We start from the raw sequence: 115,343 nt of genomic DNA on the forward strand, positions 1-115,343 counted from the left end.
CCTCAACGGCTCTCACGACACGACGAAGAGTGGGAACTTACTTCTGGCCACCGCTGGGGACCGCTATCTGGCCACCAGTGGGGACTTTTCCATGGCCACGGACAAGAGCACGACGCGGCGCAGGCACTGTTGTTCCGCGCCCTTGTCGCTGGCGCTTCGCACTTCACAGACTGGGCAGCCGACCTCATCTTGGAGGGCAGCACTCGGCTGGAGTGTGGCTACCTCTCCGACACGCACTGGCTGTCGCGAGAGCTCGTCCAAGCCATCGCGCCACTCGTGTCTGACGATGTACACGCCCGGCTCGAGGCAGCGCTGCGCGATGTGCGTAACCCTTACGAGCGCCTTCAGTCGTTTGGCTACACCGGCTTCAAGTTCCTCACCGCGCTGGACAGGAGCCGCCTGAGCCCAGTCGGCGTCCGGCGCCTCGGCGAGTATGGGCGCAAGTTCGGCGTCGAGGTGCCGCCAGAACCGCAGGGCATCATCAGCTACACCGTCGTCTCGCCGATCAAGGCCGCTGCGACCGGCAAGATGTCGAACCAGCAGTGGCTGCGTGCCATGAGTCGGCACGACAAGGACGACCGCGACATCGGCAGTTCCGTTGGCGGAGCCCGCGAGCTGGCACAGATGCTGAAGGACAGAACAGCTGAGAACCCGGCGCGCTTCGCAGAGTTGGCTCTACAGATGACCTCAGACTCAAACGAGACCTACCCAAGCGCCATTCTGTGGGGGTTTGGCGAAGCGTCGATCCCGGCCGAGGCGCAACCGGCCGTCTTCGAGGCCATCCGTCACATCATGAGTCTTGGCTTCACGGGCTCCGACCGGTGGCTTGGATGGTCCGTGCGACACGTCGCCGATGAGACGCCACTGGATCTTGTCGAACTCATTCGTGACCGAGCGCTCCACTCTCCCGATCCGGAAGACGACCGACCGGTCTTCACTCGTCGGGACGACGAACGACCCGCTCGTGAACTTCGACAGAACGGTTTCAATACGTCGCGCGGGAGCCTTGCCGAGGGACTTGGTGATCTGCTCGTCGGCGACGTTGACGGACAACGCACGGCCCTTGTAACTGCGCACCTGAACGCGTTGGCAAGTGATCCAGTGCTGAGCGTCCGCTCGTGTGTTGCCCACACCATCGCCGCGTGCCTTCGGCATGATCGGCCGGTAGCCTATGAAGCGTTCGCCCACCTCATCGATGCCGACGACATCCTGCTTGCCTCCAGCCCCGTCAATGACCTGATGCTCTACATCGGAAATGTTGACCCGGATGTGATCGATCCAGTGATCGCTCGGATGCTCGCCGCGTCCGATCCCGAGGTGCAGCGGGCGGCAGGCAGTATGGCTGCGTACGCCGCCATTCAGTGGGAGCGTCCACAACTCATGGAGCGAGCCCTAGCCGGGAATCTCGAAGTTCGCACAGGTGCGGCCGAGGTATGCAGCGCACGGGTGGATCGGGCAGCCGACTCAGTGCTCCTGCTCGCGACACTTCGCAAACTCATGAACGACGAAGAGGAGCAGGTTCGAAAGGCCGTCGGTGAGTTGGCTGGCTACCTCAGGGGCCACAAGCTCGGCGCACTAGCTGACTTCCTCGCTGGCTTGATTGCATCTGAGAGCTACATACACGCCACGCCGCAACTCCTCATCACGCTGCAAGAGGCACCCGACAAGGTTGATGATCTGGTCGACCTCGCAGCGCACCGGTTCCTAGACGTGTTCGGCAGCGATGTGGCCGACATTCGCACAGGAGCGGCCGGCGACGCGCACTACATCTCGGATCTCGTCGTCCGCGGGCTAGCTCAGACGCGCAACAAGCAGCGCATCTCGACGCTCCTCGACATCCTTGATCGATTGCTCGAACTCGGAGTCTACGGAGTCGACCGCGCCATCGAAGGGGCATTCCGACGCTAGCCCAGGTGCCGGCATAGTCGCACTGTCGAACGATTCATCGCCGGACCGCCTCGAGAAGCTGACCGCCATCGCGACCCCGTAACTCACGTCAGATCTGGAGCGCCTGGAGTCCCGCAACATGCTTTGGCAAGCCCTGGACAACCGTGCCCGACGTGCCTGCCAGCACATGCGTCCTTATGGGCGGTGTGCAGTGGCTGTTTGCCGCGGCTCATCGCCTACCTGACGGGGGCAGGCGGCGATCGGTGTCCGGTTTGTACCGCGGATCATCTGCCCTACGAGGTTGGCGTATTGCGGGAAGGGAGCGGCACGACGGCGCGTCGATCGGGATCTCGAGGCGGGACACGATTCGGTAGCGCAGGTCGCGGGCGGGGCTGTCGCCAAGGGGCTTCTCAGCGACCAGGCCGCGGGTGGTGGCGACGACGTCGTGACCCTGCTCGTGGGCATGCTGCAGCATCGCGGCGGTGGCCGGCCAGTCGCCCTGCTCGAGCAGTCGCGGGTCGAGTTCGCGAGCAAAGGTGGCCCACCGGTCGGTCGGGGTCTTGTCGGCCGCGGCCGAGAGGCGTGCGCGGACCTCGCTGCTCTTGTGGAGCTCGGCCAGTGCCGCCTTTCGGGGGTCGGCATCCCAGGTTCTGATGGCGTCGCGCAGGTCACGTCGCCCCTGCAATTGGGGGAGCTGCAGCCGGGCCCGGACCTGGTTGAGGCACGGTTCCCAGGCGCGGCTGGGGCGTGCCGAGATGACCCGCATGGCGGCCAGATGTGCCTCCTCCGGGGCGAGGTTGTCCAGCCGCTCGTTTACCAGTTGGTCACCGAGCGATCGGAAGGCGGGCTGGCCGCTGGCCACCGCGGCAGTGAGTGCGGCGGGTCCGCGCTGGGCGAGCAGGTCGGCGGGGTCGAGGCCGTCGGGGAACCGCGCGAAGCCGGGGTCGAGGCCGTGTGGGGTGAGAGTCCAGAAGTCGCGCTCCGCGGCGATCTGGCCCGCGAGGTCGGCGTCGGTGGCGACGATGGGGTCGTGGCCGACGGCGGCCAGCTGGGCGGCCTGCTCATCGGTCAGGGACGTGCCGAGCGGGGCCACGCCGAGGTAAAGACCGGCGCTCGCCAGCGTGACCGCCACGGCGTCCATCGCGCCCTCGACGATCACTGGGACGGCCCCCTCGGCGAGGAGTTCGTCGACGACACCGAATAGCTGGGCGCCCTTGTGGAACAGCGGGGTGTTGGCGGTGTTGAAGTACTTTGGTCCGGCTTTGTCGTCGTCGGTGAGTTCGGGGCGTCGCCGGCCGACGAAGCCGAGAACTGCCCCCTGGTGGATCACCGGGAACATCACTCGGTCGCGGAACCGGTCGATGAGGCGACCGGTGCTGGCGTTGGTGGCGACGCCGGTGGCGAGCATCTCGGCGTCGCTGACACCGCGGCCGCCCAGGTGGTCGACCAGGTTGGTCCATCCGGCGGGTGCCTGACCGGGACGGAACCGCTCGTCGCCGGCGAGGTCGATGCCAAGCCGTCTAGTGAGGTAGTTGCGGCCCCACGAGTTGGTGAACCGGGCCTCGAAGAAGGCCTGTGCCATGTGGTTGATCTCGAGCATGCGCTCAGGCGAGACGGGGGAGGAGTACCACTCGTCGGCCCGCTGGTACATGACCCCGAGGTCGGCGTCGGTGGGCTCCAGTCGGTCGCCACCGAGGTCGCGGATGTAGGCGGCCAGCGTCAGGTCAAGCTCGACGAGCTGGTCCTCGTCGACGTCGATCAGGTCGCTAGCGACGACGTCGACCACGTGCTCGCCGGCCGTGTGCTCGTCGTACGGGCCGGGCTCCTCGACGAGCGGCCAGTCGGCCCAGTCGGGGTTGGCGGCGTGGCCGACGAGCGTCGCCGAATCCGGCTCGACCCCGTCCCACAGGTCTGCGGGCGGTTCGTCGAAGTGGTACTCGTGCGCGTGCTCGTCGGGAGCGGTCGCCAGCGCGATCGATGTCCGCCAGACCAGCGCCTGGCACTCGTCGACGCCCGCCCAGCCGTCGCTCGGCAGCGCTCGACCGGCGCCGAGCAGGGCCTGGATCTGCCAGCCGCGCTGCACGCCGTGGTCCACGTTCGCGACGAGCGCGGGCCACCAGGTGCTGGCCTGGATGCTCGCGCCGCACTCGGGACCGTACAGATCCGCGAGCTGCGGCGCCCAGTCGGTGGTGACACTCACGCTGTGGGATCCGTCGCCGATCTGGGCGGCAACGGCCGGGGTGAGGTGCCGGGCCATGCGCCACCAAAGCGCGGCCGCGGCGTGCTCATCGGGCAGAGGGCCGGCCGGGTGATCGGGCGCGGCAGCGCTGCGAAGCAGCTCGTGGGCGGTGACGCCCGCGCGGGACATCGCGGCCAGCCGCTCGGCGAGCAACGGGGTGAACTCGTCGTTGCACACCTGCGGGGACAGGGAGTAGAGCAACTGGCGCCATTCCTTGAGCGCCGGCGTGTGGTTGCCGGTGACGGCCCGGTTGAGCCGTCGCTGCCAGGTCGCGGGGGCCTTCTGCAGCTGTGGTGCGCCGGTCGCTCGCCGGTCATCCCCGGGGACCCGCATGGCCGCGCGCCAGACCTCGACGTTGGCGACCGTGGCGGCCTCGGGACGGATACCGTTCTGTGCCCACGCCGGCAGTGCTCCCTGGTCGGTCGCCTGGATTCGGACCTGGTCGGCGAGCTGCTCGACCAGGTGAGCACGCTGGGAGAGGTAGGCGCGCCAGTGCGGGTCCTCGGCCAGACGCGCGGGTATCCCGGGTATCCACGGCAGCGGGCCGGCGCCCGCGTTGCGCAGGCCAGAGGCGTCCAGGCGCCAGTCGAGGACCGCGGCGCGATCGTGCGCGCTCTCAAGCTCCCGGCCGCCGGCGGCCGCCCGAAGCGCGTCGACGGGGTTCTCGCCGGCCGCGCCGAGTAGCAGCAGGTGGGCACGCAAGCTTGGCCAGGCGGCCTCCTCCGAAAGCCCGGGGGCGAGCGTCTCGACTGCGTTGTCCAGGGCGTCGACCACGTTGACCGGGGCGCCGTTGGCGTCCTGGCCGACGTGGTCATGGCGTAGGAGGTCCTCGGCGGCGACGTAGAGGCTGTCGAGGTAGCGCTGTGCGGCCTCGCCGAGCCGGGTAGCGGGGTCGGCCTGTTCGCGCAGCAGGCTGGTCGCGGACCGCTGCGTGTCGTCGCGGGCCAGCATCGACTCGAGGATGTCGGTGGGGGTGAGCGGGCGGACCAGGGTCGGGTGGATCACCGAGTGCGGGTCGCCGTCGCCGACGACCTCGAGGTAGACGTGGTTGGCGTGCGCGCCGCGGGTCATCATCGTGTAGAGCTGCTGACGCGACTCGGTCCCGGTGGCCAGGGCGTGCATGGTGTCGGCGGTGACGCCCTGGGCAGTGTGCACGGTGCACGCGTAGCCGAGCTCGGTGGCCTTGGCGACGTAGTCGCTCGGCAGTCGCACGGCGCGGCAGTGCTGGGTGTGCTGGACGGTCAAGTCGCCGTCGTCGTGGATCTCCAGGACCCTCCAGCGGTCCCCGTTTTTCACCCAGTCGGTGGCCGAGGTGCGCAGCCGCCGGTCGTTCTCGCGGGTGATGATCAGTTCGCCCATCGAGGCCTCGTTGCCGTCGGCGAGGCGCCGCGTCGGGCCCCTGCCGGCCAGTGGAGTGGCGTCGGCCGGGTCGGCCTCGTGTTGTTGGGCCAGGCGGTGGGCTCGGGCCTGCTGGTTCAGTTCGCTAACCAGGTCGCGGGTGGGGGCGAGCATGATCGAGTCCAGCTCGGCGGCGCGGTCGGCCTGCCAGGCGGCGAAGACCTCCTCGGTCATGGTGGCCAGGTCGCCGACGTGGACGCGGTCGCGGTCGAGGTAGAAGCCGAGCGCCTCGGACTTGCCCTCGCGCAGCGCTAGTGAGGCGGCGCCCTCGGCGGGGTCCTTGAACCGGACGAGCTCGGTCAGCTGCAGTGCTCCATGGGTGGCGCGGATGTCGCGTAGCACGCCGCCGGCGCCGATCGCTGAGAGTTGCTGGTCGTCGCCGATCAGGCGGACGCTGCCGCCCCGTTCGAGGATGTAGGAGACCGCCGCGTCCAGCGAGAGGGTGTCGGCCATGCCGGCCTCGTCGATCACGACGAGGGTCGAGGAGTCGATGCTGGATGCCCACGCGGGCATCGCGGCACCGGTTTGCCGGGCCTGCTCGAGGGAGTGGGTGAGCTTGGCCAGGGTGTCGGTCTGAGTGTCGATCTGGGAGCGCAGGGCGTCCGCGGCGGCCGCTGAGGGAGCCAGGCCGACGATGGTTCCGCCGCCGTCGTTCCAGGCGCTGGCCAAGGCGCGCATCGCGGTAGTTTTGCCCGAGCCCGCGGGGGCGATCGCCAGCTGGAGCCGGGCGCCGGAGGTGGCCATCTCCCGCACCATCGTGGCCTGACCGGCGTTGAGGCTGATGCAGTTGGCGGTCGACTCCAGCAACGCCAGCTCTACCGAGGACGCCTCGACGGCATACCCGTCGTGGCGGATGGCTGCGTCAACCAGACGCTGTTCGGCGGCCAGCACCTTGCCCGAGGTGAAGAGGGCGGCCCCGGCCTGGGTGTAGACCGAGGCCCCGTCTGTTCGCCGCAGCTCGGTTGGCTCGGTGATGCTGTCCCAGGGGCGGTTCAGGCTCACCGAGCGGGCATCGAGGACCTCGTTGACCAGCAGGTTGACCACCTGGGAGACCTGGGGGGTGGGCACGTTGGCGGTCCGGATTTGGCGCTGGGCCTCGGCGTAGACGTGCCAGTACTGCCAGGTGCTCCGGGCGCCCTCCATCGTCGCCACGATCCGGGCGGTCGTCTGGGTGAACCACGCTGTATGCACGACTGGGCCGGTGAAGGCGGGGACCGCGCCGGTCGGGTTCAGTGCGCCGTGGATCATCTGCTCGACTCGTTGTGGGGTGCCGAGAACTTCTACGGCCTCGCGGTGCCAGGCCTTGCGCTGCTCGGTCAGCGAGCGGGGCTCGTGTTTGGCATCGCGGGTCTCCAGCGTCGCCTGCTGGGACAGTTGGATGGTTTCGATGGGGGTCGGGGGCCGATCGTGGGTAGCTTGGAACGCGGCGGCGAGGACACGGCGACGGTCCTCGACGTGGACCCGTCGTTTGGAGAACCGGCGGTTCAGACCGGGGTCTACGCCGACGATCTCGCGAACCGGCCGCTTGCGGGCGTCCCCGGTCGACCGCTCCTCGAACCGCACGCCGAGGGCATCGACGAGGTGCCGCTCGAGGGCGGTGTTGTAGGTCTCCGAGGCCGAGACCACGGCCTTATGCAGGGGTCGGCCGTCGATGGCCAGCCACGTGCCATCAAGGCTCTGGACCTTGTTGGCGACGGCAACGTGCGTATGCAGGTCAGGGTCTCCGGCGCGGGAGTCGCGGTGGGTGAAGGCAGTGGCGATCAGTCCGCGGACGTCGACTTGGCGGATGCCGTTGGTGCCCCGGCGGGTGAACAGTGCCTTGGACTCGATGAAGCCCAGGGCGTCCTGGATCGCCGTTTGGTGGGCACGCTCGATCGCCGCGGCGGTCGTCGGGTCGGCGATCGCCCACAGCGCCGAGACGCTCTTGACCGGGGAGAAGGTCAGGTCGTATCCGGCCACGGCGTTGGTCTTGGGGCGGGAGTGCTTGGCGATCGTCGCGGCGAGCTCGCGGGCATCGGCCGGCTCGCGACCGTGCTCGGCGCGGAAGAACTCGGCGGCCACCTCGGTGCGGACATGGGCCCGGTCGGCGGCGGCGACCGGCCAGTCCCCGGGCAGACCGGCGGCCGCGTTGATCGCCGCGATGCGCTGGGCGACCTCGATCCGGAACGGGCTGATGTCGCCTGCGTAGACCTTGTAGGGCGTGCCGAGCCGGACCGCGGCCTTGTAGTCGGCCTCGGTTGGCCGCTCGGCTACAGCGCGGCCGATGCGCAGGTCCAGCTCCTTGGTGTGCTGAGTGGCGAGCGGGTGGTGCCCGGAGCCGAAGAGACTCTGCATGTGGTCGGCGGTGACCACGTCGCCGGCGTCGAGTCCCTCGATGCCCGCCATGCCGGCGCCGAGCCACACGCCGGGGGTCTCGCCCTTCTCGGTGTAGTAGCTCGCCAGGCCGGTGTGGCCCTTGTCGGTGGCGTCCATCGCTGCGACCTGGCGGGTCAGGTAGTCGTACCCCGACCCCGCCGTCAGCTTGTGCAGGCTCATCGTCACGCGCACCTACGTGCGCACCCGCGCGGGTAGCGGTCACGGTCCGAGGCGTTCCTGCGCTGTCCCCGCGACGCAGCGAACCGGGAATGCAAGAGGTGTGTGGCACATGGAAGTTCGCGGATAGCTGGGGGGACGCCGAGGGGTGTACATGACGGCTGGGGGTGTCGAGCCCGGATCCGGCTGGGGGCGCGTGGGGGAGCAGGCTTAGAGGAGCCTGCGGTTCTGTGATCGCTCAGGGTCCGGGGAGTGTCGTAGGTGACTGTCAACGGCCACGTCGACGTGAAGGAAGTCCGGATGACTCAGCAGACAATCAGGCAGCAGGCGCGGCGTGCGGCGCGGGAGATGGCCGGGAAGCGACGCAAGGAGCGTGAGCAGCGGGAGCGTCGGGTGATTGACCTAGTTGAGCGGGTCATGGTCGCGATCAGTGAGCGCGATGCCGCGGTGGCCGAGACCGAAAAGCGTGCCGGTGAGGCGCTGCAGGGGTTGGTTGAGCGCGAGGGCCTGTCGCTGGGTGAGGCCGTCGAGTGGTGCGGCGAGGCGGTGACGTTGCGCGAGGCGGCGCGGCTACGGCGGATGGCCAGTGAGCCCGAGCCCGACGGCGTCCGGGTGCAGGGCGGCACGGTTTCTGGTCTGGAGGTGGGCGACGCTGCGGCGGTCGGTGGTGCTGCGAGTGGAGGAGTGGGTGCCGGTTCGTGAACTGGGTGACGCCGGGCCGCGGTCGCGCTCACCGTGGGTGCGGACCCTAACGCGGCCGAACGCTGGGAAATCGACTCCGAGCGGTGATCGCTGTCGAGCCAGGTGACACCTAGGTGACTGCGGGGCTGTCGTGGTCTCGCACGACCTAGGAGGAAGCCATGTCCGCCGCTGACACCGTTGCCGGCAACCTGAGCAGGTACCCGGAGCTGCACCACACACGGGGCTTCCGCGTGCAGCACGCGCCCCAGGCCGGCTGAGCCAGGAGGTTCGCTCCGATGGATCTCGTCGTGCACTCCCCGGAGGAGCTGCTCGCAGCGGTGCCGCACGTCTTGGGCTTCAAGCCCGAGGAGTCGGTCGTCCTGGTGCCGTTTCGGTCCGGCCTGCCGGTTGCGCGCATCGACCTGCCGCGAACCGCTGCCGATCGGGAGGGTGTTTGGGACGCGCTCAGGGGCCCGTACGGGCGTCACGCCCGCCCTGGTGCTGGTCTGGCCATTGTCTGCATTACCGAGGACAGCCGCAGTGCCGAGCTGGTCAGCCAGCACCTGTCCAGCCGGCTTCAGGACGTCGGTATCACCACCCACATCAGGCTGTGGTCCGATGGTGAGCGATGGCGCGAGTTCAACACCGGCCAAACCGGGCTGCAGTCGCCCTCGACAGCTGAGCGCATCGCGGCCGTGACTGTGTACACGGGTGCCGCTCAGCCAGCCGCCAGTCGAGAGTCCTTGGGCGCTTCGATGGTCGGCGACCGCGAGCCCATCGCCCTGCTGCTCCCCGCGGCTCGAGCCGCAGCCGCGGCCAAGACGCCCGAAGCGGATATGGAGTGGGCGCTGGAGCGGCTTGAGCAGTTTCATGACGACGGTGTCCGGCTCTCCGACATCGAAGGCGCGCGAATGCTCGTGGCCCTGGAGACGATCAGCACGCGGGACGCGCTGTGGGAGGACATGAGCCGGGAAAACTCCGCCGTCCACATGGCACTCTGGACCGACCTCACTCGCCGCGGCCCGGACGAAGTCCGCGCGGCACCGGCCTCCATGCTCGGCTTCGCCAGCTGGCTGCATGGCGACGGCGCCAAGGCCTGGTGCGCGCTCGACCAGGTGCCTGCAGGCCGGCCCTACTCCATGGCCCTCATCGTCGAGTCTGTTGTGCAGAGTGGCATCCACCCCCGGGAGTGGGACCGATACCAGAGCCAGATGTGCGATCTCGCCGCCGAACTGGACGAGTCCTTCGTCCCCAGGTCACCCGGGCAGCAGCGCGATATTCCGGGCAAAGACACCGTCACGGACCGCCCGACCCCGGGGCGTTGAAGAGCCATCGAATGAAGGGCGGCGATTCCGAGGTCCAGTACAGCGCTATGGAGTGGCAGTTGCGACGTTTGGTCGAGGGGGAGCCCGCAGCCAACGCAACAGATCAGCATTTGGACGTCATCCACAAACCCGACCTCGACCTGATGTGGGGAGGGCTTGCCTGACGACCCGAACGCGAGCGCCGATGAGGTCTGGAACACCCCGTTGAGGTCGTCGGTTCGCTGTGGTTCTCTGACTGACTCCGGCACACGGTCTCCCTCATGGATTCTGTGGCGTGCCCACCCCTCGCGGACCCTGACCGGTCGCGTGTCGGACATCCGCGCATCACAGCCCGGGGTCCCGACTGATGATCAGTCGCAGTCCCAGCTCGCGCTGGCCTGGCTACTCGCTCAGGGCGACCACATCGTCCCGATTCCCGGCAGTCGGACTGTCGGGCGCGTCGAGGAGAACCTGGCTGGCCGATCTCGTGATGACACCGGCCGACCTCGAGGCCATCTCGGCCGCGATCGGCGACGGGCCCCGCGGCCTTCGCAACACCGAGGGCGTGATCTGGGACTGAGTCTGCGTCGAGAGGCGCCGGGTGTCGGTCAGGCAGTGTCCCCGAGGCGGGCGAGCACGAACTCGACCACCGGACCCACCTGTGCGGTGACCTCTGCCTCGCTCAGCACGGTGCCGGGATGGCGCAGGGTTAGCACCTGCATGAGCAGGATCCCGTAGACCGCCTGCACGACCAGCGAAACGCTGACGTCCGCTGGTAGCTCGCCGCGGTCCATGGCCCTCTCAACGATGCGGTTGGCGGCGAGGCGGTGGTTGCGGCTGATCTCGTCGTAGAACGGCGCCGTCGGCTGCTCGCCGCCGACGGCGTCGACGGCGATCCGGATCGTGACCCAGCCGGCCGGATCGAGCCAGTAGCGGAGGAGGTTGGCGGCAAGCGCCTCGAGGTCGGTCCGCAGAGTCCCCGTGTCGACGTCCTCGAGGGCCCGTGAGCGTGCGTTGACCGCCGCCGCGAGCAGGGCGTCCTTGTCCGGCCAGCGCCGGTAGATGCTGGATTTCCCTACTCCGGAGCGTCTCGCGCACCCGTTGAGCGTGAAGCCGGCACGCCCGTGTTCGGCGTACTCGAGGAGGGCGGCGTCCATGATCCGGTCGTCCGCGTCGTCCTCGCGTGGGCGGCCGGGGGGACGTCGATGCGCGGGGGTCACGCTCTGATTGAAGCAGTGCCGCCGAGGTAGTGCTCGAGGTGGTGGAGGCTGTCGTCGAGGATGTCGAGCAGCTCGGCGCCCTCGTCGTCCAGCCACACGTCGTACGCCGCGAGGGCGAGCGCGAGGCTCACCCGGCCCGCCAGCTGCGGGGTCAGCGTGTCCGGGTCCACGCCGAGCCGGTCGGCGACGTATCCGGCGATGACCTGCCGCCAGGCGGCGTACTGGTGGACCGAGTGCGCCTGGAGCTCCGGGGTGGTGAGAATCAGGCGCATCCGGGTGCGGTGGCTCGGCTGCGCGTCGGCCGGGAACCGGTTGAAGGCCAGCACCCCGCGGTGCACGGACTCGTGAATCGGCATCTCGGCGGGTGACGTTGCGAGGACCTGTCGGAACTCTTCGAGGGTGCGGGCGAACTGCCCCCACGGGATGTCGTTCTTCGAGGGGTAGTACCGCGAGATGGTGCGGGTGCCGACGCCGACGCGCCGAGCGATCGCCTGGATCGTGGTGGCGGTGAAGCCGTGCAGCTCGAACAGCTCGAAGGCTGCCTGCTCGATCGCGGCGTGTGTGGTGATGACCGGACGTCCGCGCAAGGGAGGCCTTCCTTTTCGGCATCGACTGCCATTAGTCTCCTTAAATAATCGCACTGATTCAACCCTTGGAGGCCTTGATGAACCCGACTGTGAGCGACGTGCCCGACGACCTGACGGCCGAGGACCTGATCGAGGAGGTCTCGATCGACGGCATGTGCGGCGTCTACTGATGCTCGACGAGGCCTGGACCCTGTCGTCGTCGGTGGCGCTGCGCCCGGAACGGTTCGGCGCGCTGGCCTACCACTTCGGCAACCGCAGGCTCACCTTCCTCAAGCGCAGGGAGCTGGTGGACGTGGTCCGGGCTCTCGGCGAGCACCCTGATGTGCGCTCTGCGCTGGTAGCTGCGGGCATTCCGGCCGAACAGCACCAGGCGTACGCCGGCGCCCTGCTCGGCCTGGCGGCCAGCGACATGATCCGACCCCGAGGAGCCGCAGCATGACCATCGCCCTGGAACGCCCACCGAGGGCGGACACGCTCATCGACCACTTCGAGCGGGGGCTCGACGCCCCCGTCTGTCTGACCTGGGAGCTGACCTACGCCTGCAACCTCGAGTGTGCGCACTGCCTGTCCAGCTCGGGTCGTCGCGACCCGCGCGAGTTGAGCACCGAGCAGTGCGAGGCGGTGATCGACGAGCTCCAGCGCATGCAGGTCTTCTACGTCAACATCGGCGGCGGCGAGCCGACGATCCGGCCTGACTTCTGGCACTTGCTGCAGTACGCCGTCGACCACCAGGTCGGCGTGAAGTTCTCCACCAACGGTGTCCGGATCACCCCGGAGCGGGCTGCGTTCCTGGCCTCGACCGACTACGTCGACGTGCAGATCTCCCTGGACGGCGCCACCGCCGAGGTCAACGACTATGTCCGTGGCCCAGGGTCCTACGACACGGCGCTGACCGCCCTGCGGAACCTGCAGGCGGCGGGCTTCGCGGACGCGAAGATCTCGGTGGTCTGCACCCGGCAGAACATCGGCCAGCTCGACGAGTTCAAGGCGTTGGCCGATTCCTTCGGGGCCACCCTGCGTCTGACTCGGCTGCGCCCCTCGGGGCGCGGTGCCGAGGTGTGGGACGAGCTGCACCCGCTCCCGGAGCAGCAGCGCGAGCTCTATGACTGGCTGATGGCACACGGCGAGGACGTGCTCACGGGCGACTCGTTCTTCCACCTCGCCGCGTTCGGGGAGTCCCTGCCCGGGCTCAACCTGTGCGGCGCCGGAAGAGTGGTCTGCCTGATCGATCCGATCGGCGACGTCTACGCCTGTCCGTTCGCCATTCACGACGAGTTCCTGGCCGGCAACCTGCTCGCGGATGGCGGGTTCCAGCAGGTGTGGCAGGGCTCGGAGCTGTTCGCCGAGCTGCGCTCCCCGCAGACAGGTGGCGCGTGTGCGAAGTGCGCGTTCTTCGATTCATGCCGCGGTGGCTGCATGGCCGCGAAGTTCTTCACCGGGTTGCCGCTCGAGGGGCCCGACCCGGAGTGCGTCCAGGGCTACGGCGAGAGCGCGCTCGAGGCGATGAACCAGGCGGGTGCCCGCGTCGTACCTCCCTCCAGCCAGGACCACTCCCGGTCCAGTCCGACTCGCAATCAGCCGGTGATGCTGCAGCTGCTGACCCGTCCACCGGTCTCGGCGTGCGCCGAGAGCCCTCTCGCCGGCTTCGTGCCCGGCGCCGACCACGGAAGTGCGTGCTGCTCGTGAAGTTCGAGAACCCCTGGAAGCAGAACCCCTGGTTCGAGTCCGTCGCCGTCGCCCAGGCGCGCGCCCGCAAGCGGCTGCCCGCCCCCGTCTACGGCGCGCTCGTCGCCGGTTCCGAGCGCGGTCAGAGCGTGGCCGACAACCAGGCCGCCTTCGCGGAGCTGGGAGTGGCGCCGGTGGTCGCCGGTCAGCACGCGAAGCGGTCGATGGCCACGACGCTGATGGGCCAGGACCTCTCCATGCCGGTCGCGATCAGCCCGACCGGGGTGCAGGCGGTGCACCCCGACGGTGAGGTGGCCGTCGCTCGGGCGGCGGCCGCCCGCGGCACCGTGATGGGGCTGTCGAACTTCGCGTCGAAGTCGGTGGAGGAGGTGACGGCGACCGGTGCGCCCACGTTCTTCCAGATGTACTGGACGGGCGACCGCGACGTCGTCGTGCAGCGGATGCAGCGGGCTGCCGACGCTGGCGCCGTGGGGCTCATCGCGACTCTGGACTGGTCGTTCTCGATGGGCCGTGACTGGGGGAGCCCCGAGATCCCGGAGAAGGTCGATCTCAAGACGATCGTTAGACTGGCACCCCAGGTCGCCACCAGGCCGCGCTGGCTCTACCAGTTCGCGCGGACGGGCCAGATTCCCGACCTTACCGCCCCCAACCTGGCCGCACCTGGCCCGGGCGAGACGCTCGGCGCAGCTCCGACGTTCTTCGGTGCCTACTACGAGTGGATGACCACGCCGCCGCCCAGCTGGGAGGACGTGGCGTGGATGCGCGAGCAGTGGAGCCAGATCAGCGGCAAGCCGTTCATGCTCAAGGGCGTCAGCCGCGTCGACGACGCCCGACGCGCCGTGGACGCGGGCGTCAGCGCGATCTCGGTGTCCAACCACGGGGGCAACAACCTCGATGGGACGCCTGCCGCCATCCGGATGGTCCGTCCGGTCGCCGAGGCGGTCGGGCATCAGATCGAAGTCGTCATGGACGGTGGCATCCGGCGTGGCTCCGACGTGGTCAAGGCGGTCGCCCTGGGTGCTCGCGCGGTGCTGATCGGTCGCGCCTACCTGTGGGGGCTGGCCGCCAACGGCCAGAGCGGCGTGGAGAACGTCCTCGACGTGCTGCGCAGCGGCATCGACTCCACCCTGCTCGGTCTCGGCGTCTCCTCGATCGACGAGCTCACCCCCGAGCACCTGCTGGTGCCGGAGGGCTTCGACCGCGTCCTGGGCGCCCGACCCGTGGGGAGCGCGTGAGCCGAGGCCTGGCGAGCGCCACCTGGCCCGCGCTTCCGTCTGGGCCGCTGGTGCTGGTGCCCGTCGGGTCGACCGAGCAGCACGGCCCCCACCTGCCGCTCGACACCGACACCGTGGTGGCCGAGGCGGTCGCACGCCGCGCTGCGGACCTCCTCGAGCATGAGGGGACGGGCGCGATTGACGTGCTGGTCGCTCCGCCGATCGCCTACGGCGCGAGCGGTGAGCACCAGGCCTTCGCCGGCACCTCCTCCATCGGCACCGAAGTGCTTGAGCGGGTCCTGGTCGAGCTGACCCGGTCGCTTCGCACCTGGGCGACGCGCGTCGTCTTCGTCAACGGGCACGGAGGCAACCTCGAGGCGCTCGACGGGGCGGTCGGTCAGCTCCGGGACGAGGGGCACGACGTGCGCTGGGTGCCGTGCGCCGCGGCGGGGATGGATGCTCACGCAGGCCGCGCCGAGACCTCGCTGCTGCTGCATTTGCGGCCGGAGACGGTGCGACTGGATCGGTTCGAGGCCGGCAACACCACGCCGGTGGCTCGGCTGCTGCCGTTGCTGCGGAGCGGGGGCGTGGCTGCCGCGTCCGCCAATGGAGTGCTCGGCGACCCTGCCGGTGCCAGCGCCGAGGAGGGCCTCCGCCTCCTCGAGGAGATGGCCCAACGGGTCGTCTCCCTGGTCGGTGTCCCGGTGACGGTGTGAGAGTCGCCCTGGTCACCGGTGCCGCCCGCGGCATCGGCGCGGCCACGGTGCGTCGCCTCGTCGCTGACGGCTACCACGTGACCGCAGTCGACCAGGACCCCGTCCGGCCGGCGGAGCACGTCCGGCCGGTCCTGGCCGACGTGCGGGACCGGGTGGCCCAGGAGCGCGCCGTGGCCGACACTGTCGAGCGCTGGGGGCGCCTGGACGTCGCCGTCGCCGGTGCTGCTGTGATCGCGGGCGGTCGACCCCTGTGGGAGACCCCCACCGACGACCTCGACCTGCTGCTGGACGTCGACCTGCGCGGCGTGTGGCACACCGCAGCAGCGGCGGTGCCCGCAATGCTCGCCGGCCCCGACCCGACGGGCTGCCGGTTCGTCGCGATCGCCTCGGCGGCGGGAAGTCACGGCCTGTTCCGCCTCGCGGCCTACAACGCCGCCAAGCATGGGGTCGTCGGGCTGGTCAAGGGGCTGGCAGCTGACCTCGTCGGCAGCGGCGTCACCGCCTGTGCGGTCTCGCCGGGCTCGACTCGCACGCCGATGCTGGAGCAGACCGCGGCGCTCTACGACGACGCTGACGTCGACGACCTCGTGCAACACCAGCTCCTGCGCCGGGTGCTGGAGCCCGAGGAGATGGCGGCCGCGATCGCCTTCTGCTGCAGTCGTGAGGGGGCTGTGCTCAACGGCGGCGTCGTCCATGCCGACGGCGGCTTCACCGGATGAGCCCCCCGAGGGGCTTCGAGGTGTGCCTGCGCGACGACGTCATTCGTTGCGGCGCAGGCGTCCTCATCGGTGGTTCACCGCTGCGTGCGATTCGTCTGTCGCCCCGGGCGTCCGCGATGTTGGAGGGCAACCGGCTGCGGGTCGTGGACGCTGCGTCCGGTCAGCTCGCACGGCGACTGCTCGTCGCCAACGTGGCGGACCCCGTCCTGAACGCAGCGGGCGTGGACCCGGGTGAGCTGACGGCGGTGATCCCTGTGCGTGACCGCTGCGTCCAGCTGGATCGTGCGCTGAGCACCCTCGGTCCACTCGTGCGGGTGGTGGTCGTCGACGACGGATCCCGCGACCCCGCGGCGGTCGCGGCGGTGGCGGCTCGGCACGGGGCTGACGTCGTCAGGCTCGACGCGAACCAGGGACCCGCCGGCGCCCGCAACGCCGGACTCGCCGCGGTGCGCACGCCGTACGTCGCGTTCGTCGACTCCGACGTCACCGTGACAGCCGGTGTGCTCCTCGATCTGGCCAGGCACCTGGCAGACCCGCAGGTCGCGCTCGTCGGTCCCCGGGTCGTCGGCATCGCGCGCTCGGCACGCCCGCGGTGGTTCGAGCGGTACGACGAGGTGGCCTCATCGCTGACGCTGGGAACCCGGGCCTGCTCGGTGGCACCACGAGCAGCCGTCGGGTGGCTTCCCAGCGCCTGTCTCGTCGGTCGCGTCGAGGCCCTCGGTGCCGGCTTCGATCACTCGATGCGGATGGGGGAGGACGTCGACCTGGTCTGGCGGCTGGTGGCCGACGGTCTGAGCGTGCGCTACGACCCGTCGTGCGTGGCGGCCCATGACGTGCGTGGCACCGTCCGCGGCTGGCTCGGCCGCAAGTTCCTCTACGGCACTGGCGGGGCCGACCTCGCGCTGCGGCACGGTGACCGGGTCGCACCAGCCGTCCTGCCGCCCACGATGGCGGTCGCGGCGTGGGCGCTGCTGAGTCGCCGGTGGTGGTCGCTGCCGGTGGCGGCGGCCGGTGTGGGGATGTCGGTGCGCAGGCTCGACGCGACGCTGCCCGGCGGGCACGGGCGCGCAGCGGTCGCGGTGCGGCTGGGAGTGCGCGGGCTCGGCTGGGCGCTGCGTCAGGAGTCGGACCTGGTGCTGCGCCACTGGTGGCCGGCGACCGCCGCGGCCTGCCTGGTCAGCGCCAGGGCGCGGCGGGTGCTGCTGAGCGCGCTCGCGGTGGACGCGGTGAGTCGTGGGCGCGCGGGGCTACGACCGGACCCGGTCACGGGCTGGCTGGGCCGCCGCCTCGACGACCTGGCCTACGGCGGCGGCCTGTGGGTGGGTGCGCTGAGGGGCCGATCGGTGCGGTGCCTCGTGCCTGCGCTCAGCGGCGGACGGCGGCCCGCTGCTCCTCGTGACTCGTGAGCTTGATCCGAGGGCGCCCCTCGGCCCGGCCGAGCTGCCGTTCGTGCTGGTCGAGCACCTGCCAGTCGGCAAGCCCGAACGTGCGGCCAGGCGCGTAGTCCGCAACGGGGGCGACGGGAGCGGGGAGCAATCCGGCCTCGAAGTCGGCCACCAGCTCGGCGACGGTCTCCCTCGCGCACCACTTGTTGGTGCCGATCCCGCCGCTGGGACCGCGCTTGGCCCATCCCACGACGTACCTGCCGGGACCGTCGCTAGCCGGCTGTTCGGACCGGAAGCCGACGGCCGCCAGCAGCAATCCGGCCTCCACCTGTGTCGGTTCCTCGTCCAGTCGGTGCCGGACCTGGACGCCCTCGACGCGGTCGGCGCCCAGCACCCGCTCCGGCGTGCTGTGGAAGCGGAGCTCCAGGCGGCGTTGGCCAGGGGCGGAGCCCGCGTGCGCGTGCAGCCAGGCCAGCTTGCTCCGCACGACGGCGGCCATCGACCCCGCGGGGAGGCCCGGGAGGAGGCCGGCGGCCAGGTCACGTTCGGCGACGTGGACGCTCAGGCCGGCCACTCGGTCGAGGGCGAACAGCTCACCGGCCGTGCAGGCAGCCTCGGCGGGGGAGCGGCGCCCCAGGACCTCGACCTCCTCGATACGTGACGAGGCCAGCGACTCGAGGGCGTGCGATGCGATATCGGTGCGGCGCAGGACGTCCGCGTCGGTCAGTAGCAGCCGAGCCAGGTCGAGGGCCACGTTGCCGTTGCCGACGACCACGGCGCGGTGGTGCGACAGGTCCGGGGTTAGGTCGGCATGGTCGGGGTGGCCGTTGTACCAGCCCACGAACCGGGCGGCGTCCAGGCTCCCGGGGAGCTCCTCGCCGGGGATGCCGAGCCGCCGGGACGCGGGGGCGCCGGTCGCGAGCACCACGGCATGGTGGCTCTCGAGCAACTCGTCCACGCTGACGTCGCTGCCGACCTCGACGCCGAGCTGGAGGGTCACGCCCGGGCGACGCCACAGTCGCCCCAGGGGCTCGGCGATGGACTTGGTATCGGCGTGGTCGGGCGCCACACCGTGGCGCAGCAGACCGCCCGGCGTCAGCAGCCGATCCAGGACCGTGATCTCGGGGTCGAGACCACGCACCGCGAGCAGGGCGTCGATCGTGTACGACGCCGAGGGACCGGTGCCGACCACGGCGACCCGCAGCCGCTCGGTCGACTGGGCGGCCGAGGCTGCAAGAGCGCGCGGGGGAGTGACGGGCGAGTGGGGCTCCCGCGAGGTCTCGTCGGAGGCCGCGAAGAAGTCCCGGTTGAGGGCGGCGAACGGCTCATCGACCGGCTCGAGCTCGTAGTCCGCCACGATCGCACGGACCGGACAGACGTCGACGCATGCTCCGCAGTCGATGCAGGTGTCCGGATCGATGTAGACCATCTCTGCGCTACGGAAGCCGTCCTCGCCCGGGGCGGGGTGGATGCAGTTGACCGGGCAGGCGGCGACGCAGGCGGCGTCGCTGCAGCAGCTCCGCGTGACGATGTGGGTCACGACTTCCCCCAATGAGGTAGTTGATCTAGACGTATTTGATGTGACGAGGGTAACGTCCCGATCGTTCGATTGACAGAGTCTGCCAAGAATGAGAGATGGAGACGGCCATGACCGAACTCGTCACACGCGTGCTCAACGACCACCGGATGGTCGGGGTGGGGCCCGTGGAGGAGGGCAACGACCGCTTCGACCGGCTGCGTTCGGACGGGCCGATCGCCTGGGTGGAGGAGCCTGACCGCAGCTACTGGATGGTGCTCGACCACGAGCTGACGCGTCGCTGCTTGCAGGACCCGGGGACGTTCTCCAGCTCCGTGGTCACGCCGCTCAACCCTGATCCGTCGTTCGCGATGATCCCGATCCAGCTGGACGCTCCCGAGCACACTCCGTGGCGCCAGCTCCTCGCGCGCTACTTCGCGCCGCGTCGCATGACCGAGCTGCGTCCGCGACTCGAGGAGCGGTGCCGGGATCTGGTGCTGCAGGTACGCTCCACCGGCAGCGGCGACCTGCTCAAGGACATCGGCCTGCAGTTCCCCACCGTCGTCTTCCTCGAACTGATGGGCCTCCCGGTCGACCGGCTCCCCCAGTTCCTGGAGTGGGAGTCCGCGGCGCTCGCGCCCGGCGCCGAGGGAGAGTTCGACGCCGAGAGCCAGATGATGGCGATGCTCTCGGTCGTCGGCTACTTCCAGGAGGAGATCGAGCGTCGGCGCCGGGAGGGCGACCGGCCCGAGGGTCTGCTGTCCGACATGCTGAGCTGGGAGATCGACGGTGTGCCCGCGCCGGACGACTCCCTGGTGAACTGCTGCATGCTGCTGTTCCTGGCTGGCCTCGATACGGTCGCCATGAGCCTGTCGTTCATGATGCATCACCTCGCGACCCATGCGGAGGACCGCGCGCACGTCGCCTCGATCGCGAGTGACGGTGAACCGATGGGTGACGTGGTCGAGGAGCTGCTGCGCTACTACACCGTGCCCGAGGTGGGCCGGAAGGTCACCCAGGACGTCGAGGTGGGCGGGGCCCTGCTGAAGGCGGGCGACCTCGTCCTCTTCCCGCTGATGTCGGCCAACCGAGACGAGGCCTGGCTCACCGGCGCCGACCGGGTCGACCTCGACCGGGGACAGGTGGCGCCACACCTGGCCTTCGGTGCAGGACCGCATCGCTGCCTGGGCTCCCACCTGGCCCGCATCGAGCTCGACATCGCCCTGACCGAGTGGCACCGTGCGATCCCTGACTACGGGCTCGACCCGGCGTGGGAGCCGCAGGCCTACTGGGGCAACGTGCACGGCATGTTCGCGCTGCCGCTCGTCGTGAAGGGAGGGGCGCCGTCGTGACCCAGGTCAAGGTCGATCGCAACCTCTGCTCGGGCCACGCCCGCTGCCACGCCACGGCACCAGCCGTCTACGATCTGGACGAGTTGGGATACGTCGCCGTGTTCGACCCCGAGGTCGCCCCGGGACAGGTGGAGGAGGCGCGTCGCGGTGCCGCGGCCTGCCCCGAGCGGGCCCTGCAGCTGACGGACTGATGCTGCTCGTGCGGACTTCGGCCCGTGTCGCCGCGGCCGAGGCAACGCCCTTCCGGGAGACTGCTGGGATGCGCGAACTGCCGATGCTCAGCGGATGGGACCGTCGACGCCAGCAGGTGACGCTCGACATCGAGCGGTGTGCCTTCGCGCTGGTCGCGGACCGTGGCTACGCGGACACCACCATGACAGCCGTCGCGGACGCTGCGGGGGTCTCCATCCGCACGGTGCACCGCTACTTCCCGGCGAAAGAGGATCTGCTGCTGTCCGTCGTGCGGCGCCGCCGCGAGGTGACTCTGTCGGCGATGACCGCGCTCGACGACAGCGCGGACCCGCTCGGCGACATGCTCGGGATCTTCAAGGCCCTCGCCTACGGCCACCGTGACGAGCTGTCGCACTACCGCCTCTGGATGCGCGCCATGGAGCAGGCGCCGGAGCTGCAGGGCAAGGCCTCCGGCGACCTGCTCCAGGAGACCGCAACCGAGCTCAGCCGGCATGTGGCCCGTCAGTGGGGCGTCGACCCGCGGACGGACCCGCGACCGATGGTGCTCGCCCACGCACTGCTGGCGGCGGTCGACGCGGCGACGCGCTATTGGCACCAGCGTGGCGGTGTCGACCCTTGGTCCGATCTCTTCGACATGGTGCGGTCCACGCTGCGCACGGGGTTCACCGACATCGTGGCGGACCCCGAGCGCGGCGAGGCCCGATGACGCGCCTCACGAGGACGCCGCCCGGAGGCCCAGTGGTTGTCGTGGGCGGTGGCCTCGGTGGCTGGCGCACAGTCACGGAGCTGCGTCGCCTGGGATATACCGGCTCGCTGGTCCTCCTCGCCGAGGAGGAGCACCGCCCCTACGATCGGCCACCGCTCTCCAAGCAGGTGCTGATGGGAGGCGCGGAGCTGGACTCCGCCTTCCTCGCCGATCCGGACGAGGCCGCAGCGCTCGAGATCGACCTGGTGCTGGGAGCTGCCGCTACCCAGGTGACTCGAGGCTCGGTGGAGACGGGCGACGCGTCGTACGCGTGGGGGAGTCTGGTCCTCGCGACCGGGGGCTCGCCACGTCTGCCGGCGTTCGTTCCCGCCCACGAGCGGGTCCACTCGTTGCGCACGCGCAGTGATGCCGAGCGCATCGCCGGGGCGATGGCCGGCGCCGAGTCGCTTCTCGTCGTGGGCGGCGGCTTTATCGGGATGGAGGTCGCCGCGGCCGGGCGTGCACGTGGGCACGCGGTCACCTTAATCGAGGGCCAGGAGACGCTGGCGCATGCCGGCGTGGGGAGGGAGATGGGGCTCGCCCTGCAGGAGCTCCATCGGTCGCGGGGGGTGGACGTCCTCACCGGGTCCCCCGTGGTGTCGATGACGGCTGACGACCGCGGGACCGAGGTGGTCACGGCAGCAGGGGAGAGAGCCCGGGGCGAGGCGGCCGTCGTCGGCCTCGGCATCGCTCCCAGGACCGAGCTGCTGGGCGGTGCCGGTCTCGACCTGTCTGATGGCTTCGTCTGCGACGACGAGGGCCGCGTACTCGGACTCGACGGTGTTTGGGCGGTCGGGGACGTGGCGCGATGGACCGCGTCCGATGGACGCGCGGTGCGGCGTGAGCACTGGTCGACCGCTGTTGACCAGGCGGCGATCGTGGCGCACGCGCTGCTGGAGGAGCCGGTGCCGGCCTCGCTGCGGACTCCGCCGTACGTGTGGAGCGACCAGTACGGTCTGAAGCTCCAACAGCTCGGACGCCCCGAGCTCGCCGACTCACAGGGATGGCTGGAGCGCGAGGGGCACACGGGGGTCTACGGCTATCGGCGAGGGGACTCGCTTGTGGCTGTCACGACTCTCGGCCCCCCGCGCTTGATGGCCCCGCACCGGCGCAACGTGATGGCTGCGCTGGCCGGCCACCTCGGCTGAGAGCCGGCCGAACCACCTCTGAACGAGCGAGACCCCCACCTTCCACGTATGTGGGAGGTGGGGGTCTCGTTCGCTCGTTCGCTCGTTCGCTCGTTCGCTCGAGCGCCGCAGCGTTCAGCCGGGAGCCCTCAGCGGATGGAGAAGCCCGCGTCCAGCGCCCACTGGGTGCCGGTGATGAAGCGCGCCTCGTCGGAGACGAGGAAGGCCACCGCGTTGGCGATGTCCTCGGGCTGCAGGATGTCGATCGGCAGTGCGTTCTGCATCGCCGAGATGTTGGTGTCGGGGTCGGCCATCATCCTGCCCATCGCCTCGTTGGCGACCATGCCGGTCATGACGCCGGTGGGGTGGATGGTGTTCACCCGGATCATCTCGGACGCGTACTGCGTGGCGAGCACCTGCATGTAGCCGACCAGGCCGCGCTTGGCGGAGGTGTAGGCCTGGGCGCTGGGCTCGTCGGTGGCGGTGCCCTTGAGGCCGGCACTGGAGCTGGTGATCACGATGGAACCACCGCGGCCGCCCTCGCGGAGCTTGGGCAGCGACGCCTGGACGGTGTTGAAGGTGCCGGTGAGCAAGATGTCGAGCGTGTCCTGCCACTCCGCGACCGGGTCCTGGCTGTCGCCGAGCCGCAGGATGCCGGCGTTGGCCAGCACCATGTCGACGCGATCGAACTCGGCGTACCCGTCGTCGAAGACCCGCTGGACGGCGGCCGCGTCGCGAACGTCGGCCACACCGGTGACCATCCGGCGACCCTGCTTCTCGACCAGACGGGCGGTCTCGTCGAGGTCCTCGCGCGAGGCGCAGGGGTAGTTCATCGACGGGATATCGGCGCAGATGTCGAGGCCGATGATGTCGACCCCCTCCTGGGCCAGACGGACGGCGTGTGCGCGGCCCTGACCGCGGGCGGCGCCGGTGATGAAGGCGACGCGGCCCTCGAGTGAGCTCATGGTGTTCTCCTGTGGGTGGGTGGGCGTAGGGACGTTCACGACATGCCGATGGCGATGGACTTCACCCGCAGGAACTCCTCGAAGCCCGCGCGGCCGCCCTCCTTGCCGACGCCGCTGATGCCGATGCCGCCGAAGGGTCGGTGGGCGGCGAGGTTCATGGCGCCGTTGATGAGCACCTCGCCGGTCTCGAGCTCCGCGGCGATACGCGTGGCGCGCTTGAGGTCCTTGGTCTGGATGTAGGCCGAGAGCCCGTAGCGCGTGGAGTTGGCGATCCTGATCGCCTCGTCGTCGTCGTTGAACTTCGTGATCGCCAGCACCGGTCCGAAGACCTCGTTCTGGGCCAGCTCGGAGTCGGGTTCGACATCGGTGAACACGGTCGGCTCGATGAAGAAGCCCGGACGATCGATCCGCTTGCCACCGGCCACCAGGGTCGCCCCGTCGGCCTGGGCGCGCTCGATCATCCCCATGATCCGGTCGACGGCAGCCTGGTTGACGACCGGACCGCTGATGGTCGTCGGATCCATCGGGTCTCCCGTGGCGATCATCGCGACCGTCGCCTTGACGCCCTCGACGACCTGGTCGTGGATCGACTCGTGGACCAGCATCCGTGTCGGCAGCGCGCAGCCCTGACCGGTCAGCGCGCCCACGGACATGAAGGTGCCCAGGAAGCACGCGGCCTGGATGTCGGCGTCCTCGAGGACGATGTTGGCGGACTTGCCGCCGAGCTCGAGTACGACCGGCTTCATCGTCGCAGCGCAGGCCTCGAGAATCTTCGTCGCGGTCGCAGGCCCACCGGTGAAGGTGACCTTCTTGACCAGATCGTGGGTGACCAGCTGGTGCCCGGCCTCCGCGGTGCCCGGCAGCATGTTAATGACGCCGGGCGGGAAGCCGGCCCGCTCCACGAGATCCATGAAGAGCTCCCCGCTGAACGGCGTCATCTCGCTCGGCTTCACGACGACCGTGTTCCCGGCTGCGACGGCCGGCGGGACCTTCATCGCCAGCGAGATCAGGGGGCCGTTCCACGTGATGATGATGCCGATGACGCCGTAGGGCTCGAGCAGCGTGTAGCCCAGCTCGCCGTCCTGTACCGGGTTGCCCGTCACGTCGCCTGAGATCTTGTCAGCCCAACCGGCGTAGTAGCGGGTCCACTCCGCCGCGAGCGGCGGGAAGGCGGCGCCTCCGGTGAGCCCGGTGCCGTTGTCGAGGGCGCCGAGTCGGGCGAAGTCCGCAGCGTGCTCGTCGATCAGGTCGGCCAGCTTGAGCAGGTGGGCGCGCCGCTGCGCCGGGGGAGTGCGCCGCCACCCCTCGTACGCCGCGTGGGCGGCCGCGACGGCACGGTCTACGTCCTCCTTGTCGGCGAGCGGGATGCGACCGTTGACGGTGCCGCTCGCGGGATCGACGTGGTCGTGGAAGCCGCCTGCTCCCGCGGTGAGGCGTTCGCCGTTGATGTGGAGATGGACGGCCGGGGGGGTGTGCTCGGACATGCGGTGCTCCGGTTCTCGATACAGGTTAAACAGGTAGAGGATGGGCGCCCAGTCAAGGGTGACGCGCGCCACGTGTCAATAGATCCGGACCGGTCCGTTCCGAAATGCGGGGAACGGGCGCGGTGCTGACTCAGTCTGCGCGGACGATCGCGTGGATATGGCTGAGCACGTCGTGGTCGAGCAGCATCGAGAGCGCGTTGTCGAGGTTGCGCTGGGTGACGGCCAGGTCGTGGTTGTAGCTTCCGTGGGCCAGGGTCGCCATGCTGGCGTCCAGCATGTCGAGCGCGAAGAGCGCGAAGTGGCGCAGGGCGAACTCGCGATCGATCTCGACGCCACCGGCGGCGAGGCCGGCCAGGTAGATGTCGAGCACCTCGGCCTCGTGCTCGCGTCGCTGCTCGATGGGGAGGGCGGTGAGCAGGAAGTAGGCGAGGTCGCGCAGCCCGTGGCCGCGGAAGATCACCTGCCAGTCGAAGAAGCCCGCCTCCCCGTCGCTGGTCGCGAAGGTGTTGCCGAAGTGACTGTCTCCGTGCAGCAGCGTGCGTGGCAGCGTCTCCCAGTAGTCGAAGATCGCGTCCTGGTGCTCGCGCCAGGCCTGGGTGAGCGCGAGGGCCTCGGGCGGAAGGGCGCGACCGGCCTCGGTCGCCAGGTAGCTGTCGCGGGCTCCGCCGAGGTTGCCGCAGAGCCAGGACCAGCCGAAGCGTTGCGTGCGGGGGCGCACCCAGGAGAGGTCGCTCTCGAAGCGCGGGCTCTCCCAGTACGTCGCGTGCAGGGTGGCCAGTGCGCGAGCCACAGCCTTGGCGTGTTCTGGCGTACAGGTGTCCTTGAGCCAGAAGGGCTGGCAGTCACGGTCGGCGAGATCCTCGAGGACGAGGAGGAACCTGCCCCCTGGGTGGGACTCGGCGTGGAAGGCGCGGGGCGCGAGGGCCGGCAGCTCGGGCTGGACGTCGGTGTAGAAGCGCACCTCCAACTCGTGCATGTGCAGCACCGAGAGGGTCAGCAGGTGGTGGGGCTCGACGGGAGTGGCCTTGAGGAAGACGTGCGCCGGGAGCCCGGCCGCCACGCCGACCTCGTTCCAGATGACCGAGAGCCGAAGGCGATCGGTCATCCCGGCATGCCGATCGACGTCGAGCGCGTCGAGGACCTTCGCGCCGGGGACACTCGAGCCGATCGTCTCGGTGAGCCACGCGGCGGTGACGACGTCGACGGTGTGCGGTCCGACGAGCATCAGCCCGGTCGCTGAGGCGAGAGCGGTGTCGGCCGCGGTCAGGGCATCGAGCGCGTCGCTCATCAGGGGAGCCACGACGGTGGCGGGTGGGTTCTGCAGGGCTGTCACGTGTTCCTCCAAGGGTGGGTGGTCGAGACTCAGGCGGCGGTCTCGCCGAGGTAGGCGGACTCCACGCGATCCGGCTGGGCCCACAGCTCGGCGGCGGTTCCGCGCAGGACGTCGTGGCCGTGTGCCAGAACGACCGCGGAGTCGGCCATCTGGAGCGCGAGGCTGACGTGCTGCTCGACGAGGATCACGGCGGTGCCGGTCTCGTCGGCCACGCGCCGGATCACGGGGAGCAGGGCCTGCACGATGACCGGAGCCAGACCCATGCTGAGCTCGTCGATGAGCAGCACCTTGGGGTCCTGGACGAGGGCGCGTCCGACGGCGAGCATCTGCTGCTCGCCACCGGAGAGCAGGCCGGAGAGGACATGGGTGCGATCCGCGAGGCGAGGGAAGAGGTCGAAGACGCCATCGACCTTCGTCTTGCTCCTCGCAGCGAGACGCAGGTTCTCGACCACCGTGAGGGTCTTGAACAGTGACCTGTCGTCCGGCACGAGGACGACCCCGGCCCGAGCGGCGGCCCGTGGCTTCGCCGACGCGACGTCGGCGCCGGCGACCTGCACCTGTCCGCCCATGCGCGGGTGCAGTCCGGAGAGTGCGAGCAGAGCGGTGGTCTTGCCCGCGCCGTTGGGGCCGAGAAGGGCGAGAACCTCGCCCTTGCCCACGCTGAGGTTGAGCCCTCGCAGCACCGGGGACCCGGTGTAGCCGGCGGACAGGTCGGTGCACTGGAGCAGGGAGGTCATCGCAGTACCTCGGCTTCCTGGTTCTCGTGGGCGGGGATGTCAGCGGGATCGTGGTCCGGGATGTGGGCGTGCTCGGAGTGCGTGCTGCCGAGGTAGGCCTTGATCACAGTGGGGTCGTTCTTGATCTCAGCGGGGGTGCCGTCGGCGATCTTCTCGCCCAGGTCGAGGACGACGATGCGGTCGCAGACCTCCAGCACCAGGCCCATGTCGTGCTCGATCATCACCACGGTGACGCCGGCGTCGCGCACGGCCTGGAGTCGGCGGCCCAGCCAGAGGCTCTCCTTGCTGTCCAAGCCCGCTGCGGGCTCATCGAGCAGCACGACCTTGGGGTCGCCTGCGAGGGCGCGTGCGACGGACACGAGCTGGCGTTGGCCCTGGGACATCTCGGCGACGGGGCGGTCGGAGACCTCGGCCAGGCCGAGCACCTGGAACAGCCGGTCGAGATTGACGGGGTCCGCGTCCTTGCGTCCGCGGGCGGCGGTGGTGCCCACCCGGACGTTCTCCTCGACGGTCAGGTCGTCGTAGAGCTCGATGCCTTGGAAGGTGCGACCCAGGCCGGCACGGATCCGGCGGTGCGGAGCGAGCTTGTCGAGCATCTTGTCGCCGAGCCGCACGGAGCCGGTGGCGGGTGCGAACCCGCTGAGCGCGTCGATCAGCGTGGTCTTGCCGGCCCCGTTGGGTCCGATCAGGCCGAGGATCTCGCCGTCGCGGACCTCGAAGGAGACATCGTCGAGTGCCACGACGCCTCCGTAGCGCACGCCGACGCCGGTCACGGTCAGAGCCGTCTCGCCGATCGGTCGCTGGGGTTGGGCGTCGGGCTCGGAGGCGGTGTCGACGAGGAGCTCGGCGGGGGCGTCGGGGCTCTTGCGATTGCGCAGGCGGCGGATCAGCTCGTGGGCCGGGCCGATCGCGCCCTCCGGGTTGAGGATCACCGTGAGCACGAGCAGGATCCCGCTGATCGTCGCGAAGTGCTCGTTCAGCTCGACCCAACGATCGAGGGCCACGAAGATCAAGCCGCCAGATCCGGCGAAGCCGGCCACCACGCCGCCGCTGATCGAGCTGACGCCGACGAGGTAGACGGTGGCGAACAGAGCCAGGCCGCCGAGGGCCGTGTAGGAGCTCGCTGTGGCGATCTGCTGCTGGTAGCCCAGCAGTGCACCGCCCAGGCCGGCGATGAAGGCTCCGATCGCGAAGGCCGCGATCTTGACGCGCCGTACGTCGATGCCGGCGGCCGCTGCTGAGCGCTCGTTGGCGCGGACCGCGAGCATGCTGGCGCCCAGGCGACTGCGTCGCAGGAGGGCCACCCCGATCGCGACGAGGGTGAGCACGGCCAGGCAGAGCAGACCGAACTCGAGTCGAGGGAACTCGCGACCCGCCCCGATCCCCAGGTCGATGCCGAACAGGCTGGGCGCCTCGATCGGTGCCCCTTCGACGCCGCCGTTGAGGTCGATGTTCTGGAACCAGAACGCCTCCAGACTGACGGCGAGGGCCAGGGTGACGACGGCGACCGGTAGTCCGCGCAGTCGCAGGGCCGGAAGTCCGATGATCACGCCGAGGACGGTCACCACGGCAGCGGCGAGTAGTGGAGCGACCGGGAAGGGCATCCCCAGGTCCGTGGAGAAGCGGGAGAGCAGGAACGCGCCTGCCCCCGCGAGCGTGAGCTGAGCCAGAGACACCTGGCCCGCATAGCCGGTCACCACGACCTGGGAGAGCGACAGGACGCCGAGGATCATCGAGATGACGACCGCCGTGCGCCATCCTCCATCGGTGACGAGAAGCAGCGTGACGGCAACGACCAGTCCCAGGGAGATGGCCAGCGGAAGGTTGCGTGGGAGTGGGGCTCGGCCCAGGGACTGCTGAGCGACTGCTGCTCGCTGGGGGATGCCGCCGCCGCGGATCAGCAGCATGCCGAGGATGAGGGCGAGCGGGATCAGCTTGTCGACCCCGGTGGAGGGGAACCAGTCGATCGTGGTCTGGAGGTAGACCGCGTCGGACTGCAGCATGCCGATGGCGAGACCTGCCGCGATGGCGGGGCCGAGCTTGTTGAAGCCGCCGACCATGGCTGCGGCGAGGGCCGGGACGATGAACAGCGTGTAGGACACCGGGATCAGCGGGACGATCGGCGCGATCAGGATGCCGCTGAGTCCGGCGACCATCGTGCTGAGGGCCCAGTTGGTGGCCGCGATCCGATCCGGGGAGAGGCCGCTGACGAGGGCGCCCCGCTCCGTCTCGGCGACGGCGCGCGTGGCCAGTCCGAAGCGCGTGTAGCGAATCAGGGCGCCCAGAACGAGGCCGAGGCCGATCACGATGGCGGCGAACCACAACCGGTCGGCCGCGACCCGGCCGCCGGCGAGGTCGTAGATGTCGGTAGGCAGGATCGAGTCAACCGGGACCGGGTTGGTGCCGACCCGTGAGGCGAGCAGTCCCTGGATCACGAGCATCACACCGATGCTCGCGACTGCCTTCGCGACCGGTGAGGCACCGCGTAGCGGACGGAACACCAGGCCGTAGAGCAGGAGTCCCAGCGCCGCCGCGACCACCATCGAGATGACGATGGCGGAGGCGACGGTCTGGTTGCCGCCGAGGGACACCGAGAGCGGAAGCCCCGGGATCGGGATCAGGAACTCGCCCTGACGCAGGAAGCCGAAGGTGTACGCCACGTAGAGGGAGATGGCGCCGGTGCTGAAGTTCACGACTCCAGAGCTGCGGAAGGTCACCACGAGAGCCATGGCGAGCGCGGCGTAGACCGCGCCGTTGCCCAGACCCAGCAAGAGGAAGTTCAGATGTTCAGTCACCGGCGACCACGTCCTTCAGTGCTTGTCAGTCAGTTCGGAAGGGCGGGGGAGCTCACTCGACGAGCTCGTAGGACACGACCTTGCCGCCCTCGAGCGTGCCGACCAGGCTGCCGGCGTTGCAGATGGCGGTGAGGCCGGGGAACTGCTGACCGTCGCAGGTCATCGTGGCGCCGTGGCCTACCGGGACCGGGACGTCCTTGGCCGAGGAGATGGCGTCGATCACGCTCTTGGCGGTGACATCGCCCTTGACGTCGGCTGCGGCGCGGATGAAGCCGAGCATCGACTGATAGCCGGTGACGGCGGCGCCCGCGGTGTCGAGGTCGGGGGCGTACTCGGCCATCACGGCGCGGTAGATCTGCGCCTCCTCGTCGTCCTCGCTCACGCCGTCGGCGGAGGTGAAGAGGAAGGCGTTGTCGTAGGCAGCCTCGCCGGCCGCAGTGACGGCCGCATCCTCGACGCAGAACTGGATCACGTAACGGGGGACCTCGCTGCCGAGGGTGTCGAGCGCCTTCAGGGTGGAGGAGCACATGTTCGAGTCGCCGACGATGCCGACCGCGCCCGGCTCTGACTTGAGCCCGGCCGACACCTGCGGGGTGCTGTCCGGCGTGCCGAGCGGGATCGGGACGATCTCGAGGCCGATGCCGGCGGCCTTGAAGATCGGCTCGCCCATCTGGGTCAGCGCGCCCACCACAGCGGCGTTGTCGGTGCCGAAGAGAGTGAAGTCCTTGACGCCCTCCGCGGCAGCGGTCTTGGCGAAGCTGCTGATCACGGCCGCGACGCCACCGGTCCACAGGAAGGCGTTCTTGCCGGTGAGCTCCGATCCGCTGGTGCCGTTGTAGCCGGTGTAGGCGATGCCCGCTCCGGTGATCACCGGCGCCATGGACTCGCCGTTGGCGGTGTTCGCGACGACGACGCCGACGACGTCCTCCTCGACCATCTCGTTGGCGCAGGCGCCGTTCGAGGCCGGGTCCTCCTTGGCCTTGCAGACCACGAGCTCGATGGGACGCCCACCGAGGCCGCCCAGGTGCTCGTTGGCGTACTTCACGACGGCCTCAGCGGCCTCGCGGCCTTCAGGCTGGGAGATGGCCGGGCCGTCCTCGGGGTTGATCAGGCCGACCTTGACGGGCTCGCCCTCGGCCTTGGTACCCGGGAACGTGCCCTCGGGAGCCTCGGACACCGCGGCCGCGGTGTCGTTGTCCGAGGCGCTGGAGGACTCCTCCTCGCTGCAGGCGGTGACGCCCAGCAGGAGGACGAGCGCTGCGGAGGCACCGACCAGTTTCGAGCTTCGGCGGGAGAGGGGGCGGAGGCGCATGCGGGTTTCCTTCGGTCAGGGATTCGGGCCCAACGGGTCGGTGTGATGCACACCACGAACACGTTCCCTGAATTAAGGACTATCCGCTTGATCATGTCAATGAGTGAACTGATTTAATTCAGGGCCTAAGCGTCCCGTCGCCTCCCAGACCGCTCGCGGCGGATCGGTACGTGCCGGGCACGGGGAACTACGGCCTCGTCCGAGAATCGGGTGATTCAGCGCCCGAGCAGTCGCGCAATCAGCCGCATGGTGCTGGGTTCGGGGCTGAGCACCATCGTGGTGATCAGCGAGTCCTCGAAGGCCTGCAGCTCCTCGGCGATCTTCGCCTCGGGGCCGACCAGGGAGATCTTCTCGACCATGGCGAGCGGGACGGCGGCGATAGCCTCGTCCTTGCGCCCGGCGAGGTAGAGGTCCTGGATCCGGGCGCACTCGTCCTCGAAGCCCATCCGGGCGAAGACGCGGTAGTGGAAGTTGACCTCGCGTGCTCCCATCCCGCCGACGTAGAGGGCGATGAACGGCCGCAGTCGATCCGCTGCCGCTTCCACGTCGTCGTCCACCTCCACGTTGACCATGCAGACGACCTCGAAGTCCTCTGCCGTGCGACGTGCGCCGGGCCGGGCGAAGCCCTCGGCCAGGTTGGCGCGATAGTCCGCGTCGTCGTAGGGCGAGTAGAACAGGGGCAGCCAGCCGTCGGCGATCTCTGCGGCGAGGGCGACGTTCTTCGGGCCCTCGGCGGCCAGCAGGACAGGGATGTCGGTGCGGACGGGGTGCAGCGTGGAACGCAGCGGCTTGCCCAGGGCCGTGGCGCCGTGGGCCGCGTCGCCGGTGAAGGGGATCGTGTAGTGCTCGCCCGGGAACGTCACCACCTCGCGGGCGAACGCGCGCCGCAGGATCTCGACGTACTCCCGCGTGCGGGCCAGCGGCTTTGGGTAGGGCTGGCCGTACCAGCCCTCGACGACCTGGGGGCCTGAGGCGCCGAGTCCGAGCACGAAGCGTCCCTCGCTCAGGTGGTCCATGGTCATCGCCGCCATGGCGGTGGCCGCCGGGGTGCGCGCTGACATCTGGATAATCGACGTCCCCAGCCGCAGCGACGTGGTGCGGGCGCCGAGCCAGGCCAAGGGTGCGATGGCGTCGGACCCGTAGGCCTCGGCCGTCCACACTGAGTCGAAGCCGAGCTCCTCGGCCAGCGCCACTGCTTCACGCTGCCCGGGCGGCTGCGCCGCACCCCAGTAGCCGAGTCCGAGTCCGAGCTTCATCGCGTTCCTCCTGAGTGGCCGATCCGGCCGAGCTGGTGGGGGTCGAACCTGCGGGCCGGGAATGGCCCGAACACGTCGGGGACATCATCGGGCACCCGGTCGACGAAGACCGGTGCCCGCTTCTCGAGGAACGCCGCGATGCCGTCTGCCACGTCGGCGCTCATGCCTCGCGAGTTGATCGCGAGCGTCTCGACCGTGTGCGCCACCACGGGGTGGTCGGCACCTTGCATCCGCCACATCATCTGCCGAGCCAGCGCCGCGGAGACCGGCGCCGTGTTGTCGACGATCTCCCTCGCCAGCGCGTACGCCGCGGCGAGCAGCTCGTCCGGGGGGTGCAGGCTGCGCACCAGTCCGTGCGAGAGGGCCACGTCGGCCCCGAACACGCGGCCGGTCAGCACCCACTCCATCGCGGTCTGCATCCCCACGAGCCGAGGCAGGAACCACGTCGAGCAGGACTCCGGGACGATCCCGCGTCGGTTGAACACGAAGCCGAAGCGCGCGTCGTCAGCCGCCAGCCGGATGTCGGCGGCCAACATCATCGTGGCCCCCACTCCCACGGCCGCCCCGTTGACAGCGACGATCAGCGGCTTGGTCATCTCGAACATCCGCAGTGTCACGTGGCCACCCCCGTCGCGTCGGACGGGCAGTGCCTCGCCCGCCACGTCGTACGTCGTGCCCGGCGGCGCCGACTCCCCGCGTCGCCAGACGGCGAACGCCTCGGAGGAGTCGGAGAGATCCATGCCGGCGCAGAAGGCGCGCCCGGCGCCGGTGATGATGACCACCCGGACCGCCGGATCCTCGTCGCACGCGTCGAGCGCGGCGATCAGGTCGGCCTCCAGGGCGTCGGTGAACGAGTTCATCGCCTCCGGGCGGTTCAAGGTGAGGGTCGCGACCCCGTCGGTCACGTCGAGCAGGACGGTGTGGAGCACGTGGGTCCGATCGGTCGGGGGCTGCGCCTCGGCGGGTGGTTAGCGGTGGTGGTAGACGGCCGGGCGACGCTCGAGGAACGCGGCAGTCGCCTCGGCGGCGTCCGCGGTCATGGCGGTGATGACCTGCTGGCGGTTCTCCAGCTCGATGGCGTGGTGCAGCGTCGGGGTCTCCAGTGCGAGCCACATCCCCTGTTTGGTCAGTTCGACCGACGCGGGGGCGTTGAGCAGGATCTCGCCGGCCTTCGCCAGCGCGGCGTCGATCAGCTCCTCGGGAGACACCACCTCCAACACGAGGCCGTAGCGCTCGGCGTCGGCCGCGCCGAACCTGCGACCGGTGAGCATCAGCTCGTGGGCGCGCCCGGTGCCGACCAGGCGGGGGAGCAGCCAGGAGACGCCGATGTCGCAGGCGGAGAAGCCCGCGGTGATGAACGAGACCGCGAACAGCGCCGGCTGGGCCGCGAGCCGGATGTCGCTCGCGCAGACCAGCGCCAGTCCGCCCCCGACCGCCGGGCCGTTGATCGCGGCGATCACCGGCTGTGGGAGCCGGCGCAGGAGCTCGGGAAGGGCGGCGATCTCCCGTTGTCGGGCCAGAGCGGCGAGCGCGGCGCCGTCCCGTTCGTCGCGGCCCGCATCGACGGTGTCGTAGCCAGTGAGGTCGAGGCCCGCGCTGAACGCGCGCCCCGCCCCGGTGAGCACGACGACGCGGCAGTCCCGGTCTCCAGCGATCGTCTCGAGCGCGGCGCTGAGGTCGGCGACGAGGTCCTGGTCCAGCGCGTTCAGGCGTTCCGGACGGTCGAGGGTGACCAGGCGTATCCCGGCCGCCGGGGTCTCGACACGGACCAGGGGTGCACTCACCGCCGTCCGGTGAGGTCGCGCCCGATGATCTGGCGCATGATCTGGTTGGTGCCGCCGTAGATCTTCTGCACGCGCGCGTCCAGATAGGCCCTCGCGATGGGGTACTCCATCATGTAGCCGTAGCCGCCGAAGAGCTGCAGGCAGCGGTCGACCGTGCGGTTCTGCACCTCGGTCGCCCACAGCTTGGCCTTCGCTGCGTCGACCGCGCTGAGGGTCCCGGCGTTGTGGGCCAGTACGCACTTGTCGACGTAGGCCCGGGTCACGTCGAGCTCGGTGGCGATGTCGGCCAGCGTGAACTGCGAGTTCTGGAACGTGCTCAGCGACTGTCCGAACGCCTGTCGGTCATTGGCGTACTCGATCGTCCACGCCAGGGCCGCATCGGAGGCGGCGATCGCCATCGCTGCGATCGAGAGCCGCTCGAGGGGCAGGTGGTGCATCAGCTGGCGGAAGCCGCCGCCCACGGTGCCGAGCACGTTGGCCTCGGGCACGAACACGTCCTCGAAGAACAGCTCTGCGGTGTCCTGCGCCTTGAGCCCCACCTTGTCGAGCTTGCGGCCACGGCTGAACCCGGGCATGCCGTCCTCCACCACCAGCAGCGTGAAGGCGTCGGTGCCGCCGGCCGGGTCGGTCTTGGTCACGACCACGACCAGGTCGGACTGGATCCCCGACGTGATGAAGGTCTTCGAGCCGTTGACCCGCCACCCGCCGTCCACCTTGACGCCGTTGGTGCGGATCCCCTTGAGGTCGCTACCGGTGCCGGGCTCGGTCATGGCTACCGCCATGATCAGCTCGCCCGCGCACATCCCGGGCAGCCAGCGCTGCTTCTGCTCCTGGCTGCCCAGGGCGGTGACATAGGGGATGAGGATGTCGTCCTGCAGCGAGAAGCTGGAGCCGAGAGCGGCGGCGCCGACCTTGGCCATCTCCTCGCACACGATCATCCGGTAGCGGAAGTCGTCGAGCCCGGGCCCGCCGTACTCCTCGGGGCCGGACAGCCCGACGATGCCCTGGCGTCCGGCGGCGAGCCAGACCTCGCGACCCGTGGCGCGCTGCTCGTCCCACTCCTCGAGGTGCGGTGCCACCTCGCGGGCGACGAACTCCGCTGCGACCTTGCGGTACTGCTCGTGGTCCTCGGTGTAGAGGTCCCGATCCATGACGACTCCGCTCCTAGCTGGCAGGCGAGGGGCGGGCTGCTTCTGGTGTGCCCCTCCGATGCATGCCATAATAAGGGCTAAATCAGATAACTGATAGACCCAGATGGCCGACTCGCGTGCCGGCCCAACTGCTGCCAAGGGAACTGCCATGACCTCTGCTGTGATCGTCGACATCGTCCGCACCGCCTCCGGCAAGGGCAAGCCCGGGGGCGCGCTGTCGGGGGTGCATCCCGCCGACCTGCTGGCCACCACGCTGCGTGCGCTGGTGGAGCGCAACGGACTGGACCCGGCGCTGGTCGACGACGTGATCGCCGGCTGTGTGGGCCAGGCCGGGGACCAGGCGCTGAACGTCGCTCGCACCGCGCTGCTGGTGGCCGGCTTCCCCGAGTCGGTGCCCGGCACCAGCATCGACCGGCAGTGCGGCTCGAGTCAGCAGGCCGCCCACTTCGCCGCGCAGGGCGTGATGGCCGGCGCCTACGACATCGCGATCGCCTGCGGGGTGGAGTCGATGAGCCGGGTCCCGATGGGGATGAGCGCCCAGGGCGGCGACGCCCACGGGCCGCTGGCGGCGCGCTATCCCGAGGGGCTGGCGCACCAGGGGATCGGCGCGGAGCTGATCGCCGCTCGCTGGAAGCTGTCCCGCGAGGACCTCGACGCCTACTCCGCGACCTCCCACCAGCGGGCCGCGGCGACCGCGGCGGCGGGCGGGTTCGACTCCCAGATCGTGGGCGTGACGCTGCCCGACGGCTCGATGCACACCGTCGACGAGACGGTGCGCGCCTCCACCACCGCCGAGGGGCTTGCCGGTCTGCGTCCGGCGTTCCAGGACCCGGGCTTCTCCGAGCGGTTCCCCGAGATCCAGTGGGCCATCACTCCGGGCAACTCCTCGCCGCTGACCGACGGAGCGTCCGCGGCGCTGATCATGAGCGAGGACAAGGCGGCCGCTCTGGGGCTGACCCCGCGGGCGCGGTTCCACACGTTCGCGGTGACCGGGTCGGACCCGCTGCTGATGCTGACCGGTGTCATCCCCGCCACTCACAAGGCGCTCGAGCGCTCGGGGCTGTCGATCGACGACATCGATGCCTACGAGGTGAACGAGGCGTTCGCGCCCGTGCCGCTGGCCTGGGCCCAGGAGTTCAACGCCGACCCCGCCAAGCTCAACGCCTGCGGTGGCGCGATCGCCCTGGGACACCCGCTAGGTGGGTCCGGCACCCGGCTGATGGCCACGATGCTGCACCACCTCGAGGCCACCGGCGGTCGCTTCGGCCTGCAGACGATGTGCGAGGGCGGCGGCATGGCCAACGCCACGATCATCGAGCGGCTCTGAGCGACCAACCCACTTCCGCACCTCCCGAGTCAGTACAGAGAAGGACAGCACATGAAGATCGACGGAAAAGTCGCCCTCGTCACCGGTGGAGCCTCGGGCCTGGGCCTGGCGACCGTGAGGAAGCTGCACGCCGGGGGGGCGACGGTCGTGATCGTCGACCTCCCCAACTCGGCCGGAGAGAAGGTCGTGGCTGACCTGGGGGGCCGGGCGGCCTTTGCGCCGACCGACGTCACCGACGAGACCCAGGTGCAGGCGGCGATCGACACCGCCACCGGGCTGGGTCAGCTTGCCGCGGTCGTCAACTGCGCCGGCATCGGCAACGCGATCCGGGTCGTGGCCAAGGACGGCACACCGTTCCCGCTCGGCGACTTCACCAAAGTCGTCATGGTCAACCTGGTGGGGACCTTCAACGTGATCCGCCTTGCCGCCGCCGCCATGATCAAGGGCACCGAGTCGGCCGAGGGGGAGCGCGGCGTCATCATCAACACCGCGAGCGTCGCGGCCTACGAGGGCCAGATCGGCCAGACCGCCTACTCGGCCTCCAAGGGCGGCGTGGTCGGCATGACGCTGCCGATCGCACGCGACCTCGCCCAGCACCAGATCAGGGTGTGCACGATCGCGCCGGGGCTGTTCCTCACCCCGATGTTCCAGACGCTGCCCCAGGACGCCATCGACTCCCTCGGTGCGCAGGTGCCGCACCCGTCGCGTCTGGGCCAGCCCGAGGAGTACGCGGCGCTCGCCGGTCACATCGTGGAGAACTCCATGCTGAACGGCGAGGTCATCCGTCTGGACGGCGCCATCCGGATGGCACCTCGATGAGCGCCGCGACGACAAACTCAAGCGCATCGCCGACCGAGGGACCGCTCGCCGGCCTGGTCGTGGTCGACACCTCCACCACGCTGCCCGGGGCCCAGACGAGCCAGTTTCTCGCCGACTGCGGTGCAGACGTGGTCTTCGTCGAGCCGCCCGGGGGCAGCCCGTTGCGCCAGCTCCCGGGCTGGCCCGGCCTGCTGCGCGGCAAGCGCAGCGTCACCCTGGACCTGCGCGACGAGGGGGATCTGGACTCGCTGCGCGGACTCCTGGTCGGCGCCGATGTCCTCATCACCACGATGCGCCCGAGCACCGCCGAGCGGATCGGCTTCACCCCCGAGGTGCTGGCCGAGCGCTTCCCCCGCCTGGTCACGGCCGCCATCACCGGATGGGGCTCGCAGGGTCCGTGGAGCCACTACAAGGGCTACGAGGCCCTGGTGATGGCCAAGGCCGGCGTCATGCACGCCAAGCGCCAGCTCAGCCTGCGCCCCGGCCCGTCGTACATCTCCACGCCCTACGCCTCTTTCGCCGCCTCGCAGGCCGCGATCCAAGGGCTGCTCGCCGCGCTGCTCGAGCGTGAGACGTCGGGCCGCGGACAGGTGGTGGAGTCCGACCTGGTGCGTGCCGTGGGGTCGATGGATCCCTACAACTGGTTCTACGAGCTGGTGCTCAAGCGCTTCCCGGGCGCCTACTCGCCGATGGACTCGGCCTATGACGAGCAGGGCCAGCCGCAGGCCTACTTGATCTACGCGCTGCTCATCGCCTCGACCAAGGACGGGACCTGGCTGCAGTTCGCCCAAACCGCCCCGCGGCTGATGCAGGCGTGGCTCGCCGAGCTCGACGTGGCCAAGGATCTGGCCGACCCCAAGTGGGCCGGCTTCCCCATGCTCCCGACCGTCGAGCTGCGCGTCGAGTGGTGGGACAAGATGCTCGCCAAGGTCGCCGAGCGCAGCCTCGAGGAGTGGGGGGCGACCTTCGTGCGCAACACCGACGTCAGTGCGGAGGTCTTCCGCAGCCCGGAGGAATCCTTCGAGCACCCGCAGGTCGTGCAGGAGGGGCGCGTCGCGACCGTGCAGGACCCGGACCTCGGTCCGGTGCGCCAGCCCTCGACGCTGGTGCACTCTGCAGGACGACCCCTCACCGAGCTGCGCCGGGCGCCACGAGCCGGGGAGCACGGCGACCAGCTCGCATCGCTGCTCGCGGTGGCCGCCGAGCGGGCCGCTGCCACGCCTGTTCCGGAGGGGGAGACTCCCCGCGGCCTTCCGCTCGAGGGGATCACGATCCTCGAGCTCGGCACCATGTTCGCCGGCCCCTACGGCGCGACGCTGCTCACCGACATGGGAGCACGAGTGATCAAGATCGAGTCGCTCGAGGGGGACAACATCCGGCAGCTCGTCGCCTTCCCGGAGGCCGGGGGCGCCAAGGTGCTGCAGGGCAAGGAGAGCTTCGCGGTCGACCTGCGCAACCCCGAGGGCCTCGCCCTGGTGCACGAGCTGGCGGCGAAGGTCGACGTGGTGCTGCAGTGCTTCCGCGGAGGCGTCGCGGAGCGCACCGGTGTGGGGGAGGAGACCCTCAAGGCCCTCAACCCGTCCCTGGTCTACCTGTCGGCGCCCGGCTACGGCGTCGACGGTCCCTACGCTGGCCGGCCGGCCTACGCCCCCACCATCGGCGCGGCATCGGGCATCTCGGTGGTCGACGGCGGGGGCGCCCCCGCCCCGGCCGATCTCGACGAGAAGCACCTCTCCGCGATGCGGCTGCACGCCGCAGGCGCGAGCCCCTCCGTACAGGCCGACGGTGTCGGCGCGCTCGGTGTGGGCACGGCTCTGATGCTCGGGATCTACGCCCGGGCCAAGGGCGTGGAGATCCCGCAGATGGTCACGACCATGCTCGGCACCGCCCACCAGGCGCTGATCTCGCACAACGTCAGCTATGCCGATCGTCCCGCGCTGGCCACCCCCGACGAGGACTTCCTCGGACTGGGTCCGCTCTACCGGATGTATGCCGCTTCCGACGGCTGGGTCTTCCTGGCCGCGCCGGCGAGCGATGAGTGGGACCCGCTGGTCACCGCCCTCGCGCCGTACGCCGACCTGGCGGGCGACGACCGCTTCTCCACGGCCAAGGCGCGCGCCCAGCACGCCGATGCACTGGCCGACGTGCTCGCCGGGGTCTTCGTGAAGAAGGACCGCCGCGAATGGGAGGACGAGCTGTCCGCCCAGGACGTCGGCTGTGTGGAGGTCGCGGAGGAGACTGTCGAGTGGGTGCTCCAGGACGACGAGTTCTTCGAGGCGGGCTATTCGGTCGAGGCGGTCAGCCCGATCTTCGACGAGCACCGCCGGCTGGCGCCCCTGCAGCGCTTCTCCCGCTCGGCGACGAAGGCCGACGCCGGATGCACGATCGGTCAGCACACCGCCGCCGTCCTCGCCGAGCTCGGCTATGACGAGGCGGCCGTGGCCGACCTGGCTACCCGAGGTGTCGTCGGCCTCTGACCCATCACCCACACACGGCTGACCCGGCAGTGGCGCTCACGCGAGCGCCTCTGCCGGGTCAGTGGTGCATTTCCACCAAGACTGCGCGAACCTGCAGATCACCTTAAAGAGGTAACTCAATATGTTGAAACATCTTGACGCGCTGATTGGAGGTTGAGAGGCTGGTGTGGTCCGGCTCACATCGCATGTCGAGCCGTCCCCCGAGCCCCGCCGAGAGGACCGTCATGCCGCACGCCGCAGTCGAGACCAGTGGAGGACCGCTCGCGGGCCTCGTCGTGATCGACCTGTCCAGCACGCTCCCGGGCGCCCAGGCCACGCAGTTCCTGGCCGACGCCGGAGCCGATGTCATCCTGGTCGAGCCGCCCGGCGGCAGCCCTCTGCGCCAGCAGGCCGGTTGGCCGGCCCTCTTGCGCGGCAAGCGTAGCGTCACGCTCGATCTCTACGACGAGGGCGGGCTCGAGTCGTTGCGGAGGCTGCTCGCGGGCGCCGACGTACTCGTGACCACGTTGCGTCCTTCGACGGCCGAGCGCATCGGCCTCACCGCCGAGGCGCTCGCTGAGCGCTTTCCCCGCTTGGTCGCTGCGATGATCACGGGGTGGGGCTCCGACAGCCCCTACCGGCACTACAAGGGCTGGGAGGGTCTGGTCGCCGCGAAGATGGGGCTGATGCATGCCAAGCGTCAGCTCACCGTGCGGCCCGGGCCGGCGTTCGTCTCGGTGCCATGGGCGTCGTGGGGCGCCTCCCAAGCGGCTGTCCACGGCATCCTGGCGGCGCTCGTGGAGCGGGAGTCCTCCGGGCTGGGGCAGGTCGTGGAATCCGATCTCGTGCGCGGTGTCGGGTCGATGGACACCTACAACTGGTTCTACGAGATGGTGATCCGCCGTTATCCGGGCGCCTACTCGCCGATGGACACGGCCTACGACGACGACGGGAAGCCGCAGGCCTACTTGATCTACGCGTTGCTCATCGCCGCCACCAAGGACGGGACCTGGCTGCAGTTCGCCCAGACCGCCCCGCGGCTGATGCAGGCCTGGCTGGTCGAGCTCGACCTGGTCAAGGAGCTCGGCGACCCCAAGTGGGCCGGCTTCCCCATGCTCCCCACGGCCGAGCTCCGCACCGAGTGGTGGCAGATGATGCTGGACAAGGTGGCCGAGCGCACCACCGAGGAGTGGCAGCAGACCTTCCTAGCCAACACCGATGTCAGTGCCGAGACCTTCCTGACCCCGGACCAGGCCTTCGAGCACCCGCAGATCGTCCATGAGGGACGCGTGATCACCCTCGAGGACCCCGAGGTCGGTCCGGTCACGATGCCCTCGACGATGGTCCAGTCCCAGGGGCAGGCGCTCACCGAGCTGCGCCCCGCTCCCCGGGTGGGTGAGCACGACGGTCTTCTCGACGATCTGCTCGCCGCCGGCGCGTCATGCTCGGCGGACCCGAGCTCGGGTCCCACCTCCGACCTGCCACTGGACGGTGTGACCATCGTCGAGTTCGGCACGATGTTCGCCGGTCCCTACGGCGCGACCCTGCTCACCGACCTCGGTGCCCGCGTGATCAAGATTGAGACGCTGGGTGGTGACAACATTCGCAACCTGGTCGCCTTCCCTGAGGCCGGTGGCGCGCGTGTGCTGCAGGGCAAGGAGAGCGTCGCTGTCGACCTCACCACGCCCGAGGGTCTGGAGGTCGTCCACGAGATCGTCAAGCACTGCGATGTCGTCCTCCAGTGCTTCCGGGCGGGTGCCGCCGAGCGGGCGAAGGTCGACGAGGCCACCCTCAAGACCGTCAATCCGGGCCTGATCTACCTCAGCGCGCCGGGCTACGGCGTGGAGGGACCCCATGCCGCCCGACCGGCCTACGCCCCGACCGTGGGCGCTGCCTCCGGTCTGTCGTCCATCGATGCTGGCATCGCCGCGGAAGAGCCCAGCACTCCCGAGGAGGTGCGGCGAGGAGCGCGTGCACTGCACGCTGCCGGAGCCTGCCCGGCTGTCCAGGCCGATGGCGTAGCCGCACTCGGCGTCGCCAGCTCACTGCTCCTGGGTATCTACGCCAAGCGACGCGGGATCGAGATCCCGGGCATGGTCGCCACCATGCTCGGCACCGCGCACCAGGCGCTCATCGGCTACAACTCGCAGTACGCGGGGAGGGCGGACATCCCGCGCTGCGACGACGAGTTCCTCGGCTTCGACGCGCTCTACCGCCTCTACCCGGCCGCGGACGGCTGGGTCTTCCTTGCCGCGCCCACCGAGGGGGAGTGGGCGCCGCTCGTCGCCGCGCTCGCGCCGTACGTCGACCTGTCCGGTGACGGCCGCTTCATCGACCCCGCCTCCCGCCGACAGCACGACGCAGCGCTGGCCGAGGTGCTGGGCGGTGTGTTCGCCAAGCGCGACAAGCAGGAGTGGGAGGAGGAGCTCGTGGGCCAGGACGTCGGCCTGGTCGCGGTCGCCGAGGAGAACCTCGAGGTGGTCCTCCAGGGCGACGAGTCCTTCGCCGCCGGCTACAGCGTCGAGGCGGTCAGCCCGATCTTCGACGAGCATCGCCGTCTCGCGCCGCTGCAGCGCTTCTCACGCTCGCGGACCAAGGCGGACGCCGGCTGCACGCTGGGTCAGCACACCGACGCCGTCCTGGCCGAGGTCGGCCTCGACGCTGCTCGCATCGCGGAGCTGCGCGAGCGCGAGATCATCGGCTGACAGTCGGGCAAGACCAAAGGCCTGGCGGCTGCGAGCTCGAGGGCTCGCAGCCGTCAGGCTCTGTGCTGTCCTCGAGGTGCCCGAGGACGAGGCGCCTCAGCCGAACAGGTCGACCAGCGGCTTGTTGCGCTGGTCGAACATGAAGAGGTACTTCGCTGCCCCCACCATGTGGCGGCGCCAGTGCGCCTCCGCTTCGGGGCCGTCCCCCTTCTCCACCAGGTCGGCGAGCTTGGTGTAGGAGCGGATGGTCTTGGCGAACCGGGCGGGCTGTTCGCTCTGGTCCATGCCCTGCGCCATGCTGAGCTGGAGGTGCGTCGCGACGATGTCCGCGAGGACCGCGCCCTGCACGGCCAGGGTCTTGTTGCCGCAGCGCTGCATGATCAGCTCGTGGAAGCGGTAGGTCACCCCGCTCCACCGGGAGAGGTCAGGGGTGGCCTCGATGCCCCCCTCGACCAGGCGGCGCAGGTCCTCGATGACGGCGCGGAGGTCGGCGACGTCCTGGTCGCTGCGGCGCTCGGCCAGCATCCGCGCGCACGGCGGCTCGGTGACCATCCGCGCCTCGTAGACATCCTGGACCGTCGTCCCCTGGAGCTGGAGCAGCAGGCCGACGTGGCGCGCGGCCACCATCGGGTCGGGCTCGAGCACCTGGGCACCGCCCCGGGCGCCGCGGCGGACGCCGATGAGCGACTCGGTCTCCAGGATCCGGAACGCCTCGCGCAGCGTGGGGCGCGAGACGCCGAACTGCTCCATGAGCTGCACCTCGGGCGGCAGCGTCTCGCCGGGCTTGAGGTCACCCCTGACAATCTGGCGCCGGAGGTGGTGTGCGATCAGCTCGGCGGTCTTGGGGGCACGCATGAGCGTGCCGACACGCTGCACGGCCGGGGGCGCCGCGGCGCCGAGATCTGCAGACATACAAATGAATATACCTGTTCGCGGCCGGGTGGAACAGGTTGCAGGCACGTGTCGGTCCCAGTGTGCCCGATCGGTCTCCGTGGACACCACCCACCTGATGGCCCCTTAAGAGTATGATGATTGTACTTATAACTTCGGAGGGTGCGCTCATGGACATCGATCTCGGCATGCTGCTGATCCGGCTGGCTCTCGGCCCGATGCTGGTCCTGCACGGCTGGAACAAGGTCTTCGGGCCCGGCGGGCTCGGTGGCACGACCGGCTGGTTCGAGAGTCTCGGTCTGCGACCGGCGGTGGTGCACGCGCGGATGGCGGCCGGGACCGAGATCGTCGCCGGCGTGCTGTTGACACTCGGACTGCTCACGCCGATCGCTTGTGCGGCGTTCGTCGGGCTGATGCTCGTCGCGACGCTGACCGACCATCGCGGCAAGGGCTATTTCGTCTTCAAGGGCGGCTGGGAGTACACGGTGCTCGTGGCCATGGTCGCGGTCGGCGTCGCCGCGATCGGCCCGGGAGCATGGTCGCTGGACCATCTGCTCGATCTCGAGCTCGCCGGGGGCTGGTGGGCGCTGGGTGCTGCGGTGGTCGGCGTCGCAGCCGCTCTCGCCCTGCTGGCCGCGAGTTACCGGCCGAAGGTCGCCTCCTCGTGAGCGAGGACGTCTCCCTCGTGGTCCGTGGCCCTGCCGATGCCTCGCCGCCCCGGCGTCCCGGCTCGGTGCGGCGCACGACCACCATCGACATGACGTGGGTCGACGGGATGGGCACCGACCTGGTGCTGCGCGGTCGGGGTCGCGACCTGCGGACGTCGTCCGCGCCTGACGCGGGCGGGGTCGAGGAGCTGGCGGCTCACGACATGCGCGTCGTGGTCGCACCCGACCGCTCCATCTCCGCCATCACCTCCACCCCCGCCTGGCCCCAGCTGGCGGACCTGGTGGGTGCGCGAAGCGGCAGCGGCTTTCGGGCCCGGCTCGGCGATCGGCTTCCGCCCGGTGCTGTCGACGAGGGGCCGCTGCACCTGATGCTCGATGACCTCCCCGGTGCCACCCTCATCTCCGGCTTCGCCTTCGCCCAGTGGGTCCCCGTCGAGCGACTGTTGGCCGTGCTGGGCAGCACGCCCAGCGGGCGCAGCATGGAGGGCATCTGCACCGGCTTCATGCCCGGCTCCAGCGGGCTGGCCCCCGACGGAAGCTCGCGATGGACCCATCGCACCCAGGAGGTGCGGCCACTGGAGTCCTCGCCCGACCCACTCGCGTGGCATGACATCGACGCGATCGCAGAGGTGTCGATGCGTCGAGCCCGCCGCATCGACGTCTGGGTGGAGGGCGCCACGATCCATGTCGACGCGATGTTCCAGGACAGCTCCACCCGCCCACAGGGGGGCCGGGTCGCGGTCCACGAGTACACGCTCACCGCGACCGCCGACCTGGCCACCCGCACGCTGCGGTCGGTGGAGCCGGTCCCGCGGGTGCTGCCGTACGCCGAGTGCCCGCTCGCCGTGCGCAATGCGGGATCCCTGGTCGGGACGCCTCTCGACGAGCTGCGCCACGTCGTGCTCGAGCGGCTGGCCGGAGTGGCCGGCTGCACGCACCTCAACGACGCGCTGCGCGCGCTGGCGGACGTTCCCCGACTCGCCGACCTCGTCCGAGCCAGATGATCGAGCCTCAGAGGAGGGCGCGGGTCGCGTCCGAGACCGGCGCGGTCAGCATGCCGACCCATCCGTCGACGTAGTTGTGCAGCTGGGCCTCGCTGACCTCGTGACGGCTGCGCGCCTGTTCGCCGAGCAGGTTCAGGACCGAGTTGTAGAGCTGGAAGGTGCGGCCCCGCCGGATCCGAGCCGGCAGGTCGCCCAGGGCCTCGCTCAACAGGTCCTCGACGCCGTCGGTCCCCCAGGGCTGCACGTCCTGGGGCCAGTAGTCGGTGTTGGCTCGCGGGTTCTCGCTCAGCCGGGCCAGGAACGGTACGAACATCTCCCCGGCCCGCACGCTCGTGATGAGCGGGCTCACGACAAGCCACACCACGGCGCGGGCGTCGCTCACGCCACCCTCCTCGCGCAACCGGTCGAGCAGCTCTGCTCGGCGGTCGTCGAGCACCTCGTGGCGGTAGCGGATCAATGCCTGCACAAGCCCGACCTTCGAGCCGAAGTGGTAGCTGATCACCGATGCGTTGGACTGCCCGGCCTCCGCCTGGATCTCGCGCACGGTCACCCCCTCCACCCCGCGCACCGCGAACAGACGCTCGGCGGTCTCCATCAGCATGATCCGCGTGGACTCACCGGTGGAGTGCCGACGCCGGCGCGTGGGGGAGGAGTCGATGCTCATGAGGTGTCCGCTCTCGCAGTCGGGACGGTCGCCCACCTGCGCTTCCTAATGAAAATATCTTAGGAAGCGTGTACTGTCGAGCCGAGAAAGCTAATGGAAACATCTTAGTGACGCTGGACAGTTCAATCAGTTAGTGGAATGCTCGGTTTCACCCAGACATCCCCGAGGCGCGCAGGTCGCGACCTCCCACGGTTGGAGACGCACATGAGCAACAAGATCTGGACGAACTCCGGTGACTCGCATTTCCTCGAGCCCGACGACGTGTGGTCCGCGCGCCTGCCCAAGGCGCTGGCTGACCTGACCCCGAAGTCGCAGAAGGACCCCGACGGCGAGTACGAGACCGTCTCCGTCGACGGCCAGACCTTCCGCCGCAAGCTGCCCAACTCGGCGGTCGTGCAGTTCGTGGAGGAGAGCCACAAGCCCCAGGGCGTGCGCGACGCCAAGGCCCGCCTCGGGGACCTGGACAAGGAAGGCGTGTGGGGCGAGGTCATCTTCCCCAGCCTGGGCATGTGGGCCTCCACGTTCCGCACCCCCGAGCTGCTGAAGGCCTGCATGCGCGCGTCCAACGAGTACGCCCTTGAGGAGCTCGTGCCCGTCTCGGACCGCTACGTCGTCACCGGACAGGTCTCCACGCTGCGCGTCGAAGACGCCGTCTCCGAGATCGAGTGGCTCGCCGAGAACAACTTCAAGACGGTCTTCCTGCCCACCACGCCCCACCCGAGCGCCCCGGACTGGCACCGCAAGGACTGGGAGCCCTTCTGGGACGCGTGCGTGGCGGCCGGGATCATCCCCGCCTTCCACATCGGAACCGACCCGGTCGACATGACCGCCGGGGGCGCCGGCGTGGTCTACCGCGGGCCCGGTGGAGCGGTGATGAACTACACCGAGACCACCTTCTCGGGCCAGCGTGCCGCGATGAAGCTCGTGGCCTCGGGCGTGCTCGACACCCGTCCCGAGCTGAAGATCCTCATCTCCGAGGGCGGCGCGACCTGGATCCCGTTCCTGGGCGACCGACTGCTCGAGGGCTACCGCCAGCACCACATGGCCGTGCGCCCCAAGCTGGGACGCGACCCCAAGGAGATCCTGATGAGCCAGGTCTACGCCTCCTTCCAGCACGATGAGACGGCGGTCGCCGCGCACGACGCGATGGGCTACAAGAACGTCATGTTCGGCTCGGACTACCCCCACATGGAGGGCACGTTCGGCCACACCCAGAAGACCCTCCAGGGCCTCTTCGCCGACGCCTCGCCGGAGACCACGCTGCGGATCACGCAGGGTGCCTTCTACGAGCTCTTCCCGCACGTCCCGCCGGTCCCCACCAGCACCGACGCGATCCAGGGCTGACCGCGTGGTCGCCACCGGCAGGGCCGCCGACGATGGCCTGCGTGACGTCGCCATCGTCGGGGTCGGCCGCACGCAGTACTTCAAGCGCGGCGAGTCCTGGCCGCGCACGACCACCCAGATGGCGTGCGAGGCGATCCTCAACGCGTGCGAGGACGCCGGGATCTCGGTCAAGGAGATCGACGGGTTCGCGTTCTACTCCGGCGCGAGCGCCGGCTACGTCGACAAGATGGACACCGCCGACTTCATGGAGACCCTCGGGATCCCCGAGGTGACCTTCACCGCCGCCCTCACCAGCGGGGGAGGCGGGTCGGCCGGCTCCATCGGGCTGGCGCGGGCCGCGATCGTGGCCGGGGACGCAACGTACGTCGTGTCGTTGATGTCGCTGCAACAGTCCAAGTCGCGGCTGGGCACGGTCTTCTCGCAGGTCGCTCCCGACCCGGTCAACTCGTTCCTGCAGCCCTCGGGCCTGGCCGGGCCGGGACACCTGATGTCGGTGCTGGCGCGGCGCCACATGCACCTCTACGGCACCCGCCGTGAGGCGTTCGCCGAGGTGGCCATGTCCCAGCGGGAGAACGCGCTCACCCGACCGGACGCGCTGATGAAGAAGCCGCTCACGAGCGAGGACTACTTCGGTGCGCGGATGATCGCGGAGCCGCTGTGCCTCTTCGACTTCTGCCAGGAGACCGACGGGGCCGTCGCGGTCATCACTACCTCGATCGAGCGGGCCCGCGACCTGCGGCACAAGCCGGTGCCGGTCGTCGCGGTCGCCCACGGCGGGCACAAGGACTGGGGGCGGGCGTTCGCCTGGATGGGGATGCCCGATGAGTACTTCGCCTCCGCGGGCAACAAGCCGATCGCGCGTCGCCTGTGGCAGCAGTCCGGCCTCACCGCTGCGGACATCGACGTCGCCCTGCTCTACGACCACTTCACGCCGATGGTGCTCATGCAGCTCGAGGACTACGGCTTCTGCGAGAAGGGGGAGGGCGGTGCCTTTGTGGAGTCCGGCGCGATCCGCTACTCCGCCGAGCCCAAGCCCGGGCAGATCCCGGTCAACACCCATGGCGGCAACCTCTCCGAGGCCTACATCATCGGCATGACCCACATCGTCGAGGGCGTCGAGCAGATGCGCGGCACCGCGATCAACCAGGTCGAGGGAGCCGAGCACGCGCTCGTCACCGGCGGGCCGGCCAGCATCCCGGTCTCGGGCCTGATCCTGGGAAGGGACAGCTGATGACGCTCTCCACCGCACTGCCGACCGAGGTCGTGCAGATCACGACCAACCCGGTCACCGAGCCGTTCTGGCAAGCGGCCAAGGAGCGCCGGCTGGTCGCGCCGAGGTGCACGTCCTGCTCGACGTTCCGCCTGCCTCCCACGCCGTACTGCCCCGAGTGCCAGTCCGACGGCGTCGAGTTCGTGGAGCTGTCGGGCCGCGCGGAGGTCTACAGCTTCGCGGTCGTGCACGGCTTCCCGGGGCTGCCCGACGTGACGCTGGTGCCGGTCGTCGTGGACCTCCCCGACGCGCCCGGTGCCAGACTCGTCAGCAACCTCGTCGGCGTGGACCCGGCCGACGTCGCGATCGGCATGCAGCTGGTCGTGGACTTCCACCCGATCCAGGACGGCTGGCTGCTGCCGGTCTTCCGGGTCGCCGACTGACCCGATCCCCCACCTCTCACGGAAGGAGTGGCCACATGAGTGACCACGACGACAACTCCCTGTACGAGAAGCCGCTGGAGTTCATGCAGAGCATCGCCAACACCGGCGGCAACTGCGACGGCCAGGCCATCATCCCCACCGAGGACGGCAGCCACTACGACTGCTGGTGCTCGTGCGGGGAGTGGCGCGTCGAGGCGCCGTCCACCGAGGACGGGTTGCACGCTGCGCGGATGCACACCGGGAGCGTCCCGGCTTGAGCGGGTCCTCCGGCGGCCACCCCGGATTCAGCGACGACGCCCCTCGCCCCTGGCGCAGCCACGCGCTGCCCGGGGGCGAGGGGTCGTACGGCGTGGCCTGGGCAGCGCTGAGCGACACGCTGTCGGACTTCCTCGACCGCCTGGCCGCGGCCGCGCCGGACGAGGCCACGGTCGAGTCACTCACGGCCGACCTCGCGGGGTGGGCCGACAAGCTCGCGCCACACGCGGTGGGGGAGCGGGAGCGGGTGTTCGGTCGGCGCACGGACCTGCCGGGGCGCGGCCAGACGATGTCGCCCAAGCTCGTGGTCACCGCGAGCGAGCGCGACAGCGTGGTGGCGACGGTGAGGTTCGGCGACTACTTCCTCGGCGGCAACGGAGCTGCCCACGGCGGTGCGATCCCGCTGATGTTCGACGAGGTCCTCGGCCGGCTGGCGAACTCCGGCGGCCGACCGCCGCAGCGCACCGCGTTCTTGCACACCGACTTCCGGTCGATCACGCCGATCGGGCCGGAGCTGAGGGTGAAGGGCTGGGTCGAGCGGGAGGAGGGGCGCAAGCGCTTCCTGCGAGCCACGCTGCACCACGGCGACGTGCTGTGCGCCGAGGCCGAGGGGCTCTTCGTCGCGCTGCGTCCCGAGCAGCCCTAGTCGATCGTGCCGACCTGTTCCTCCCCCTGAGAAGACCGAGAGTCCGATGACCGCCGACGCCACCCTGCTGCCGCCCGCCCACGACCCACTGCTGGGCCTGGCCCCCACGGTCGCGACCCGCGTCCCCCCGGTGCCGGGGTGGATCGAGCCGCGCGACACCGACGATGGCTACGAGGGGCTCCTCGCCGAGTTGCGGAGTCTGCTCGACCACGTCGCTGCCGCGCGGCTCGATGCGACGACCGCGCGGGAGCTGACCGACCAGATCGCCGCTGTGCGCGATCGCCTCTCGCTGCACGCGGTGGCGGAGGTCGACCAGGTGTTCTCCCGACGTCCTGACCTGCCCGGGAACGGGCAGACGATGGTGCCGACCTACGTCGTGCGCGCCGCCGGTGCCGACCATGTGAGTGGAACGATCACCTTCGGACGCTACTTCCTCGGTGCCAACGGCGCCGTGCACGGTGGGGCCATCACGTGTCTCTTCGAGAACCTCCTGGGGCAGCTGGCCGTCTCCGCTGGCCGCACGTTCGCGAGAGCGGCCTACACCCACGTCGACTTCCGCTCCGTGACACCGGTCGGCCGCGAACTCACGGTGCGCGCATGGTTCGTCTCCGAGATCGGACGCAAGCGGATCCTGCGAGGCGAGCTCCGCGATGGTGACGTCCTGTGCGCCGAAGCGGAGGGCCTCGTCATCGAGCTGCGCCCCGGCCAGCCCTGAGGGCTACTCGCGTGACGTGGAGCACGTCACGACCGGATCAAATGAATCAGTTATATGATTCGGGTCCGCCCGTTCGACGCGAGGAGTCCCATGAAGATCGGCATGCCCATGAGCTACGCAGGAGGGTTCACCCAAACCGTCGAGGAGCTGTGTGACTACGAGGCCGTTGGCCTCGACATCGTGCTGCTGCCGGAGGCCTACTCCTTCGACTCGGTGAGCCAACTCGGCTATGTCGCAGCAAAGACCACCACGTTGCAGCTCGCCACCAGCATCCTCAACATCTACTCGCGCACGCCCACCTTGCTCGCGATGACCGCGGCAGGACTCGACTACGTGTCGGGGGGCAGGTTCGTGCTAGGCATCGGCGCCTCCGGCCCCCAGGTCGTGGAGGGCTTCCATGGCCTGAAGTACGACGCCCCCCTCGGACGCACCCGGGAGGTCGTCGAGATCTGCCGCCAGGTCTGGCGCCGGGAGAAGCTCGAACACCACGGCAAGCACTACCACCTGCCGCTCACGCCCGAGCACGGCGGTGGCGGGCTGGGCAAGCCGCTGCGCCTGATCAACCAGCCGATCCGGGACCGGATCCCGATGGTGCTGGCCGCCCTCGGCCCCAAGAACGTCGAGCTCGCAGCCGAGCTCTTCGAGGGCTGGGAGCCGATCTTCTACCTTCCCGAGCGCGCGAACGACGCCTTCGGCGACGCACTCGCCGCTGGTCGGGCCAAGCGCTCCGACGACCTGCCGCCGCTGGAGATCGTCGTGGACACCAAGGTGCTCATCACCGAGGACGCCGACGAGCTCGCCGCCGGTGTCCAGGAGGTCCGCGACCACCTGGCCCTCTACATAGGAGGGATGGGTGCGCGCGACAAGAACTTCTACAACGAGCTCGCGGTGCGCTACGGCTTCGTCGAGGCGGCCGCCGAGATCCAGGAGCTGTTCCTCTCCGGGAAGAAGGTTGAGGCCGCGGCCGCCGTCCCGGACGAGCTCGTGCACGGCGTCGCGCTGCTGGGCTCGCCCGGTCATGTCGCGGAGCGGACCGCCGCCTTCGCCGCCGTCGGGGTCACTACCCTGAACGCGACGCCTCTGGCGAAGACCCACGAACACCGCGTCCAGGACGTGGCCCGACTGAAGGAGTACACAGCGTGACGCTCGACGAGAAGCTGGCCGGCAAGACGATCGCGGTGCTCGGCGGCACCGGACCCCAGGGCCGCGGCCTCGCGCGCCGCTTCGCCGCCGCCGGCGTGCCCGTCGTGATCGGCAGCCGCAGCGCCGAGCGCGCCTCCGAGACCGCGGCGACGCTGGTCGAGGCCGTCGGCGGCACGGTGACCGGCGCGGACAACGCGGGCGCCGCCGCCGCGGGCGACATCGTGATCGTCGCCGTCCCGTGGGAGGGCCACGGCGACCTGCTGAAGGAGCTGGCGTCGGCGCTGGCCGGCAAGATCGTGGTCGACTGCGTGAACCCGATGGGCTTCGACAAGCAGGGCGCCTTCGCGCTGCCCGTCGAGGAGGGCTCGGCGGCGATGCAGGCCCGCGCGCTGCTGCCCGACTCGATCGTGACCGCGGCGTTCCACCACGTGTCCGCGGTGCTGCTCGAGGACCCCGAGGTGACCTCGATGGACACCGACGTGCTGGTCCTCGGCGACGACCGCGAGGCGACCGACACCGTGCAGGCGCTGGTCGACGTGATCCCCGGGATGCGCGGCATCTTCGGCGGCCGGCTGCGCAACGCCCACCAGGTCGAGGCCCTGACCTGCAACCTGATCTCGGTCAACCGCCGCTACAAGGCGCACGCCGGCGTGCGGATCACGGACGTCTGATGCTGACCTCTGCGATGTACCCCGCCTACCCCGCCCCCTCGAACAACGCCGTGCGGCTCTTCGAGGAGATGCGCCGGTTCGTGGCCGAGGAGGTGCTTCCCGCCGAGGCGTCGTACGACGAGTATCGCCGCCGCGTCGGCCACGACGACCACACCCTGCCGCCGGTCGTGGAGGAGCTGAAGGCCAAGGCTCGCGAGCGGGGGCTGTGGAACCTCTTCCTGCCCTCGGAGTCGGGGCTGACGCAGCTGGAGTACGCCCCCATCGCGGAGCTGTCCGGCTGGTCCATCGAGATCGCGCCCGAGGCGATCAACTGCCAGGCGCCCGACACCGGCAACATGGAGCTGCTGCACCTGATCGGGACGCCTGCTCAGCAGGAGCAGTGGCTTCGTCCGTTGCTCGATGGCGAGATCCGCTCGGCGTTCGCGATGACCGAGCCGGGCGTCGCGTCCTCGGACGCGACGAACATCGAGACCCGGATCGAGCGCGACGGCGACGAGTACGTCATCAACGGACGCAAGTGGTGGACCTCGGGTGCGGCCGACCCGCGCTGCAAGGTGCTGATCGTGATGGGCAAGACCGACCCGGAGGCGGCGCGGCACCGCCAGCAGTCGATGGTGATCGTGCCCGTCGACACCCCCGGCGTCGACATCCAGCGCTCGCTGACGGTGATGGGCCACCATGACCAGCACGGGCACAGCATCGTCCAGTTCACCGACGTGCGGATCCCGATCGCCAACATCCTCGGCGAGGAGGGCGGCGGGTTCGCTGCCGCGCAGATGCGCCTCGGCCCGGGGCGGATCCACCACGTGATGCGTGCCCTCGGCGCGGGCGAGCGGGCGCTGGCGCTGATGGTCAAGCGCACCCAGGAGCGGGTCGCGTTCGGCAAGCCGCTGGCCGACCAGTCGGGGGTGCGCGAGCGGATCGCGGAGTCGCGCATCGAGCTCGAGCAGGCCCGGGCGATCTGCCACCGGGCGGCCTACGTCATCGACTCCGAGGGCAACAAGGCGGCCAGGCACCTCATCGCCGCGGCGAAGGTCGCGGTGCCTCGCGCCGTACTGTCGGTGATCGATCGCGCGATCCAGGTCCACGGCGGGGCGGGTGTCTCGGACGAGACCGTGCTGGCCGGGCTCTACGGCTGGATCCGGGCAATGCGGATCTTCGACGGCCCCGACGAGGTGCACCTGGTCACGCTGGGGCGCGCCGAACTGGGCACGGAGCCCCTCTTCCACGTCTGAACCATCGAGCAGCACACATGAAGCGCAGGTCCCGCCTCGGCGGGGCCTGCGCTTCGCCGTCGTCAGGGTCAGCTCCGTGGGGGAGGCGCGGGGTCTTGAGATGAACGCCACATCAGGTTAGGTTGCTTCAGCATAATCATCTACCTGATTGGTGTGGCCGATGGACCAGGACGATTTAAACGCGCTCAGCGCGAGCATCGCGGCTCTGCTGGGGGACCGTTGGGGGGATGCGACGTCGGCGTCGGCCGGTCCTGACCTCGCCAAGCTGTGGAGCGAGGCAGCAGCCAACGGGTGGTTCGACCTGGCGGAGTCCGAGGAGCCGGGCGCTGCGTTGGACGGCGTCCTGGCCGGGGCACGCGAGCTGGGGCGGGTCGCCTGCCCGCTGCCGCTCGTCGACGGCTACGTCGCCTCCCGGCTGGTCCCCGGTCTGTGCCGGCGCATCTCGAGTGGCGAGCTCCGTGTCGTGGTGGCACGCAAGCTGCCGGAGCTCGACGAGGTGCGCTTCGTCGAGGCAGGTGGCGACGCGACGCACGTGCTGCTGCTGCCGGGGTCCGGTGCCGGGCAGGTCACTCTGCACGCCGTCGCGGGCGCGACAGCGACCTCCGGGCTCGCCGTCCCGGCGTGGTGGACGCTGACCCTGGCCGAGGTCGAGGAGTCCCACGAGGTCGACGCCGATGCCCTCGACGAGGCACTCGTCGTGCTGCGACTGGGGCTCGCCGCCCGAGCGGCCGGGGCGGCGGAGCGGGCTCACGAGCTCGCCGTCGAGCATGCCCGCAACCGGGTCCAGTTCGGCAAGCCGATCGGCGCCTTCCAGGCCGTGCAGCAACGCGCCGCCGCGTGCCAGATCGACGTGACCGCCTCGCAGCTGCTGCTCGACCGGGCGGCAGAGGCCCACGCGGAGGGTGGTTCCGACGCACGACTGTCAGCCGAGCTCGCGGTCGAGTTCGTCGACGGGGCTGCGCGACGGGTCCAGTTCGGGGCTCATCACACGCTCGCAGCCATCGGCTACTTCGAGGAGCACCCCGCGCCGTGGCTCTTCCGCCGGGTGCATGCGGACCTGACGCGGCTGCCGCTGTTCGAGCGCGCAGGGGGCAGAGCGGTCGACGTCCTGGTCGAGGGGACCGGGTCGCTGCCCGGCTTCGCCCTCGATGAGACCGGCGAGCGCTTCCGTGCCGAGGTGCGCGAGGCCTTCGACTCGCTGCGCGGCGCTGCGGGCCCCGACGACTTCACCGAGGCCGAGGTGGTGCCCGCCTTGGCCGAGCGAGGCTGGTTCGGCTTCGGCTGGCCCGAGGAGTACGGCGGGCGCAGGGCGAGTCTGTCCGAGCAGATCGTGCTCCACGACGAGATGGCCTATCACCGGGTGCCGGCCAAGTGGCAGCTCAGCTCGGTGATGCTCCTGGGCAGCTCGATCATGCTGCACGGCACCGAGGAGCAGAAGCAGCGGTTCTTCCCGCTGATCCGGGCTGGCAGGCTCAAGTCCTGTCTGGGCTACAGCGAGCCCGCGGTCGGCTCCGACCTGGCCTCCCTGGCGACCCGCGCCGAGCGCGACGGCGACGACTGGGTGATCAACGGTCAGAAGATCTGGACGACCAACGCCCACGTCGCCGACTACGTCTGGCTGGCCACCCGGACCGACACCGAGGCCACCCCGCGCCATGCGGGGATCACGATGTTCCTGGTGCCGATGGACACCCCCGGGATCACGGTGCACCCGATGACGGCGCTGTCGGGCGAGGTCTCGAGCTCGGTGTTCTACGACGACGTCCGGGTGCCCGACTCGGCCCGGGTCGGGGACGTGAACGGAGGCTGGAAGGTGATTACCGACGCCCTTGCCGGCGAGCGCGTGGTGATGGGCGGCATCGCGGCGCAGCTCCAGCGCCAGCTCGACGACCTCCTCGTCGAGATCCGTGAGGACGTCGACGGACATCTCGGCCCGCGCGGCAGCGCCAAGCGGGCACGTCTCGGCGAGGTCATCGCCGGGCTGCAGGCCACACGCGCCCTCGTCGCGGCAGCGATCGGGGCCAACGCGCAGGGCAGTGCGCGGCTGGCCGGCCCGATGGCCGGCGTGATCGGCGGGGAGCTCGCCGAGACCTGGGGCGAGGCCATGCTCGACATCTTCGGACCCGTTGCGACCCTCGACCGCACCAACCCGGCCGCCCCCGCTCACGGCGACATCGAGCGCGCCCTGCGCGTCGCGATCATGTACGTCGTGGGCGGCGGCACCAACGACATCCAGCGCGGACTGATCGCGCGCGGCCTCGGTCTCAAGTGACCGCCCCCCAACCCCGGAGAAGCCCATGACCGAGACTCGAACCCCCGACGCAACCACACGCGACGCGATCACACCCGAGCGCCTCACCTCCCTCTTCCGACCGCGCAGCGTCGCGATGGTCGGAGCCTCGGACAAGTCGAACTTCTCGCGAGGCACCTACGCCAACCTGGTCAGGTTCGGGTACGCCGACCGCACCTTCCTGGTCAACCGTCGCGGCGTGGAGACGCACGGCCGACCGACGTACACCTCGTGCGCGGAGATCGGTCAACCGGTCGACCTGGCCTACGTGATGGTCCCGCAGGCCGGCACCCTCGAGGCCCTCACCGACGCCGCGGGCGCCGGTGTCCGCAACGCCGTGGTGCTCTCCTCCGGCTGGGGTGAGGTAGGTGAGGCTGGCAAGGCCGCCCAGGACGAGCTCGTCGCGCACGCCGACTCGCTCGGCATCACCCTGCTGGGTCCCAACCTGATCGGGTTCATCAACTTCGTCGACGGCGTCCCGGTCAAGGCCGGACCGGCCCCGCTCCAGGCGGCCGGTCCGGTGGCCATGATGTCGCAGAGCGGGCTGATCTCGGCTGCGATGCAGGACTACGCCTCGATGACGGGCGTCGGGCTGTCCTACGAGGTCACGTTGGGCAACGAGGCGATGGTCACGGCGGGGCACGTGCTCGACTTCCTGGTCGCCGACGAGACGACCCGCGCGATCGCGATGTTCCTCGAGACCATCCGCGAGCCCGAGTCCTTTCGCGCCGCTGCCCTGCGCGCCGCCGAGGCGGGGAAGGCCATCGTGATGCTCAAGGCGGGGCGCAGTGAGCTCGCCGCCCGCACCGCCGCGGCCCACACGGGGGCCCTCGTCGGCGACGACAAGGTCATCGACGCGGTGCTGCGAGACTTGGGCGTGATCCGGGTCGACACGATCGAGGACCTGATCACGACAGCCGGGGCCACAGCGGCCCTCGGACCGCTCAGCAGTCCCGGCATCGGCGTGGTCTCGCTGTCGGGTGGCGCCTGCGACATCATCGCCGACCTCGTCGAGGACGCCGAGTCGATGCTGCCCGCACTGGCGCCCGAGACCGAGGCGGAGATGGCGGTGTTCTTCTCCGAGCTCGGCACCGTCCAGAATCCGCTCGACATCACCGGCGCCGCCGTCATCAAGACCGAGCTCTTCACCCAGGCGATCACGACGATGTCCCAGGACCCCTCCATCGGTGCTGTCGCGGCCGTGCTCGGCATGCCGTGGCACGCCGATGGCCAAGGCGCCTGGCGGGGGATGGCGATGGCGAAGGCCATCGGCGAGGGCATGGCAGCAGCGCACTGCCCCACCCTGTGGGTCAACCAGGTGACCCAGCCCAACACCGACTACACCCGCGAGCTGATGGCCGAGGCAGGGGTTCCCTACGTGCTGCCCGGCATCCAGGCCGGCGTCACCGCGCTCAGCGGACTCTCCCGCTGGTCGCAGCGCCGTGGCGAGCTGGCCGAGGCGAGGGCCGTCCCCGCGCAGGACGTGGCTGTGCCCGTGCCCCTCGCCTCCGAGCGCACCGGCAAGTGGTCCGAGGCGGCGGCGCGAGGGCTGCTCGAGGCGGCCGGGATCCCGGTCGTCCCTGCTCGGCTGGTCACCTCGCCCGAGACTGCCGTGGCCGCGGCGGCCGCGCTGGGCGGACCGGTTGCGATGAAGGTGGCCTCGCCCGACATCCTGCACAAGAGTGACATCGGCGGAGTCCGGCTCGCCGTCAGCGGCGAGTCGGCCGTCCGCGAGGCGTACGACGCCGTCGTCCGCGCCGCGGAGCAGGTGCCCGACGCCAAGGTGGAGGGCGTCCTGGTCTCGCCGATGCGGGGCCCGGCTCCCGAGCTGCTGGTGGGCGTCGTGCGCGACGAGCAGTGGGGTCCGATCCTGGCCGTGGCCATCGGAGGCGTCCTCGTGGAGGTGCTCGACGACTCCGTGCTCACGACGCTGCCGGTGACCCCGAAGCGGGCCCGCACGCTGCTCGAGAGCCTGCGCGCCGCCGCGGTCCTCCACGGTGTACGCGGGGGACCGGCCGCCGACCTCGACGCCCTCGCCGCCGTGATCGCCCGGGTCGGCGATCTCGCTCTGGCGCTCGGAGACGACCTGGTCTCCCTCGAGGTCAACCCGCTGCGCGTCCACGGCACACAGGTCGAGGCTCTCGACGCCGTCGTCGAATGGCGCAACGCGTGAGCGCCCTGGACCCCCGCACGCCGGTGCTGGTCGGCGTCGGTCAGGCCTCCGAGCGGATCGGAGAGCCGGGCTACGAGGGGCTCTCCGCGGTGGGTCTCGCCGCGGCAGCCACGGCTGCCGCACTCCAGGACACCGCCACTGACGCCGCCGCGCTCGCCCGTGCGGTCGACACCGTCGCAGGGGTGCGACAGTTCGAGATCTCCGGCCCGCTGCCCTCGGCGCCGCTGGGCCGCTCGGACAACTACCCCCGCTCGGTCGCGCAGCGCGTGGGCGCCGACCCGGCGCGGGCGATCCTCGACGTCGTCGGGGGCCAAGGACCCCAACACCTCGTGACCGAGCTGTGCGGGGAGATCGCCGCCGGCCGTTCACAGGTGGCGCTGGTGTTCGGGTCCGAGGCCATCTCCACCGTGCGTCACCTGGCGCGCGCCGAGGACCGACCAGACTTCGCCGAGGAGGTCGGAGGTCAGCTCGAGGACCGCGGCCTGGGTCTGAAGGGCGTCTCCAGCAGGCACCGTGCCCTCCACGGCCTCACCGACGCGCCCAGCACCTACGCGTTGCTCGACAACGCACGCCGCGCCCGCCTGGGCCTCGGCCGCGAGGCGTACGCCGCGACCATGGGGAGGCTGTTCGCGCCCTTCACCAGGGTCGCGGCCCGCAACCCGCACGCGGCGGCACCCGCCGAGCGCTCCGCGGCCGAGCTGGCCGAGCCGTCCGAGCGCAACCGGATGGTCGCCGATCCCTATCCCCGGTTCCTGGTCTCTCGCGACCAGGTGAACCAGGGGGCCGCGTGTGTGCTGATGTCGGTCGCCGCGGCTCGGCGTCTGGGTGTGCCGGAGGAACGGTGGGTGTTCCTGCACGGTCACGCCGACACGTTCGAGCGCGAGCTGATGCTGCGCCCGGACCTGAGCCGCAGCCCCTCCGCGGTGCGCGCCGTGGAGCACGCGCTGAGGATGGCCGACGTCGGCCTGGAGGAGGTGGCGACGCTCGACCTCTACTCCTGCTTCCCGATCGCGGTCTCCAACGTCCTCGACGGTCTCGGACTGCGCGATGACGATCCGCGCGGCTTCACGCTGACCGGCGGGCTCCCGTTCTTCGGCGGCGCCGGCAACAACTACTCGATGCACGCGATCGCCGAGACCGTCGCGCGCTGTCGGGCCACACCTGGGTCGTTCGGACTGGTGGGCGCCAACGGCGGCTCGCTGAGCAAGTACTCCGTCGGCGTCTACTCGACATCCCCCGTCGACTGGACGGCGGACGACAGCGCTGCCCTCCAGGCCGAGCTCGACGCGGTCCCCGACGTGGGGGTCACCGAGCGCGCCGACGGGTGGGCCAGGGTGGAGACCTACACCGTCAAGCACGGACGAGACGGCACACGCACCGGCATCGTCATCGGCCGACTCGAGGAGACCGACGAGCGGTTCGTGGCGATGGCGCTCGAGGACGACGACGACCTCGTCGCGCTCCTGCTCGGCCCGGAGCCCTTCGGCCAGCGGGTCTTCGTCCGGTCCTTCGGCATCGGCAACCGCGTCGCGCTGACCGCGGAGCGGATGGAGCAGCTGCGCCCCACCCGTCCTCCCGGGCTGCGCCCGTCGTACGACCACCTCGAGGTCCGCCGCGACGGGCACCTGCTCGAGATCACGATCAACCGGCCAGAGGTGCGCAACAGCCTGCACCCTCCGGCCGGCGACGAGCTCGAGGAGGTCTTCGACGCCTACTTCGCCGACCCCGAGCTGTGGGTCGCCATCCTCACCGGCGCCGGGGACAAGGCCTTCTGCACCGGCAACGACCTCGGCTACACCGCCACCGGCAAGCCGCGCTACCTGCCCAAGACCGGGTTCGGCGGCCTCACCAGCCGTCGCGAGATGCCCAAGCCCGTGATCGCGGCGGTCAACGGCTTCGCCATGGGCGGGGGCATGGAGCTGGCGCTTGCCAGCCATCTCGTGGTCGCCGACGAGACCGCCCAGTTCGCGCTCAGCGAGGTGCGGGTCGGGCTGGTCGCTGGCGCCGGCGGCGCGGTCCGGCTGCCGCGGATGATCCCCGCCAAGATCGCCACCGAGCTGATCCTCACCGGCCGTCGGATGGGTGTTGAGGAGGCCGAGCGGCACGGGTTGGTGAACCGGGTGGCGCCTGCGGGACAGGCGCTGGCAGCCGCCCGCGAGCTCGCAGCAGAGATCCTCACCGCCTCGCCGACGTCGGTGCGGACCTCGCTGCGGCTGATGGCCGCGACCGCTGCGATCCCCGACGTGGTGGACGCCGTGACCGCGAAGTCCGAGGCCGTCGACGACCTGCTCATGAGCCTGGACGCCGCCGAGGGCATGACCGCCTTCGCCCAGAAGCGACCGCCGCGCTGGGTCAACCGCTGACCGACCGCGATCCACCATCCCCGACAATGTCTGGAGACACCTTGTGAAGACACCGATCTGCGACCTGCTCGGCATCGAGATCCCCCTACTCGCCTTCAGTCACTGCCGCGATGTCGTCGCGGCGGTCACCAACGCCGGCGGGTTCGGTGTGCTCGGCGCGTCCAGCCACACTGCCGACGAGCTCGAGGCCGAGCTGGCCTGGATCGACGACCACGTGGACGGGCGGCCCTACGGCGCGGACATCGTCGCGGCCGAGAAGTTCGAGGGCAAGGGCCAGGGGATCACTCCCGAGGACCTTCTCGCGCGGGTCCCCGACCAGCACAAGCGCTTCGTCGCGGAGCTGTTGCGCGAGCACGGTCTCGAGGCCGCCGAGGAGGCCGTCGCGCAGGTGGTCGGTCAGGGGATGAGCGACACGAAGGGGGAGATGCTGCTCGAGGTGGCGATGCGCCACCCGATCAAGCTCATCGCGAACGCCCTGGGCGTGCCGCCGTCGTACATGATCGAGGCAGCCAAGTCTGCCGGCATCCCGGTCGCCGCGCTGGTGGGCGCCAAGGAACATGCGGTCAAGCAGGTCCGGGCCGGTGTCGACATCATCATCGCGCAGGGCACCGAGGCCGGCGGTCACTGCGGCGAGGTGACCACGATGGTGCTGGTACCGGAAGTCGTCGAGGCGATCCGGCCGTACGGCGACGTGCCCGTTCTCGCGGCCGGCGGGATCGTCACGGGCCGACAGATGGCGGCCGCCGTGGCGCTGGGTGCCGCGGGGGCGTGGACCGGTTCGGTCTGGCTCACCACCCCGGAGGCCGAGACGGCCCCGCACACCGTGCGGAAGATGCTGGCTGCCTCCTCGCGCGACACGGTGCGCTCGAAGGGCCGCACCGGAAAGCTGTCACGCCAGCTCAAGTCCGACTGGACCGCCGCCTGGGACGGCCCAGGAAGCCCCGACACGCTGCCGATGCCGCTGCAGTCGTGGCTCAGCGAGCCCAGCCTGCGGCGCATCGACACGCTCGCCGACAAGGGGGACGCCGGCGCCCAGGCTCTCGCGACCTATTGGGTGGGCCAGGGCGTGGGCCTGATGAACAGCACGAAGTCGACTCGTGACGTCGTGCTGGAGATGGCCGAGGACTACATCGCCGCGACCGAGCGGCTCGTGGGCAGCCTCGGCGACTGAGGCCGGCAGCGAGGCCGGCCTTAACCGCGCAGCCTCAGTAGAGGCCGCCGTCGACCCGGATCAGCGCGCCGGTGGTGTACGACGAGGCGGGGCTAGCCAGGTAGAGCGCCGTGGTGACGATCTCCTCGGGATTGCCGGGCCGGCCCAGCGCGCTGCGGGTCCGGGTCCGCGCCTCCTCAGGCCAGGCGTCGGCGATGTCGGTGAGGAAGGGCCCCGCCGACAGCGTGTTGACCCGGACCTTGGGGCCGAACTCCCGGGCGAACACGTCGGTCAGCGTGTTCAGCCCGGCCTTCGACCCGGCGTACGGCCCGAAGGTGGGCTGGGGCATCAGCGCACCGGTCGAGGACACGTTGATCACCGACCCGCCGTCGCCGCGCGCCATCCGCGCTCCCACGAGCGACGTCAGCCGGAACGGTCCCTTGAAGTTGACGCCGACGACCTTGTCGAAGAGCTCCTCGGTGGTCTCCTCCGAGGAGGGGGCGACGGGGGACATGCCGGCGTTGTTGACCAGCACGTCGACCCGGCCGAAGGCGTCGTAGGCATGCTCGACGAGCGCCCCGATCTCGTCCCAGTGCCCCACGTGGCAGCCGACCGGCAGGGCCCGACGCCCGAGCGACTCCGCCTCACGGGCGACCTCCGCGCACGCGTCGAGCTTGCGGGAGGTGATGACCACGTCAGCGCCGGCCCGGGCGAAGGCCAGGACCATCTCCCGCCCCAGTCCGCGGCTGCCCCCGGTGACCAGGGCGACCTTGCCGGTGAGATCGAACGGGGTCCCGTCGTAGTCGCTCACAGCCCGTGCTCCGCCAGGACGACGGCGTGCTTCTGGCGTGCTGCTGCCAGCCGGGTCGGGATGTGCTCGGTCGGGAACCGGCCGGGCGCGGGCTCGTAGCCGCGCAGCAGCTGCTTGGCCACGGTCGTGCGGTGCACCTCGGTCGGACCGTCGGCGAGCGCCAGCTGCGGCACCTCCGCCCACCACTGGGCAAGCGGCATCTCCAGCGTCGTGCCCAGGGAGCCGTGCAGGTGCAGGGCGCGCTGGATGATGTCGTGCTTGACCTGCGCCATCGCCACCTTGCACATCGCGATATCCGTGCGGGCGGCGCCGTGGGGCTCGTTGTCGATGCGCCAGGCGGTCCGCATGACGAGCAGCCGGAACTGCTCGAGCTGGATCCAGGAGTCGGCGATCATGTGCTGCACGGACTGCTTGTCCGCGAGCCGCTCGCCCTGGGTGCGGCGCGAGAGGACGCGCTCGCACATCATGTCGAACGCGCGGCGCGCCTGGCCCACGGTGCGCATCGCGTGGTGGACGCGGCCACCGCCGAGACGGGCCTGCGCGACCTTGAAGCCCCCGCCGGGGCCACCCAGCATGTGGTCGAGGGGGACTCGCACCTGGTGGTAGCGGACGTAGCCGTGGATGCCCTCGTCGAGGTCGTCGCGCTCGCCTAGCGTCCCGACGTTGCGCAGGATCTCGATCCCCGGTGTCTCCGCGGGCACCACGATCATCGACATCCGCTCGTGGGGGCGTGCGTCAGGATCGGTCACCGCCATCACGATGAAGAAGGCGGCGTACCGGGCGTTGGAGGAGAACCACTTCTCGCCCTCGATCACCCACTCATCACCGTCGCGCCACGCCTGGCAGACGAACTCCTTGGGGTCGGAGCCGGCTTGCGGCTCGGTCATCGAGAAGCACGACACGATGGTGCCGTCGAGCAGGGGCTGCAGGAAGCGCTGCTTCTGGTCGGCGGTGCCGAACATCGCCAGGATCTCGGCGTTGCCGGTGTCGGGCGCTGCGGTGCCGAAGACCGTGGGCGCCCAGTAGGAGCGGCCGATGATCTCGTTCATCAGCGCGAGCTTGAGCTGGCCGTAGCCCTGACCGCCGAGCTCGGGTCCCAGGTGGCAGGCCCAGAGGCCCTCGGCCCGGACCTGCTGCTGCAACGGGGCCAGGACGGCCCGTGCCGCCTTGTTCTCCACGTCGTAGGGGTCACCGCCGTGGGGGAAGAGCAGATCGAGCGGCTCGCACTCCTCCCGGACGAAGGTGTCCATCCAGTCGAGCTGGGCCTGGAAGTCCGGGTCGACGGAGAAGTCCCACATGTGTGCTCCCTAGCGTTGTGTTCTGCAAGAGTAGAACCGTATTCTGACTATGACAACCCAGGATCGCAACGGACGAAGGTGGCAGATGACAACGACGCAGCAGGAGCTCATCGAGGGTCTCCGTGCACGGCTGGAGCACGGTGTGTCGCACTGGCGCGAGGGCGCGTCGGTCACGGACCTCGTGCCGCTCGCCGGCGGGTCCTCGAGCCTCACCTATCTGCTGTCGCTGGGAGGTGTCGTGGCCGAGGAGGAGCGGCTGGTCCTCAAGGTCGCCCCGCCCGGCCTGGCGCCGGTCCGCAACCGCGACGTGTTGCGCCAGGCCCGCCTGATGCACGCCCTGGCGGACACCCCGGTCCGGATCCCGCGCTCGCTCTTCGAGGACGCCGGCGACCCGCCGGCCGTTCCGCCGTACCTCGCGATGAACCTCGTCGCCGGCGAGTGCGTGGAGCCGGTCCTGCAGCCTGCTGCCGAGCGGCAGCCGGAGTCGGTCGTGCGGGCTCGGGCGTACGACGCGGCGCGGGCGCTGGCGGAGCTGCACTGCGTCGACCCTGCCTCGATCGACCTGGCCGGGAGCGGGCCCGGCGCCGACGCCGAGCTGGTGATGACCATCGAGGACGAGATCGCGCGATGGGTCCGGGCCTTCGAGACCGTGCCGGCCGACCTGCAGGGGGAGTACGTGCGCTGCGCCGCCGCGCTGCGGGCCACGGTGCCGCCGGCGATGCGTCCGGTCCTCACGCACGGCGACTACCGGCTCGGCAACACCCTGTGCGAGGGCGAGCGGGTCACCGCCATCATCGACTGGGAGATCTGGGCGCTCGGTGACCCTCGGATGGACGTCACGTGGCTGACCTTCTTCACCGACGAGGCGGCGCACCCGGCAGCCGAGCCGGGGGAGTCCGCGGGAACGCCCTCGAAGGCGGAGCTGATCGCGGCGTACGAGAAGGCGTCGGGCTCACCGCTCGCCGACATGGAGTGGTTCGACGCGCTCACGAAGTTCAAGGAGGCGGCCGCCACCGCCCTGCTGCTCAAACGTGGTCGCAAGGGCGGGGAGATGCCTCCCGCGCTGCAGCGGATGGTCGCCGGCGTGCCGCGGCTGCTCGACGAGGCGATGGCCGCGCTGGACTGAACCCGTTCGGGCGGGTTCTCAGCCCGGACGGACGGCGTTGAGGACGAACCGGGCGGCGTGGTCGATGTCCTCGTCGGTGGGGGAGGTGTCGCTCCAGACGAACCCCTCCAGGACACCGACGAGCGCGTGGGTGGCGAGGGTGGCGTCCCTCGAGGCGTCGCTCGCGCCCAGCTCCTCCAGCGTCTGTGCCAGCTGTGCGGCGAGCCTGGAGGCGAAGCTCTGCCGACCGGTCGGCGTCTGCACGCGTGCGCCCGACCTCCCCAGGATGTTGCGGCTGGCGGCGGCGAGCTCGGGTTTGCTCGCCTGGCTCATGAGGGCCGCCACTGCCGCGCGCAGACGTGCCTGCGGGGTGGAGGCTTCCGCCATCTTCGCCGCGACGTAGTCGACTGCGCGGGCCGCGCCGTCCTCCGCGACCGCGGCGACGAACTCGTCCTTGCTTCCGAAGTAGCGGTAGAACGCGTCGATCGAGACCTTGGCTGTCTTGACGATCTCGGCGACCTTGGGCTCACCGCCGGCGCCGAGGAGGTCGCGGCCGGCCTCGATCAGACGCGCGACCTCCGCCTCGGCGGCATCCTGGCGACGGCGCAGGCTGCGCCGCACGGCTTCCTCGGCGCGCGTGGTCGCGCCATCGCTGGACATCATCTGCTGATCCTAACCGGCATCAGAGCCTGTCAGAACGACGTTCTGCCGCTCGCGCTGGAGGTCAGCCCCGAAGTCGGAGCAGGCCCTCCTGCATCGTGGTCGCGCACAGACGCCCCTCACGGTCGAAGACCTCGCCGTGGGCCAGGGCGCGGGCTCCGCCGGCCCACCGGCTCTCCTGCTGATAGAGGAACCACTCGTCCAGCCGGACCGGGTGGTGGAACCACACCGTGTGGTCGACGGTCGCGAACTGCAGCTGTCCGCCCTGCAGGGTCAGCTCGTGCGGACCGAGCGCGCTCGAGAGCAGCAGCAGGTCGGAGACGAAGGCGAGCGCTGCGTCCTGCTCGCGACGGCCGCCCTCGACCGGCCGGCGCAGGCGGAGCCAGGCCCGCTGCGTGGGCGGTTGTGGGTGGCCCTGGGCGGCGGCGGCGCGAGCGGGGAGTTCGGGGAAGCGGATCTCGACCTGGCTGCCCTCGGAGAGCCAGTGGACCCACTGCAGGTTGTCGGGGTCGTCGGCGAACATCTCCTCGGGTGGCGCGACCTCGTCCGGGTCGGGCGCGTGGACAACGGGGACCTGGTGGCTCAGCCCGTCCTCGCTGCGTTGGTACGACGCGGTGCCGGTGAAGATGACTTTGTCCTTCTGGACCGCCTCCACGCGGCGCGCCGTGAACGAGCCCCCGTCGCGGACCTCGGTCACCTCGAAGTCGATCGGAACGGTGGTGTCGCCGGGGCGCAGGAAGTGCATGTGCATCGAGTGGATGTGGCGGTCCTCGGGCACCGTGCGTCCGGCGGCCGCGACCGCCTGGCCCGCGACCTCCCCGCCGTAGGTCCGGCGCGCCGGAGGTGGCTGGGTGCGTCCGCGGAACCTCAGCGGGCCCAGCGGCTGGAGCCGCAGGATCTCCGTGACTCCCGGGACGGCGGAGGTCGGCGTAGCGGCAGGCGTGGCGGCTGCGGTGAAGGGGCTGCTGGTCATGTCGGCGCCTCCGAGTGTTGAGTGCCCTGCTCGGGCTGGATACAGTAATATCATTAAACCGTTCGCCGATGTAGGAGCTCCCATGACCGAAGCAGTGATCGTCAGCGCCGTACGCACCCCGATCGGCGTGGCCTACAAGGGCACGCTGCGCGACACCCCCGCCGAGGAGCTGGCCGCGCTGGTCGTCTCCGAGGCGCTCACCCGCTCCGGCCTGTCGGGCGACAGCGTCGACGACGTGATCCTGGCCGAGGAGCTCTACGGCGGTGGCGACACCGCTCGCCACGCCGCGCACGCCGCCGGCCTGCTGCGGGTCCCCGGCCAGTCGGTCAACCGGCACTGCGCTGGCGGGCTGACCGCGATCGGCAATGCGGCGGCCAGCATCCGCGCCGGCATGGACCGGGCCGTCATCGCCGGCGGCGTCCAGTCGAGCTCGACCGCGCCGCAGACCGCATGGCGTGTTCCTGGAGCCGAGCAGCCGCACATCGGGCTGCGGCCCACGTTTACCTACGCCGACGACGCCACCGACGACGTGACGCTCTCGGTCGGCTGGAACGTCGCGCAGGAGGTGGGCATCACCCGCGAGGAGATGGACGCCTGGGCGCTGCGCTCGCATCAGCGCGCCGTCGCGGCGATCGACGCCGGCACCTTCGACGACGAGATCGTGCCGGTCAAGGTCACCCAGGCGGACGGCGCGGTGGTCGAGTTCGCCGTCGACGAGCAGCCGCGCCGCGGCTCGACCGCCGAGAAGCTGGCCAGCCTCAAGGGCCTGCACCCGGAGATCGACGGCTTCTCGATCACCGCCGGCAACGCCTCCGGCATCAACGACGCCGGGGCCGCCGTCATGGTCGTCAGCGACGAGCTCGCCGCCGAGCAGGGGCTGACGCCGCTGGCGAAGGTCCTCGCGTGGGCGGCCATCGGCGTCGAGCCGCGTCGTACGGGCATGGGAGGGGTGGAGGTCATCCCGCTGGTCCTCGAGCGTGCCGGGCTCACCGTGGCCGACGTCGACCTGTGGGAGATCAACGAGGCCTTCGCCTCGGTCCCCGTGGCGGCCTGCAAGACGCTGGGCATCGACGAGGCCAAGGTCAACGTGCACGGCAGCGGCTGCAGCCTGGGCCACCCGGTGGGCGCCTCTGGGGCGCGGATGGTGACCACGCTCGTGCACGAGCTCAAGCGCCGTGGCGGCGGGATCGCCGTCGCGTCGATGTGCGCCGCCGGCGGCCAGGGTGGAGCGGTCGTGCTCGAGGTCCTCTGACCAGGGCCCCAACAGATCACGCCCAGGGCCGCACCGGGAGACCGGGTCGGCGCTGGGCGTGATGCTTTGTGCCGGAGGCGCGATCAGCGAGGCGCGAAGCGCATGCCCGCGTCGAGGCGCAGGCACTGGCCGTTGAGCATGCCGTTCTCGGCGATCGCGACGGCGAGTTTGGCGTACTCGTCGGGGCGACCCATCCGCTTGGGGAAGGCGTTGCCGGCCACCAGCGGCGGGATCATGTCGTCCGGCAGGCCGGCGACGGCCCCGGTGGCGAAGAGGCTCGGCGCGATGGCGAGCACGCGGATGCCGAAGCTGCCCAGGTCGCGGGCCATCGTCAGCGTCATCCCGGCGATGCCGGCCTTCGCCGCGGAGTAGGCGACCTGGCCGATCTGGCCCTCGAAGGCGGCGATGGAGGCGGTGTTGATGATGACGCCGCGCTCGCCGTCCTCGTCGGGCTCGCCCTGGCTCATCGCCTCGGCCTGCAGCCGGTTGAGGTTGAAGGTGGAGACGAGGTTCAGGTTGATCACCGACTCGAAGTCCGCGAGAGGGTGGGGGCCCTGCTTGCCGAGCGTCTTGCCAACGATGCCGCCGCCGGCGGTGTTCACCGCGATGTGGAGTCCGCCAAGCTGATCGACCGCCGTACGCAGCGCGGTCTCGATGCCGGCGTGGTCGGTGATGTCGCCGGCGTGGAAGCTGCCGTCGATGGCGGAGGCGATCTCCTCGCCCGACCCGCCGGGCCTGTCCAGGATGGCGACCTTCGCGCCGCGCTCGGCGAGAGCCTCGGCCGAGGCTCGGCCCATGCCGGAGGCCCCTCCGACGACGATGGCCAGCTTGCCCTTGATGTCCATGCAGATCTCTTTCCTGTGTCTGTTCGGGCCGACTCGGGGTGAATCGGGCGTAGCTCGTGCCGACCGGACTCAGAAGCCGAGGTCGCGACCGATCAGGTCCTTCATGATCTCGGTGGTGCCGCCGAGGATCGTGGAGATGCGGACGTCCTGGTAGGACCTGGCCACCGGGTACTCCAGCATGTAGCCGTAGCCGCCGTGCAGTTGCAGGCACTGGTCCACGACCTTCTTGTGCAGCTCGGTGCACCACCACTTGGCCTTGGCGGCGTCGACGGCGGTCAGCGAGTCGTCGAGGACCCGCCGGATGCACTCGTCCACATAGATCCGGGCGATGTCGAGCTCGGTGGACATCTCGGCGATCGTGAACCGGTTGGCCTGGAAGGACCCGATCGCCTGGCCGAAGGCCTCGCGCGACTTCGCGTACTCCAGGGTCTGCTCGAGCGTGCGCTCGGCGCCCGCGATCGCCGAGATCGCGATCGAGAGTCGCTCGGAGGGGAGGTTCTCCATCAGGTGGTAGAAGCCACGGCCCTCCTTGCCGATCAGGTTCGTCACCGGGACGCGACAGTCGGAGAAGAAGAGCTCGGCCGTGTCCTGGGCGTGGTGGCCCATCTTCTTGAGCTTCTGGCCGCGCTCGAAACCGGGGGTGTCGCGCTCGACGACGATCAGCGAGAAGCCCTTGTGGCCGGCCTCGGGGTCGGTGCGACACACGACGATCACGGCGTCGGACAGGATGCCGTTGGAGATGAACGTCTTCTGGCCGTTGATCACCCACTCGTCGCCCTCCCTGACCGCGGAGGTGCGGATGCCGGCGAGGTCGCTGCCGGCGCCGGGCTCGCTCATCGCGATCGCGAAGGTCAGGTCGCCCGCGGCCAGGCCGGTAAGCCATCGCTGGCGCTGCTCCTCGCTCGTCAGGCGCAGGAGGTACGGCGCGACGATGTCGTTGTGCAGGGTCAGGGCGGGGCCGCTGAGCCCCGACGTGGCCAACTCCTCGGCGACGATCGCGTTGTAGCGGAAGTCGTCGACCCCCATCCCGCCGTACTCCTCGGGGACGGAGAAGCCGAGCACCCCGGCGGTAGCGGCGGCCTTGTAGACCGAGGGGTCGACTTGGCCGTTGCGCTCCCACTCCTCGTGATGGGGCGCGACCTCGCGGGCGAGGAACTCCCGGACCAGGGTGCGGAACTCGTCGTGCTCGGGGGTGAAGACCGTGCGTGATGCAGCCATCTGGGATCCCTTCAAAAATGTCGTTACGACAGTTTAATCAGTAAACTGATTATGTGCTAGCGTTCCCGTCATGAACGACGTGCAGCCGTCCGCCGCGGACGCCTCGATCGCCTCCGACGGAGGGTACGCAGCCTCGACTACGGGTGGCCCTCTGAGTGGGCTCCGCGTGGTCGAGATGGCGGGGATCGGCCCCGGACCGTTCGCCTGCCTCCTGCTCGCCGAGTTGGGCGCGGAGGTGGTCCGCGTGGACCGTCCCGGTGGCGGTGGGCCTGCTGTGGCGGCCTCCGACGGTCTCAACCGGAGTCGCACCACCATCGGTGTCGACCTCAAGCACCCGCAGGGCCGCGAGGTGGTGCTGCGACTGGTCGAGCGGGCCGACATCCTCATCGAGGGCTGGCGTCCTGGCGTGGCCGAGCGGCTGGGCATCGGGCCCGGGGACTGTCAGGCCCGCAACCCTCGTCTGGTCTACGGCCGGATGACAGGGTGGGGCCAGAACGGGCCGCTTGCCAAGGTCGCCGGGCACGACATCAACTACGCCGCGTTGACCGGAGCCTTGCATGTCTCTGGATCGGCGGATAAACCTCGCCAGGCAGTCAACCTGGTCGCCGACTTCGGGGGCGGGGCTCTCTATCTCCTCACGGGTGTGCTGGCTGCCCTGCACGAGCGGCAGAACAGCGGCCGTGGACAGGTCGTCGACGCCGCCATGGTCGACGGGGCCGCGTCGTTGATGACGATGATCTACGGCATGCACGCCACGGGAGCGTGGGAGGACCGCCGCGAGGCGAACCTCCTCGACGGGGGCGCGCCCTTCTACGACACCTATCGCTGTGCCGACGACCGGCACGTCGCAGTCGGCGCGATCGAGCCTCAGTTCTACGCGGCCCTGCTCCGCGGTCTCGGGGTCACTGCCGAGGGCGACCAGCTCGACCAGGAGCACTGGCCCGCCCACCGCAAGCTCTTCGCCGACACCTTCGCGAGCCGCACCCGCGACGAGTGGACGACCGTCTTCGAGGGCACCGACGCGTGCGTCTCACCGGTGCTGGGGCTCGAGGAGGCTCCGCATCACCCGCACATGGCGGCCCGCGGCGTCTTCGGCCGGTCACCGGCGGGGGACGGCCACGAGCCACGGGTCGCCCCGCGCTTCTCCCGCTCGCCGGGACTCGAGCCCAGTGCGGCGCGGCGTTCCGGTGACGACACCGAGATGGCCCTGCTGCGCGCGGGCTTCTCGGCGGACGAGATCCAGACGCTGGTGTCGGCCGGCGCCGTCCAGCAAGGCTGAGCCCGGGCACCGGGCAGCATCGACCATGACTCAACGAGCAGGACAGGGGACCGCTATGTCAGACGAGGTGCTGGTGGAGCGTCGCGAAGGCGTCCAGATCATCACGATCAACCGCCCCGAGGCCAAGAACGCGCTGAACGGCGCTGTGGCCCAGGGCATCGCCGCGGCCGTCGACGAGCTCGACGAGAGCGACGAGCTGCGTGTGGGCATCCTGACCGGAGCGGGAGGCACATTCTGCGCGGGAATGGACCTGAAGGCGTTCCTGCGCGGCGAGAGCCCCGTGGTCGATGGCCGCGGACTCGGCGGCATCACCACCCGGCCGCCGCGCAAGCCGCTGATCGGTGCCGTCGAGGGCTGGGCAGTCGCCGGTGGGTTCGAGCTGCTCCTGGCCTGCGACATGGTCGTGGCCGGCGAGTCGTCGATGTTCGGCGTGCCCGAGGTCAAGCGCGCCCTCGTTGCGGGAGCCGGGGCCGCGATGCTGCTTCCCCAGCGGATCCCGCAGGCCATCGCGCTCGAGCTGCTGCTGACCGGCGAGCCGATCACCGCCGCACGGGCTGCCTCACTGGGCCTGGTCAACCGCGTCACCGTCTCCGGCGGTGCCCTCGACGGTGCGGTGGAGCTGGCGAGGATCATCGCCGCCAACGGACCCCTGGCTGTCGCTGTCACCAAACAGATCGCGCGCTCGGCCTCAGACTGGACGCTCGAGGAGGGCTGGTCCAAGCAGAACGAGATCATGGAGCCGGTCTTCACCTCCGAGGACGCCCGTGAGGGTGCCACCGCCTTCGCCGAGAAGCGGCCCCCGGTCTGGACGGGACGCTGATGCGCACCCGCGACCGGTTCCGCCAGCTCCTCGACGAAGCGCCCGGCGATGCGGACGCGATCGAGTATGACGAGCAGTGGACCACCTGGGGGACGCTGCAGCAGATCGGTCGTGATCTCGAACGCGAGCTCACCGCCCGCGGGCTCGGTGAGAGCGCCCGGGTCGGCGTGATCCTGGAGAACACCCCGGAGCATGTCGCGGTGCTCGTCGCCCTGATCGGCTCGGGTCGGTGCGTGGTGACGCTGAGCCCGCTCCAGCCACCCCAGCGCCTCGCCGCTGACATCGCCGCCAGTGAGCTGCCTGCCGTGGTGGGCTCGACCGAGGCCCTCGCACGCCCGGGCGTGGCAGCGGCTGTGACCAGCGGAGGAGTGCTGGAGCTGTCGCGCGACGGCGTCCACTCGACCGGTCCGCTCGTGGAGCGTGCCCCCGCAGCCTCCGACAGCTCGCCCGGCGTGGTCGTCGAGATGCTCACCTCCGGCACCACGGGCCCGCCCAAGCGCGTCCTGCTCGGCGAGCGACAGTTCGACACGGCCCTGGCCACCAGCGTGCCCGCGCCGCCCGAGGGGAAGCTCTTCCGCAGCGGGGTCACGCTCGTGGTCACCCCGCTCGTCCACATCGGCGGCTTCTGGGGCGCGCTGGGTCCGGTCTACGCCGGGCGTCGCGTCTCGCTGATGGCGAAGTTCTCCCTCGAGCCCTGGCTGCGTGCCGTCGTGCGGCACCGCCCCCGGGCGACCGGTCTGGTCCCGGCGGCGCTGCGCTCGATCCTGCGTGCGGAGGTCTCGCCCGCCCAACTCGAGAGCCTGCAGGTCATCACCACGGGCACCACCTTCTGCCCGCCGGAGCTGATCGACGAGATGTTCGAGGCCTACGGCATTCGGGTGCTCCCGACGTACGGCGCCACCGAGTTCGCAGGCGCCGTCGCCATGTGGACCTACCCCCTGCACGAGAAGTACTGGGCCACCAAGGCCGGTAGCGCCGGGCGTGCCCTCCCCGGGGTGAGCCTGCGCGTCACCGACGCGGACGGAGCCGTGCTGTCCGCCGGCGAGATGGGGCACCTCGAGATCCGCTCCAAGCAGACGCCGGTGGGGGAGCACGAGTGGCTGCGCACCAGCGACCTCGCCGAGGTCGACACCGACGGATTCCTGTGGATCCGTGGGCGTGCCGATGACGCCATCATCCGCGGCGGCTTCAAGGTGCATCCCGACCACGTGCGCTCGGTCCTGGAGAAGCACCCCTCGGTCCGTGAGGCCGCTGTGGCGCCGCGTGCCGACGAGCGGCTGGGCCAGGTCCCGGTCGCGGGCGTCGAGCTGGAGCCGGGGCAGCCCGTCCCGGACGAGGCGGAGCTGGTCGCTCACTGCCGCGAGACCCTCACGCCCTACGAGGTCCCGGTGAGCATCGTGGTGCTCGACGAGCTGCCGCGCACCCCCTCCTCCAAGGTCAGCAGGGTCGACCTGCTCGAGCGGATCGAGGAGTCCCTGACGACACGGGTGCCCGTGTGAGCCCTACATCCAGCCACCCGACGCCCAGCCTTGCGCGGGCGATCCTGCGCGGTGCCGATCTGTTCGCCGACTGCGTATTCGTGGTGGCCAGTGAGAGCCGGCCCCACACCGGCACGCTCGGTGAGCTGGTGCGCGAGGCACGCTCGGTCGCGACGGGGCTCCAGGCCAGGGGAGTGCGGCCTGGCGACGTCGTCGCGGTCCAGCTCCCCAACTGGTTCGAGGGTGCCGTCGCTCAGAGTGCGGCTGCGTTGACCGGCGCCGTGCTGCTGCCGATCGTGCCGGCCTACGGCGCCCGGGAGGTCGCGTTCATCCTGCGTGAGAGCGGCGCCAAGGTCCTCGTGATGGCCCACGAGTGGCGTGGTCGCGACTGCACGGCGATGCTGTCCGCCCTTGGCCCGCTGCCCGCGCTGGAGCTCATTGTGGTCGTCACCGATGCCCCTGAGTCTCTGCCCGAGAGTGCGACTGCGTGGTCCGCGCTCGGCGTCGGCTCTGCGTCGTACGTCGTGCCGGACGTGGCGCCCGACGATGTCGCGCTGATGGTCTACACCTCCGGGACGACCGCCGCCCCCAAGGGCGTCCAGCACTCGCACCGCTCGCTGCTGGCCGAGCTCGAGTCAGCCAACATCCGCAGCGGCACCGGGCCCGGCTCCTCCCACCTCGCGGTCTTCCCTCCCGGACACGTCGCCGGCCTCATCGGCCTGATGCGTGTGCTGCTGCACGGCACCCCGACGGTCACCATGGACGTCTGGAACGGCGACGTCTCGGCCCGCCTCATCGACGAGCACGCGGTCACCGCGACGTCCGGGGCGCCGGTCCATCTCGCCGGATTCCTCGACGCGCGCGAGCGCGGCGACGTGGGCCTCACGACGCTGCGCGAGTTTCTGGTCGGCGGCGCCAGCGTGCCCCCTGCCCTGGTTGCGCGTGCAGACGCGGTCGGCATCGTCGCCTACCGTGCCTACGGCTCCAGCGAGCATCCCACCCTGAGCTGCGGCAGCATCGACGACCCCCTGGAGCTGCGCGCCAGCACCGACGGCCGCGTCACGCCGGGCAACGAGGTGCGCGTCGTCGACGAGTCAGGCGCGGTCCTCCCGCGTGGTGAGGAGGGCGAGATCCAGACGCGAGGAGCGGAGCTCTTCGTCGGCTACCGAGACGCCGACCTCAATGCCGCCTCGTTCACGCCCGACGGCTGGTTCCGCACCGGTGACGTCGGGCGGGTGGATCCCGACGGCTACCTCACGATCACTGACCGGCTCAAGGACATCATCGTCCGAGGGGGAGAGAACATCTCCTCCAAAGAGGTCGAGGACCTGCTTGCCCGCCACCCTCGAGTCGCAGAGGCGGCGGCGGTCGGGGTCCCGGACGAACGGTACGGCGAGCGCGTCGCCGTGTTCGTGCTGCTCCGCGCGGGGGACGACCTCTCGCTCGACGAGGTCGCCTCCCACTTCCGTGACCTCGGAGCTGCTCGGCACAAGACCCCCGAACTGGTGCGCGTGGCGAGCGAGCTGCCGCGCACCCCAGCGGGCAAGGTCCAGAAGTTCAAGCTCCGAGCCGAGCTCGGAGCCGTACCGCCATCACGCTAAATGGCCTATTCATCTAACCGATTCGGGTGGTAGTGTGATCCCCATCATCTCGGAGTCACTCCTTTCCCCCGTGCCACCAGTGCAGGAGCTCATCGTGAAGCTACGAGTCGGACAGGCGCTCGCCAGTGCGGTCGACGCCACCAACATCATCGTGACCCGCGTCCCCGACGCCGATGTCGCCCTGACGTGTGGCGGTGTCGAGATGCACGCGAAGGGCGCGGCGGCTCCCGAGGCCACGCCCGACCCCGAGCAGATGGGGGGCACCCTTCTGGGCAAGCGCTACGTCGATGCCGACGACACGATCGAGGTGCTCTGCACCAAGCCGGGCGAGGGCACGCTGGCCCTCGACGGCAAGCCGCTCGTGACCGCGGAGGCCAAGGCCCTCCCGTCGTCGGACTGAGGAGGACTCCGTGCGCTTGACGATGTTGCTCGACATGGCCGCCGACGGGTTCGGGGACCGCGTGGTCGTCGGACGTCGCGCCGACGGGATCACTGCCCTGCAGATGCAGGCCCGCGCCTCTGCGGGAGCCGCACTGATCCGCGCGGCCGGCGCCGACGCCGTGCTCTACCTCGCGATGAACGGACCTGCGTTCCCGGTGGCGATGTTCGCAGCCGCGCGCGCCGGCGTCCCCTTGGTCCCGGTCAACTACAGGCTCGGCTCCGAGCAGCTCTCCTCGTTGCTGGCCAAGCACCCGCACGCGCTCGGCATCGCCGACGAGGCCGGCGCGGAGTCGCTGGCGCAGGCCGGGATCGCCTCCATGGCCCCCGGCGAGTGGCTCGCCGCGACCGCCGAGGGGACGCCGTTGGTCGCCGCGGACGAGGTGGAGTCCGACGAGGACACTCCCGCCATCGTGATCTACACCAGCGGCACCACCTCCGAGCCCAAGGGCGTCCTGCTGCGCCACAGCAATCTCGTCTCCTACGTGCTCGGCACGGTCGAGTTCATGGGCGCCGCTGAGCAGGACGCGGCGCTGGTCAGCGTGCCGCCCTACCACATCGCGGCGGTGGCCAACGTGATCTCCAACCTCTATGCCGGGCGGCGCACGATGGTCCTCGAGCAGTTCACCCCCGAGCAGTGGCTCGACACCGTCCGAACCGAGGGTGTGACCAACGCTCTCGTCGTGCCGACGATGCTCTCGCGCATCGTGGAGTGCGACGCCGACAAGTCCGTCCCGAGTCTGCGCGGCCTCGCCTACGGGGGAGCCCCGATGCCGGGGACCCTGATCGAGAAGGCCTTGCGCGCCTGGCCCGAGGTCGGCTTCGTCAACGCCTACGGCCTGACCGAGACCAGCTCGACGGTCGCCGTCCTCGGTCCCGACGACCATCGTGCCGCCGCCGCTTCCGACGACCCGCGGGTGAAGGCGCGACTCTCGTCGGTCGGCAAGGTGCTGCCCGGTGTGGAGCTGGAGATCCGCAGCTTCGACGACGAGGTGCTGCCCCCGGGGGTCCCCGGGCGGATCTGCGTGCGAGGTGACCAGGTCTCGGCCGAGTATGCCGGCATCGGACGCGCCGTGGACGCGCGCGGGTTCTTCGACACTCGCGACAAGGGCTTCCTCGACGAGGAGGGCTACCTGTTCATCGGCGGGCGCGTCGACGACACGATCATCCGGGGCGGCGAGAACATCGCGCCGGCTGAGATCGAAGAGGTCGTCCTGCGCCACCCCGCGGTCCTCGACGTCGCCGTCGTGGGCGTGCCCGACGAGGAGTGGGGTCAGCGGATCGAGGCCGCGGTGGTGATCCGTACCGGGTTCGCCATCGACGAGCACGATCTGCGCGACTTCGTCAAGCAGACGCTGCGTTCGAGCAAGACCCCCAGCAGGTTCTGGTTCTGGCCCGAGCTGCCGCGCACGGAGACCGGCAAGCTGGTGCGGCGCAACGTCCTGGCCAGGGTCCTCGAGACCGACGAGCCGGTCGCCGTTCCCTGACCGGCCCCTGACCGGTCCGCTGACTGCGACCGTCGTCCGCACCCACCGGGGGTCCCGCGGACGACGGTCGCTCAGCGTCGCCGGGCGGCGGCCTTGAGTGCCGGGTTGAGTGCGCTGGCGTCGGCCGTCCGGATGGTGTGACCGGGCTCGACGATGGTGTCGATCGCGTCGAGGACCTCGGTGCTGAGCGCGAGCTCGGCGGCGCTGAGCTGGGACTCGAGATGGGCGAGCGTGCGGGGGCCGATGATGGCGCTGGTGACGCCAGGGTGGGTGAGCGTGAAGGCGAGCGCCATCTCGATGAGCGTCATTCCGTGCGCCTCGGCGAGCACGAACAGCTGCTCCGCGGCCGCTCGTTTGGCCACGTCTGCGGCGGTCGGTTCCCCCGTCCCGGCGCTGGCCAGGACCGTGGTGTCGCGGTGTGTCGTCGCGGGCTGCTGCCCGGCGCGATACTTGCCGGACAGGAAGCCGCCGGCCAACGGGCCCCAGACCAGCACCCCCATCCCATAGCGCTGGGCGACCGGCAGCACGTCGGCCTCGATCCCGCGTGTGAGCAGGGAGTAGGGAGGTTGCTCGGTCGTGAAGCGCACGAGGTTGCGGCGCTCGGAGACCCATTGGGACTCGACGATCTCCGCAGCCGAGAACGTCGAGCTGCCGACATAGAGCACCTTGCCGGCGCGCTGCAGGTCGTCGAGGGCGCCCAGCGTCTCCTCGAGGTCGGTGCCCGGCGCGGGCCGGTGCATCTGGTAAAGGTCGATGTGGTCGGTGCCGAGCCGGCGAAGGCTCTCTTCGACAGCACGTACGATCCAGCGACGCGAGCCGCCGCCGCGGTTGCGGCCGCCCATGTCGAGTCGGAACTTCGTAGCCAATACGACATCGTCCCGGTTCACGTCGGCGAGGGCCCGGCCGAGCATTTCCTCGGACTCACCGCGTGAGTAGACGTCGGCGGTGTCGATGAGGTTGATGCCGGCGTCGAGGGCGCGCCGGACCATCGAGGTCGCGTCGTCCTGGGTGGTGTTGCCGAGGGCGCCGAAGTTCATGGTGCCCAGGGCGAGGGCGCTGACCTGCACTCCGGTCCGGCCGAGGGGGCGATATTTCATGGGATCTCCGATGGGTGGCTGCGCCTGGCTGTGCGGTCTCAGTGCGTGGTGTAGCCGCCGTCGACGACCAGAGTGTGGCCGTTGACGTAGGACGAGGCCTCGCTGGCGAGGTAGATCAGGGCGCCGTCGAGCTCGCGCTCGGCGCCCAGGCGTCGCATCGGGGTGGCCTGCACCAGCCGGGCGTGTGCCTTCTCGTTGGTGAACACCTCCTCGGCTGCCTCGGAACGGAAGAAGCCCGGCGCGATCGCGTTCACGCGGACGCCGTGCTTGCCCCACTGGGCGCCGAGCTCGCGGGTGAGGTTGATGATCGCGCCCTTGGCGGCGGTGTAGGACGCGTTGGGCACGGGGTAGGACGATCCGATGCCGTAGACGGAGGCGATGTTGACGATGGAGCCGCTCCCCGCCGCGATCATGGGTCTCGCGACCAGGCGGGCCAGGTTGAAGCACGACACCAGGTCGACCTCGAGGGTGTAGCGGAAGTCGCTGAGGTCCTCCTCGACGGCCGGCGCGGGGGTGCCCAGCCCGGCGTTGTTGACCAGCAGGTCGATCCGCCCGAAGCGCGCCATGACGTCGTCGACCAGCATCGTGCAGCCGGCCTCGTCGGTCACGTCGAGACGGTGGGGGACCAGGCCCGGGCACTCGGCGGCCAAGTCGGCCAGCCGCTCGGCGCGGCGGGCGACCGCGACGACCTGTGCGCCGGCCGCGTGCAGTGCCCGGGCGAACTGGCGACCGAGTCCGCTCGAGGCTCCCGTCACGACGGCCACCCGGTCGGTGACGTCAAAGAGCGCGCGTGGGTCGTAGGGCGGTTCTGAGGTCATGCCAATCATCTTAATGATTTATCTGCAAACCGCCAGGCAGTCGGAGATCGCCCTCGATGAGGGTCGCGCGCACGTGGTCGACGCTCGGCGCACGCAGCGCCTCAGCGAGCGGGACGTGCAACAGGCAGAGGTCGGCGCGGGTGCCGGGGGTCACTCGGCGGCGAGGTCCGCCGGGGTCATCGTTGGGGGATAGGAGGCCCGCCAACGCGGTCGCAGCGCTCACCCGTTCGTCTGCACCGAGGACGCGGCCGGCGCGCGAGGTGCGCGCCACCGCGGCGCGCACGCCCGCCCACGGGTCGAGCGCGCCGAACGGCGCGTCGCTGGAGATCGCCACCCGCACTCCTGCGGCTGCCAGGGACGCGTGCGGATAGAGGCACCCGACGTCGTCGGCTGCGACGTCGCGCACGTAGTCGTCACCCCGCTCGTGCAGGAATACCGGCTGCGTCACGACGCGCAACCCCAGCTGTGCCATCCAGTGGGGCACACCCGTCGGCACCACACCAGCGTGCTCGATCCGGTCACCGGGCAGCGCGCCCACCTCGTCCAGCACGGCCAGCACCAGCACCAGCGACTCGCGGGTCACGCAGTGCACGGCCACCGGCCGACCGTCCGTGTGGGTCCTCCCGATGACTTCCGCCAGCTCGTCGTACGTCGGCAGGTCGTGGTCGCGCAGCAGCAGCTTGCGCGGTCCGAGGGTGACCCCCGGGGGGAGCGGGGTCTCGGATGGGGCGCCGAGCAGGTGCAGCGACTGGGGGAGCCGCCCGTCGAGGTGGGCGGCGCTCAGGAGCTCGACGGACGACGCATCGAGGTCCGGGGTGGCATCGGTGACCCCGGTGATGCCGTATGCCGCGAGCCGGCGGCCGACGAGTGCGAGGTCGGGTACGCGGGGCGGGAGAGCCGGTCGCAGACGGGCGTCGTAGCGCCACAGGCGACCGTTGGGTCGGCCGTCGGCGGCGCGCTCCACGTCGTCGCTGGCGTCGAGGGTGTGCCTGACCCGGTCGAGAGCGACCGAGTTCAGCACCCACAGGGCGCCGCTGCGGTGCTGGACCCGGACCGGATGGTCAGGCACGAGGGCGTCGAGGAGGTGTCGGTCGAGCGGGCCCGCGACGGACTCGTGGTAGCCGACTGCCCGCACCCAACCGTCGGCGCCCACGCCGGCGGACAGGGCGGACCCCAACCCGCGCCGGTCGCCGACGGTGACGGGGCTGCAGTCCACGGAGGCCAGAGCGCCGGCGAGGGCGAGCAGATGCAGGTGGTGGTCGTGCAGCCCCGGCAGCAGCGCGCCACCCCTGCCCTCGACCACCTCGTCCGCGTTGTCGGGCCGGGTGGTGCTGGCTGGCCTCACGGACTTGATGCGGCCCGTGATGATGCGGACGTCGCAGGGTGCTCCTTCGACCTCGACGTCGCGCAGCACGAGGGTGCGACTCATCGCCAGCACCGGCCGTTGTCGGCGCCCAGGGCCGGTGCCGGCCCGACCGGGCGCCGAGCGGTGGGCACGGTCACCGGATAGGAGTCGGACTCCGTGGACACCCACCACCCCCCGTCGCGCCGATCGACGGAGTGCGGACCGGGACCGGGGGCGAGGGCTGCCTCGCGCGCCACGTCGAGCATGGAGACGTCGACGAGGCGCGCCTCGTCGGACAGCAGGACCTCGCTGGCGAGCGCCGCGGCACGGACGCCCGTGAGCGGATCGGCCAATGCGTCGCCACAGGGCAGGGGGGCACCCTTCTCCCGGGCGACCAGTCCCGCGCACGCCGCCACGTCGTCGCCGAAGCCGACCGCGTCGGAGTCGCGACCGCGGGCGGTGATCGAGAGCCATGAGGTCCCGGCCGCCACGACCTCCTCGGCGACCAGCCCGAGCTGACGCAGGGCACGCGGCCTTGATGCCTCGAGCACGAGATCCGCCTCGGCGACGAGGCGGCGCAAACGGTCCAGGTCCGCGGGATCCGCCAAGTCGAGAGCGACGGCTGCGTGACCATGGTGCAGGACATCGAAGAAGGCGGACGGACCCGAGCGGGCACCGTCCGGTCTGCGGCTGCTCTCGACCTTGACGACCTCGGCCCCGCCGAGACCGAGCAGGTGTGCGCACAACGGACCGGCCCACAACGAGGTGAGGTCGATGACGCGCGGCCGCTCGCGAAGGTGGTTGCGGCGGTGGGTGGGGCCGCGACGGCGGTGGGCGGAGTGGTCGGGCCGCGGGGCATCCACAGTCCGTGGATCTGCCGGGATCGCTCCGCCGGGCAGGCCCAGGAGCTCGACCCGAGCGGCAGCCTCCTGGCTCGAGAGCTCGCGGGCCCAGCGTGCGACGGCCTCCCAGGCGGCCGGGGTGCCGTCCGCGACCGGTTCCTCGACCAGCGCCGGAACGAGCGAGAGATCGTCGACCCTGGGCAGGGAGAGGCCCAGCCAGCCGTCGCCTGTCGGGAGGCACCGGAACGCGTGACCGCACGACCAGGGAGCGCTGCGGCGCAACCCGGCGATGGCGGCGCGCTCACCCAGGAGTTCGGTCCCGGGGAGCCTCGGAGCGGTCCCGGTCCGCCGCCGGGTCGTGCGCGCGAGATCCGCCAGCCAGCTCCGCATCAGCCCAGCCGGGTCGCCCGGAGCGGCCAGCGGTGGGCCACCCGTTCTCCCCGTCAGAGCCATGGCCCCGGACGTGGCCCAGGCTCGCAGCGCGTCGCTGTCAGACACGCCCATCCACCAGTCCCCAGGCGAGGGCGGTCGGCACGTCGATCCGGTGGCCGGTCAGAGCGAGGTAGGACGTGCGCCAGCGGCCGATGCGGTGGGTGATGCCGACCGTGCCCCCTGCGCCCGGGACCAGCCCCATCGCCAGCTCGGGCAGCATGAACCAGGCGCCGTCGTGTGCCAGCACCCGGCCGGCGAACGACGGCACTTCGACGCCGGCGCCGATGCACGCGCCGTGGACCTCCACGCGGACTCGGTCGGCGATGCGGTGGACCGCATAGGCCGCGCTCTGCTGCAGTCGGACCAGGTGTGCCGCAGTCACCCCGGGGGCGCTGCCGAACTCGTCGAGATCCCCTCCGCTGCAGAACGACCGCCCGGCGCCGCGCAGAACCACCTCACGGACGCCGGCGTCGAGCTCGGCCACCTCCAGTCCGGCGAGCAGGGCGTCGCGGACGGCACGACCGAAGGCGTTGTGGCGCTCGGGGCCGTTGAGGGTGAGTGTGAGGACGTCGCCGTCTCGCTCCATGATCACGGGCTCGTCGGCGCCCGGCACGTCGCCTCGGGGGGTCCGGGCGCGCCACGCGGCGTACTCGGGTCCGGCGAGCAGCATGGAGTAGGCCAGGGACTCGGCGACGAGCCCTTCACGCACCGACGAGCGGTGCGTGAGCTCGACCAGCCCGGTGAGAGTGACCGCAGCCAGCGGCGCCGCCGAGACCGTGGCCTCGATGGCCTTCAGCGGGCTGCCCTCGCGCCGGTCGGAATCGACCGACACCCAGGAGCGACCCGGACCGCCAGGCGCCAGGGTGCAGCTGAGCGCCTCGAGCAGGGGAGCGGCCGCCGGAGGCAGCGGCTGGGGGGAGACACCGACGACGACTCCGCTGCGTCGAGCGCCGAGCTCGTGGGTCGCGCTCGTGGCCAGTGCGACCACGTCGGCGTCCGTCCAGTCCACGTTGAGGTCGACCACGGTCAGCGGCCGCTGGGGACGGCCGTTGTCGTCGACCCGCAGGCGGGCGATCCCCGCCCCCAGCTCCTCCAGCCCAACCTGTTTCACCACACCACCGAATCAGTTAACTTATTTGAATGAAGGTCCTGCTTGGGTCTACAGTGTGCCCCAGCGAGGAGCATGCCCGATCGCGGTAGCCGGAGGAAGACGATGACCAGCGACAACGCCCAGGAGCTCGAGGAGCTGCGCGCCGTCACCCGGCGCTTCTGCGAGGAGAAGTCACCCAGCGAGGCGGTGCGCGCCCTGGCTGCGAGCGGTGCGGGTCGTGACGACGCTGTGTGGACCCAGCTCGCCGGCCAGCTCGGGCTCACCGGTCTGGCGATCCCCGAAGAGTACGGCGGAGCAGGTCTCGGCCCGGTGGAGCTCGGCATCGTGATGGAGGAGATGGGGCGCACCCTGATGGTCTCCCCGTTCCTGGGCACGGTCGCGCTCGCGGGTCAGGCGCTGGCGGCCTGCGAGGACGGTGAGGCGCGTGCCGCCTGGCTGCCCGGTATCGCGGCCGGCTCGGTGACCGCCGCGCTGGCGGTCGCTGACTTCTCCGGCGACCTCGATCCTGACGGCGTGAGGACCGTCGCCGTCAGGGACGGCGACGGCTGGGTGCTGTCGGGCACGAAGCGCTTCGTCATCGACGGCGACACCGCGGACATCCTGGTGGTGGCAGCGCGTGTCGACGACGAGCTCGCCGTCTTCGTCGTCGCAGCCGCCGCCTCCGGCATGGAACGCGCACATCTGCCCGCACTGGACACGACGCGCAGACTCGCCACCGTGACCTTGGCGGAGACCCCCGCGGTACGCCTCGCGGGTGACGGCGCCGCACTCCTCGATCGCACGCGCGACCTAGCGCTGGCCGCCGTCGCCGCCGAGCAGCTGGGCGGCGCCTCCAAGGTGCTCGAGATGACCGTGGACTACCTCAAGGTCCGTGAGCAGTTCGGCCGTCCCATCGGTTCCTTCCAGGCCCTCAAGCACCGCTGCGCCGACCTCGCGATCGAGATCGAGAGCGGCCGCTCGGCCACCACGTTCGCGGCCTCGCTGCTGGCCGGGCACGACCCCGAGGGGCCTATCGCCGCCGCCGGTGCCAAGTCGTGGTGCTCCACCGCGTTCACCCATGCGGCCAAGGAGGCCGTGCAGATGCACGGCGGGATCGGCTACACGTGGGAGCACGACGCCCACCTCTACCTCAAACGCGCCAAGTCCTCCGAGCTGCTGCTCGGCTCTCCGGCCCGGCACCGCGCCCGGGTCGCCGAGCTGACCGGCATCTGCTGAGTCCCGGACGAGAGAAGACTTCGATGAGCATCACCGCCGCGACCACCGTCCTGCCCGGCAACGAGGAAGAGGACTCCGAGTTCCGCGCCCGGCTGCGCGAGTTCCTGGCCGCCCACCACCCCGGCAAGCGCCCTCGCGACAAGGACCAGCTGCGCGGCTACACCCAGGGCTGGCAGGCCACCCTCTTCGACAACGGCTACGCCGGGCCGAGCTGGCCGCGCGAGTACGGCGGGATGGACCTGTCCTTCGCGCGCCAGGTGATCTATCAGGAGGAGCTGGCCAAGGCGCGGGTGCCCAGCCCGCTCGGCACCGGTCTGGGCATCGTGGCGCCGACGATCATCAGGCACGGCACCGATGAGCAGAAGCAGCGGTGGCTGCCCTCCATGCTGCGCGGCGACAAGATCTGGTGCCAGGGCTACTCCGAGCCTGGCGCAGGTTCGGATCTGCCCAGCCTGCGCACCACGGCGCGCCGCGAGGGTGACGTCTACGTCGTCAACGGGCAGAAGGTGTGGACGACGCACGCCACGCATGCCGATGTCTTCTTCACCCTGGTCCGCACCGGCACCCAGGAGTCACGCCAGCACGGCATCAGCTATCTGATGATCGATGCTCGGGCCGAGGGGGTCGCCATCCGCCCGCTGCGCGACATCACCGGAGCCGCCCACTTCGCCGAGGTCTTCCTCGACGATGTCCGGGTCCCGGTGACAGACCGGATCGGCGAGGAGAACGGCGGCTGGCCGCTGGTGCGCACGAGCCTGGGCCACGAGCGCGCAGCCGGGGCGATGAACCAGGCCGCCACGTACCGCCGCGTGCTCAGTGAGCTGGTCGAACTGGCCCGGGAGCGGGGACTCACAGCGGATCCGCTGGTGCGTGACCGGCTCGCCGACTTCGAGATCCGGGTCCGGCTGATGAAGTACAACGCCACCCGCACCATCGACGACATCCTGGCCAAGGGCGAGCCGGGACCGACGTCGTCGATCTCGCGACTGCTGATCACGAGCTTCGAGCAGGACCTGCACGAGTTCGCCGTGGACATGCTGGGTCCCGACGGGCTGCTGACCCGCGAGTCCGACGAGGCCGTGCAGCGCTCCCGCTGGCTCACCGGCTTCCTGGGCACCCGCGCCTCGACGATCGGCGCGGGGACCTCGGAGATCCAGCGCAACACCGTCGCCGAACAGGTCCTCGGCCTGCCGCGTGACCCGGCGATGCCGCCACGCTGACCCCCCGGAGCATCACAGCCTCCTCGCCCGAACGGCGAGGAGGCTGTCTGCGTCGGTGCCGGGCCCGCAAGGCCGGACGAGCGGCTCAGGGGAGCTGGGCCACCACGCGCTCGTGGTGGGCTGCCGCGTCGCCGTACAGCGCTTCATCGACCTTGGCGCGACGCAGGTAGAGATGCAGGTCGTGCTCCCAAGTGAAGCCGATGCCGCCGTGGGTCTGCAGCGCCTCCCCGGCCAGGGAAGGGACCTGCTCCGAGGCATAGGCCTTCGCCACGCTCGCAGCCATGGAGGCGTCGGGCAGGCCGGCATCGAGGGACATGGCGGCGTAGTAGGTCGCGGCGCGCACCCCCTTGAGAGCCTTGGCCATGTCGGCGACCTTGTGCTTGACGGCCTGGAAGCTGCCGATTGCGACACCGAACTGCTCGCGGACCTTCACGTAGGCGATGGTCATCTCCAGCAGGCGCTCGCCGACGCCGAGCAGGTCGGCTGCGGTGAGCACGGTGGCGGCGTCGACGAGCGTCTGGACCTCCGCCCCGGTCGCGACGGCGCGGTCGAGTGGTACGCGCACCCCCTCGAGCGTCACGTCGTACCACCCCCGGGTCTCGTCGAGGGTGGCGCGACGACGTGTCGCGACCGTCGCGGTCTCGACGAGGACGGCGCGCGCGTCATCGCCCGCGATGACGACGAGCAGCCAGTCGGTCGAGCCGGCGGAGTGCACCATCCGCACCCGCCCGTCGAGAACCAGGTCGTCGCCTTGAACGGTGGCCATGACGGCGCCGGAATGGGCGACGGCGGCGCGCAGCGAGCCGTCGCAGAGTCCGTCCAGCACGCCATCGGGGAGGGCTGCGGCGTGGGCGGCCAGGGTGCGGGCGACCAGGGCTGTCTCGGCGACCGGGCCAGGCGCCACGGCACGACCGAGCTCCTCGGTGACCAGGCACAGTTCGACGAGACCCTGACCGGCGCCGTCGTGCTCCTCGGGGACCAGCAGTCCGGTCCAGCCGAGCTCGCAGCCCCGCTGCCACAGCTTGTCGTCCACGTCGTGGCCCGCCGAGGTGACCGCGCGCACCAGCTCGGCCGGGCAATTGGCGGTGAGCATGCTGCGGGAGACCTCACGCAGCATGGCCTGTTCGTCGTCGAGCTCGAAGTCCACCAGGACATCCTTCCGCGATCCTTCGGTCCGCGCGCTATCCGCGTCGGCCATCGGTATGATATTCAAGAACTAGACAGATCATCTAACTATTTAGAGCCGGTGACAAGCCCACGCCATCCGGCGTCGGCACGGACCCGGGCACCGGAGGAGAGCCATGCGGATCGAGACGCTGGAGCACTTGGAGCAGTTCCGGGCCGAGGTGCGCGCCTTCATCGCCGAGCACAGTCCCGCTCCCAAGCATCACACCGGGGTCCGCTCGCCGGACGCGGAGCTGGTCCCGGCCATCAGGGGCTGGACCGCGAAGCTGTACGCCGCCGGCTACCTGGGCGCTGAGTGGCCCGTGGAGCACGGCGGCAGGCCCGGCGTGGCCCCGGAGGAGGCGTTCATCGTCGCCGAGGAGATGGCCCGGGCGCGCACCTGGGAGCCGATCGGTGCGGCGCCGTTGGCCGCAGCGGCGTTGATCGACTTCGGCACGAAGGAGCAGAAGGCCTACTTCCTGCCCCGCATCCGCAGCGCCGCGGACATCTGGTGCCAGCTGTTCAGCGAGCCCGGCGCCGGGAGCGACCTGGCGTCGTTGAAGACGCGCGCGCGCCTCGACGGCGACCATTACGTCGTCGACGGGCAGAAGGTCTGGACGACCAACGGCCACCACGCCGACGTCGGCTACCTGCTCGCCCGCACCGACCAGGAGGCGCCCAAGCACAAGGGGATCACCGCGTTCGCGCTGGACATGACCACACTCGGCGTCGACGTACGCCCGCTGCGCGAGATCACCGGCACCAGCGACTTCAATGAGGTCTTCCTCGACTCCGTCCGGATTCCCGTCGACCGGGTCATCGGCGCGGTGAACGATGGCTGGAGGGTCGCCAACTCCAGCCTCGCCCACGAGCGCACAGGCGTGGCTGCGATGTCGGTGGAGCTCCTGCACTCGCTCGGCGACCTGCGCACCCTGGCATCGCGACCCGGTGATGACGGGCGTCCACTGATCGAGGACGCGGGCGTGCGCCAGCGCCTGGGCCGAGTCGCGACCCACGTCCACGTCACCGACCTGATGAGCAAGGCGGTGCAGTCGCACATGCTCGCGGGGACCCTGGACGCGGCCGACGCCCCACTGGTCAAGATCAACTTCTCCGAGACCAATCTGGAGACCGCCGAGCTGGGCCTGGCCCTCCAGGGCCTCGACGGCCTCGCGGTCGAGGGCGACGACGACGCCGTGGCCGACGGCTGGTGGCAGGACGCGTTCCTCTACGCCCGCGCCTACACGATCGCCGGTGGCGCCAACGAGGTGCTCCGCAACGTCGTCGCCGAGCGGGCCCTCGGCCTGCCCCGTTGACATCGACACTCCTCCGAAAAGGACCTCCCCGCATGAGCGACCACCCGACGTACCAGACCGTGCTCGTCGACGTCAGCGACCATGTCGCCACCGTGACCCTCAACCGCCCCGAGAAGATGAACTCCTTCAACCAGACGATGGTCGACGAGTTCCGAGCGCTGTGGGCACGTGTGCGCAACGACGACGACATCCACGTCGTCGTGCTGCGGGCCGCGGGGGAGCGCGCGTTCTGCACCGGCGTCGACGTGTCCGAGGGCATCGACATGGCGGAGAACGTGTGGAGTCAGGTCGACCCCGGAGACGGGCTCAGCCCCAAGGCCAACAAGGTGTGGAAGCCGGTGATCGCGGCCGTGCACGGCATGGTCGCGGGGGGCGCGTTCTACTGGCTCAACGACTGCGACATCATCATCGGCGCCGACGACGCGACGTTCTTCGATCCGCACGTCAGCTATGGCATGACCTCGGCGCTGGAGCCGATCGGCCTAGCTCGGCGGATCCCGCTCGGTGAGGCCATGCGTTGGGCCCTGATCGGCCTTGACGAGCGGATGTCGGCCGCCCGCGCCCGGGAGATCGGGCTGCTGTCCGAGCTCGTGCCGTACGACGCTCTCTGGGCGCGCGCCGACGAGCTCGCCCGCATCATCGCGGCGAAGCCACCGGCCGCGGTGCAGGGAACGGTCAAGGCGGTGTGGGAGACTCTCGACCTGGACCGGGCGACCGCCCAGGCCGTCGGGTTCGGCTACACCACGATCGGCAACCCGATCGGCACGGCCCAGGTCTCGCGCGGCGGCTTCACCAAGCCGACCTGGACCCTGCGCTGACACGCCCTGGCTCGCCCGGATTCGTTGAGGGTGACGTCAGGCGACGAAGTCGTCCCACTGGGTGGCGAGGTAGTCCACGAACGCCGGCCCGACGGACTCCGCGGCGAGGTGCTCGCGGGTAACCGGCTGCGGGGTGCTGCGGAAGGCCGGGTCGGCCACGACGCGTCGGGCGAAGTCGTGGTGGACGATCGCGCCGGTGCCGATCGAGACGAAGTCCGCGCCACGCTCCAGGCACCAGCGGACACCGGCGGCGCTGTCGATCCTGCCGGCTACGCCGAGTCTTGTCCCACCCCGGGGCAGGTCGGTGAAGTGGTCCAGGAGGAGGCCGTCGTAGCCCTCCTCCTCGGGCGCCTTGAACGCGTCCCACAGTGACATGTCCAGGTGGTCGAGCAGACCGGAGGCCAGCACCTGCCGGGCCAGCTCGCGCGACTCCTTCAGCGTGATGCCGTTGCGCTCTGGAGTGAGACGAAGTCCCACGTGGAATCGCGGTCCGGTCGCAGCCCTGACGCCCGCCACGACCTCGTGCACCACTCGGAAGCGGTTCTCGATCGATCCGCCGTACCGATCGCCGCGCCGGTTGTTGCGGCCGTCGAGGAACTGGGCCAGCAGATAGCCGTGCGCGCCGTGCACCTGGACTCCGTCGAAGCCCGCCGCCTCGACGCGGAGCGCCGCGTCGACGAAGTCCTGGACGACGCGCTCCACCTCTCCGGTCGTGAGTGCCCGGGCACCCTTCGCCGGGTCGTCCCAGGGGGCGACGAGCCCATGACCGGACAGCGATGCCGCCCCCCGTCGTCCACCGTGCTGAAGCTGGACGACGGAGACCGTCCCGGTGGCACGCAGGGCATCGGACAGCCGGGCCAGACCGGGCAGGAAGCGGTCGTCGTACGCCGCGAGCTGGCCGGGGAAGCACTGCCCCTCGGGGGAGACGTGGGCGGCGCAGGTCATCACCATCGCGAACCCGCCCTCCCCCCGACGCACCAGCCAGGCAAGCTCGTCGTCGGACAAGGTTCCGTCGACGTTGCTCTGCAGGTTGGTCAGGGGCGCCAGGGCGAGTCGGTTGGCGAAGGCTGGGCCGTGCTCGAACGTCAACGGAGCACCGGGCAAGGGGATGGCGGGCGCGGGGCGGGCGGGAACGCTCACGCGGTCAGTGTGCCTGTCACGCGAAGCGCTCGATCTCGACGGCGAGCAGGTCGCTCAGACTCTCCGCCGGCGGCTTGGGGAGCTCGACAGCGCTGTCTCGGGTCGGGAGCAGGACGATCGCGGTGCCGGGGCTGTTGACCTCGCCACGCTGGTTGGTGCAGGCGAGCTCGAGGTGGACCTCGTGCCGGGTGCCCTGATCGTCGGTGACCTCGCGCTTGTCGACGACCTTGCCGGTGATCCACGTGGTGTCGCCCATGTAGTTGAACTTGCGGTGCTGGCACGACAGCTTCCACAACCAGGCGTCGTCACCCATCCAGTCGGTGACGGCGTGGGTCAGCCAGGTCTCGCGCATGGCGCCATAGTCGTAGTTCATCGGGATGCCCAGCTCGGTGGCCCGCTCGGCCTCCCAGTGCAGGCGCTGCACGGTGTCGGGGATGTTGCGCTGGTTGTGGGGGTAGAGGCCGGGCACTTTCTTGCGGATCTTGCGCGAGATGCCGAACGCCCCGGGGGGAGTGAGCTGCATCCCCCAGCCGACGTGCCACACCACGACGTCCGTGGTGGTGAGCGGGCCCTTGACGCGCGGCTGGATCTCGTCGCCGATCTGGACGTCCTCCCAGTAGCGCGGCTCGGCGCCACGGATCGTCTCGGCGTCGTAGGCAGCGTCGATCTCGGCGAGCTGCTCGTCGGTGTAGGGCGTGGTGAAGTCGATCGGGTCGGACTTCTTCGCGTTCTCACGAGAGGTGTGGCGCTCGGCGTTGATCCAGGTGCCCCGCTGAATCGTGACGATCTCGCCGTCGCCGTTGGCGAAGAGGAAGTCGTTGGTCACGTGCGCGGTGCGGTTGCCGAACTTGCTGGGCTTCTCCTGCACGCCGACCTGGGCACGGATGACCTGGCAACGGTCGCCGAGCGTGAGGGGACGGTAGTACTCGAACTCCATCACCGCCTGGTATGAGCCGAGACCGGCGAACGGGTCGCCCTTCAGCGCGGCCTTCTGCTCGGGGGTGAGCGGCGGGGCGGCGTTCTCGCCCATCGTGTACATGAAGTTCGGAGGGGCGATCAGCGTCCCCCAGCGCGTGTTCTTGGCGTAGTCCGGGTCGCACCACAGCGGGTTCGCGTCGCCATAGGCGTACGCGAAATGCCGCACGTTGTCGGCCGCCACCTCGTGGTTGTGCGGCGTCAGCGGGCGCTCGGGGATGCCGATGCGCCTGCGGGACCGCTCGAAGGCGTCGTCGGTGAGCACGCCGAAGGTGTTCTCGGTCGGTGCGGAACTGCTGTCGGTGGTGCTCACGCTTTCCTCCTGCTGCCGGGGGCTCATCGACACGAGCCTACAAGTAGTTATATGATTAATCTATACCGAGGAGGACTCACATGCAGTTTGGGATGCCCTGGCCGGGCGCCGAAGTAGCAGCCGTCGCCGAGGAAGCCGGGGTGTCGGTCTTCTGCACCGGCGAGTTCGTCGACCTCGAGGCCTACTCGACGCTGGCCGACATGGTCGACAAGACCACCGATGCCCTCGTGGGCACGTCCATCGCCTACGCCTTCGCGCGCACGCCGTACGCCCATGCGGCCGCGGCCCGCTCACTCAGCAAGAAGGCGCCGGGCCGGGTGTTCCTCGGCCTCGGCTCGGGTGCCTACACGATCAACCGCGACTGGTTCGGCGTGGAGGCCGACCGCCCCGTGGCGCGGATGAGCGACCTGGCCGGAGCGATCCGCGCCTGGCTGCATGCCGAGAACGGCAAGCCGGTCGTCTACCACGGCGAGTACTACCAAATCGACGCCAAGGTTCAGGCGCCCGTGCTCGGCCGGCTCGAGGTGCCGATCCTGTTCGCCGGCTTCAACAAGGGCATGGCCGCGGCCGGGGCCCGAGTCGCCGACGGAGTCATCGGGCACGGCCTCTTCACCGCACAGTGGTGGGACGACGTGGTCCGCCCAGCGATGGCCAAGGGCCTGGCTGACCGGCCTGAGGGCGATGACCGCCCCGCCCCGGCCGAGCACGGCTGGCTGATCACCGCGATCGACGACGCCGACCCGGCACGCGCGATCGCCGACGCGCGGCGGATGGTGGCCTTCTACCTGACCGTGAAGACCTATGACCCCTTCGTCGAGGCGCACGGCTGGACCGAGCCGGTGGAGCAGCTGAGGGTCGCCTTCAAGAAGGGCGACATGGACGGGCTGGCCGCCGCCGTCACCGACGACATGCTCCGCGCGATCACCGTCTGCGGCAGTTCGGCGGACGCCCGCGAGCAGTTCACCGTCCGCCAGGCGGAGGGCTCGCTGGCGCGTGACGTCACCTATCTCGCGCCGCCGTCCTTCCTGACCAGCGAGCGCCGCCGCGCGACGTACGCCCGCAACAGCCTGGCGCTGTTGGGCTCCCACGCCGACCACCAGGGAGGGATCGCCCCATGAGTGTGAGCTACGAGCTCTGCGACGGTGCGGCGCGCATCACCCTCAACGACGCGCAGCGCGGCAACCCTCTCCACACCGCATCGGTCGCCGACCTGGGAGCCGCAGTCGAGCGCGCGCACCGGGACGGCGCGCGGGTCATCGTGCTCGCGTCCACCGGGCGATTCTTCAGCGTCGGCGGGGACCTCGGCGCGTTCGCCGCGGCCGACGATGTCCGGGGCTACATCGACGACCTAGCCGACGCACTGCACCGCGTGGTCAGCGAGCTGGTCCGCTCCCGCGCGATCGTGGTCTCGGTGGTGCAGGGTCCCGCAGCCGGCGCCGGCACGCCGCTCGCGGCCGCCGCGGACGTGGTGCTCGCCGCCCGCTCGGCGAAGTTCAGCCTCGGCTACACCGCCGTCGGTCTGAGCGTGGACGGCGGCACCAGCCTGCTCACCCATTCCCTGGGGCTGCACCGCGCCCTCCGCATGGCGTTGCTCAACGACGTGCTCAGCGCCGAGGAGGCACGCGACGCGGGCCTCGTGGCGCGAGTCCACGACGACGAGGAGCTCGCCGGCGCCGCCGACGCCCTGGTGGCCAAGCTGCTGACCGGGCCGGCCGACGCCTTGGCGGCCACCAAGAGGCTGCTGCGCGACACCGCCGACCCGGCCCCCGAGCGCGCACTGCGGGCCGAGACGCTCTCGATCCGTGAGCTCGCCCCCAGCCCCGACGGACGCGAGGGCGTGCGCGCCTTCGTGGCGAAGCGCGCACCCGAATTCGCGACCGGAGGCCTCCGATGACCGACGCCGCCCAGCCGCCCAGAGACGGATCAACGGAGCCCAGCACTGACGGAGCCCTGGACGAGGCAACCCTGACGGCATACCTCGACGAGCACCGGCCCGGACTGCTGCTCGGCAGCCTGCGCTCCGAGCTGATCGCAGGTGGGCGCTCGAACCTCACCTATCGGCTCAGCGATGGCACCCGGACCTGGGTGCTGCGTCGCCCGCCACTGGGCCACGTGCTTGCCACCGCGCACGACGTCGGCCGCGAGTACCTCGTGATGTCCGCCCTCGCCGGTTCGCCCGTCCCGGTCCCCGGCATGGTGGTGCACTGCGCCGACGCCTCGGTGATCGGAGCCCCCTTCTACGTGATGGACTTCGCCGACGGCGAGATCCTGCGCAGTGCCGGACAGCTCGACGCGATCACTCCCCAGCGCGGACGGGCATTGGCCACCGCTCTCGCCGACACCCTCGCCGACCTGCACGAGCTGGACCCCGCCAGCGTCGGGCTCGGTGACCTCGGAAGACCCGTGGGCTACAACGAGCGCCAGGTGCGGCGCTGGGTCAAGCAGGTGGAGGCGTCGACGAGTCGGGACCTGCCCGGACTCGACCGTCTGGTCACCCGGCTGCTGGCCGGAGTGCCCGGTGGCCAGGCCGCGATCGTGCATGGCGACTACCGCCTGGACAATGTGGTGCTGGGACCCGACGACCGGGTCGCGGCCGTCCTCGACTGGGAGATGGCGACCCTGGGGGACCCCCTGACCGACGTCGCCACGATGGCGGTGTGGTGGGACGGGATCGCAGGGCTCGACTCCCCGGTCGCTGCAGTGCCGGGGGAGCACGCCGGATTCCCGGCCTCCACGGTCCTGCTGGAGCGCTACGCAGCGCGACGTGCGTCCCCCGTGGGCGACCTCTCGTGGTATCTGGCGTTCGCGTCCTTCAAGATCGCCGCGATCTGCGAGGGCATCCACTATCGCCACACCCAAGGGCTCACGGTCGGTGACGGCTTCGACCGCATCGGTGGCCTGGTGGTCCCGATGATCGAGAGAGCACACACGGCCCTGGACGCTTCAGGCGAGAGGATCGGCTGATGCACCTGACGAGCCTGGCGGCCGAGCTCGGTCGCAAGCGTGCCATCGTGATGGGGTCTTGCGGAGCCAGCTTGAGCTATCTCGAGCTCGAGGAGCAGTCCAACCAGGTCGCGCACGTGCTGCAGGACCTGGGGCTGCGCCCCGGGGATCACATCGCGATCCTGATGGAGAACCAGCTGGAGCTCTTCCCGGTCGTGTGGGCGGCGCAACGCTCCGGGCTGTTCTACACCCCGGTCAACTGGCACCTCACCGCCGACGAGGCGGCCTACATCGTCGACAATTGCGAGGCGACCGTGCTGGTGTCGTCGTCCTCCCTCGAGGAGGTCGCGGCACACACCGTGGCCAATGCCTCGCGGCCAGTCATGCGGCTCGTGGTCGGCGTGCCGGCGGGGGAGGAGCCGGAGGGAACGCGGCGCCTGGAGGATCTGACCGCCGAGGCTCCCACCTCGCCGCTCGACACCGAGGTCGAGGGCTACTACATGCTCTACTCCTCCGGCACCACGGGCCGGCCCAAGGGCATCCTTCCGGCCCTGAGCGGGGCGCCGTTCGGGACCGGCATCACCATCGATCACATGATGGCGAACGCCTTCGGCTTCGGTCGGGACAGTGTCTACCTGAGCCCTGGCCCGCTCTATCACGCGGCGCCGCTCGGCTGGTCGCTCGGAACGATCCGCAACGGCGGCACGGTCGTGGTGATGGAGCGCTTCGAGGCCGCCCACGCACTCGAGCTGGTCGAGCTCCACCGAGTCACGCACGCGCAGTTCGTCCCGACGATGTTCGTGCGGATGCTGAAGCTCGAGGACAAGGTGCGCGCTCTCTACGACGTGAGCTCTCTGCGGGTCGTCGTGCATGCCGGTGCGCCGTGCCCCGTGGAGGTCAAGCAGCGGATGATCGACTGGCTCGGACCCAAGCTGGTCGAGTTCTACGCGGGCTCTGAGGGCACCGGCTTCTTCATGATCGACTCCGCGACGTGGCTCGAGCATCCCGGTTCGGTGGGGCGCCCATTGATCGGCAACGTGCACATCTGTGACGACGAGGGCCGCGAGCTCGAAGTCGGGGAGATCGGCACGGTGTGGTTCAGCGAGACCCCTCGCTTCGAGTACCACGACGATGCCGCCAAGACCGCCAGTGCCTGGGATGAGCGAGGCTGGACCACGCTCGGCGACGTGGGCCGGGTCGACGCCGACGGGTTCCTCTACCTCGCCGACCGACGTACCGATCTGATCCTCTCCGGCGGGGTCAACATCTATCCCCGCGAGGTCGAGGACGCGCTGATCGCCCACCCCGCCGTGGCGGACATCGCCGTGATCGGGGTGCCGGACGACGAGTTCGGCCAGGCTGTGCACGCCGTGGTCCAGCCCGCGGATCCGGCTGCGGCCGGTGAGGCGTTGGCGGCCGAGCTGATCGCGTTCGCCCGGGAGCGGGTTGCGCACTACAAGGCGCCACGCACCGTCGACTTCCTCGACGAGTTCCCTCGCCTACCGAGCGGGAAGGTCCTCAAGCGGAACCTGTTGAGCTGACGTCGGTGCGGCGCTGAGACGGAAGGACACGGTGGTCCCGCCACCAGCGGTCTCGGTGATCTCGAGGTGCCGTCCGTGCGCCTCGAGGATCCGCTTGACGGTGGCCAAGCCGATGCCGCTGCCGTCGATGTCGTCATGGAGTCGGACGAACGGCGTGGCTACTCGATCGCGGTCCGCGGCCGCGATGCCGATGCCATGGTCGATCACTGCGACGGTCACCTCGTCCTGCTGGATCTCGGGCGTGGCAGTGACCCGGATACGCGGTCGCTGGCCAGCGGAGGTGAACTTGGCCGCATTGCTGACCAGGTTCTGAAGCGCGACTCGCAGCTGGACCGGATCGCCCTCGACGACCGGCAGGTGACCCACCGTCACCTCCGCGTCGGCGAGCGGGGCAGCGAGATCCTCGAGGACCGCGGCGACGGTCTCTCTCAGATCGACACGGCTGAGGTCCACTCGAGCTCCGCCTGACCGAGCGTAGGTAAGGACGTCCTGAACCATCGTCTGCATCCTGGCTGCCGCATGATGTGCGCGCTGAGTCAGGAACTGTGCTGTCTCGTCTCTGGGTTCGAGGGTCTCGAGGTGCTCACCGAGCATGTCGAGCGACATGGAGATGGCGGTCAGCGGATTGTTGAGATCGTGAGTGACCTGACCTGCGAAGGCAGCCAGACGTTCGTTGGAGCGCTGCAGGCGCTGCTCGGTGGCGCTTAGTTGCTTCAAGGAGGTCTGCAGCTCCTCAGTGAGGTCCTGCAGCTGGCGGGTGCGGTGCTCCAGCTCGAAGTGCTCGACGACCCGGTCCGCGAGTCCGGCAAGGGCCCGTTGCTGCTCCGACGTCAGGGTGTGCGGGCGAGTGTCGAACACGCACAGCGTGCCGATCACCGTCCCGGTGTCGGTGCGCAGCGGATGTGCGGCATAGAACCGGATGCTGGACAGGGTGCCGTCCACAGCGGGGTGCTCCGAGAAGCGGGGGTCGCGACTGGCGTCGTTGGTGATGATGGAACTGTCCTGCACGATGGCGACGTTGCACATCGCGTCGTCGCGATCGCAGACACCGGTGGGGATACCCACAGTGGCGATGCTGAGCTGCTGCGTGTCGGTCATCAGGTTGACCGCGGCCATGGGCACCCCCGCCATGAGTGCCGCAATGTCCACGACGGTCTGCAGAACCTGCTGCTGAGCGGCGTCGGGTTGGAGATAGCGCTGGAGCTCTGTCAGCCGACGAGCGTCGCGCTCCTCGTCGTCCCTCACCGGCGGATGCCGCAGCGCGGCATGGGGGCGCGTCGGTGCCAGTGGTGGGCGATAGCCCCAATCAGTTCCATGCGTGGCTCTCCTCCGCTGCAATGTCAGACTAGTCGGCAGAAGTGACCCGGCACTTGACCATGACGAGAGCCCTAATGTCTGCGGGGTGTAGCCTGCAACGGTGGGCGACGCAGGTGAGCATGCCTCGCGGGAGTCGGTGGAAGACTCTCCCGAATTCGCCGAGCTGCTGACGAATCTGAATACGGCGCGCAGGGACCTGACCAAGTTCATGGCGACGTATCAGTTCGCCATCAAGGAGATCGAGACCAAGGTCGCGATCCTGCAGGAGGAGTTCAAGCTCCTACACAGCTACAACCCGATCGAGCACATCGTCACCCGTCTGAAGACGCCTGAGAGCGTGCTGTCCAAGGCCCGCAGACAGGGGTGTGGACCCAATCTGGGCGAGTTACGCGACGGGATCCGCGACATCGCTGGGGTTCGGGTGGTGTGTAGCTTCACCAGCGATGTGTACCGCGTGCAGGAGATGCTGTGCCGCCAAGCCGATGTCCAGCTGATCGAGCTCAAGGACTACATCGCCACTCCGAAGACGAGCGGATACCGCTCACTGCACGCGATCGTCGAGGTCCCGGTGTTCCTCTCGGGTGAGACCGTCTCCGTCCCCGTCGAGATGCAGTTCCGGACCATTGCGCAGGACTTCTGGGCAAGCCTTGAACACAAGATCTTCTACAAGTACGACCACGCTGTGCCGTCTCGGCTAAGCGACGGCCTGCGGCAAGCGGCGACCACGGCCGCCGAGCTGGACCGTGAAATGGAGCGCCTTTCCATCGAGGTCCACGAGCTCGCCGACCCAGCCCTGGGGCGCGACGTCATCGCCGACCAGACCGTACGTGACTTCTTGAACTTCGTCTCGAGCGCCCGACGGCCCGCCACAGGTCACTAGGCCCTCCGCTGGGAGCAGCGATTGGCTCGGGTGCTGCAGACGCCCCCAGTGGCTCTCAACGTCTCGATGAACCCTGGGCGACCACTCGGCGTCGCCTGCCACGGAGCTCTCGATGTCGTGACCGACGATGCCCTCTCGACGATGAAGTCCGGTTCGCTCATCGTCGAAGTACCCTGTGACCAGGGGCATGGGCTGGAACTCGTCGGGCGGGACTTTGCCCTGCAAACGAGATTCGAGCCGTGTCGCGCTTATGTCGCGAAAACGTCGGCCCAAGAGATCAATCCCAGTCGCATCAGCTCGATGGGGAAGCGATGTAAACGCCCGAAGTGTGAGTGTTTTCGCAGGTCAGGGCGCAACAGGTCAAGAAGATGCAAGTGGCCATAAGTCGCAGTCACCATGCGGTGTGGGCCAAGGGGTCGCAGGTTCAAATCCTGTCAGCCCGACCGAAGAACCGCCTCTGACCTGCGGAAACGCAGGCCGGAGGCGGTTTTCAATTTGAACTACTTTCGGCGTATGTCGCGTTTATGCCCCGAAAACGTGCTGAGGAATCGGCAATGGGCCGACTTACGAGACTGACGACGCTTCCCTGACCTGCATGAACTCCGGTTTCGTCGCGTCGAGGATTTGAACCGTGCGCCCCCGTGGCTGAAGGTTCAAAACGAGCGGGTCTCTGCATGGGCTACAACTCACGGGTGCGGCGCACCAGCCGTACGACTTCAGTCAGGGGCGTTGTCAACGATCAGGCAGCCGAGATGCGCATGAGCGCTGGCCTCACCAGACGAGGGGGCGCGGCTGATCTTCGGGCTCTTGCACGCGACGAGTGGACGAGGTCCCGACGACGAGCGATCCATTCGATTCCTGAGCCCCGAGAACGACCCGGTCGCCGAGCTGAGCGTGCAGAGCGGATCACAACGTCAGGCGTGTTGGCGATGGCCGGGCTCTCACGCTCGACGTGGCACCACCGGGCCAACCCAAGCCAGCTCGTGGCTAACCGGTCTCACACAGGCATCGGGCCTATCGGTCAGGCATCGGGTCTATCGGTCGCGGATCTATGCTGCTGACGGCGGTCTCGCCGTGCGGATCAGCGTCGCGTGGGCCGAGGGGTGTTGGGTCGATCACGCGCTCGCCTCGCCTTGGACGCTTTGGTGATGCACGCGTCCAAGCGGCCGTGATGGCGGGTCGCCGCAGTCGGAGGAGCAACCCCACGGGCTGAGGGAAGCAATGTTCACGCCGATGACTGTGCGGGCCACGTGAGCACTCGCTCTGCCTATGCGTCACGCCTTCCATTCCGAGCGCATAGGTGGCTTTGTGCGACGCCGCGTCACGAGCCAAGGAGCCGTTCCATCTGTTCGATCTCGTCGTTCTGGGTGGTGATGATCTCCTCGGCCATGTCGATGGCGTCGGCGTTCTTCCCGTCGGCGACCTCGGTCTTTGCCATGCTGACGGCCCCCCGGTGGTGTTCGATCATCATCTCGAGGAACATCTGGTCGAAGGCTGATCCGTTCGTTCCCTCGAGTTTGTCCATGTCCTCTTCGGTCATCATTCCGGACATGCCCGACTCGGCGTCGCCGTGACCCATGTCGCCGTGGTCCATGCCTGTGGAAGGGACGTCGGCGTCCCACTCCTCCAGCCAGGCGGTGAGTTGCTCGATCTCGGGGGCCTGAGCTTCCTCGATCTTCGCGGCGAGGTCCTTCACTTCCGTGCTCTCGGCCTGGTCGGTGGCCTGCTGTGCCATCTCGACGGCTTGCTCGTGGTGGGGGATCATGCCCTGCGCGAAGGTGATGTCGGCGTCGTTGAAGGTGGCGGCGTCGCTGTTGTCGTTGCCGTCGTCGTCGGTGCCGCAGGCGGCGAGCAGCGTGCCGGCGAGTACGAGCCCGATGGGGGCGAGGATCCTCTTCGTGGTCTTCTTCATGGTTCTCTCCTCAGGTCTGGTGGGGGTGATGGTCGGATGTCGGGTCGGGTCGTCGCGGTAGGCAGATCGGGAAGGTCGGGGTGTTTGCCGTTGCTTCAGGGGGTGGGCGCTAGCGGGCGGGTCGCCGGTTCGGATCGCGGGGACGGTGGTTGTTGGGGCAGTCGGAGGCGCTTGAGGAGAAGGGCGTTGACGGCGACGAGGAAGCTGGATCCGGACATCGAGAGTGCGGCGATCTCGGGTCGGAGGGTGAGCCCGAAGGCGGGCTCGAAGACTCCTGCTGCGATGGGCAGGGCGATCGCGTTGTAGGAGATCGCCCACCACAGGGACTGCAGTTCCTTGCGGCGGGTTCCTTTGCCGATGGTGAGCGCAGTGGGGACGTCGAGGGGGTCGGAGCGCATCAGGACCACGTCGGCGGTCTCGATGGCGACGTCGGTGCCGGCGCCGATGGCGATGCCGAGGTCGGCGGTGGCGAGCGCCGGGGCGTCGTTGACTCCGTCCCCGACGTGCGCGACGCGTTTGCCCTGGGCCTGCAATCGGGCGATGTGGTCGGCCTTGTCCTCGGGGAGGACTTCGGCGATGACCGTGTCGATCCCCAGGACGTCGGCGATGCGTTGCGCGGTTGCGGTGTTGTCGCCGGTGAGCATCACGACCTCGACCCCCACGTCGTGCAGCGCGGCGACAGCAGCCGCGGAGGTGGGGCGGATCGCGTCGGCGATCCCAATCACGGCGACGGCTTGCCCGTCGACGGCGACCATGACGGCGGTCTTGCCGGAGGCTGCGAGCTCTCCGCGGCGCTCGGCGAGGTCGTCGAGGGCGGCTCCTTCGGCGTCCATGAGGCGGCGGTTGCCGATCGCGACGCGGTGCTTGTCGACCGTCGCGACGGCGCCGTGTCCGGCGACGTTGCGGAACTCGGTGGCTCGCAGTTCCCGAACGTCTTGGGCTTGTGCGTAGTCCACGATCGCTTGGGCCAGCGGGTGCTCGGACTCCCGCTCGACGGCGGCCGCGAGCGCAAGGAGCGTGTATTGGTCAATGGTGGTGGGGGAGGGGGCGAGCACTACGTCGGTGACTTCGGGCTCGCCTCGGGTCAGGGTGCCGGTCTTGTCGAACACCACGGTGGTGAGCTTCGCTGCGGTTTCGATGGCGGTGGCGTTCTTGAACAGGATGCCGCGTTTCGCGCCGAGCCCGGAGCCGACCATGATCGCGGTCGGGGTGGCGAGGCCGAGGGCGTCGGGGCAGGTGATCACGACGACCGTGATCGCGAACAGGAGCGCGGTAGCGACCGAGGCGCCGGCGATCGACCAGGCAGCGAAGGTGCCGATCCCGCCCACGAGGGCGACCAGGACCAGCCAGAAGGCGGCCTTGTCGGCGAGCTTCTGGCCGGGGGCCTTGGAGTTCTGCGCCTGTTGCACCAGGGCGACGATCTGCGCGAGGGCGGTGTCGGAGCCGACTTTGGAGGCGCGCACGCGCAGGGTGCCGGTGGCGTTGACCGTGGCGCCGATGACCTGGTCTCCGGGTCGCTTGGTCACCGGCATGGATTCCCCGGTCACCATTGACTCGTCGATCTCGGACTCGCCCTCTTCGACGATTCCGTCGACGGCGATCTTCGCGCCGGGGCGCACCAGCAGCAGGTCGCCGACCGAGACCTCGGAGGAGGGGACCTCGATTGTCTCGCCGTCTCGGAGGACCAGCGCCTGGGGTGGGGCGAGGTCGAGGAGGGTTCGGATGGCGTCGTTGGCGCCACCGCGGGCGCGCATCTCGAACCAGTGGCCGAGCAGCACGAACACGGTGAGCATCGCGGCGGCCTCGTAGAAGACCTCACCCTCTCCGGTGAGGGTCACGGCGAGCGAGTACAGCCAGCCGGCGCCGATCGCGACCGCGACCAGCACCATCATGTCCAGGGTGCGGGCCTTGAGCGCCCGGTAGGCGCCGTCGAAGAAGATCCAGCCGGAGTAGAAGACAACCGGTAGCGACAGCAGCAGCGCGAACACGTCGTCGCGCATCGCGAACGGAGCGGACGTGGTGAACCCGAGCATGTCGCGGCCCATCGGGGAGTACAGCGAGATCGGGATTGTGAAGAGCAGCGCTACCAGGAACCGGTTGCGCATGTCGCGGACCATGTCGGCCATCGACATCGACCCGTGACCCCCGTGGCCCATCGCGTCGTGCGGTGAGGCGGTCGGCGTGGCGGCCGCCGGGTGTGCGTGGTGTGCAGCTGGGGTCTGGGAGTCGTCGTGTGCGCTGTCGTGGCGGTGTCCGGTGGGCTCGGCCATCGGGTCGCAGGTGTGGCTGGGGACCGACTGGCCGGCGCAGTGGTAGCCGCATTCGCGGATCCAGGAGCGCAGCTGGATGAGGTCGGTGCGAGCTGGGTCGTAGGTGACGGTCGCGGTCTGTGCGATGGGGTTGGCTTCGACGGCCACGACGCCCGGGTCTCGGCCCAGCACGTTCTCGATGACGGTGCGGCTGGTCGCCCAGTGCAGTCCGCCGACCTCGAGGACGGCTGTCGTCGTGCCGTCCGGTGCCTGGTGGTGGCCGTGGGCTGCGTGCTGCGGGGGACTTGAGTCGAGTCCGGGCTGGTCGGGATGGATGTGGGTGTCGGGTCCGTGGGAGCCGTGTTGTGTGTGCTGGTGTTGCTGGTCGCGACTCATGGGGTGCCCTCCTGTCGGGGCAGCGGGGTGTCGGTGGTGGAGACGGCTTGGAAGCGGCGTAGTCGCAGGCTGTTGGAGACGACCGATACCGAGGAGGCGGCCATGGCGGCGCCGGCGATGAGGGGGTTGAGCAGCCCGAAGGCGGCCAGCGGGATTGCGGCGACGTTGTAGACGAATGCGAACGCCAGGTTGGACTTGATGACCGTCAGGGTGCGCCGGGAGAGGCGGATGGCGTCGACCGCGGCGCGCAGGTCGCCGCGTACTAGGGTCAGGTCGGATGCCTCGATCGCGACATCGGTGCCGGTGCCCATCGCGATGCCGAGATCGGCTGCGGCGAGCGCGGGGCTGTCGTTGGTGCCGTCCCCGACCATGGCCACGACGCGCCCCTCGGCCTGGAGGCGGCGCACGACGTCGACCTTCTCTTCGGGCAGCACCTCGGCGATGACTTCTTCGATCCCGACCTCGGCCGCGACCGCACGCGCGGCGCGCTCGTTGTCGCCGGTGAGCAGCACTGGGCGCAGTCCGAGCTCGCGGAGTTCTGCGATTGCCTGTCGGCTGGTGGGCTTCACGGTGTCGGCCACGACGACGACGCCTCGGGCCTCGCCGTCCCAGCCGACGACGATCGCGGTCTTTCCCTGCTCCTGCGCCGCGGTCACGGCGGTGGCGAGGGTGTCGTCGAGTGGCATCGCCCACTCGCTGTGCAGCCAGCGGGGACGGCCTGCGACGACGGCGTGACCCTCGACGACGCCGGCGACTCCGAGCCCGGGGGTGGAGGCGAAGCTCTCGACCGCGGGAAGGCGGTGGCCGGTGCGTTCGGCTGCGCCGGCGGCGATGGCCTCGGCGATGGGGTGCTCGGAGGCGTTCTCGAGGGCGCCGGCCAGCCGCAGCAGCTCCTCGGGCGAGGTGGTGGGGGAGGTGATGGCGTCGACCAGTGTCATCTTGCCGGTGGTGACGGTTCCGGTCTTGTCCAGCACGATGGTGTCGACGACGCGGGTGGACTCGAGCATCTCGGGACCTTTGATCAGGATGCCGAGCTGGGCGCCGCGGCCGGTCCCGACCAGCAGTGCGGTGGGGGTGGCAAGGCCCAGGGCGCACGGGCAGGCGATGATCAGGACCGCGACGGCGGCAGTGAACGCGGCCGTGGCGGAGTGCCCGGTGAGCAGCCATCCGGTGAGGGTGGCGAGCGAGATCGCGATGACGACGGGCACGAACACGGCTGAGACGCGGTCGGCGAGCCGCTGCACCGCGGCCTTCCCGGACTGGGCGTCCTCGACGAGGCGTGCCATCTGAGCCAGCTGGGTATCGGCGCCGACGCGGGTCGCGCGGACGTGGAGGCGGCCGCCGGCGTTCACGGTGGCTCCCACGACCGGGTCTCCGGGCCCGACCTCGACGGGGACTGGTTCGCCGGTGAGCATGGAGGCGTCTACTGCGGAGGTTCCTGAGTCGACGACGCCGTCGGTGGCGATCTTCTCCCCCGGGCGGACGACGAACACGTCCCCGACGGTGAGCTGGCCGATGGGGATCCGCTGTTCTACAGCCCCGTCGGGTCCGTCGCGGAATACCGCGACGTCTTTGGCGCCCATGTCGAGCAGCGCCCGCAGCGCGGCACCCGACTGCCGCTTGGCCCGGGCCTCGAAGTACCGGCCGGCGATGATGAAGGCGGTGACCGCGGCAGCGACCTCGAGGTAGATGTGCGGCTCGGTGGAGCCGGGGTCGGGAAGGAGCTCGAACTCCATCCGCATCCCGGTCATCCCGGCGTGGGTGAACAGCAGCGCCCATAGTGACCACAGGTAGGCGGCGGTGACCCCGACGGAGATCAGGGTGTCCATGGTGGCGGCGCCGTGGCGGGCATTCTTCACCGCAGCCTGGTGGAAGGGCCAGGCGCCCCACACCACGACGGGGGACGCCAGGGTCAAGGAGAGCCATTGCCAGTTGTCGAACTGCAGGGCGGGGATCATGCTCATTGCGAGCACCGGCGCAGCGAGCACCGCGGAGATCCACAGCCGTTGCCACCAGCCGGCTGCCTCGTGGGCGCGCGCGTCCTCCCCTTCGTGGATCTCAGCGCCTGACCCCGTGGAGCCGGGTGATGTGTCCGGTCCAGTGGTGGAGGGCGCTTGGCGCAGTGTTGCGGCGTAGCCGGTGGCCTCGACGACCGAGACGAGATCCTCGGGTACGACAGTGGAGGGGTAGGTGACGCGCGCCTTCTCGGTGGCGTAGTTCACCGAGGCGGTGACCCCGTCGAGCTTGTTCAGCTTCTTCTCGATGCGGGCAGCGCACGATGCGCAGGTCATCCCGGTGATCGACAGCTCGACCTGGCTGGTGGGCTCGCCGGGCCCGTTCGTGGCGCCAACAGACTGATGGGTGGTCGTGTGCTTGGTCATCGACTTCTCTCCTGCCCGGCTAGGAGCATCGGATGGTGGGGCCGGTAGGTGGCCTCCGGTGCTCAGACGAGGTGGTAGTCGCCGGCCTCTTCGAGCGCGGTGGCGACGAGGGCCTCGTCGAGGCTCTGGGTACCGGTGATCGTGACGGTGGAGGCGCCGCCGGCCACGAGGTCGACCCCGACGTGGGTGACGCCGGGGAGCTGCTTGAGTTCCTCGGTCACTGCCGCGACGCAATGTCCGCAGGTCATGCCGGTAACACCGAAGGCGCGGGCGGTTCCCTCCGCAGTCATGGTTTGCTCGTTGCCTCGGTCTCCTGCCGTAACCGAGGCGGTCTCATCGGCGTGGGTGGGGCTGGTCGAGCTGCAGCCGCAGCCACCGGTACCGCCACCGCAGCAGCCACCGCTGTCCTTGCTGGAACCGGCCAGTGGAAGTTCGGTGTGCGTCGGGTGGTTCATCAGATTCTCCTCGTCGGCGAGCTGCCACGGCATGGTTGGCCGTGGGGGTCTTGGGGTGGGTCACGAACGGACCAGGCGGGCGATCGCGGCGGATGCGTCGGCGAGTCTCTGCTCGGCGAGCACGTCGCCGGGTGCTCCGCCCACGCAGTGGCGCAGGTGCTGGTCCAGCAGGGTCAGTGCGACGCTCTCCAGGGCTCGGGTCGCCGCGGAGACCTGGATCAGCACATCGGGGCAGTACACCTCCTGGGTCACCATGCGCTGGAGGCCCCGGATCTGACCCTCGATGCGGTGGAGCCGGCTCAGCACCGCCCGCTGGTCGGTGATGTAGCCGGGCTCGGTGCGCGTCATCTGACACCTCCTGGATACCCCCTCGGGGTACCGTTACATGTCAGGAACACTACCCCCGGGGGGTATCGGTCACAAGAGATGCTTGGGGAACTTCACGGAACCTTCATGACCCATGTGGTGGCGGCCGCGTCGCGGCCGGGCGTCTCTGCCTCGACGCTCGCGACCTACGCGACCGGGTCGGCCTCAGTGGCCGTGCTCGTCGTCGGTGTCGCCGTCCTCGGTGTGCTCGTCGTCTTCATCGGCGACGGCGTCGGTGGGGGGCTCGGGTAGGTCGATGCTCACCTGCGACGTCTGGGCGGTGATCGGGGTGGGGGAGTAGCTGATCCCGTTCGGTGCGTCGCCGACCTTGACTCGGGCCACCACCTTGAGCGTGTTGAGGTCGAGTACCGCGACATCGTCGCCGTACAGGTTGGTGACGTAGGCGTACCGGCTCGAGGGTTCGACGACGACCCCGTGTGCTCCCTGGCCGGTCTCCACGGTCGCGGTGACGGTGAAGGTCGCGGTGTCCACGACCGAGACCGTGGTCCCTGGCTGGTCCTCGGTGCCTTGGTTGGCCACGAGAAGGTAGCGGTCGTCGGGTGTCACATAGGTCTGGATGGGGCCGTCTCCGACCGGCACTGTGCCGAGCAGCTTGCGGCTCCTGGTGTCGATCTTGGCGACGGCGTCGTCGCCGTTGAGGGAGGCGTACACGTAGCGGCCGTCGGGGGAGGACGCGACCTGGGCAGGCGCGTTGCCCACCTCGATGTCCTCGACACGGGCGTTCTTGCGGGTGTCGATGACGCTCACAGTGGTGTCGGCGACGTTCGCCACGTAGAGCCAGCGACCATCAGGGCTGGGCCGCAGCCCGTGCGGGCCCTGCCCAGTGGGGATGGTGGCGACAGCAGTCATGGTCTCGGTGTCGATGGCCGTGACAGTTGCGTCGGCTCCGTTGGTGACGTAGGCAGTGGCTCCGTCGGGGCTGAGCACGACGTGGGCCGGGGCAGCGCCGGTTGGGACGGCACCGTGCAGGGATGCGGTCTGGGAGTCGAGCATCGCGGCGAGCCCGTCGTGGCCACTGACGGCCCATACGCCCGCACCATCGGGCGCGACTTGAACATTGTGGGGACCCTCGACGCCTCGCACCGTGGTGGTGACCTTGTTCGTGGCCGCGTCGATCGCGGTCAGCGTGCCGTCTTTCTCGTTCGCCACCCACACGGTCCCGGCGACCTCGCTGGCGCCGACCAGCATGGGCCGGGTGTCTCGCCGGGTGATGTCGGTGTCGCCACTGCTGAGGGTCGAGGCGCCGAGGACGGCTCCGGCGGCGACGGCGGCTACCGCGAGTCCGGCGAGGACCCGTGGAGCGAGCCGTCGTCTACTGGACGGATCGGTTGCCGGGTGGTCAACGTGCGGGCTGTCGGGCATGGAGGAGGCTCCTAGATGGTGAGCGCTGGCAGGGGCCTCGCGCAGGGGGTGGGTGAGTCCACCGTCGATGTCGGGCACGTGGGTCTGGTCGAGGAGCGGTGAAGGTTCTATGAAGTTCGCCGAATGCGCCTCAGTGCCCCCCACCGGTGACCTCGGCGACCGGACTGAAGGTCGCCGCGCCATCGGTGGAGGTCAGAATCTCCGTCTGGGTTGCGACGACGACCGTGCCGTTCGCGGCGGCGGTGAATGCTGCCGGCGCATCGACATCACCCTTCTCGGTCCAGGTCTTCCCGGCGTCGCCACTGTGGTGGACGGTCCCCTCCGGGGAGACACCCCACAGCTGGTCGGGGGCCGGCCACGCGACGAAGAGCAGCACGGGGGCGTCCTCGAGGTGGGTGAACGTCGCGGCGCTGTCCGTGGACAACGCAGGGCCGTGCTGGGTGGTCGCCACGACGCGGCTCGAGAGCTCCGGGTCGATCGCCAGTGAGGCGGGGGCGACGTCGGGGGCTCCGGGGGTCCAGGTACGTCCGTCGTTGGTGCCGACGAGCTGGCCGTTGAACCCGTACACCTGCCCACCGGCTGCGCCAAGGGTGTGGAAGTCGGACTCCCCGGTGAGCGACAGCGGTGTCCAGGTCTCACCGGCATCGGTGCTCTCGATGAGGCCGACCGGGTTGGGCAGGTCGTCGTCGGGGCCGGGGTGACCGCTGGCATAGAAGTGGTCGGCTCCGGCGACGGTGAACCCCATCAGGTCGATGGTGCTGTCTCCGACCGTGGTGATGGTGTCGCCGTCGACAATGAGGGTCCCGCCGTGGGTGCCGAGATACAACTGCCCATCGCTGGGGTTCACCGCCATGCCATGCACGTGCCCGGCTTCCTCCGGAACCACAGGAAGCCCTGCGGCGTTGCGTTCAATCACGCTCGACTCATCGGTCCCTGGAGCCGCGCATCCGGCCAGTACGGCCACGGCAAGCGTGGCGGCGGCAAGGGACAACGGGCGGATGCGGGGCATCGACTTCTCCTGATCGGCAATGGGGCTGGTAGGTGGTCGGCTTGGGGGGGACGGGGCGGTCCTGAACAGGGCAGCCGGGCAAGCGATGGCCTCGCAGCCCTGCTCGGTGCGGTGCAGGGACAAGTCACATGCGGTGCGCCATGGGGAGAGCGAACATCCACACGTTCAGCGCCGCGAGAACACTGAGGACCATCAGGTAGGGCGCCAGCGTGGCCCTGCGCCGTTCCTGGGTGCGGTAGCGGCGGTGCGCGATGCGCTTGGCGGTGTACAGCGATCCGGCGACGCCGAGAGCGAGCACCGCGTACTGCAGGATCTGGATGGTGCCCGTCTCGACGATGGCGGTGGACGCGCCCTCCTGCGCCTCGAACCCGATCAGGCCACCGACGGTGAAGATGACCGCCTTTCCTTCGGCGAGCAGGTGGAACAGGTTGTGGGCGATGTGACCGGCGACGTCGAGGGGAATCAGTGCGTAGCCGAAGCGGGCGAAGTTCTTCCAGGTGGTCTCGAGGTTTGCGCGCGAGGCGAACCACGAGGCTGCGGCGAGGAGTCCGACTGGAAGGGACACAGCGACGACGAACGCGACGGTGAAGATGACCGCGTAGCTGGTGATGCCGGTGGCTGCTGAGATGAAATCGAGGATCCGGTTCCAGACCTCGAGCATGGTGAGGTTCTGGATGAGGACGATGCCCATGATCGCCATCGCGAGGAACGATTCTTCGATCTTGGGGTTCCGGATGAACCAGAGCTCCGAGGTGGGCTTGCGGACCCGGATCTGGATGGCGTCGTTGGGGCAGGCCTTGATGCAGTTCGCGCACAGGTTGCAGTTGGCGTTGGAGTCCATCGTGCGCGCGAACGTGAACAGCGGGCAGCCGGCGACCTTGTCGGTGCCGTTGTAGCAGGCCGCGCGAGAGGTGCAGGTGCGGCAGATGTCGGTGTCGGCGCGTAACTCGACCGCCCCGGTGCGGGCGTAGTTGCCGGAGAGTCCGCCCAGGAAGCACAGGTAGCGGCAGAAGGTGCGGCGCTGGAAGAAGGCACCGGAGACGATCACGGCGGTGGTGAGGAGCAGCAGCAGGACTCCGGAGCCCCACGGTGACTCCACGATGCCCCAGACGTGGTCGGCCCAGGTGATGGCGAGGAACTGGGCGTCGATGATCCAGATTCCGTACTTCTTCAGGAACGCCGGAACGGGGCGGTTCACCCCGACCAGGGACTGGACACGGTCGGAGAGCCACCCGAACGGGCAGACTGCGCACCAGAAGCGCCCGAGCAGCACGAACACGATCGGGATGAGTGGCCACCACAGCACCCACATCAGGGCGGTGCCGGCGTTGTCGTGCGCGGAGTCGGGGCCGACGAGCAGCTGGAAGGCCACCAGCCCGAAGACCATCGCGATCGGGATCTGCAGGATGCCGGGGTACAAGCGGCTGCGCATCACCCGGGCGAAGACCCGGTTGTCCATCAGGTTGCGCCCTACTGGCGCGGGGCTGGTGTCCTCGACCAGGTCGGGGTCCGTGGCGTCGGGACAGCTCAGGGGGGCGCCAGTTGCAGTGGGCATCGTCAGGTCCTAGTGCTGGGGCTGGGCCGGGGCGGCGGGCTGGGGAGATCGGGTTTTTGCGGTGCCGCGCAGCGCGGCGGCGCGGGCAGACTTACGCCGCTGAACCTCGCTCCGGGTCCGGCGGCGAATGAACGCAGCGGCGAGCAGGACCCCGGCGTTGACGGCGGCGAAGGAGCCAAGCACCAGCGCTCGCGGGCGTGGCTGGACCGGAACCTCCTCGTCGTGGCCACCCGTTCCGCTGCTGCCAGAGTCGTGGCCCTGGCCGCCATGCTCGGTCGAGTCCGCACCGGTGGAGGGGACGTCTGTCCCGGTATCGGCGCTGCCGCCACCGTGCGTGGCGTGCTGGGAGTCGGAGTCCGAGGTGGCTCCGGCGCCTCCCGGCGTGGTGCTGTCGTGGGCGTGTTCCTCAGCCGGGGCGCCGGTCTTGGCCCATTCAGGCCACGGCGCGACTCCACTGCCTTCGTCGCCCTCCTCGACGGTGGCGTGGTCGCCCTCCTCGACGGTGGCGTGGTCGCCCTCCTCGACGGTGGCGTGGTCGCCCTCGCCGGCCAAGGAAGCGCCACTCCCTATCCGCGTCACGATCGCCGCATCCGCTGGATGGGGGACAGCCGCCGCGGGCACCATGGGCGCTGAGGCGAGGACAACCACGCCGAGCACGGCCATCGACGCGGCGGCCGAGATGCGGGCGGAGGGCCGTCTGGGCTGGATCACGTACTCAACCGTGCCTGCTCGAACTCGTTCTCAACGCAGAGTTCGGGCTTCTGCATCGAACCTACATACGACCTTCATATCTCGCCCAGGTCGGTCCTGCCTGGTAAGGCCAGACACCGGAGACCGCGCGGCTACATGGGTGCAGACGTGCCGCCGTCTGGCTGAGAGGCGGCAGTGTGCGAAGCCTCAGCGGTGCTTGAGACATCCCGCGGGGGAGGGGCTCAGCGTCGGTCGGGCTGAGTGGGCATCTCGACGGTGAAGGTGGCCCCAGTGTTGGCACCGGCACTGTGTGCGGTGATGGTGCCGCCGTGCGCCTCGACGATTGCTTTGGTGATGGCCAGGCCGATGCCGGAGCCGCCGTGGCCGCGGTCCCGGGCGGTGTCGACGCGGTAGAAGCGGTCGAAGAGGTGGGGGAGGTGCTCGGCGGGGATGCCCTCCCCGGTGTCGGCAACGACGTAGGTGACGTGAGCTGGGGCCTTGGGGTTCCCGCGCCGGCCTGGTTCGCAGGTGAGGGTGACGGTGCCCCCGGGTGGGGTGTGGCGTAGGGCGTTGTCGAGGAGGTTGGTGAGTACCTGCCCAATTCGGTCGGGGTCGGCGCGCATGGTGCTGGCGGGCATCAGGTGGGTCCGAAGATGGACGCCTTTCGCTGTGAACCGGTCGGTCGCGGCTGCGGCGGCGGTTCGGGCAATGAGAGTGGGATCGGTGTCGTGGGGGTGGATCTCGAGGTTGCCCTCCTCCGCGTGCGAGACCGCCGACATGTCCTCTGCGAGTCGGCGCAGCCGGGTGGTGCTGGTGCGCAGGACACCCATCGTGTCGTCATCGAGCCTGCGGACGCCGTCCTCCACTGCCTCGAGGTGCGCGTCGATCGTGGCCAACGGTGTACGCATCTCGTGGGCGAGGTCGGCGAGCATGCGCCGCCGGGTTGTCTCCACGGCCTCGAGACGTGCGGCCAGGCTGTTGTAGCCCTCGGTGAGGGCGTCGAACTCGCGCCCCAGGCCTGAGGTCGGGACCCTGGTGTGGAACCTGCCTGACGCGATGTCGGCTGCCGCAGTGGTGACGTTGGCGATCGAGTGTTGTACCCGACGGCTGAGGTACCACGACACAGCCAGCGCGGCGATCACCGAGGCTAGGAGTGCGACCGCGACGGAGAAGAGAAGAGCGGAGGCGAACGCCTCCTCGATGTGCCCGACCTCGTCCGCGGTGTGTGTGTCACCAGCCTCTTCGAGGTGCTCGTGGAAGATGCCGGGTCCCACTGCGGAGGCCACCAGCCACGTGGTCAGGCCACCGGCACCGAGCACCAGCGCCTGCGCGGTCATCAGCCGGATCGCGAACCCACGGCCAGCGCGTCGCGTGGACGGATCGGTGGACGTGGGGGAGCTCATGCCCCAACGCCCATGCGGTACCCCACGCCACGAACGGTACGGATGAAGCGCGGCTGGTTCGCGTCGTCGCCGATCTTGCGACGCAGGTGGCCGATGTGCACGTCGACCAGATGCTCATCACCGACCCAGCTCGGCCCCCAGACAGCCTCGATGAGCTGGGCCCGGCTGAACGCCATCTGCGGACGCGCCGAAAGAGTGGCGAGCAGGTCGAACTCGGTACGGGTGAGCGCGACCGCCTCACCGTCGCACCACACGTCGCGACCGACCGGGTCGACGTGGAGCGACCCGAACACTCTCGTGCTGTCCGCTTGCTGGGCTGAGCCCCCCGCAGCCGGGGAGGTCCGGGGTCTACGCATCATCGCCTGGATGCGGGCGATCAGCTCCCGGGGGCTGAACGGCTTGGTGATGTAGTCATCGGCGCCTACTGACAGCCCGATAAGAGTGTCGACCTCTTCGGTGCGTGCGGTCAGCATCACGACATAGCAGTCGCTGAAGGTGCGCAGCCGGCGACACACCTCGATCCCGTCCAGCCCGGGGAGCCCCAGATCCAGCACCACGACATCGGGATCGACGTGTCGCGCCACAGAGACCGCCTCGGCGCCATCGTGGCTCACCGTCACCTCGAACCCGGCTCGCTCCAGGTAGCTCGCAACCAGGGCAGCGAGCGACGCCTCATCCTCCACGACCATGGCGCGCAGTCCCGCCCCCTGACCGGGTGGCCTGGGATCGGCCGCGCTTCCGTGGGCTGAGGAACTCGTCATGACCCCATCGTGGCAGTAGGCACGGCTGCTCAGTCCGTTCCCGGGAGCCTCGAACAGGACCTTCAGCGGATCTTCACACGATGGCGACGCGTTCCACCGGGCGCGGAGCGGAGAGTGACACCAACCAAGGAACGATCCGAGATCCGGAAAGGAGCTGACGAAGATGATGGGCTGGTACCACGACGGGATCGGCTGGGGCGGCTGGCTGATGATGATGCTCGCGATGGTGGCGTTCTGGGGGCTGGTGGTCGCTGCGATCATCACCATGTTCCACACCGACACCCCCGCCCCGCACCGGTCCCCGCAAGATCTACTCGACGAGCGACTCGCACGTGGAGAGCTCACCGCCGAGGAGTACCGGGCCCTGCGCGAAGCCCTCCAGGAGACTCCTCGCGGTTACCCCGTCGCTCACGCTTGAGGATCCACTGATGTCGACGCCACTGCCCGCGAACGCGCCCCTGCGAACGTCGAATACCGACTCGAACAGCCGACCTGGCAGTCTCGGCGCCGACTCGGACGCCTCATCGGCGAAGCGCTGGCTGCTCAGCGTGTGGAACACCGTGTCAGCAGCGCTCGGAGCTGTGATGGGTCTGCTCCCGCATGTGCTGCACCACGTGGGCATCTTCGCGGGTGCGTTCCTCGTCGCCGGGGTTGCGGGGAACCTCATCTTCGGCACAGCCGGGCTGCTGCTCACCATTCCGCTGCTGCTGCGGCTCTTCCGCAGGTTCGGCACGTGGAAGGCACCAGCCATCGCAGTCGCGGTCTTCGCGGCGATGTTCTCGCTCTCCACGTTCGTCCTCGGACCGGCGCTGACCGTCGGGACCAGTGAGCCAGGACCAGATCCGGGCACACCGGCACCGACGCAAACGAGTCCGACCGACCCCGCCCACGACACCCACCATCCGTGACTCCAATGAGCAACTCCCAGGCACCGAGCGCAATCGCTGCGATCCACAAGCTACGACTCGTGGCGGCGAGGCTCACCTCGCCGCCACTCGGCGCAGAGGCGCTGCCCTGCCAACATCACTCACCAGCACGTCACTTCGTCCCTGAAGGCAGCCCCTGATGACGATTCACGACACCACCGAGCAGCACACCGCCCATCCCACGGGCGAAAAGCCAACTCTGCACAGCGGGCACGGATGGATGATGCTCATGTGCGTCCCGATGATTGCGATCGCAGTCGCGCTGTTCCTGACAGGTGCAGTAGGCGGCGGCGCGGTCGTGGCTGCACTGCTGTGCGCCGCCATGATGGCGATGATGATGATGTCGATGCCCGGCGGACACCGTCACCAGTGACTCGCCGCTAGCAACGTCTTGGCCGGGTACAACTAGGTGGTGTTGCGTACCCCCCACTGTCCGCCCGCAAGGCCAGCAGCGCATCTATGTCGGAACGAACGGGGCCGCACATCACGTGCCCCACGACGCACCCCGTTCGAGAGGTGCATGCCACCAGGGGGCCCCGCGATGGGCGGCTCGACAGCTCGACCGTGAGAAATCTTCAGAGAATCTTGATCTCAACTCCCTTGCTTCTCCACCGCTCTCCGGGAGGCTCTAGCTCTGGGATCACTGGGCCCGACCACGAGCACGAAGGAGAGTCCGATGGCGAACACGCCGCCGCGAGCCACCGTGCGACCTGAAAAGAGGCGCGCGGCAACGGCGCGGGGATATCGAGCATGGCGACGTGGGGCGCTGCTCGAACGGAGGAATCGCCGCGGGCCAAGACCGAGATGCGGTTTCGCCAAAGGCCTGTCACTCACGGGCGCCCGTGACGAGCCGCTCGATTCCCACATGCCGGCGTGCCGCTGAATGCAGCGACCTAACCCCCGCCCTGCTGCTCCAGCGACACTCCTCCCGTTCGCGCCCAAGGCCACAATGAGCAGCAACGTCCAGGCGCGCCACCGCGCTGAGACAACTGGGCGCACGCGACGACATGGGGCTCATCGGCGCCCGCCGAGCTCCGCTCCCCGCAGTCAAGCTCTGCCAGCCTCGGGGAATGGACGCCTCCTGATCATTGGCAGTGCGATCGCCCTGGCCACACTGACCACGATCGGCGCAACGCTGGGAGCGGCGCCAATGGGCGGCGGGGTGCAGGGCACCAGCACCCCTGGTGCACCCAGTCAGCGCGAGAGCCCACCGACGCCGCCAGATCAGAGTCCGGAGCGTTCGACCCCGCCACCTCCCGAAGCGCAAGGTGACCTCCGAGCACCGAGAAGAGAAGCGAAGCGGAAACCACGCGCGATCCCCGAGTCCGCAGCAGGCACCTTCATCGTGACCCCGGCCTCGCCGACATCGAGCGCTGTCGCCGCTGCCTCAACTACCTTCCAGGTGGAGGTGGAGCAGGGGCTCCCCTTGAGTCCGTCCACGATCGCCCGAAGTGTGAAATCCACGCTCACCGACGCCCGGGGCTGGGCTGCGGACCCCGATCACAGACTGGTCCAAGTCCAGGAACACCCCGACGTACGCGTCCTCATCGCTTCGCCAACTACTACCGACCGACTTTGCGCACCCCTTGACACTCAAGGCCGCCTCTCGTGTCGAAATCAGGATCTGGTGGTTCTCAACGCTTGGCGCTGGGTCAACGGTGCAACTGGGTACGAGAACAAGCTCAAGGACTACCGCCGGTACTTGGTCAACCACGAGGTCGGACACGCCCTGGGATACCCCCATGTCGCCTGTCCGGGATCGGGACGTTCGGCACCGGTGATGATGCAACAGACCAAGGGTCTCGCCGGATGCAAGCCGAACCCCTGGCCAGCAGTAGTCGACCTCCAGTAGGGCCGCGCCGCCTGGAGCGGGCCAAAGAGTCGAGACCTGATCCCAGTCGTCGACGGGCGAACGAGATTCGAGCCGTGCCGCATTTATGTCGCGAAAACGCGGGCGGATGGGGTCCATTCGGCTCGCGCGGGATCAAAGGCGCGAGCGGTACGGTCACTCAGAGTGGAGCGTTTTCGCAGGTCAGCCCACACCCCGTCAAGAAATGGCAAGCGGCCCGGTCAGCAGTGGCCATGGCACGTGCTTCAAGGGGTCGCAGGTTCAAATCCTGTCAGCCCGACCGAAGGAACCGCTCCTGACCTGCGGAAACGCAGATCAGGAGCGGTTTCGTATTTCCCGCTCTGCGGCCAATTGCTACGAATCTGCTAAAAGGCTGCCTAGGTACGTACGCGCTGGAGCGCGGGGCGTCTTCACGACTCGGCCACGCGCGCCGTGTGTGAGCGAGAGCTGCAACCACCTCGCTGTGGGCCAGCTTGCGACCGCAGCGGCTAGCGCGCAGCAGCTCGGCTCGGCTCGGCGCCTCCATCACGCTGACCGGCGCCGGAAGGGAAGCACCTGCGCACCGTCCTGCACATGCCCGGTGGCAAGGTGGGTGCACATTGTGCGCACGGTCTCGCCGTGAATCTCGACGGTCATGACCAGCTGGCAGGCCACGAACTCGGGCCGTGACACGCGGCGGCTCTCGCAATGGCTGGCCCAGCTGGCCCAGTCGTCGGCAAGGCCGGTCATGCTGCCTCCAAAGCGTCGGCAGCAATCAACAGCGCTAG

The 115,343-nt window shown here is 69.9% G+C and carries 98 protein-coding genes; 54 read left to right on the top strand and 44 right to left on the bottom strand.

The window, feature by feature from the left end:
- Window positions 1–1,908: hypothetical protein (locus tag ACYU7L_RS12200; RefSeq protein WP_460796879.1), on the top strand; the 1,908-nt coding region annotated here is incomplete at its 5' end.
- 208 nt (window positions 1,909–2,116) lie between these two features.
- Here the strand turns inward: ACYU7L_RS12200 and mobF are convergent.
- The gene (gene mobF / locus ACYU7L_RS12205) at window positions 2,117–8,059 is read right to left on the bottom strand and encodes a MobF family relaxase (protein WP_460796881.1); all 5,943 of its coding nucleotides are present in this window, start codon (window positions 8,057–8,059) and stop codon (window positions 2,117–2,119) included.
- A 258-nt stretch (window positions 8,060–8,317) separates the two neighbouring features.
- Here mobF and ACYU7L_RS12210 point away from each other — a divergent pair, with 258 nt between their 5' ends.
- Window positions 8,318–8,758: a hypothetical protein gene (locus ACYU7L_RS12210; RefSeq protein WP_460796884.1), complete on the top strand. Its 441-nt coding sequence runs from the start codon at window positions 8,318–8,320 to the stop codon at window positions 8,756–8,758.
- Window positions 8,759–9,033: 275 nt separating this feature from the next.
- The gene (locus ACYU7L_RS12215) at window positions 9,034–10,062 is read left to right on the top strand and encodes a DUF4192 domain-containing protein (protein ID WP_460796886.1); all 1,029 of its coding nucleotides are present in this window, start codon (window positions 9,034–9,036) and stop codon (window positions 10,060–10,062) included.
- Window positions 10,063–10,649: 587 nt separating this feature from the next.
- Here the strand turns inward: ACYU7L_RS12215 and ACYU7L_RS12220 are convergent.
- Together ACYU7L_RS12220 and mftR are read right to left on the bottom strand one after the other, a co-directional pair.
- Window positions 10,650–11,261 carry a TetR/AcrR family transcriptional regulator gene (locus tag ACYU7L_RS12220; RefSeq protein ID WP_460796888.1) on the bottom strand — a complete coding sequence of 204 codons (612 nt, stop codon included), beginning with the start codon at window positions 11,259–11,261 and terminating at the stop codon, window positions 10,650–10,652.
- Window positions 11,258–11,848 (bottom strand): mycofactocin system transcriptional regulator, encoded by a 591-nt coding sequence (gene mftR, locus ACYU7L_RS12225; protein ID WP_460796890.1) that lies wholly within the window; start codon window positions 11,846–11,848, stop codon window positions 11,258–11,260. The genes ACYU7L_RS12220 and mftR overlap by 4 nt, the downstream gene beginning before the upstream one ends.
- 77 nt (window positions 11,849–11,925) lie before the next feature.
- Between mftR and mftA the strand changes: the two genes are divergently transcribed.
- From mftA to mftF, 7 genes are read left to right on the top strand one after another with little or no spacing between them, the layout of a single operon-like run.
- Window positions 11,926–12,018 carry a mycofactocin precursor MftA gene (gene mftA, locus ACYU7L_RS12230; protein ID WP_460796893.1) on the top strand — a complete coding sequence of 31 codons (93 nt, stop codon included), beginning with the start codon at window positions 11,926–11,928 and terminating at the stop codon, window positions 12,016–12,018.
- Entirely contained in the window at window positions 12,018–12,287 is a 270-nt protein-coding gene (gene mftB / locus ACYU7L_RS12235) for a mycofactocin biosynthesis chaperone MftB (protein WP_460796895.1), read from the top strand. Before mftA ends, mftB begins: the two co-directional genes overlap by 1 nt.
- The gene (gene mftC, locus ACYU7L_RS12240) at window positions 12,284–13,534 is read left to right on the top strand and encodes a mycofactocin radical SAM maturase (protein WP_460796897.1); all 1,251 of its coding nucleotides are present in this window, start codon (window positions 12,284–12,286) and stop codon (window positions 13,532–13,534) included. The genes mftB and mftC overlap by 4 nt, the downstream gene beginning before the upstream one ends.
- On the top strand, window positions 13,522–14,769 hold the full coding sequence (mftD, locus tag ACYU7L_RS12245; protein ID WP_460796899.1) for a pre-mycofactocin synthase MftD: 1,248 nt from the start codon (window positions 13,522–13,524) through the stop codon (window positions 14,767–14,769). Before mftC ends, mftD begins: the two co-directional genes overlap by 13 nt.
- Entirely contained in the window at window positions 14,766–15,464 is a 699-nt protein-coding gene (mftE, locus tag ACYU7L_RS12250) for a mycofactocin biosynthesis peptidyl-dipeptidase MftE (protein ID WP_460796901.1), read from the top strand. The genes mftD and mftE overlap by 4 nt, the downstream gene beginning before the upstream one ends.
- Window positions 15,461–16,183: a mycofactocin-coupled SDR family oxidoreductase gene (locus tag ACYU7L_RS12255; RefSeq protein ID WP_460796903.1), complete on the top strand. Its 723-nt coding sequence runs from the start codon at window positions 15,461–15,463 to the stop codon at window positions 16,181–16,183. Before mftE ends, ACYU7L_RS12255 begins: the two co-directional genes overlap by 4 nt.
- Window positions 16,180–17,589, top strand: a complete 1,410-nt coding sequence (mftF, locus tag ACYU7L_RS12260; protein ID WP_460796905.1) for a mycofactocin biosynthesis glycosyltransferase MftF — start codon at window positions 16,180–16,182, stop codon at window positions 17,587–17,589. The genes ACYU7L_RS12255 and mftF overlap by 4 nt, the downstream gene beginning before the upstream one ends.
- Here mftF and ACYU7L_RS12265 read toward each other — a convergent pair.
- On the bottom strand, window positions 17,549–19,108 hold the full coding sequence (locus ACYU7L_RS12265; RefSeq protein WP_460796908.1) for a 4Fe-4S binding protein: 1,560 nt from the start codon (window positions 19,106–19,108) through the stop codon (window positions 17,549–17,551). The two genes, mftF and ACYU7L_RS12265, sit on opposite strands and share 41 nt — an antisense overlap.
- Window positions 19,109–19,215: 107 nt before the next feature.
- Between ACYU7L_RS12265 and ACYU7L_RS12270 the strand changes: the two genes are divergently transcribed.
- From ACYU7L_RS12270 to ACYU7L_RS12285, 4 genes are all read left to right on the top strand, one after another.
- On the top strand, window positions 19,216–20,436 hold the full coding sequence (locus tag ACYU7L_RS12270) for a cytochrome P450 (protein WP_460796911.1): 1,221 nt from the start codon (window positions 19,216–19,218) through the stop codon (window positions 20,434–20,436).
- On the top strand, window positions 20,433–20,627 hold the full coding sequence (locus ACYU7L_RS12275) for a ferredoxin (protein WP_460796913.1): 195 nt from the start codon (window positions 20,433–20,435) through the stop codon (window positions 20,625–20,627). Before ACYU7L_RS12270 ends, ACYU7L_RS12275 begins: the two co-directional genes overlap by 4 nt.
- Window positions 20,628–20,695: 68 nt before the next feature.
- Window positions 20,696–21,334, top strand: coding sequence for a TetR/AcrR family transcriptional regulator (locus tag ACYU7L_RS12280; protein ID WP_460796915.1), 639 nt, complete (start codon window positions 20,696–20,698; stop codon window positions 21,332–21,334).
- Window positions 21,335–21,375: 41 nt separating this feature from the next.
- Entirely contained in the window at window positions 21,376–22,521 is a 1,146-nt protein-coding gene (locus ACYU7L_RS12285; protein ID WP_460796917.1) for an NAD(P)/FAD-dependent oxidoreductase, read from the top strand.
- A gap of 128 nt (window positions 22,522–22,649) precedes the next feature.
- Here ACYU7L_RS12285 and ACYU7L_RS12290 read toward each other — a convergent pair whose 3' ends face one another.
- From ACYU7L_RS12290 to ACYU7L_RS12335, 10 genes are all read right to left on the bottom strand, one after another.
- Complete coding sequence (locus tag ACYU7L_RS12290; RefSeq protein WP_460796919.1) at window positions 22,650–23,465, bottom strand: mycofactocin-coupled SDR family oxidoreductase; 816 nt, start codon at window positions 23,463–23,465, stop codon at window positions 22,650–22,652.
- A gap of 35 nt (window positions 23,466–23,500) precedes the next feature.
- On the bottom strand, window positions 23,501–24,949 hold the full coding sequence (locus tag ACYU7L_RS12295) for an aldehyde dehydrogenase family protein (RefSeq protein WP_460796921.1): 1,449 nt from the start codon (window positions 24,947–24,949) through the stop codon (window positions 23,501–23,503).
- A 130-nt stretch (window positions 24,950–25,079) separates the two neighbouring features.
- Window positions 25,080–26,282, bottom strand: coding sequence for a phosphotransferase (locus ACYU7L_RS12300; protein WP_460796923.1), 1,203 nt, complete (start codon window positions 26,280–26,282; stop codon window positions 25,080–25,082).
- Between the two features lie 29 nt (window positions 26,283–26,311).
- A complete protein-coding gene (locus tag ACYU7L_RS12305; protein ID WP_460796925.1) occupies window positions 26,312–27,019 on the bottom strand; it encodes an ABC transporter ATP-binding protein in 708 nt (235 codons plus the stop codon).
- Window positions 27,016–29,814 (bottom strand): ABC transporter permease subunit, encoded by a 2,799-nt coding sequence (locus ACYU7L_RS12310; protein ID WP_460796927.1) that lies wholly within the window; start codon window positions 29,812–29,814, stop codon window positions 27,016–27,018. Before ACYU7L_RS12310 ends, ACYU7L_RS12305 begins: the two co-directional genes overlap by 4 nt.
- A 52-nt stretch (window positions 29,815–29,866) precedes the next feature.
- Complete coding sequence (locus ACYU7L_RS12315) at window positions 29,867–31,126, bottom strand: ABC transporter substrate-binding protein (RefSeq protein ID WP_460796929.1); 1,260 nt, start codon at window positions 31,124–31,126, stop codon at window positions 29,867–29,869.
- Between the two features lie 215 nt (window positions 31,127–31,341).
- Window positions 31,342–32,382, bottom strand: coding sequence for an LLM class F420-dependent oxidoreductase (locus ACYU7L_RS12320; RefSeq protein WP_460796931.1), 1,041 nt, complete (start codon window positions 32,380–32,382; stop codon window positions 31,342–31,344).
- Window positions 32,379–33,311 (bottom strand): enoyl-CoA hydratase-related protein, encoded by a 933-nt coding sequence (locus tag ACYU7L_RS12325; RefSeq protein ID WP_460796933.1) that lies wholly within the window; start codon window positions 33,309–33,311, stop codon window positions 32,379–32,381. The genes ACYU7L_RS12320 and ACYU7L_RS12325 overlap by 4 nt, the downstream gene beginning before the upstream one ends.
- 39 nt (window positions 33,312–33,350) lie before the next feature.
- Window positions 33,351–34,166 carry an enoyl-CoA hydratase/isomerase family protein gene (locus tag ACYU7L_RS12330; RefSeq protein ID WP_460796935.1) on the bottom strand — a complete coding sequence of 272 codons (816 nt, stop codon included), beginning with the start codon at window positions 34,164–34,166 and terminating at the stop codon, window positions 33,351–33,353.
- Window positions 34,163–35,317 (bottom strand): acyl-CoA dehydrogenase family protein, encoded by a 1,155-nt coding sequence (locus ACYU7L_RS12335; protein ID WP_460796937.1) that lies wholly within the window; start codon window positions 35,315–35,317, stop codon window positions 34,163–34,165. The genes ACYU7L_RS12330 and ACYU7L_RS12335 overlap by 4 nt, the downstream gene beginning before the upstream one ends.
- A 148-nt stretch (window positions 35,318–35,465) precedes the next feature.
- On the opposite strand from ACYU7L_RS12335, the gene ACYU7L_RS12340 reads away from it, so the two are divergent.
- From ACYU7L_RS12340 to ACYU7L_RS12355, 4 genes are all read left to right on the top strand, one after another.
- The gene (locus ACYU7L_RS12340) at window positions 35,466–36,644 is read left to right on the top strand and encodes a thiolase family protein (RefSeq protein ID WP_460796941.1); all 1,179 of its coding nucleotides are present in this window, start codon (window positions 35,466–35,468) and stop codon (window positions 36,642–36,644) included.
- A 51-nt stretch (window positions 36,645–36,695) separates the two neighbouring features.
- Window positions 36,696–37,463, top strand: a complete 768-nt coding sequence (locus tag ACYU7L_RS12345) for a 3-hydroxyacyl-CoA dehydrogenase (protein WP_460796943.1) — start codon at window positions 36,696–36,698, stop codon at window positions 37,461–37,463.
- Window positions 37,460–39,940, top strand: a complete 2,481-nt coding sequence (locus tag ACYU7L_RS12350) for a CaiB/BaiF CoA transferase family protein (protein ID WP_460796945.1) — start codon at window positions 37,460–37,462, stop codon at window positions 39,938–39,940. The genes ACYU7L_RS12345 and ACYU7L_RS12350 overlap by 4 nt, the downstream gene beginning before the upstream one ends.
- Before the next feature lie 224 nt (window positions 39,941–40,164).
- Window positions 40,165–42,624 carry a CaiB/BaiF CoA transferase family protein gene (locus ACYU7L_RS12355; RefSeq protein ID WP_460796947.1) on the top strand — a complete coding sequence of 820 codons (2,460 nt, stop codon included), beginning with the start codon at window positions 40,165–40,167 and terminating at the stop codon, window positions 42,622–42,624.
- 96 nt (window positions 42,625–42,720) lie between these two features.
- Here ACYU7L_RS12355 and ACYU7L_RS12360 read toward each other — a convergent pair whose 3' ends face one another.
- Window positions 42,721–43,536 carry a FadR/GntR family transcriptional regulator gene (locus ACYU7L_RS12360; protein ID WP_460796949.1) on the bottom strand — a complete coding sequence of 272 codons (816 nt, stop codon included), beginning with the start codon at window positions 43,534–43,536 and terminating at the stop codon, window positions 42,721–42,723.
- Between the two features lie 149 nt (window positions 43,537–43,685).
- On the opposite strand from ACYU7L_RS12360, the gene ACYU7L_RS12365 reads away from it, so the two are divergent.
- Window positions 43,686–44,183, top strand: a complete 498-nt coding sequence (locus ACYU7L_RS12365; RefSeq protein ID WP_460796952.1) for a DoxX family protein — start codon at window positions 43,686–43,688, stop codon at window positions 44,181–44,183.
- Window positions 44,180–45,187 carry a DUF2889 domain-containing protein gene (locus ACYU7L_RS12370; protein ID WP_460796954.1) on the top strand — a complete coding sequence of 336 codons (1,008 nt, stop codon included), beginning with the start codon at window positions 44,180–44,182 and terminating at the stop codon, window positions 45,185–45,187. The genes ACYU7L_RS12365 and ACYU7L_RS12370 overlap by 4 nt, the downstream gene beginning before the upstream one ends.
- Before the next feature lie 7 nt (window positions 45,188–45,194).
- Here ACYU7L_RS12370 and ACYU7L_RS12375 read toward each other — a convergent pair whose 3' ends face one another.
- Window positions 45,195–45,851 carry a TetR/AcrR family transcriptional regulator gene (locus ACYU7L_RS12375; protein ID WP_460796957.1) on the bottom strand — a complete coding sequence of 219 codons (657 nt, stop codon included), beginning with the start codon at window positions 45,849–45,851 and terminating at the stop codon, window positions 45,195–45,197.
- 204 nt (window positions 45,852–46,055) lie between these two features.
- Between ACYU7L_RS12375 and ACYU7L_RS12380 the strand changes: the two genes are divergently transcribed.
- From ACYU7L_RS12380 to ACYU7L_RS12440, 13 genes are all read left to right on the top strand, one after another.
- Entirely contained in the window at window positions 46,056–47,195 is a 1,140-nt protein-coding gene (locus ACYU7L_RS12380; RefSeq protein ID WP_460796960.1) for an amidohydrolase family protein, read from the top strand.
- A 4-nt stretch (window positions 47,196–47,199) separates the two neighbouring features.
- Window positions 47,200–48,426, top strand: a complete 1,227-nt coding sequence (locus ACYU7L_RS12385; RefSeq protein ID WP_460796964.1) for a thiolase C-terminal domain-containing protein — start codon at window positions 47,200–47,202, stop codon at window positions 48,424–48,426.
- A complete protein-coding gene (locus tag ACYU7L_RS12390) occupies window positions 48,426–48,848 on the top strand; it encodes a Zn-ribbon domain-containing OB-fold protein (protein WP_460796967.1) in 423 nt (140 codons plus the stop codon). Before ACYU7L_RS12385 ends, ACYU7L_RS12390 begins: the two co-directional genes overlap by 1 nt.
- Window positions 48,849–48,883: 35 nt before the next feature.
- The gene (locus tag ACYU7L_RS12395; RefSeq protein ID WP_460796970.1) at window positions 48,884–49,105 is read left to right on the top strand and encodes a hypothetical protein; all 222 of its coding nucleotides are present in this window, start codon (window positions 48,884–48,886) and stop codon (window positions 49,103–49,105) included.
- The gene (locus tag ACYU7L_RS12400) at window positions 49,102–49,749 is read left to right on the top strand and encodes a PaaI family thioesterase (protein WP_460796972.1); all 648 of its coding nucleotides are present in this window, start codon (window positions 49,102–49,104) and stop codon (window positions 49,747–49,749) included. Before ACYU7L_RS12395 ends, ACYU7L_RS12400 begins: the two co-directional genes overlap by 4 nt.
- Window positions 49,750–49,795: 46 nt before the next feature.
- Complete coding sequence (locus ACYU7L_RS12405; protein ID WP_460796974.1) at window positions 49,796–50,464, top strand: PaaI family thioesterase; 669 nt, start codon at window positions 49,796–49,798, stop codon at window positions 50,462–50,464.
- Window positions 50,465–50,554: 90 nt separating this feature from the next.
- Entirely contained in the window at window positions 50,555–51,607 is a 1,053-nt protein-coding gene (locus ACYU7L_RS12410; protein ID WP_460796977.1) for an LLM class F420-dependent oxidoreductase, read from the top strand.
- Window positions 51,604–52,278, top strand: coding sequence for an NADPH-dependent F420 reductase (gene npdG / locus ACYU7L_RS12415; RefSeq protein ID WP_460796980.1), 675 nt, complete (start codon window positions 51,604–51,606; stop codon window positions 52,276–52,278). Before ACYU7L_RS12410 ends, npdG begins: the two co-directional genes overlap by 4 nt.
- Window positions 52,278–53,513, top strand: a complete 1,236-nt coding sequence (locus tag ACYU7L_RS12420; protein WP_460796982.1) for an acyl-CoA dehydrogenase family protein — start codon at window positions 52,278–52,280, stop codon at window positions 53,511–53,513. The genes npdG and ACYU7L_RS12420 overlap by 1 nt, the downstream gene beginning before the upstream one ends.
- Before the next feature lie 160 nt (window positions 53,514–53,673).
- Window positions 53,674–55,785, top strand: coding sequence for an acyl-CoA dehydrogenase family protein (locus tag ACYU7L_RS12425; protein WP_460796984.1), 2,112 nt, complete (start codon window positions 53,674–53,676; stop codon window positions 55,783–55,785).
- A 25-nt stretch (window positions 55,786–55,810) separates the two neighbouring features.
- Window positions 55,811–57,976 carry an acetate--CoA ligase family protein gene (locus tag ACYU7L_RS12430; RefSeq protein ID WP_460796987.1) on the top strand — a complete coding sequence of 722 codons (2,166 nt, stop codon included), beginning with the start codon at window positions 55,811–55,813 and terminating at the stop codon, window positions 57,974–57,976.
- On the top strand, window positions 57,973–60,339 hold the full coding sequence (locus tag ACYU7L_RS12435; protein WP_460796991.1) for an acetyl-CoA acetyltransferase: 2,367 nt from the start codon (window positions 57,973–57,975) through the stop codon (window positions 60,337–60,339). The genes ACYU7L_RS12430 and ACYU7L_RS12435 overlap by 4 nt, the downstream gene beginning before the upstream one ends.
- A 43-nt stretch (window positions 60,340–60,382) precedes the next feature.
- Window positions 60,383–61,510 carry a nitronate monooxygenase gene (locus ACYU7L_RS12440; protein WP_460796994.1) on the top strand — a complete coding sequence of 376 codons (1,128 nt, stop codon included), beginning with the start codon at window positions 60,383–60,385 and terminating at the stop codon, window positions 61,508–61,510.
- A gap of 34 nt (window positions 61,511–61,544) precedes the next feature.
- Here ACYU7L_RS12440 and ACYU7L_RS12445 read toward each other — a convergent pair whose 3' ends face one another.
- Both ACYU7L_RS12445 and ACYU7L_RS12450 read right to left on the bottom strand, forming a co-directional pair.
- Window positions 61,545–62,300, bottom strand: a complete 756-nt coding sequence (locus ACYU7L_RS12445; protein ID WP_460796998.1) for an SDR family NAD(P)-dependent oxidoreductase — start codon at window positions 62,298–62,300, stop codon at window positions 61,545–61,547.
- Window positions 62,297–63,598 carry an acyl-CoA dehydrogenase family protein gene (locus ACYU7L_RS12450; protein ID WP_460797002.1) on the bottom strand — a complete coding sequence of 434 codons (1,302 nt, stop codon included), beginning with the start codon at window positions 63,596–63,598 and terminating at the stop codon, window positions 62,297–62,299. The genes ACYU7L_RS12445 and ACYU7L_RS12450 overlap by 4 nt, the downstream gene beginning before the upstream one ends.
- An 85-nt stretch (window positions 63,599–63,683) precedes the next feature.
- Between ACYU7L_RS12450 and ACYU7L_RS12455 the strand changes: the two genes are divergently transcribed.
- Entirely contained in the window at window positions 63,684–64,724 is a 1,041-nt protein-coding gene (locus tag ACYU7L_RS12455; protein WP_460797004.1) for a phosphotransferase family protein, read from the top strand.
- Between the two features lie 18 nt (window positions 64,725–64,742).
- Here ACYU7L_RS12455 and ACYU7L_RS12460 read toward each other — a convergent pair whose 3' ends face one another.
- Together ACYU7L_RS12460 and ACYU7L_RS12465 are read right to left on the bottom strand one after the other, a co-directional pair.
- Window positions 64,743–65,366: a TetR/AcrR family transcriptional regulator gene (locus tag ACYU7L_RS12460; RefSeq protein WP_460797007.1), complete on the bottom strand. Its 624-nt coding sequence runs from the start codon at window positions 65,364–65,366 to the stop codon at window positions 64,743–64,745.
- A gap of 61 nt (window positions 65,367–65,427) precedes the next feature.
- Window positions 65,428–66,336, bottom strand: a complete 909-nt coding sequence (locus ACYU7L_RS12465) for an acyl-CoA thioesterase (protein ID WP_460797010.1) — start codon at window positions 66,334–66,336, stop codon at window positions 65,428–65,430.
- 82 nt (window positions 66,337–66,418) lie between these two features.
- Between ACYU7L_RS12465 and ACYU7L_RS12470 the strand changes: the two genes are divergently transcribed.
- Entirely contained in the window at window positions 66,419–67,588 is a 1,170-nt protein-coding gene (locus ACYU7L_RS12470) for a thiolase family protein (protein WP_460797012.1), read from the top strand.
- 83 nt (window positions 67,589–67,671) lie between these two features.
- On the opposite strand, the gene ACYU7L_RS12475 is transcribed toward ACYU7L_RS12470, so the two are convergent.
- Window positions 67,672–68,433 (bottom strand): SDR family NAD(P)-dependent oxidoreductase, encoded by a 762-nt coding sequence (locus ACYU7L_RS12475; protein ID WP_460797015.1) that lies wholly within the window; start codon window positions 68,431–68,433, stop codon window positions 67,672–67,674.
- Window positions 68,434–68,502: 69 nt separating this feature from the next.
- Window positions 68,503–69,651, bottom strand: a complete 1,149-nt coding sequence (locus ACYU7L_RS12480) for an acyl-CoA dehydrogenase family protein (protein ID WP_460797017.1) — start codon at window positions 69,649–69,651, stop codon at window positions 68,503–68,505.
- Between the two features lie 70 nt (window positions 69,652–69,721).
- Here ACYU7L_RS12480 and ACYU7L_RS12485 point away from each other — a divergent pair, with 70 nt between their 5' ends.
- The 6 genes from ACYU7L_RS12485 to ACYU7L_RS12510 all read left to right on the top strand — a co-directional run bounded on the left by ACYU7L_RS12485 (window position 69,722) and on the right by ACYU7L_RS12510 (window position 76,754).
- Complete coding sequence (locus tag ACYU7L_RS12485; RefSeq protein WP_460797020.1) at window positions 69,722–70,930, top strand: CaiB/BaiF CoA transferase family protein; 1,209 nt, start codon at window positions 69,722–69,724, stop codon at window positions 70,928–70,930.
- A 55-nt stretch (window positions 70,931–70,985) separates the two neighbouring features.
- Window positions 70,986–71,750: a crotonase/enoyl-CoA hydratase family protein gene (locus tag ACYU7L_RS12490; RefSeq protein ID WP_460797022.1), complete on the top strand. Its 765-nt coding sequence runs from the start codon at window positions 70,986–70,988 to the stop codon at window positions 71,748–71,750.
- The gene (locus ACYU7L_RS12495; RefSeq protein WP_460797024.1) at window positions 71,750–73,249 is read left to right on the top strand and encodes a class I adenylate-forming enzyme family protein; all 1,500 of its coding nucleotides are present in this window, start codon (window positions 71,750–71,752) and stop codon (window positions 73,247–73,249) included. The genes ACYU7L_RS12490 and ACYU7L_RS12495 overlap by 1 nt, the downstream gene beginning before the upstream one ends.
- Window positions 73,246–74,829, top strand: a complete 1,584-nt coding sequence (locus tag ACYU7L_RS12500; protein ID WP_460797026.1) for an AMP-binding protein — start codon at window positions 73,246–73,248, stop codon at window positions 74,827–74,829. Before ACYU7L_RS12495 ends, ACYU7L_RS12500 begins: the two co-directional genes overlap by 4 nt.
- A gap of 94 nt (window positions 74,830–74,923) precedes the next feature.
- Window positions 74,924–75,229, top strand: a complete 306-nt coding sequence (locus ACYU7L_RS12505; protein ID WP_460797028.1) for a hypothetical protein — start codon at window positions 74,924–74,926, stop codon at window positions 75,227–75,229.
- A 10-nt stretch (window positions 75,230–75,239) separates the two neighbouring features.
- Entirely contained in the window at window positions 75,240–76,754 is a 1,515-nt protein-coding gene (locus ACYU7L_RS12510; RefSeq protein ID WP_460797031.1) for a class I adenylate-forming enzyme family protein, read from the top strand.
- A gap of 71 nt (window positions 76,755–76,825) precedes the next feature.
- Here ACYU7L_RS12510 and ACYU7L_RS12515 read toward each other — a convergent pair whose 3' ends face one another.
- The 5 genes from ACYU7L_RS12515 to ACYU7L_RS12535 are packed head-to-tail and all read right to left on the bottom strand — an operon-like array spanning window position 76,826 to window position 82,399.
- Window positions 76,826–77,851, bottom strand: a complete 1,026-nt coding sequence (locus ACYU7L_RS12515; protein ID WP_460797033.1) for an aldo/keto reductase — start codon at window positions 77,849–77,851, stop codon at window positions 76,826–76,828.
- A gap of 38 nt (window positions 77,852–77,889) precedes the next feature.
- Window positions 77,890–78,669 carry an SDR family NAD(P)-dependent oxidoreductase gene (locus tag ACYU7L_RS12520; RefSeq protein WP_460797036.1) on the bottom strand — a complete coding sequence of 260 codons (780 nt, stop codon included), beginning with the start codon at window positions 78,667–78,669 and terminating at the stop codon, window positions 77,890–77,892.
- 10 nt (window positions 78,670–78,679) lie between these two features.
- Entirely contained in the window at window positions 78,680–80,098 is a 1,419-nt protein-coding gene (locus ACYU7L_RS12525) for an amidohydrolase family protein (protein ID WP_460797039.1), read from the bottom strand.
- On the bottom strand, window positions 80,095–81,354 hold the full coding sequence (locus ACYU7L_RS12530) for a CoA transferase (protein WP_460797042.1): 1,260 nt from the start codon (window positions 81,352–81,354) through the stop codon (window positions 80,095–80,097). Before ACYU7L_RS12530 ends, ACYU7L_RS12525 begins: the two co-directional genes overlap by 4 nt.
- On the bottom strand, window positions 81,347–82,399 hold the full coding sequence (locus ACYU7L_RS12535; protein ID WP_460797044.1) for an enoyl-CoA hydratase/isomerase family protein: 1,053 nt from the start codon (window positions 82,397–82,399) through the stop codon (window positions 81,347–81,349). The genes ACYU7L_RS12530 and ACYU7L_RS12535 overlap by 8 nt, the downstream gene beginning before the upstream one ends.
- 102 nt (window positions 82,400–82,501) lie before the next feature.
- On the opposite strand from ACYU7L_RS12535, the gene ACYU7L_RS12540 reads away from it, so the two are divergent.
- Window positions 82,502–83,614 (top strand): acyl-CoA dehydrogenase family protein, encoded by a 1,113-nt coding sequence (locus ACYU7L_RS12540; RefSeq protein WP_460797047.1) that lies wholly within the window; start codon window positions 82,502–82,504, stop codon window positions 83,612–83,614.
- 23 nt (window positions 83,615–83,637) lie between these two features.
- Entirely contained in the window at window positions 83,638–84,834 is a 1,197-nt protein-coding gene (locus ACYU7L_RS12545) for an acyl-CoA dehydrogenase family protein (protein WP_460797050.1), read from the top strand.
- 85 nt (window positions 84,835–84,919) lie between these two features.
- Here the strand turns inward: ACYU7L_RS12545 and ACYU7L_RS12550 are convergent, their stop codons facing one another.
- Window positions 84,920–85,981, bottom strand: coding sequence for an acyl-CoA dehydrogenase family protein (locus ACYU7L_RS12550; RefSeq protein ID WP_460797053.1), 1,062 nt, complete (start codon window positions 85,979–85,981; stop codon window positions 84,920–84,922).
- Between the two features lie 154 nt (window positions 85,982–86,135).
- Here ACYU7L_RS12550 and ACYU7L_RS12555 point away from each other — a divergent pair, with 154 nt between their 5' ends.
- Entirely contained in the window at window positions 86,136–87,314 is a 1,179-nt protein-coding gene (locus ACYU7L_RS12555) for an acyl-CoA dehydrogenase family protein (protein ID WP_460797055.1), read from the top strand.
- Between the two features lie 32 nt (window positions 87,315–87,346).
- Window positions 87,347–88,132 (top strand): enoyl-CoA hydratase/isomerase family protein, encoded by a 786-nt coding sequence (locus tag ACYU7L_RS12560; protein ID WP_460797057.1) that lies wholly within the window; start codon window positions 87,347–87,349, stop codon window positions 88,130–88,132.
- A gap of 36 nt (window positions 88,133–88,168) precedes the next feature.
- Here the strand turns inward: ACYU7L_RS12560 and ACYU7L_RS12565 are convergent, their stop codons facing one another.
- Window positions 88,169–89,272 carry an NADH:flavin oxidoreductase gene (locus ACYU7L_RS12565; RefSeq protein ID WP_460797059.1) on the bottom strand — a complete coding sequence of 368 codons (1,104 nt, stop codon included), beginning with the start codon at window positions 89,270–89,272 and terminating at the stop codon, window positions 88,169–88,171.
- A gap of 16 nt (window positions 89,273–89,288) precedes the next feature.
- Window positions 89,289–90,560: an FAS1-like dehydratase domain-containing protein gene (locus tag ACYU7L_RS12570; protein ID WP_460797061.1), complete on the bottom strand. Its 1,272-nt coding sequence runs from the start codon at window positions 90,558–90,560 to the stop codon at window positions 89,289–89,291.
- 80 nt (window positions 90,561–90,640) lie between these two features.
- Between ACYU7L_RS12570 and ACYU7L_RS12575 the strand changes: the two genes are divergently transcribed.
- Genes ACYU7L_RS12575 through ACYU7L_RS12590 form a run of 4 tightly spaced genes read left to right on the top strand, consistent with a single transcriptional unit; the run spans window position 90,641 to window position 95,044 of the window.
- The gene (locus ACYU7L_RS12575) at window positions 90,641–91,678 is read left to right on the top strand and encodes an LLM class flavin-dependent oxidoreductase (RefSeq protein WP_460797064.1); all 1,038 of its coding nucleotides are present in this window, start codon (window positions 90,641–90,643) and stop codon (window positions 91,676–91,678) included.
- Complete coding sequence (locus ACYU7L_RS12580) at window positions 91,675–92,454, top strand: enoyl-CoA hydratase-related protein (protein WP_460797066.1); 780 nt, start codon at window positions 91,675–91,677, stop codon at window positions 92,452–92,454. The genes ACYU7L_RS12575 and ACYU7L_RS12580 overlap by 4 nt, the downstream gene beginning before the upstream one ends.
- Window positions 92,451–93,524, top strand: a complete 1,074-nt coding sequence (locus tag ACYU7L_RS12585; RefSeq protein ID WP_460797068.1) for a phosphotransferase family protein — start codon at window positions 92,451–92,453, stop codon at window positions 93,522–93,524. The genes ACYU7L_RS12580 and ACYU7L_RS12585 overlap by 4 nt, the downstream gene beginning before the upstream one ends.
- Window positions 93,524–95,044 (top strand): acyl-CoA synthetase, encoded by a 1,521-nt coding sequence (locus ACYU7L_RS12590; RefSeq protein ID WP_460797070.1) that lies wholly within the window; start codon window positions 93,524–93,526, stop codon window positions 95,042–95,044. The genes ACYU7L_RS12585 and ACYU7L_RS12590 overlap by 1 nt, the downstream gene beginning before the upstream one ends.
- On the opposite strand, the gene ACYU7L_RS12595 is transcribed toward ACYU7L_RS12590, so the two are convergent.
- Entirely contained in the window at window positions 95,003–96,289 is a 1,287-nt protein-coding gene (locus ACYU7L_RS12595) for a sensor histidine kinase (protein ID WP_460797072.1), read from the bottom strand. The genes ACYU7L_RS12590 and ACYU7L_RS12595 overlap by 42 nt on opposite strands.
- A 172-nt stretch (window positions 96,290–96,461) precedes the next feature.
- Between ACYU7L_RS12595 and ACYU7L_RS12600 the strand changes: the two genes are divergently transcribed.
- On the top strand, window positions 96,462–97,241 hold the full coding sequence (locus tag ACYU7L_RS12600) for a GTP pyrophosphokinase (protein WP_460797074.1): 780 nt from the start codon (window positions 96,462–96,464) through the stop codon (window positions 97,239–97,241).
- 1,321 nt (window positions 97,242–98,562) lie between these two features.
- Here ACYU7L_RS12600 and ACYU7L_RS12605 read toward each other — a convergent pair.
- The 11 genes from ACYU7L_RS12605 to ACYU7L_RS12655 all read right to left on the bottom strand — a co-directional run bounded on the left by ACYU7L_RS12605 (window position 98,563) and on the right by ACYU7L_RS12655 (window position 112,068).
- Complete coding sequence (locus tag ACYU7L_RS12605) at window positions 98,563–99,153, bottom strand: DUF305 domain-containing protein (RefSeq protein WP_460797077.1); 591 nt, start codon at window positions 99,151–99,153, stop codon at window positions 98,563–98,565.
- Between the two features lie 95 nt (window positions 99,154–99,248).
- Window positions 99,249–101,798: a heavy metal translocating P-type ATPase gene (locus ACYU7L_RS12610; RefSeq protein WP_460797079.1), complete on the bottom strand. Its 2,550-nt coding sequence runs from the start codon at window positions 101,796–101,798 to the stop codon at window positions 99,249–99,251.
- On the bottom strand, window positions 101,795–104,179 hold the full coding sequence (locus tag ACYU7L_RS12615; RefSeq protein ID WP_460797082.1) for a heavy metal translocating P-type ATPase: 2,385 nt from the start codon (window positions 104,177–104,179) through the stop codon (window positions 101,795–101,797). The genes ACYU7L_RS12610 and ACYU7L_RS12615 overlap by 4 nt, the downstream gene beginning before the upstream one ends.
- A gap of 62 nt (window positions 104,180–104,241) precedes the next feature.
- Window positions 104,242–104,634: a heavy-metal-associated domain-containing protein gene (locus tag ACYU7L_RS12620; RefSeq protein ID WP_460797085.1), complete on the bottom strand. Its 393-nt coding sequence runs from the start codon at window positions 104,632–104,634 to the stop codon at window positions 104,242–104,244.
- Between the two features lie 60 nt (window positions 104,635–104,694).
- Window positions 104,695–104,982 carry a metal-sensitive transcriptional regulator gene (locus tag ACYU7L_RS12625; protein WP_460797087.1) on the bottom strand — a complete coding sequence of 96 codons (288 nt, stop codon included), beginning with the start codon at window positions 104,980–104,982 and terminating at the stop codon, window positions 104,695–104,697.
- Window positions 104,983–105,165: 183 nt separating this feature from the next.
- A complete protein-coding gene (locus ACYU7L_RS12630) occupies window positions 105,166–106,383 on the bottom strand; it encodes a YVTN family beta-propeller repeat protein (protein ID WP_460797090.1) in 1,218 nt (405 codons plus the stop codon).
- 130 nt (window positions 106,384–106,513) lie between these two features.
- Window positions 106,514–107,392: a F510_1955 family glycosylhydrolase gene (locus ACYU7L_RS12635; protein WP_460797409.1), complete on the bottom strand. Its 879-nt coding sequence runs from the start codon at window positions 107,390–107,392 to the stop codon at window positions 106,514–106,516.
- 124 nt (window positions 107,393–107,516) lie between these two features.
- A complete protein-coding gene (locus ACYU7L_RS12640; protein WP_460797093.1) occupies window positions 107,517–108,947 on the bottom strand; it encodes a 4Fe-4S binding protein in 1,431 nt (476 codons plus the stop codon).
- A gap of 9 nt (window positions 108,948–108,956) precedes the next feature.
- Window positions 108,957–109,658: a hypothetical protein gene (locus ACYU7L_RS12645; RefSeq protein ID WP_460797096.1), complete on the bottom strand. Its 702-nt coding sequence runs from the start codon at window positions 109,656–109,658 to the stop codon at window positions 108,957–108,959.
- A gap of 221 nt (window positions 109,659–109,879) precedes the next feature.
- Window positions 109,880–111,040, bottom strand: a complete 1,161-nt coding sequence (locus tag ACYU7L_RS12650; RefSeq protein WP_460797098.1) for a sensor histidine kinase — start codon at window positions 111,038–111,040, stop codon at window positions 109,880–109,882.
- Window positions 111,037–112,068, bottom strand: coding sequence for a response regulator (locus tag ACYU7L_RS12655; protein ID WP_460797101.1), 1,032 nt, complete (start codon window positions 112,066–112,068; stop codon window positions 111,037–111,039). Before ACYU7L_RS12655 ends, ACYU7L_RS12650 begins: the two co-directional genes overlap by 4 nt.
- On the opposite strand from ACYU7L_RS12655, the gene ACYU7L_RS12660 reads away from it, so the two are divergent.
- Window positions 111,968–112,219 carry an SHOCT domain-containing protein gene (locus tag ACYU7L_RS12660; protein ID WP_460797411.1) on the top strand — a complete coding sequence of 84 codons (252 nt, stop codon included), beginning with the start codon at window positions 111,968–111,970 and terminating at the stop codon, window positions 112,217–112,219. The genes ACYU7L_RS12655 and ACYU7L_RS12660 overlap by 101 nt on opposite strands.
- Here the strand turns inward: ACYU7L_RS12660 and ACYU7L_RS12665 are convergent.
- Entirely contained in the window at window positions 112,112–112,360 is a 249-nt protein-coding gene (locus tag ACYU7L_RS12665) for a hypothetical protein (RefSeq protein ID WP_460797422.1), read from the bottom strand. The two genes, ACYU7L_RS12660 and ACYU7L_RS12665, sit on opposite strands and share 108 nt — an antisense overlap.
- 25 nt (window positions 112,361–112,385) lie before the next feature.
- Between ACYU7L_RS12665 and ACYU7L_RS12670 the strand changes: the two genes are divergently transcribed.
- From ACYU7L_RS12670 to ACYU7L_RS12680, 3 genes are all read left to right on the top strand, one after another.
- Window positions 112,386–112,709 (top strand): hypothetical protein, encoded by a 324-nt coding sequence (locus ACYU7L_RS12670; RefSeq protein ID WP_460797103.1) that lies wholly within the window; start codon window positions 112,386–112,388, stop codon window positions 112,707–112,709.
- 157 nt (window positions 112,710–112,866) lie between these two features.
- Window positions 112,867–113,100, top strand: a complete 234-nt coding sequence (locus ACYU7L_RS12675; RefSeq protein WP_460797105.1) for a hypothetical protein — start codon at window positions 112,867–112,869, stop codon at window positions 113,098–113,100.
- 777 nt (window positions 113,101–113,877) lie between these two features.
- The gene (locus ACYU7L_RS12680) at window positions 113,878–114,579 is read left to right on the top strand and encodes a DUF3152 domain-containing protein (RefSeq protein ID WP_460797108.1); all 702 of its coding nucleotides are present in this window, start codon (window positions 113,878–113,880) and stop codon (window positions 114,577–114,579) included.
- A gap of 522 nt (window positions 114,580–115,101) precedes the next feature.
- On the opposite strand, the gene ACYU7L_RS12685 is transcribed toward ACYU7L_RS12680, so the two are convergent.
- Entirely contained in the window at window positions 115,102–115,305 is a 204-nt protein-coding gene (locus tag ACYU7L_RS12685) for a hypothetical protein (RefSeq protein WP_460797110.1), read from the bottom strand.
- Between the last annotated feature and the right edge of the window lie 38 nt (window positions 115,306–115,343).

It is taken from the genome of Nocardioides pacificus, assembly GCF_054775955.1.

Excerpts from the sequence above, each read along its gene's own strand:
- ACYU7L_RS12270 (WP_460796911.1), top strand. The coding sequence starts at position 19,216 with ATGACCGAACTCGTCACACGCGTGCTCAACGACCACCGGATGGTCGGG.
- ACYU7L_RS12355 (WP_460796947.1), top strand. The coding sequence starts at position 40,165 with ATGCCGCACGCCGCAGTCGAGACCAGTGGAGGACCGCTCGCGGGCCTC.
- ACYU7L_RS12655 (WP_460797101.1), bottom strand. The coding sequence starts at position 112,068 with ATGGTGATGATCGCAGCGACCACCAGCCCCCAGAACGCCACCATCGCG.
- ACYU7L_RS12580 (WP_460797066.1), top strand. The coding sequence starts at position 91,675 with ATGAGTGTGAGCTACGAGCTCTGCGACGGTGCGGCGCGCATCACCCTC.
- ACYU7L_RS12650 (WP_460797098.1), bottom strand. The coding sequence starts at position 111,040 with ATGAGCTCCCCCACGTCCACCGATCCGTCCACGCGACGCGCTGGCCGT.
- ACYU7L_RS12675 (WP_460797105.1), top strand. The coding sequence starts at position 112,867 with ATGACGATTCACGACACCACCGAGCAGCACACCGCCCATCCCACGGGC.
- ACYU7L_RS12575 (WP_460797064.1), top strand. The coding sequence starts at position 90,641 with ATGCAGTTTGGGATGCCCTGGCCGGGCGCCGAAGTAGCAGCCGTCGCC.
- ACYU7L_RS12345 (WP_460796943.1), top strand. The coding sequence starts at position 36,696 with ATGAAGATCGACGGAAAAGTCGCCCTCGTCACCGGTGGAGCCTCGGGC.
- ACYU7L_RS12630 (WP_460797090.1), bottom strand. The coding sequence starts at position 106,383 with ATGCCCGACAGCCCGCACGTTGACCACCCGGCAACCGATCCGTCCAGT.
- ACYU7L_RS12450 (WP_460797002.1), bottom strand. The coding sequence starts at position 63,598 with ATGTGGGACTTCTCCGTCGACCCGGACTTCCAGGCCCAGCTCGACTGG.
- ACYU7L_RS12680 (WP_460797108.1), top strand. The coding sequence starts at position 113,878 with ATGGGCGGCGGGGTGCAGGGCACCAGCACCCCTGGTGCACCCAGTCAG.
- ACYU7L_RS12460 (WP_460797007.1), bottom strand. The coding sequence starts at position 65,366 with ATGATGTCCAGCGATGGCGCGACCACGCGCGCCGAGGAAGCCGTGCGG.
- ACYU7L_RS12660 (WP_460797411.1), top strand. The coding sequence starts at position 111,968 with ATGGGCTGGTACCACGACGGGATCGGCTGGGGCGGCTGGCTGATGATG.
- ACYU7L_RS12670 (WP_460797103.1), top strand. The coding sequence starts at position 112,386 with ATGGGTCTGCTCCCGCATGTGCTGCACCACGTGGGCATCTTCGCGGGT.
- ACYU7L_RS12375 (WP_460796957.1), bottom strand. The coding sequence starts at position 45,851 with ATGAGCATCGACTCCTCCCCCACGCGCCGGCGTCGGCACTCCACCGGT.
- ACYU7L_RS12215 (WP_460796886.1), top strand. The coding sequence starts at position 9,034 with ATGGATCTCGTCGTGCACTCCCCGGAGGAGCTGCTCGCAGCGGTGCCG.
- ACYU7L_RS12555 (WP_460797055.1), top strand. The coding sequence starts at position 86,136 with ATGCGGATCGAGACGCTGGAGCACTTGGAGCAGTTCCGGGCCGAGGTG.
- ACYU7L_RS12540 (WP_460797047.1), top strand. The coding sequence starts at position 82,502 with ATGACCAGCGACAACGCCCAGGAGCTCGAGGAGCTGCGCGCCGTCACC.
- ACYU7L_RS12525 (WP_460797039.1), bottom strand. The coding sequence starts at position 80,098 with ATGAGTCGCACCCTCGTGCTGCGCGACGTCGAGGTCGAAGGAGCACCC.
- ACYU7L_RS12350 (WP_460796945.1), top strand. The coding sequence starts at position 37,460 with ATGAGCGCCGCGACGACAAACTCAAGCGCATCGCCGACCGAGGGACCG.
- ACYU7L_RS12430 (WP_460796987.1), top strand. The coding sequence starts at position 55,811 with ATGACCGAGACTCGAACCCCCGACGCAACCACACGCGACGCGATCACA.
- ACYU7L_RS12420 (WP_460796982.1), top strand. The coding sequence starts at position 52,278 with ATGCTGACCTCTGCGATGTACCCCGCCTACCCCGCCCCCTCGAACAAC.
- ACYU7L_RS12475 (WP_460797015.1), bottom strand. The coding sequence starts at position 68,433 with ATGGACATCAAGGGCAAGCTGGCCATCGTCGTCGGAGGGGCCTCCGGC.
- mftC (WP_460796897.1), top strand. The coding sequence starts at position 12,284 with ATGACCATCGCCCTGGAACGCCCACCGAGGGCGGACACGCTCATCGAC.
- mftA (WP_460796893.1), top strand. The coding sequence starts at position 11,926 with ATGAACCCGACTGTGAGCGACGTGCCCGACGACCTGACGGCCGAGGAC.
- ACYU7L_RS12560 (WP_460797057.1), top strand. The coding sequence starts at position 87,347 with ATGAGCGACCACCCGACGTACCAGACCGTGCTCGTCGACGTCAGCGAC.
- ACYU7L_RS12485 (WP_460797020.1), top strand. The coding sequence starts at position 69,722 with ATGAACGACGTGCAGCCGTCCGCCGCGGACGCCTCGATCGCCTCCGAC.
- ACYU7L_RS12380 (WP_460796960.1), top strand. The coding sequence starts at position 46,056 with ATGAGCAACAAGATCTGGACGAACTCCGGTGACTCGCATTTCCTCGAG.
- ACYU7L_RS12590 (WP_460797070.1), top strand. The coding sequence starts at position 93,524 with ATGCACCTGACGAGCCTGGCGGCCGAGCTCGGTCGCAAGCGTGCCATC.
- ACYU7L_RS12335 (WP_460796937.1), bottom strand. The coding sequence starts at position 35,317 with ATGGATCGGGACCTCTACACCGAGGACCACGAGCAGTACCGCAAGGTC.
- ACYU7L_RS12640 (WP_460797093.1), bottom strand. The coding sequence starts at position 108,947 with ATGCCCACTGCAACTGGCGCCCCCCTGAGCTGTCCCGACGCCACGGAC.
- ACYU7L_RS12620 (WP_460797085.1), bottom strand. The coding sequence starts at position 104,634 with ATGAACCACCCGACGCACACCGAACTTCCACTGGCCGGTTCCAGCAAG.
- ACYU7L_RS12390 (WP_460796967.1), top strand. The coding sequence starts at position 48,426 with ATGACGCTCTCCACCGCACTGCCGACCGAGGTCGTGCAGATCACGACC.
- mobF (WP_460796881.1), bottom strand. The coding sequence starts at position 8,059 with ATGAGCCTGCACAAGCTGACGGCGGGGTCGGGGTACGACTACCTGACC.
- ACYU7L_RS12605 (WP_460797077.1), bottom strand. The coding sequence starts at position 99,153 with ATGAAGAAGACCACGAAGAGGATCCTCGCCCCCATCGGGCTCGTACTC.
- ACYU7L_RS12395 (WP_460796970.1), top strand. The coding sequence starts at position 48,884 with ATGAGTGACCACGACGACAACTCCCTGTACGAGAAGCCGCTGGAGTTC.
- ACYU7L_RS12515 (WP_460797033.1), bottom strand. The coding sequence starts at position 77,851 with ATGAAATATCGCCCCCTCGGCCGGACCGGAGTGCAGGTCAGCGCCCTC.
- mftB (WP_460796895.1), top strand. The coding sequence starts at position 12,018 with ATGCTCGACGAGGCCTGGACCCTGTCGTCGTCGGTGGCGCTGCGCCCG.
- ACYU7L_RS12610 (WP_460797079.1), bottom strand. The coding sequence starts at position 101,798 with ATGAGTCGCGACCAGCAACACCAGCACACACAACACGGCTCCCACGGA.
- ACYU7L_RS12280 (WP_460796915.1), top strand. The coding sequence starts at position 20,696 with ATGCGCGAACTGCCGATGCTCAGCGGATGGGACCGTCGACGCCAGCAG.
- ACYU7L_RS12545 (WP_460797050.1), top strand. The coding sequence starts at position 83,638 with ATGAGCATCACCGCCGCGACCACCGTCCTGCCCGGCAACGAGGAAGAG.
- ACYU7L_RS12295 (WP_460796921.1), bottom strand. The coding sequence starts at position 24,949 with ATGTCCGAGCACACCCCCCCGGCCGTCCATCTCCACATCAACGGCGAA.
- ACYU7L_RS12480 (WP_460797017.1), bottom strand. The coding sequence starts at position 69,651 with ATGGCTGCATCACGCACGGTCTTCACCCCCGAGCACGACGAGTTCCGC.
- ACYU7L_RS12470 (WP_460797012.1), top strand. The coding sequence starts at position 66,419 with ATGACCGAAGCAGTGATCGTCAGCGCCGTACGCACCCCGATCGGCGTG.
- ACYU7L_RS12635 (WP_460797409.1), bottom strand. The coding sequence starts at position 107,392 with ATGCCCCGCATCCGCCCGTTGTCCCTTGCCGCCGCCACGCTTGCCGTG.
- ACYU7L_RS12360 (WP_460796949.1), bottom strand. The coding sequence starts at position 43,536 with ATGTCTGCAGATCTCGGCGCCGCGGCGCCCCCGGCCGTGCAGCGTGTC.
- ACYU7L_RS12320 (WP_460796931.1), bottom strand. The coding sequence starts at position 32,382 with ATGAAGCTCGGACTCGGACTCGGCTACTGGGGTGCGGCGCAGCCGCCC.
- ACYU7L_RS12290 (WP_460796919.1), bottom strand. The coding sequence starts at position 23,465 with ATGAGCTCACTCGAGGGCCGCGTCGCCTTCATCACCGGCGCCGCCCGC.
- ACYU7L_RS12625 (WP_460797087.1), bottom strand. The coding sequence starts at position 104,982 with ATGACGCGCACCGAGCCCGGCTACATCACCGACCAGCGGGCGGTGCTG.
- ACYU7L_RS12465 (WP_460797010.1), bottom strand. The coding sequence starts at position 66,336 with ATGACCAGCAGCCCCTTCACCGCAGCCGCCACGCCTGCCGCTACGCCG.
- ACYU7L_RS12685 (WP_460797110.1), bottom strand. The coding sequence starts at position 115,305 with ATGACCGGCCTTGCCGACGACTGGGCCAGCTGGGCCAGCCATTGCGAG.
- ACYU7L_RS12410 (WP_460796977.1), top strand. The coding sequence starts at position 50,555 with ATGAAGATCGGCATGCCCATGAGCTACGCAGGAGGGTTCACCCAAACC.
- ACYU7L_RS12365 (WP_460796952.1), top strand. The coding sequence starts at position 43,686 with ATGGACATCGATCTCGGCATGCTGCTGATCCGGCTGGCTCTCGGCCCG.
- ACYU7L_RS12315 (WP_460796929.1), bottom strand. The coding sequence starts at position 31,126 with ATGCGCCTCCGCCCCCTCTCCCGCCGAAGCTCGAAACTGGTCGGTGCC.
- ACYU7L_RS12405 (WP_460796974.1), top strand. The coding sequence starts at position 49,796 with ATGACCGCCGACGCCACCCTGCTGCCGCCCGCCCACGACCCACTGCTG.
- ACYU7L_RS12305 (WP_460796925.1), bottom strand. The coding sequence starts at position 27,019 with ATGACCTCCCTGCTCCAGTGCACCGACCTGTCCGCCGGCTACACCGGG.
- ACYU7L_RS12520 (WP_460797036.1), bottom strand. The coding sequence starts at position 78,669 with ATGACCTCAGAACCGCCCTACGACCCACGCGCGCTCTTTGACGTCACC.
- ACYU7L_RS12585 (WP_460797068.1), top strand. The coding sequence starts at position 92,451 with ATGACCGACGCCGCCCAGCCGCCCAGAGACGGATCAACGGAGCCCAGC.
- ACYU7L_RS12495 (WP_460797024.1), top strand. The coding sequence starts at position 71,750 with ATGCGCACCCGCGACCGGTTCCGCCAGCTCCTCGACGAAGCGCCCGGC.
- ACYU7L_RS12455 (WP_460797004.1), top strand. The coding sequence starts at position 63,684 with ATGACAACGACGCAGCAGGAGCTCATCGAGGGTCTCCGTGCACGGCTG.
- mftF (WP_460796905.1), top strand. The coding sequence starts at position 16,180 with ATGAGCCCCCCGAGGGGCTTCGAGGTGTGCCTGCGCGACGACGTCATT.
- ACYU7L_RS12340 (WP_460796941.1), top strand. The coding sequence starts at position 35,466 with ATGACCTCTGCTGTGATCGTCGACATCGTCCGCACCGCCTCCGGCAAG.
- ACYU7L_RS12425 (WP_460796984.1), top strand. The coding sequence starts at position 53,674 with ATGGACCAGGACGATTTAAACGCGCTCAGCGCGAGCATCGCGGCTCTG.
- ACYU7L_RS12490 (WP_460797022.1), top strand. The coding sequence starts at position 70,986 with ATGTCAGACGAGGTGCTGGTGGAGCGTCGCGAAGGCGTCCAGATCATC.
- ACYU7L_RS12615 (WP_460797082.1), bottom strand. The coding sequence starts at position 104,179 with ATGACCAAGCACACGACCACCCATCAGTCTGTTGGCGCCACGAACGGG.